General features: G+C 71.7%; 99 protein-coding genes, 5 tRNA genes and 1 pseudogene (1 of these 105 only partly in view). 27 read left to right on the top strand and 78 right to left on the bottom strand.

The genetic code is table 11. The annotated features are described in order from the left end of the window. The 16 genes from dprA to proS form a co-directional block, all read right to left on the bottom strand. Positions 1 to 1254 carry the 5' portion of a DNA-processing protein DprA gene (dprA, locus tag ACIPK4_RS06300; protein ID WP_402309601.1) on the bottom strand. Its footprint begins 60 nt before the window's first position, so only the first 1254 of its 1314 coding nucleotides appear in the window; the start codon lies at positions 1252 to 1254; the stop codon falls past the left edge of the window. After that, on the bottom strand, positions 1251 to 2885 hold the full coding sequence (locus ACIPK4_RS06295) for a YifB family Mg chelatase-like AAA ATPase (protein ID WP_402309600.1): 1635 nt from the start codon (positions 2883 to 2885) through the stop codon (positions 1251 to 1253). The genes dprA and ACIPK4_RS06295 overlap by 4 nt, the downstream gene beginning before the upstream one ends. Beyond that, complete coding sequence (locus tag ACIPK4_RS06290) at positions 2885 to 3256, bottom strand: YraN family protein (RefSeq protein WP_376198749.1); 372 nt, start codon at positions 3254 to 3256, stop codon at positions 2885 to 2887. Before ACIPK4_RS06290 ends, ACIPK4_RS06295 begins: the two co-directional genes overlap by 1 nt. Before the next feature lie 164 nt (positions 3257 to 3420). Continuing rightward, the gene (locus ACIPK4_RS06285; RefSeq protein WP_006139554.1) at positions 3421 to 3729 is read right to left on the bottom strand and encodes a DUF2469 domain-containing protein; all 309 of its coding nucleotides are present in this window, start codon (positions 3727 to 3729) and stop codon (positions 3421 to 3423) included. Positions 3730 to 3784: 55 nt separating this feature from the next. Further along, positions 3785 to 4291: an NUDIX hydrolase gene (locus tag ACIPK4_RS06280; RefSeq protein WP_402309597.1), complete on the bottom strand. Its 507-nt coding sequence runs from the start codon at positions 4289 to 4291 to the stop codon at positions 3785 to 3787. After that, on the bottom strand, positions 4281 to 5069 hold the full coding sequence (lepB, locus tag ACIPK4_RS06275) for a signal peptidase I (protein ID WP_402309596.1): 789 nt from the start codon (positions 5067 to 5069) through the stop codon (positions 4281 to 4283). Before lepB (ACIPK4_RS06275) ends, ACIPK4_RS06280 begins: the two co-directional genes overlap by 11 nt. A 44-nt stretch (positions 5070 to 5113) precedes the next feature. Next, positions 5114 to 6007: a signal peptidase I gene (gene lepB / locus ACIPK4_RS06270; protein WP_402309595.1), complete on the bottom strand. Its 894-nt coding sequence runs from the start codon at positions 6005 to 6007 to the stop codon at positions 5114 to 5116. A gap of 114 nt (positions 6008 to 6121) precedes the next feature. Further along, on the bottom strand, positions 6122 to 7414 hold the full coding sequence (lepB, locus tag ACIPK4_RS06265; protein ID WP_402309594.1) for a signal peptidase I: 1293 nt from the start codon (positions 7412 to 7414) through the stop codon (positions 6122 to 6124). After that, on the bottom strand, positions 7407 to 8135 hold the full coding sequence (gene lepB / locus ACIPK4_RS06260) for a signal peptidase I (protein WP_402309592.1): 729 nt from the start codon (positions 8133 to 8135) through the stop codon (positions 7407 to 7409). The genes lepB (ACIPK4_RS06265) and lepB (ACIPK4_RS06260) overlap by 8 nt, the downstream gene beginning before the upstream one ends. 44 nt (positions 8136 to 8179) lie before the next feature. Then, the gene (gene rplS, locus ACIPK4_RS06255; RefSeq protein WP_054226492.1) at positions 8180 to 8530 is read right to left on the bottom strand and encodes a 50S ribosomal protein L19; all 351 of its coding nucleotides are present in this window, start codon (positions 8528 to 8530) and stop codon (positions 8180 to 8182) included. A gap of 133 nt (positions 8531 to 8663) precedes the next feature. Continuing rightward, positions 8664 to 9485: a tRNA (guanosine(37)-N1)-methyltransferase TrmD gene (trmD, locus tag ACIPK4_RS06250; RefSeq protein ID WP_402309590.1), complete on the bottom strand. Its 822-nt coding sequence runs from the start codon at positions 9483 to 9485 to the stop codon at positions 8664 to 8666. Continuing rightward, positions 9485 to 10048, bottom strand: a complete 564-nt coding sequence (rimM, locus tag ACIPK4_RS06245; RefSeq protein WP_402309589.1) for a ribosome maturation factor RimM — start codon at positions 10046 to 10048, stop codon at positions 9485 to 9487. Before rimM ends, trmD begins: the two co-directional genes overlap by 1 nt. An 81-nt stretch (positions 10049 to 10129) precedes the next feature. Beyond that, positions 10130 to 10369: an RNA-binding protein gene (locus ACIPK4_RS06240; RefSeq protein ID WP_007266827.1), complete on the bottom strand. Its 240-nt coding sequence runs from the start codon at positions 10367 to 10369 to the stop codon at positions 10130 to 10132. 2 nt (positions 10370 to 10371) lie between these two features. Next, positions 10372 to 10812, bottom strand: coding sequence for a 30S ribosomal protein S16 (gene rpsP / locus ACIPK4_RS06235; RefSeq protein WP_030298453.1), 441 nt, complete (start codon positions 10810 to 10812; stop codon positions 10372 to 10374). 270 nt (positions 10813 to 11082) lie between these two features. After that, entirely contained in the window at positions 11083 to 11682 is a 600-nt protein-coding gene (locus tag ACIPK4_RS06230) for a hypothetical protein (protein ID WP_030298455.1), read from the bottom strand. Positions 11683 to 11904: 222 nt separating this feature from the next. Continuing rightward, the gene (proS, locus tag ACIPK4_RS06225; protein WP_402309586.1) at positions 11905 to 13317 is read right to left on the bottom strand and encodes a proline--tRNA ligase; all 1413 of its coding nucleotides are present in this window, start codon (positions 13315 to 13317) and stop codon (positions 11905 to 11907) included. 131 nt (positions 13318 to 13448) lie between these two features. Between proS and ACIPK4_RS06220 the strand changes: the two genes are divergently transcribed. Then, on the top strand, positions 13449 to 14126 hold the full coding sequence (locus ACIPK4_RS06220) for an SAM-dependent methyltransferase (protein WP_402309584.1): 678 nt from the start codon (positions 13449 to 13451) through the stop codon (positions 14124 to 14126). Between the two features lie 39 nt (positions 14127 to 14165). Here ACIPK4_RS06220 and ftsH read toward each other — a convergent pair whose 3' ends face one another. The 6 genes from ftsH to ACIPK4_RS06190 form a co-directional block, all read right to left on the bottom strand. Then, positions 14166 to 16085, bottom strand: coding sequence for an ATP-dependent zinc metalloprotease FtsH (gene ftsH, locus ACIPK4_RS06215; protein WP_402309583.1), 1920 nt, complete (start codon positions 16083 to 16085; stop codon positions 14166 to 14168). 126 nt (positions 16086 to 16211) lie between these two features. Then, positions 16212 to 17780, bottom strand: a complete 1569-nt coding sequence (ffh, locus tag ACIPK4_RS06210) for a signal recognition particle protein (protein WP_054226486.1) — start codon at positions 17778 to 17780, stop codon at positions 16212 to 16214. A 182-nt stretch (positions 17781 to 17962) separates the two neighbouring features. Further along, positions 17963 to 20401, bottom strand: coding sequence for a [protein-PII] uridylyltransferase (locus tag ACIPK4_RS06205; protein WP_402309582.1), 2439 nt, complete (start codon positions 20399 to 20401; stop codon positions 17963 to 17965). Positions 20402 to 20418: 17 nt separating this feature from the next. After that, a complete protein-coding gene (locus ACIPK4_RS06200; protein WP_054226484.1) occupies positions 20419 to 20757 on the bottom strand; it encodes a P-II family nitrogen regulator in 339 nt (112 codons plus the stop codon). After that, positions 20754 to 22100, bottom strand: coding sequence for an ammonium transporter (locus ACIPK4_RS06195; protein ID WP_402309581.1), 1347 nt, complete (start codon positions 22098 to 22100; stop codon positions 20754 to 20756). The genes ACIPK4_RS06200 and ACIPK4_RS06195 overlap by 4 nt, the downstream gene beginning before the upstream one ends. Positions 22101 to 22480: 380 nt before the next feature. Further along, on the bottom strand, positions 22481 to 23986 hold the full coding sequence (locus ACIPK4_RS06190) for an NsdA (RefSeq protein ID WP_054226482.1): 1506 nt from the start codon (positions 23984 to 23986) through the stop codon (positions 22481 to 22483). Between the two features lie 408 nt (positions 23987 to 24394). On the opposite strand from ACIPK4_RS06190, the gene ACIPK4_RS06185 reads away from it, so the two are divergent. Then, on the top strand, positions 24395 to 25066 hold the full coding sequence (locus tag ACIPK4_RS06185) for a bifunctional DNA primase/polymerase (protein ID WP_402309579.1): 672 nt from the start codon (positions 24395 to 24397) through the stop codon (positions 25064 to 25066). Between the two features lie 70 nt (positions 25067 to 25136). On the opposite strand, the gene ftsY is transcribed toward ACIPK4_RS06185, so the two are convergent. Then, positions 25137 to 26354 (bottom strand): signal recognition particle-docking protein FtsY, encoded by a 1218-nt coding sequence (gene ftsY, locus ACIPK4_RS06180; RefSeq protein WP_376201505.1) that lies wholly within the window; start codon positions 26352 to 26354, stop codon positions 25137 to 25139. Positions 26355 to 26498: 144 nt separating this feature from the next. Between ftsY and ACIPK4_RS06175 the strand changes: the two genes are divergently transcribed. Both ACIPK4_RS06175 and ACIPK4_RS06170 read left to right on the top strand, forming a co-directional pair. After that, positions 26499 to 27983: a cytosine permease gene (locus ACIPK4_RS06175; RefSeq protein WP_402309577.1), complete on the top strand. Its 1485-nt coding sequence runs from the start codon at positions 26499 to 26501 to the stop codon at positions 27981 to 27983. A 63-nt stretch (positions 27984 to 28046) separates the two neighbouring features. Then, on the top strand, positions 28047 to 29033 hold the full coding sequence (locus ACIPK4_RS06170; protein WP_402309575.1) for an LLM class flavin-dependent oxidoreductase: 987 nt from the start codon (positions 28047 to 28049) through the stop codon (positions 29031 to 29033). A gap of 49 nt (positions 29034 to 29082) precedes the next feature. Here the strand turns inward: ACIPK4_RS06170 and ACIPK4_RS06165 are convergent, their stop codons facing one another. From ACIPK4_RS06165 to ACIPK4_RS06150, 4 genes are all read right to left on the bottom strand, one after another. Then, positions 29083 to 30513: a sugar porter family MFS transporter gene (locus ACIPK4_RS06165; protein WP_402309574.1), complete on the bottom strand. Its 1431-nt coding sequence runs from the start codon at positions 30511 to 30513 to the stop codon at positions 29083 to 29085. A 232-nt stretch (positions 30514 to 30745) separates the two neighbouring features. After that, positions 30746 to 34786 (bottom strand): AAA family ATPase, encoded by a 4041-nt coding sequence (locus ACIPK4_RS06160; RefSeq protein ID WP_402309573.1) that lies wholly within the window; start codon positions 34784 to 34786, stop codon positions 30746 to 30748. A 180-nt stretch (positions 34787 to 34966) separates the two neighbouring features. Further along, positions 34967 to 35182: a hypothetical protein gene (locus tag ACIPK4_RS06155; RefSeq protein WP_030162422.1), complete on the bottom strand. Its 216-nt coding sequence runs from the start codon at positions 35180 to 35182 to the stop codon at positions 34967 to 34969. A 359-nt stretch (positions 35183 to 35541) separates the two neighbouring features. Beyond that, positions 35542 to 35823 carry an acylphosphatase gene (locus tag ACIPK4_RS06150; protein ID WP_054226477.1) on the bottom strand — a complete coding sequence of 94 codons (282 nt, stop codon included), beginning with the start codon at positions 35821 to 35823 and terminating at the stop codon, positions 35542 to 35544. Between the two features lie 135 nt (positions 35824 to 35958). Here ACIPK4_RS06150 and ACIPK4_RS06145 point away from each other — a divergent pair, with 135 nt between their 5' ends. Beyond that, the gene (locus ACIPK4_RS06145; RefSeq protein WP_402309572.1) at positions 35959 to 36945 is read left to right on the top strand and encodes a CAP domain-containing protein; all 987 of its coding nucleotides are present in this window, start codon (positions 35959 to 35961) and stop codon (positions 36943 to 36945) included. An 84-nt stretch (positions 36946 to 37029) separates the two neighbouring features. Further along, a complete protein-coding gene (locus ACIPK4_RS06140) occupies positions 37030 to 37407 on the top strand; it encodes a winged helix-turn-helix transcriptional regulator (RefSeq protein ID WP_376201489.1) in 378 nt (125 codons plus the stop codon). Here the strand turns inward: ACIPK4_RS06140 and mutM are convergent. From mutM to ACIPK4_RS06095, 9 genes are all read right to left on the bottom strand, one after another. Next, positions 37380 to 38240 (bottom strand): bifunctional DNA-formamidopyrimidine glycosylase/DNA-(apurinic or apyrimidinic site) lyase, encoded by an 861-nt coding sequence (gene mutM / locus ACIPK4_RS06135; RefSeq protein ID WP_402309571.1) that lies wholly within the window; start codon positions 38238 to 38240, stop codon positions 37380 to 37382. The genes ACIPK4_RS06140 and mutM overlap by 28 nt on opposite strands. A gap of 127 nt (positions 38241 to 38367) precedes the next feature. Then, entirely contained in the window at positions 38368 to 39228 is an 861-nt protein-coding gene (gene rnc / locus ACIPK4_RS06130) for a ribonuclease III (RefSeq protein WP_402309570.1), read from the bottom strand. A 19-nt stretch (positions 39229 to 39247) separates the two neighbouring features. Then, positions 39248 to 39421: a 50S ribosomal protein L32 gene (rpmF, locus tag ACIPK4_RS06125; RefSeq protein ID WP_003965982.1), complete on the bottom strand. Its 174-nt coding sequence runs from the start codon at positions 39419 to 39421 to the stop codon at positions 39248 to 39250. A 2-nt stretch (positions 39422 to 39423) separates the two neighbouring features. Continuing rightward, positions 39424 to 40074 carry a DUF177 domain-containing protein gene (locus ACIPK4_RS06120; RefSeq protein ID WP_376201511.1) on the bottom strand — a complete coding sequence of 217 codons (651 nt, stop codon included), beginning with the start codon at positions 40072 to 40074 and terminating at the stop codon, positions 39424 to 39426. A gap of 138 nt (positions 40075 to 40212) precedes the next feature. After that, positions 40213 to 41283: a DivIVA domain-containing protein gene (locus tag ACIPK4_RS06115; RefSeq protein WP_402309569.1), complete on the bottom strand. Its 1071-nt coding sequence runs from the start codon at positions 41281 to 41283 to the stop codon at positions 40213 to 40215. 103 nt (positions 41284 to 41386) lie between these two features. Beyond that, positions 41387 to 41866, bottom strand: a complete 480-nt coding sequence (gene coaD / locus ACIPK4_RS06110; RefSeq protein ID WP_376201508.1) for a pantetheine-phosphate adenylyltransferase — start codon at positions 41864 to 41866, stop codon at positions 41387 to 41389. A gap of 29 nt (positions 41867 to 41895) precedes the next feature. Beyond that, positions 41896 to 42474: a 16S rRNA (guanine(966)-N(2))-methyltransferase RsmD gene (gene rsmD / locus ACIPK4_RS06105; protein WP_054226470.1), complete on the bottom strand. Its 579-nt coding sequence runs from the start codon at positions 42472 to 42474 to the stop codon at positions 41896 to 41898. 122 nt (positions 42475 to 42596) lie between these two features. Further along, a complete protein-coding gene (gene recG, locus ACIPK4_RS06100) occupies positions 42597 to 44798 on the bottom strand; it encodes an ATP-dependent DNA helicase RecG (protein ID WP_402309568.1) in 2202 nt (733 codons plus the stop codon). Between the two features lie 16 nt (positions 44799 to 44814). Beyond that, on the bottom strand, positions 44815 to 46611 hold the full coding sequence (locus ACIPK4_RS06095) for a DAK2 domain-containing protein (RefSeq protein WP_402309567.1): 1797 nt from the start codon (positions 46609 to 46611) through the stop codon (positions 44815 to 44817). A gap of 156 nt (positions 46612 to 46767) precedes the next feature. Between ACIPK4_RS06095 and rpmB the strand changes: the two genes are divergently transcribed. Next, entirely contained in the window at positions 46768 to 46953 is a 186-nt protein-coding gene (gene rpmB / locus ACIPK4_RS06090; protein ID WP_082410959.1) for a 50S ribosomal protein L28, read from the top strand. A gap of 165 nt (positions 46954 to 47118) precedes the next feature. On the opposite strand, the gene thiD is transcribed toward rpmB, so the two are convergent. Both thiD and ACIPK4_RS06080 read right to left on the bottom strand, forming a co-directional pair. Beyond that, positions 47119 to 47922 (bottom strand): bifunctional hydroxymethylpyrimidine kinase/phosphomethylpyrimidine kinase, encoded by an 804-nt coding sequence (gene thiD, locus ACIPK4_RS06085; RefSeq protein ID WP_376205426.1) that lies wholly within the window; start codon positions 47920 to 47922, stop codon positions 47119 to 47121. Next, positions 47919 to 48902: a thiamine-phosphate kinase gene (locus ACIPK4_RS06080; RefSeq protein WP_054226466.1), complete on the bottom strand. Its 984-nt coding sequence runs from the start codon at positions 48900 to 48902 to the stop codon at positions 47919 to 47921. Before ACIPK4_RS06080 ends, thiD begins: the two co-directional genes overlap by 4 nt. 244 nt (positions 48903 to 49146) lie before the next feature. On the opposite strand from ACIPK4_RS06080, the gene ACIPK4_RS06075 reads away from it, so the two are divergent. Together ACIPK4_RS06075 and ACIPK4_RS06070 are read left to right on the top strand one after the other, a co-directional pair. Next, on the top strand, positions 49147 to 49380 hold the full coding sequence (locus ACIPK4_RS06075; RefSeq protein WP_030298511.1) for an Lrp/AsnC ligand binding domain-containing protein: 234 nt from the start codon (positions 49147 to 49149) through the stop codon (positions 49378 to 49380). A 23-nt stretch (positions 49381 to 49403) separates the two neighbouring features. After that, entirely contained in the window at positions 49404 to 49904 is a 501-nt protein-coding gene (locus ACIPK4_RS06070; RefSeq protein WP_054226465.1) for a DUF3515 domain-containing protein, read from the top strand. A gap of 91 nt (positions 49905 to 49995) precedes the next feature. Here ACIPK4_RS06070 and ACIPK4_RS06065 read toward each other — a convergent pair whose 3' ends face one another. Genes ACIPK4_RS06065 through ACIPK4_RS06055 form a run of 3 tightly spaced genes read right to left on the bottom strand, consistent with a single transcriptional unit; the run spans position 49996 to position 52952 of the window. Next, a complete protein-coding gene (locus tag ACIPK4_RS06065; protein WP_402309566.1) occupies positions 49996 to 51153 on the bottom strand; it encodes a D-alanine--D-alanine ligase family protein in 1158 nt (385 codons plus the stop codon). Positions 51154 to 51192: 39 nt separating this feature from the next. Further along, on the bottom strand, positions 51193 to 52203 hold the full coding sequence (locus ACIPK4_RS06060; protein WP_402309565.1) for an NAD(P)H-dependent glycerol-3-phosphate dehydrogenase: 1011 nt from the start codon (positions 52201 to 52203) through the stop codon (positions 51193 to 51195). Next, a complete protein-coding gene (locus ACIPK4_RS06055) occupies positions 52200 to 52952 on the bottom strand; it encodes a lysophospholipid acyltransferase family protein (protein ID WP_402309564.1) in 753 nt (250 codons plus the stop codon). Before ACIPK4_RS06055 ends, ACIPK4_RS06060 begins: the two co-directional genes overlap by 4 nt. A 194-nt stretch (positions 52953 to 53146) precedes the next feature. Here ACIPK4_RS06055 and cofC point away from each other — a divergent pair. Further along, positions 53147 to 53821: pseudogene (cofC, locus tag ACIPK4_RS06050) on the top strand (2-phospho-L-lactate guanylyltransferase); the annotation flags it as partial. Positions 53822 to 54099: 278 nt separating this feature from the next. Here the strand turns inward: cofC and ACIPK4_RS06045 are convergent. From ACIPK4_RS06045 to leuC, 4 genes are all read right to left on the bottom strand, one after another. Next, the gene (locus tag ACIPK4_RS06045) at positions 54100 to 54777 is read right to left on the bottom strand and encodes an HU family DNA-binding protein (protein WP_402309563.1); all 678 of its coding nucleotides are present in this window, start codon (positions 54775 to 54777) and stop codon (positions 54100 to 54102) included. Positions 54778 to 54921: 144 nt separating this feature from the next. Then, a complete protein-coding gene (locus ACIPK4_RS06040) occupies positions 54922 to 55149 on the bottom strand; it encodes a hypothetical protein (RefSeq protein WP_045945905.1) in 228 nt (75 codons plus the stop codon). 137 nt (positions 55150 to 55286) lie between these two features. Continuing rightward, positions 55287 to 55880 (bottom strand): 3-isopropylmalate dehydratase small subunit, encoded by a 594-nt coding sequence (leuD, locus tag ACIPK4_RS06035; protein ID WP_376204994.1) that lies wholly within the window; start codon positions 55878 to 55880, stop codon positions 55287 to 55289. Between the two features lie 5 nt (positions 55881 to 55885). After that, on the bottom strand, positions 55886 to 57310 hold the full coding sequence (gene leuC / locus ACIPK4_RS06030) for a 3-isopropylmalate dehydratase large subunit (protein ID WP_054226459.1): 1425 nt from the start codon (positions 57308 to 57310) through the stop codon (positions 55886 to 55888). 119 nt (positions 57311 to 57429) lie between these two features. Here leuC and ndgR point away from each other — a divergent pair, with 119 nt between their 5' ends. Then, positions 57430 to 58146, top strand: a complete 717-nt coding sequence (gene ndgR, locus ACIPK4_RS06025; RefSeq protein ID WP_030304142.1) for an IclR family transcriptional regulator NdgR — start codon at positions 57430 to 57432, stop codon at positions 58144 to 58146. 194 nt (positions 58147 to 58340) lie between these two features. Here ndgR and ACIPK4_RS06020 read toward each other — a convergent pair. The 10 genes from ACIPK4_RS06020 to ACIPK4_RS05975 all read right to left on the bottom strand — a co-directional run bounded on the left by ACIPK4_RS06020 (position 58341) and on the right by ACIPK4_RS05975 (position 63022). Next, positions 58341 to 58413: transfer RNA gene (locus ACIPK4_RS06020), tRNA-Glu, on the bottom strand. 15 nt (positions 58414 to 58428) lie between these two features. Further along, a tRNA-Gln gene (locus ACIPK4_RS06015) sits at positions 58429 to 58500 on the bottom strand. 21 nt (positions 58501 to 58521) lie between these two features. Further along, positions 58522 to 58594 (bottom strand) — tRNA-Glu (locus ACIPK4_RS06010). Positions 58595 to 58657: 63 nt separating this feature from the next. Next, positions 58658 to 58730, bottom strand: a tRNA-Glu gene (locus ACIPK4_RS06005). 27 nt (positions 58731 to 58757) lie between these two features. Further along, a tRNA-Gln gene (locus tag ACIPK4_RS06000) sits at positions 58758 to 58829 on the bottom strand. Positions 58830 to 58915: 86 nt separating this feature from the next. Next, positions 58916 to 59644, bottom strand: a complete 729-nt coding sequence (locus ACIPK4_RS05995; RefSeq protein ID WP_402309562.1) for an HAD family hydrolase — start codon at positions 59642 to 59644, stop codon at positions 58916 to 58918. 10 nt (positions 59645 to 59654) lie between these two features. Further along, a complete protein-coding gene (locus ACIPK4_RS05990) occupies positions 59655 to 60329 on the bottom strand; it encodes a DUF4241 domain-containing protein (protein ID WP_402309561.1) in 675 nt (224 codons plus the stop codon). Positions 60330 to 60452: 123 nt separating this feature from the next. Next, positions 60453 to 61928, bottom strand: a complete 1476-nt coding sequence (gltX, locus tag ACIPK4_RS05985) for a glutamate--tRNA ligase (protein WP_402309560.1) — start codon at positions 61926 to 61928, stop codon at positions 60453 to 60455. Further along, positions 61921 to 62727 carry a fumarylacetoacetate hydrolase family protein gene (locus tag ACIPK4_RS05980; RefSeq protein WP_376204632.1) on the bottom strand — a complete coding sequence of 269 codons (807 nt, stop codon included), beginning with the start codon at positions 62725 to 62727 and terminating at the stop codon, positions 61921 to 61923. The genes gltX and ACIPK4_RS05980 overlap by 8 nt, the downstream gene beginning before the upstream one ends. Positions 62728 to 62839: 112 nt before the next feature. Next, positions 62840 to 63022, bottom strand: a complete 183-nt coding sequence (locus ACIPK4_RS05975; RefSeq protein WP_402309559.1) for a hypothetical protein — start codon at positions 63020 to 63022, stop codon at positions 62840 to 62842. A 564-nt stretch (positions 63023 to 63586) separates the two neighbouring features. On the opposite strand from ACIPK4_RS05975, the gene ACIPK4_RS05970 reads away from it, so the two are divergent. The 9 genes from ACIPK4_RS05970 (at position 63587) to ACIPK4_RS05930 (ending at position 77078) form a co-directional block, all read left to right on the top strand. Beyond that, a complete protein-coding gene (locus tag ACIPK4_RS05970) occupies positions 63587 to 67255 on the top strand; it encodes a nitrate- and nitrite sensing domain-containing protein (protein ID WP_402309558.1) in 3669 nt (1222 codons plus the stop codon). 9 nt (positions 67256 to 67264) lie between these two features. Then, complete coding sequence (locus ACIPK4_RS05965; RefSeq protein WP_008739864.1) at positions 67265 to 67678, top strand: roadblock/LC7 domain-containing protein; 414 nt, start codon at positions 67265 to 67267, stop codon at positions 67676 to 67678. 152 nt (positions 67679 to 67830) lie between these two features. After that, positions 67831 to 68226, top strand: a complete 396-nt coding sequence (locus tag ACIPK4_RS05960) for a DUF742 domain-containing protein (RefSeq protein ID WP_054223559.1) — start codon at positions 67831 to 67833, stop codon at positions 68224 to 68226. Beyond that, positions 68207 to 68788, top strand: coding sequence for an ATP/GTP-binding protein (locus ACIPK4_RS05955; protein ID WP_048475966.1), 582 nt, complete (start codon positions 68207 to 68209; stop codon positions 68786 to 68788). The genes ACIPK4_RS05960 and ACIPK4_RS05955 overlap by 20 nt, the downstream gene beginning before the upstream one ends. Before the next feature lie 333 nt (positions 68789 to 69121). After that, positions 69122 to 72325, top strand: a complete 3204-nt coding sequence (locus tag ACIPK4_RS05950) for a nitrate- and nitrite sensing domain-containing protein (protein ID WP_402309557.1) — start codon at positions 69122 to 69124, stop codon at positions 72323 to 72325. 10 nt (positions 72326 to 72335) lie between these two features. Beyond that, positions 72336 to 72749: a roadblock/LC7 domain-containing protein gene (locus ACIPK4_RS05945; RefSeq protein WP_008739857.1), complete on the top strand. Its 414-nt coding sequence runs from the start codon at positions 72336 to 72338 to the stop codon at positions 72747 to 72749. Between the two features lie 93 nt (positions 72750 to 72842). Then, entirely contained in the window at positions 72843 to 73400 is a 558-nt protein-coding gene (locus ACIPK4_RS05940; RefSeq protein WP_054223561.1) for a DUF742 domain-containing protein, read from the top strand. Then, a complete protein-coding gene (locus ACIPK4_RS05935; protein WP_037792108.1) occupies positions 73381 to 73962 on the top strand; it encodes an ATP/GTP-binding protein in 582 nt (193 codons plus the stop codon). Before ACIPK4_RS05940 ends, ACIPK4_RS05935 begins: the two co-directional genes overlap by 20 nt. Positions 73963 to 74048: 86 nt before the next feature. Then, positions 74049 to 77078 (top strand): NACHT domain-containing protein, encoded by a 3030-nt coding sequence (locus ACIPK4_RS05930; protein WP_402309555.1) that lies wholly within the window; start codon positions 74049 to 74051, stop codon positions 77076 to 77078. Between the two features lie 23 nt (positions 77079 to 77101). Here ACIPK4_RS05930 and ACIPK4_RS05925 read toward each other — a convergent pair whose 3' ends face one another. Together ACIPK4_RS05925 and ACIPK4_RS05920 are read right to left on the bottom strand one after the other, a co-directional pair. Then, on the bottom strand, positions 77102 to 77302 hold the full coding sequence (locus ACIPK4_RS05925) for an acyl-CoA carboxylase subunit epsilon (protein ID WP_054223563.1): 201 nt from the start codon (positions 77300 to 77302) through the stop codon (positions 77102 to 77104). A 23-nt stretch (positions 77303 to 77325) separates the two neighbouring features. Beyond that, complete coding sequence (locus tag ACIPK4_RS05920) at positions 77326 to 78909, bottom strand: acyl-CoA carboxylase subunit beta (RefSeq protein ID WP_054223564.1); 1584 nt, start codon at positions 78907 to 78909, stop codon at positions 77326 to 77328. A gap of 254 nt (positions 78910 to 79163) precedes the next feature. Between ACIPK4_RS05920 and ACIPK4_RS05915 the strand changes: the two genes are divergently transcribed. Beyond that, positions 79164 to 79775 carry a YceI family protein gene (locus tag ACIPK4_RS05915; protein WP_054223565.1) on the top strand — a complete coding sequence of 204 codons (612 nt, stop codon included), beginning with the start codon at positions 79164 to 79166 and terminating at the stop codon, positions 79773 to 79775. 34 nt (positions 79776 to 79809) lie between these two features. Here ACIPK4_RS05915 and ACIPK4_RS05910 read toward each other — a convergent pair whose 3' ends face one another. The 6 genes from ACIPK4_RS05910 to ureA form a co-directional block, all read right to left on the bottom strand. Next, entirely contained in the window at positions 79810 to 81156 is a 1347-nt protein-coding gene (locus tag ACIPK4_RS05910; RefSeq protein WP_402309553.1) for a hypothetical protein, read from the bottom strand. Positions 81157 to 81229: 73 nt separating this feature from the next. After that, positions 81230 to 82852 (bottom strand): citramalate synthase, encoded by a 1623-nt coding sequence (gene cimA / locus ACIPK4_RS05905; protein ID WP_402309551.1) that lies wholly within the window; start codon positions 82850 to 82852, stop codon positions 81230 to 81232. A gap of 336 nt (positions 82853 to 83188) precedes the next feature. Beyond that, positions 83189 to 83797: a TetR/AcrR family transcriptional regulator gene (locus ACIPK4_RS05900; RefSeq protein ID WP_402309550.1), complete on the bottom strand. Its 609-nt coding sequence runs from the start codon at positions 83795 to 83797 to the stop codon at positions 83189 to 83191. A 29-nt stretch (positions 83798 to 83826) separates the two neighbouring features. Further along, entirely contained in the window at positions 83827 to 84864 is a 1038-nt protein-coding gene (locus ACIPK4_RS05895) for an agmatine/peptidylarginine deiminase (RefSeq protein WP_402309548.1), read from the bottom strand. A gap of 10 nt (positions 84865 to 84874) precedes the next feature. Then, positions 84875 to 86608 carry an urease subunit alpha gene (locus ACIPK4_RS05890; RefSeq protein WP_402309546.1) on the bottom strand — a complete coding sequence of 578 codons (1734 nt, stop codon included), beginning with the start codon at positions 86606 to 86608 and terminating at the stop codon, positions 84875 to 84877. Then, entirely contained in the window at positions 86605 to 87444 is an 840-nt protein-coding gene (gene ureA / locus ACIPK4_RS05885) for an urease subunit gamma (protein WP_402309544.1), read from the bottom strand. Before ureA ends, ACIPK4_RS05890 begins: the two co-directional genes overlap by 4 nt. 156 nt (positions 87445 to 87600) lie before the next feature. On the opposite strand from ureA, the gene ACIPK4_RS05880 reads away from it, so the two are divergent. Beyond that, positions 87601 to 89046 (top strand): cytosine permease, encoded by a 1446-nt coding sequence (locus ACIPK4_RS05880; RefSeq protein WP_402309542.1) that lies wholly within the window; start codon positions 87601 to 87603, stop codon positions 89044 to 89046. Between the two features lie 85 nt (positions 89047 to 89131). Here ACIPK4_RS05880 and ACIPK4_RS05875 read toward each other — a convergent pair whose 3' ends face one another. From ACIPK4_RS05875 to ACIPK4_RS05855, 5 genes are all read right to left on the bottom strand, one after another. Beyond that, positions 89132 to 89566 (bottom strand): hypothetical protein, encoded by a 435-nt coding sequence (locus tag ACIPK4_RS05875; RefSeq protein WP_402309541.1) that lies wholly within the window; start codon positions 89564 to 89566, stop codon positions 89132 to 89134. 360 nt (positions 89567 to 89926) lie between these two features. Beyond that, positions 89927 to 91012, bottom strand: a complete 1086-nt coding sequence (locus tag ACIPK4_RS05870; RefSeq protein ID WP_054223572.1) for a branched-chain amino acid aminotransferase — start codon at positions 91010 to 91012, stop codon at positions 89927 to 89929. A gap of 230 nt (positions 91013 to 91242) precedes the next feature. Further along, entirely contained in the window at positions 91243 to 92283 is a 1041-nt protein-coding gene (locus ACIPK4_RS05865) for a 3-isopropylmalate dehydrogenase (RefSeq protein ID WP_402309539.1), read from the bottom strand. 102 nt (positions 92284 to 92385) lie between these two features. After that, complete coding sequence (locus ACIPK4_RS05860; RefSeq protein WP_402309538.1) at positions 92386 to 92514, bottom strand: hypothetical protein; 129 nt, start codon at positions 92512 to 92514, stop codon at positions 92386 to 92388. A gap of 260 nt (positions 92515 to 92774) precedes the next feature. Continuing rightward, positions 92775 to 93671: a LysR family transcriptional regulator gene (locus ACIPK4_RS05855; protein WP_402309537.1), complete on the bottom strand. Its 897-nt coding sequence runs from the start codon at positions 93669 to 93671 to the stop codon at positions 92775 to 92777. Positions 93672 to 93772: 101 nt separating this feature from the next. Here ACIPK4_RS05855 and ACIPK4_RS05850 point away from each other — a divergent pair, with 101 nt between their 5' ends. Both ACIPK4_RS05850 and ACIPK4_RS05845 read left to right on the top strand, forming a co-directional pair. After that, positions 93773 to 94789, top strand: a complete 1017-nt coding sequence (locus ACIPK4_RS05850) for an NADP-dependent oxidoreductase (RefSeq protein WP_402309535.1) — start codon at positions 93773 to 93775, stop codon at positions 94787 to 94789. A 119-nt stretch (positions 94790 to 94908) separates the two neighbouring features. Next, positions 94909 to 96939 (top strand): phosphocholine-specific phospholipase C, encoded by a 2031-nt coding sequence (locus tag ACIPK4_RS05845; RefSeq protein ID WP_402309533.1) that lies wholly within the window; start codon positions 94909 to 94911, stop codon positions 96937 to 96939. Between the two features lie 18 nt (positions 96940 to 96957). On the opposite strand, the gene ACIPK4_RS05840 is transcribed toward ACIPK4_RS05845, so the two are convergent. Both ACIPK4_RS05840 and ACIPK4_RS05835 read right to left on the bottom strand, forming a co-directional pair. Next, positions 96958 to 97503 (bottom strand): GNAT family N-acetyltransferase, encoded by a 546-nt coding sequence (locus ACIPK4_RS05840; protein WP_402309531.1) that lies wholly within the window; start codon positions 97501 to 97503, stop codon positions 96958 to 96960. A gap of 45 nt (positions 97504 to 97548) precedes the next feature. After that, positions 97549 to 97980, bottom strand: a complete 432-nt coding sequence (locus tag ACIPK4_RS05835) for a MarR family winged helix-turn-helix transcriptional regulator (RefSeq protein ID WP_402309530.1) — start codon at positions 97978 to 97980, stop codon at positions 97549 to 97551. A gap of 87 nt (positions 97981 to 98067) precedes the next feature. Between ACIPK4_RS05835 and ACIPK4_RS05830 the strand changes: the two genes are divergently transcribed. Further along, positions 98068 to 98994 (top strand): zinc-binding alcohol dehydrogenase family protein, encoded by a 927-nt coding sequence (locus ACIPK4_RS05830; protein ID WP_402309528.1) that lies wholly within the window; start codon positions 98068 to 98070, stop codon positions 98992 to 98994. A gap of 96 nt (positions 98995 to 99090) precedes the next feature. Here ACIPK4_RS05830 and pruA read toward each other — a convergent pair whose 3' ends face one another. Both pruA and ACIPK4_RS05820 read right to left on the bottom strand, forming a co-directional pair. After that, positions 99091 to 100722 (bottom strand): L-glutamate gamma-semialdehyde dehydrogenase, encoded by a 1632-nt coding sequence (gene pruA / locus ACIPK4_RS05825; protein ID WP_054223580.1) that lies wholly within the window; start codon positions 100720 to 100722, stop codon positions 99091 to 99093. Positions 100723 to 100752: 30 nt separating this feature from the next. Further along, on the bottom strand, positions 100753 to 101679 hold the full coding sequence (locus ACIPK4_RS05820) for a proline dehydrogenase family protein (protein WP_402309526.1): 927 nt from the start codon (positions 101677 to 101679) through the stop codon (positions 100753 to 100755). A gap of 197 nt (positions 101680 to 101876) precedes the next feature. Between ACIPK4_RS05820 and ACIPK4_RS05815 the strand changes: the two genes are divergently transcribed. Continuing rightward, on the top strand, positions 101877 to 103022 hold the full coding sequence (locus ACIPK4_RS05815) for a PucR family transcriptional regulator (protein ID WP_402309524.1): 1146 nt from the start codon (positions 101877 to 101879) through the stop codon (positions 103020 to 103022). Between the two features lie 13 nt (positions 103023 to 103035). On the opposite strand, the gene ACIPK4_RS05810 is transcribed toward ACIPK4_RS05815, so the two are convergent. After that, positions 103036 to 103629 carry a TetR/AcrR family transcriptional regulator gene (locus ACIPK4_RS05810; RefSeq protein WP_402309522.1) on the bottom strand — a complete coding sequence of 198 codons (594 nt, stop codon included), beginning with the start codon at positions 103627 to 103629 and terminating at the stop codon, positions 103036 to 103038. 102 nt (positions 103630 to 103731) lie between these two features. Here ACIPK4_RS05810 and ACIPK4_RS05805 point away from each other — a divergent pair, with 102 nt between their 5' ends. After that, positions 103732 to 105366, top strand: a complete 1635-nt coding sequence (locus tag ACIPK4_RS05805; RefSeq protein ID WP_402309520.1) for an MFS transporter — start codon at positions 103732 to 103734, stop codon at positions 105364 to 105366. Between the two features lie 92 nt (positions 105367 to 105458). Here the strand turns inward: ACIPK4_RS05805 and serA are convergent, their stop codons facing one another. The 5 genes from serA to ACIPK4_RS05780 all read right to left on the bottom strand — a co-directional run bounded on the left by serA (position 105459) and on the right by ACIPK4_RS05780 (position 113988). Next, positions 105459 to 107048, bottom strand: a complete 1590-nt coding sequence (serA, locus tag ACIPK4_RS05800; protein WP_402309519.1) for a phosphoglycerate dehydrogenase — start codon at positions 107046 to 107048, stop codon at positions 105459 to 105461. A gap of 276 nt (positions 107049 to 107324) precedes the next feature. Continuing rightward, positions 107325 to 108326: a ketol-acid reductoisomerase gene (ilvC, locus tag ACIPK4_RS05795; protein WP_054223585.1), complete on the bottom strand. Its 1002-nt coding sequence runs from the start codon at positions 108324 to 108326 to the stop codon at positions 107325 to 107327. 113 nt (positions 108327 to 108439) lie between these two features. After that, positions 108440 to 108964, bottom strand: a complete 525-nt coding sequence (gene ilvN / locus ACIPK4_RS05790; protein WP_054223586.1) for an acetolactate synthase small subunit — start codon at positions 108962 to 108964, stop codon at positions 108440 to 108442. Positions 108965 to 108996: 32 nt separating this feature from the next. After that, a complete protein-coding gene (locus ACIPK4_RS05785; protein WP_376196712.1) occupies positions 108997 to 110883 on the bottom strand; it encodes an acetolactate synthase large subunit in 1887 nt (628 codons plus the stop codon). A 204-nt stretch (positions 110884 to 111087) separates the two neighbouring features. Continuing rightward, on the bottom strand, positions 111088 to 113988 hold the full coding sequence (locus ACIPK4_RS05780) for a putative bifunctional diguanylate cyclase/phosphodiesterase (RefSeq protein WP_402309516.1): 2901 nt from the start codon (positions 113986 to 113988) through the stop codon (positions 111088 to 111090). Between the last annotated feature and the right edge of the window lie 119 nt (positions 113989 to 114107).

Genomic DNA, 114107 nt, shown 5'->3' with positions numbered 1-114107 from the left:
CAACTGCCAGCCATCGCCCTGCCGTTCGACGAACCCCAGAGAGTGAAGTTCGTACAGTCTGCCGATGACCTCATCGGTGCCGGTGCCCGCGGCGAGGGCGATGTCCTCCGGCTGCGCGGGGCGGCCGGCCGGCAGTGCTTCGAGCACCCGGGCGGTGTCCCGGTCCAGCAGGTCCCGGGCGAGCACCGGTCCGCGCCGCTCGGGGGCCAGCTCGCCCATCGTGCCGACGAGCTCCACCACCTCCGCGGCGTCCGTGACGAGGACGGCTTCGCCGCGCAGCAGTTCGTGCACCCCGGCCGAGAGGCTGCTGGTGGCGGGTCCGGGGACGCCCATGGTGAACCGGCCGAGCTGCTGGGCCCGCCGGGCCGTGACGAGGGAGCCGCTACGGTGGGCGGCCTCCACCACCACGGTGCCCCGGGTGAGTGCGGCGATGACCCGGTTGCGCTGCACGAACCGGCTCGGAGTGGGGTGGCTGCCGGGCGGCAGCTCCCCGAGGACGAGCCCCTGGGCGGCGATCCGGCCGAGCAGCCCGGCGTGGCCGCGGGGGTAGGCGGTGTCCACCCCGCAGGCGAGTACCGCGGCGGTGGCGCCGCCGGAGGCGAGGGCTCCGCGGTGGGCCGCGGCGTCGACCCCGTAGGCCGCCCCGGAAACGACGACCCAGCCCCGCTCGGCGAGCCCGGCGGCCAGGGTCTGGGCCATGTGGGCGCCGTACGGGGTGCAGGCCCGGGCCCCCACCACGGCGACGGAGCGCAGCGCCCAGGTCCGCAGGTCCGGTCCGCCCCGGACCCAGAGCCCGACGGGTCGGGCGTCGCCGAGGTCGTCCAGCTGGGTCGGCCAGTGGGGTGAGCCGGGGCAGATGAAGCGGCCGCCGTCGCGGGCGGCGCTCGCCAGGTCCCGCCGGGGGTCGGCGAGCGCGGCCCGTCTGCGGTAGCCGGCGAGCCGCTGCCCGCCGACACCGGTCAGGGCCGCCGCCTCGGTTTCGGGGCCGGTCAGCAGCCGTATCACCCCGACGGCGCCGTGTTCGCGCAGCCACCGCCCGCCGTGCTCGTCGCCGGGCTCCAGCACCCGGCTCAGCGCGGCCCGTGCCAGCAGCTCGGCCCCGGGCCGGCCGCCGGGCCCCGTCCCGTCCGCCCGCGCGGTCCCGTCGGGCGGCCCGTCCTCCTCGCCCCGCCCGGCGTCGTCGGCCGTGCCGGTGGCGGTGGCGTCGGCGGTGGCGGAGTCCTCGCTCCGCCCGGGACCGTGGACGGCGGTCACGACGCGGCCCCCAGTGCCTGGGCGGCGCCCCGTGCGATGCCGGTCCGCAGTTCGAGGGCGACGGCCACGTCCAGCGCATCGGGGCGGTCCCGGCCTCGCAGGTCGGCGACGGTCCAGGCGACCCGCAGCACCCGGTCGAGCCCGCGGGCGGTGAGCAGTCCGCGCTCCAGGTCCCGTTCGGCCTGGGCGAGCGCGCCGGGGGCGGCCTGCCAGCGGGTCCGCAGCTCGTGTCCGGGGACCTCCGCGTTGAGCCGCCACGGCGTGTCGGCGAGCCGGGCCGCGGTGCGGTCCCTGGCCTCGCGGACCCGGTCGGCGACGGCCACCGTGGCCTCCCCGCGGCTGCCACGGCCGAGCAGGTCGGAGCGGGTGACCGGCTCGGCCTCCACCCGCAGGTCCACCCGGTCCAGCAGGGGCCCGGACAGTCTGGCCTGGTAGCGCCGGATCACCGAGGCCGGGCATTCGCAGCCGGCCCCGAGCAGGGTGTGGCGCCCGCACGGGCAGGGATTCGCCGCGAGCACCATCAGGAACCTGGCCGGCAGCCGCACCACCCCGGCGGCCCGGGCGATGACCACGTGCCCCGATTCGAGGGGCTGGCGCAGCGCGTCCAGCGCCTTGGTGCTGAATTCGGCGGCCTCGTCCAGGAACAGCACGCCGCGGTGGGCCAGCGAGACCGCCCCGGGCCGGGGTACGCCCGCTCCGCCGCCGACCAGGGACTGCATGGTCGCGGAGTGGTGGGGCGCGCAGTACGGCGGCCGGGCGACCAGTGGTTCGCCGGGCGGCAGGATGCCCGCGACCGAGTGCACGGCGGTGACCTCCAGGGAGTCCTGCCGGGACAGCGGCGGCAGGATCCACGGGATCCGCTCGGCCAGCATCGTCTTGCCGGCGCCCGGGGGCCCGCTGAGGAAGAGGTGGTGACCCCCGGCGGCGGCGACCTCCAGGGCCCGGCGGGCGCCGTGCTGCCCGGCGACGTCGGAGAGGTCCGGGATGTCCGGGGCCTCGTCCCCGTCGGGCCGGGCGCGGGAGATCCCGGTGCCGAGCCCCGCGCCCGGGACCACCAGCCCGGCCAGCATGGGGTCCGGCCGTCCCGGCGGATCCGGTGCCTCCTCCTCGGGGACCTGCCCGTCGGTGAGGACGGCGATCAGCTGCCGCAGGCTGCGCACGCCGAGCACGCTGACGTCGGGGACGAGCATGGCCTCGGCGGCGCACTGCTGCGGCACCACGACGTTGCGGTATCCGGCGTCGGCCGCGGCGAGGACCGCGGGCAGGATGCCCCGCACCGGCCGCACCCGGCCGTCCAGCCCCAGCTCCCCGACGAGGACGAGGTCGGCGATGGCGGCGGGGTCGATCACCTCGGCGGCGCCCAGGACGGCGGCCGCGACGGCCAGGTCGAATCCGGCGCCCGATTTCGGGACGGAGGCCGGGCTGAGCCCGACGGTGAGCTTCTTCTGCGGCCACGCGGCGCCCGAGTTCACGACGGCGGCCCGGACCCGGTCCCGGCTCTCGACCAGGGTCTTGTCGGGCAGGCCCACCAGCGTGAAGGCGGCGAGTCCGGGCTCCAGGTCGGCCTGGACCTCGACGACCACGCCGTCGACGCCCACGAGGGCCACCGAGCAGGCTCGTGCGAAGCCCATCACGCCACCCCCCGGACGTGTTCCACGACGGGCGCGCCACGCCGCGGCAGGAGGACTCCCACGAGGTCGATGCGCACCCCGCCCGGGGGCGGTCCTCCGTGGTCGGCGAGCCAGCGTCCCGCGAGCCGGCGCAGCCGCTCGGCCTTGCCGGGCCGGACGGCTGCCATGGGGTGCTCGAAATCCCCCGCCCGGCGCGTTTTGACCTCGCACACGACGAGGGCGTCCCCGTCCCGCGCGACGATGTCGATCTCCCCGCTGCGGCATCGCCAGTTCCGCGCGATCACGGTCATCCCGGCCTCCGCCAGCCGCCGCGCCGCGAGCTCCTCGCCGTACCGCCCCAATGCCTGTCGTGCCACGCCCTGCGCGTTCATCGGGCACCACCTCCGCCACCGACGGTCCCGTGGCCGCGCCCACTCTGTGGATCTTGGTGGACAGCGGGGGCATTGTGGACAACCCCCTCACTCGTCAGGGGGAATCCGGGGTGGCGGGCGGAAGCGGGTGCGGCCGGGCGCGCGGGCGGCGCAGCGGCCGGGCGTCAGCTGCCCGGCAGCTCGAGGTCGCTCTTGTTGAGCTCCTCGATGTTCACGTCCTTGAAGGTCAGCACCCGCACCTGCTTCACGAAGCGGGCCGGCCGGTACATGTCCCACACCCAGGCGTCGGCCATCGTGACCTCGAAGAACACCTCCCCCTGGACCGAGTGCACCTGCATCTCGTAGTCGTTCGTGAGGTAGAAACGGCGTTCGGTCTCGATCACGTACTTGAACAGCCCGACGACGTCGCGGTACTCGCGATAGAGCTTCAGCTCCATCTCGGTCTCGTACTTTTCGAGGTCCTCGGCGCTCATGGCATGTTCCCCTTCAGCCGTGCGTCCCCCTATTGTGCGCCAGGCCCCTGCGCCCCTAAACGATTTCCGGGGCCAGGACCACCGGCGCACCCGGAGGACCGTCGTCGAGCAGCGTACGGAGCAGCTCGGCGAGTCTGGTCGGGTACACCGTCTCACGGGCCGCGAGAAGTTCCTCGGAAGTCCACCACCTGGCACCGGTGACGCTGCGCCGCTCCAGCTCGGTGAGCCCGCCCATCTCGGTCCGTGTCCGGGTGGTGCGGGCCAGGTAGTACCACTCGTCCTGCTCCCAGCGCCGCCCGTCGAACGGGAAGGAGCAGTACCGGTGCCACAGCACCGGCCCCAGTTCGACCTCTGTGATTCCTGTCTCCTCGGCGAGCTCCCGCAGCGCCGCCTGCTCCCGGGTCTCGCCGGCTTCGAGTCCGCCGCCCGGGGTGAACCACCACTGGTCCGCGGGATCGTCCGGTTCGAAGCCGTGCAGCAGCAGGATCCGGTCGTCGGGGTCCAGCAGGATCACCCGGGACACCTTGCGGGGACCGGCCGCGCCGGCCGTGTCAGCGGGCACCGGCGGGCTCCCGTCGCCGCCCGCGCCCCAGGACGCGTGTCAGGGGCCCGTACGCGGCTCCCAGGACCACCAGGGCGGCTCCGGCGACCACCGCGGCCAGCTGGAGGCGCAGCGGCCCCGGCTGCGAGATCCCGCCGGGCAGGGCGGCGTACGTACCGGGGCGGTCGATCATCTTCATGGAGGGCCAGGCGAGGGCGTCGACGCGGGCGCGGACGGTCGAGCGGGGGACGGTGCCCTGGCCGGCCTCCTGGAGGTGGGCGCGCGAGTCCAGCGACGTGAACCGCCGGTCGCCCAGCAGGAACAGGTTGCCCTCGGGCACCGTGACCTCGAACGGCGTGTCCGAGACCGTGCCCTGGCCGGCGCCGGCGGCCCCGGGCTGCCCGTGCTCGATGTAGGGCTCCTGCAGTTCCCTGCCGTTCACGGTGAGCGTGCCGCCCGTGCCGCAGCACTTGACGGTGTCGCCGCCGACGGCGACGACCCGCTTGACCATGGGCGAGTCGCTCCACATGGCGTCGTTGAACACGACCACGTCGCCGCGCCGCACCTCACCGCCGTCGATGCGCTGGGCGAGCACCCGGTCCCCGGGCTGCACCGTCGGGACCATGGAGTCGGTCGGCACCGTGTACGGCTGGTAGACGAGCGCCCCCCATACGAAGGCGCCCAGGAACAGCACGAAGCCGACGGCCACGGCGATTCCCGACAGCACGTTGCCGAGACCACCGCGGCCGTTCCCGCCTCCGCGTATTCCTGCAGTACCGCTTGCCTGCGTTCCGCCCATTGCAGCGCCCCCACACTTCCGGGATCGACGACCTGGGCGGCACCCTACCTGCCGGTAGTCCCGCTGGTCAGCCTCCGCCGGCGCCACATCACGGCCGGGACCGCCCCGGCGAGGCCCAGCGCGGCCGGCCCGAGCCCGACGGGCCCCAGTCCGGCGGCCCCCAGACCCATCGCGGTCGCCTTGGTCTGGTTCCCGATGCCCGGCTGGTCGAAGGTGTCCGGGATGGGCAGGGTCGCCCAGCGGGTGACCGGCCACGCGACGACCACGGCCCGCCCGACGACCTTGTCGACCGGTACGAAGCCCTGGGTGGAGTCCTGCATGTGGTACCGGGAGTCCTGGGAGTTCTGCCGGTGGTCGCCCATCACCCAGATCTTGCCCTTGGGCACGGTGATCGGACCGAACGGCATGTCGTCGCACGGGGTGTTGCCCGGGTAGATGTACGGCTCGTCGAGCTCCTTGCCGTTGACGACGACCGGTCCGCCCTTCTTGCACTCGACCGTGTCACCCCCGATGGCGATGGTCCGCTTGATCAGGTCCTTCTCGTCCGCGGACGGCATCAGACCGATCTTGCTGAGGACCTGCTGCGCGAAGTTGGGCTCGGGGGTGGGCTCCCCGGCCAGCCAGCTCGCGGGGTCGTGGAAGACCACGACCTCACCGCGCTCGGGCTCCGAGCCGAACCACGGGGTCAGCTTGTCCACGAGCACCCGGTCACCGCGCTGCAGGGTGTTCTGCATCGAGTCGGACGGGATCGAGAACGCCTGCACCAGGAAGGTCTTGATCAGCAGGGCGAGCAGCAGGGCGATGCCGATGAGGAGCGGGAGCTCCTTCCAGAACGAGCGGTGCGGGCGCGCCTCGGCACCACCGTCCTCGGCCTCGCGCTCGGCATCGTCCGGCCGCTCCTCGCCTTCGTCGCGTCCGGATCGCGCGCCTACCGCCACATCCCCCACATCCACTCCTCACTCGCAGATCGCCGCCCGGGCCGGAAACAGGCACGGGCCCTCCCCTCCCTTAACGAGCGGGAGTTCCCTAGGGCTCGGGAGACCGAGGACACACTATGCGAACGGCGGGCCCCGACGGCGCCGGCGGCGGCCGCGTCGCCCACTGGGCGTGGGATCGGCCACGGCACGGAAGGTCGCGGGCTGTTCGAGTTTGCGCCAGTGGTCGAACGGCCAGGCGATGACGACGGCCTGCCCCACGACTCCGTCCTCGTCGATGGTGCCGTCGAAGGCCTCGTCGAGGTGGAAGCGGGAGTCGGCGGAGTTCGCCCGGTGGTCGCCCATGACGAAGAGCCGGCCCGGCGGGACCTTGACTTCGAACCGGATTTCGGAGGGTGCGTTGCCGGGGTTCACGTACGGCTCGTCGAGCGGTGTCCCGTTGACGGTGACCCGGCCCTTGGCGTCACAGCACGCCACGGTGTCGCCGCCGACGCCGATGACCCGCTTGATCAGGTCCTGTTCATCGGCGGAGGGCAGCAGGCCGATGAAGGTCAGCGTCTCCTTGATCTGCTTGACGCCGACCGGGTCGGCGGCCGGGCGCGCCGCCTCGCCCTTGAGCCAGCCGCCGGGGTCCTTGAACACGACGACGTCGCCGCGCTCGATCTTGGAGCCGAACCACGGCGTCAGCTTGTCGACCAGCACGCGGTCGCCGATCCGGATCGTCTGCTCCATGGACCCGGACGGGATGAAGAACGCCTGGACGAGGAAGGTCTTCAGGACGAGCGCGATGCACAGCGCCACGATGATCAGCAGCGGTACCTCGCCCACGCGGCGGGTGCGTCTGCGCCGCTTGACCCGGCGGGCCAGCCGGCGCCGCTCGGCCCGGCCGCCGCTCTCCGCCGCGGCGGACTTGGCCCTGCCCCCGCGCCGCGACCCGGGCTCGCGCACCGGCTGCTCGGCGACCGCGGCGGGCTCGGGCTCCTGCCCGGACCCGGGCTCCCGCTCGATCTCGGCCTCCTGCCCGAACCGGGGATCCTGCCCGAACTGCGGCTCCTGCCCGAACCCGGGCTCCTGTCTGAACTGCGGCTGCTGGCCGAACCCCGGATCCCGCTGGAACCGGGGCTCCTGCCCGAACCCGGCCTGCTGCCCGAACCCCGTCTCCCGCTCGAACCCGGGCTGCTGCCCGAACCCGGGCTCCCGCTCGAACCGGGGCTCCCGCTCGAACCGGGGCTCCTGCTCGAACCCGGGCTGCTGCCCGAACCCGACGTCCCCCCGGGGCGCAGGGCCTCCCGGGGTTTCGGGCGCACGCCAGAATTCGGGCGCACGCGCGGGCCGGGGCGCACGCCCCGCCTCCGGGTCCGGCTCCGGCTCGGGGCCCCGGCCGCCTCTGGAACGGCCCCGGCTACCCATGGGAGCCCCAGCGCGACACCGGCCAGCCGATCCAGTCGGCCCGTCCGATCACCTTGTCCACCGGCACCATCCCCCCGCCCGGTTCCCCCAGGTGGTCCCGGGAGTCCCGGGACTGGGAACGATGATCACCCATGACCCACAGCGTCCCCACCGGTACGACGATCCGGAAGGGCACCTTCGAGGGCGTGTCGCCGGGATACACGTACGGCTCCTGCACCGGCACCCCGTTCACCTTGATCCGCCCGCCGGCATCGCAGCACACCACGTCGTCGCCGCCGACACCCACGACCCGTTTCACGAAATCGGTTTCGGACGGCTCACCGATCCCCAGCGCGGAGGCCGCGCCGGCCAGGGCCTCGCCGATCGGATTGCCGTCGGCGTGCTCCGGTACGAAGGATCCCGTGCCGTCGAAGACCACCACGTCCCCGCGCTTCGGCTGGTTGCCGAAACGGTACGCCAGCTTGTTCACCAGCACCCGGTCCCCGACCCGCAGCGTCGGCTCCATCGACCGGCTCGGGATCAGGAAGGGCTGTACGACGAAATTGCTGAGCAGCAGCAGGAAGGTCGTGCAGAGCACGCCGAGTACGGCGGCGCCCCGCCAGGTCAGGACGGCGCCCCACCCCGGAAGCGCACGGCGCCCCCGCAACGCAAAACGCGGCCGCCCCTCCCCGCTTTCGGGGGAGGAGTGGCCGCGCTGTGTGAGCTCTGCTTCGGTGTCCATCGAGGGGGAGCCTATCCGGCCGCCCCCCGGACCCGGAGATGAGATCAGCGGTCGCGCTTCTCCTTGATCTTCGCGGCCTTGCCGCGGAGCTCACGGAGGAAGTACAGCTTGGCGCGACGCACGTCACCGCGGGTGACGAGCTCGATCTTCTCGAAGATCGGGGAGTTCACCGGGAAGGTGCGCTCCACGCCGACGCTGAAGGAGACCTTGCGGACCGTGAAGGTCTCGGAGACGCCAGAGCCCTGGCGACGGATGACAACGCCCTTGAACTGCTGGATACGGGAGCGGCTGCCCTCGATGACGCGGACGTGCACGTTGATCGTGTCACCCGGGCGGAAGGCCGGGACGTCGGAGCGGATCGAGGCGGCGTTGACGCCATCGAGCAGGTGAGACATGTTCTTCGTCTGCTTTCTTCGCACGACGCCACAGGCCGCCGGTGCGGGTTTCCGTAGAGAATTCGGGAGCTGCGTCACTGCGCGGACGACTGTCCCCCTGTGGCAGGGGCGTACGCGAGCACACAGCAGCCGCCTATTCTTCCACGGTCTCCGGCCTGAGCCAAAATCGGCCGTCGGCGGCGGGCCGCCAGCCCAGGATGCTCAGGATCTCGCGGTCCTTCTTGTCGAAGGCGGAGGCCTCGCAGCGCTCGATCAGATCGGGGCGGTGCTGCGCGGTGCGCCGGAAGGCCTCGTCCCGGCGCCAGCGCGCGATCTTCCCGTGGTGCCCGCTGAGCAGCACGTCGGGGATGCCCCGGCCGCGCCACTGCGGGGGCTTCGTGTAGACCGGCCCCTCCAGCAGGTTCGCCATCTCGCCGGGCGCGAAGGAGTCGTCCCGGTGGGATTCCGCGTTGCCGAGCACACCGGGCAGCAGCCGGGCCACGGCCTCGGTGACGACCAGGACGGCGGCCTCGCCGCCCGCCAGCACGTAGTCGCCGATGGAGACCTCGTAGACCGGCATCCGCGTCGCGTACTCGTCGATGACGCGGCGGTCGATGCCCTCGTACCGGGCCGGCGTGAAGATCAGCCAGGGCCGCTCGGAGAGCTCGACGGCGAGTTCCTGGGTGAACGGGCGGCCGCTGGGCGTGGGGACGACCATGACCGGCCCGCGCGCGCCGGCCTCGTACCCGTCGGCCAGCGCCTCGTCGAGCGCCTCGCCCCACGGCTCGGTCTTCATGACCATGCCGGGGCCACCGCCGTACGGGGTGTCGTCGACGGTGTTGTGCCGGTCGTACGTCCAGTCCCGCAGGTCGTGGACGTGTACGTCGAGCTGCCCGCGGGCCCGCGCCTTGCCGACGAGGGAGACGTTCAGCGGCTCCAGGTACTCGGGGAAGATGGTGACGACGTCGAGACGCATCAGGCTTCTTCCCCGGCCTCGGCGTCCTCGTCGCGCGTCGAGACGACCTCCGCGCGGTCGTCGATCAGCCCGGGAGGCGGCGTGATGACGCAGCGCTGCTCCTCCAGGTCGATCTCGGCGACGATCTCCTCCACGAAGGGGATCATCACCTCGGTGCCGTCGGGGCGCTCGACGATGAAGAGGTCCTGCGAGGGGAGGTGGGAGATCTCGGTGATCCGGCCGACCTCGGTGCCGTCCTCCAGTACCACGTCCAGGTCCATCAGCTGGTGGTCGTAGTACTCGTCCTCCTCCTCGGGCAGCTCGGAGGGGTCCACCTCGGCGATGAGCAGGGTGTTGCGCAGCCCCTCGGCGCCGGTGCGGTCCTTGACGCCCTCGAAACGGAGCAGCAGCCGGCCGCTGTGCACCCGGCCCGTCTCGATGGTCAGCGGACCGGCGGACGCCGGTTCGGTGAGGAGCACGGCACCGGGCGAGAGCCGCAGCTCCGGCTCGTCGGTCCGCACCTCGACGGTGACCTCACCCTTGATCCCGTGGGCGCGGCCGATCCGCGCGACTACCAGCTGCACTCTCGTTCTCTCCTGTTCAGACGACGACGGGCCGGGGTGGGCACTGGTGCCCTCCCCGGCCCGTGCCGGTGATTCAACTGCTCAGCGGACCTGGTCCACGTCGACGAGGTCGACGCGGATCCCCCGGCCGCCGATGGCGCCCACGACGGTACGCAGGGCACGTGCGGTGCGGCCGTTGCGGCCGATCACCTTCCCGAGGTCGTCGGGGTGCACCCGGACCTCGAGCACCTGCCCGCGACGCAGGTTGCGCGAGGCGACCTGCACGTCGTCGGGGTTGTCCACAATGCCCTTTACGAGGTGCTCAAGAGCCTCCTCGAGCATGCTCAGGCCTCGGTCGACTCGGCGGCGGCCTCAGCCTCGTCCGCCTTCTTGTCGGCCTTCTTCGCCTTCTGCGTGATGGCCTCGCCCTTGGTCTCGCCGATGCCCTCGAGGGCCTTGGCGAACTCGTCGAAGGAGCGACGCTTGCTCTCCTTCGTCTCCGGCTGGAGCAGCGGCGCGGGGGCCGGGAGGCCCTTGTGCGCCTGCCAGTCACCGGTCAGCTTCAGGATGGCGAGCACAGCCTCGGTGGGCTGGGCGCCGACCGACAGCCAGTACTGCGCACGCTCGGCGTTGACCTCGATGCGCGACGGGTTGTACGTCGGGTGGTACAGACCGATCTCCTCGATCGCACGACCATCGCGGCGGGTGCGCGAGTCGGCGACGACGATGCGGTAGTGCGGCTGGCGAATCTTGCCGAGGCGCTTGAGCTTGATCTTGACTGCCACTGGAGTGGTGTCTCCTGAACTTGACGTGGTTGGGCACATGAGATGCCACGTGGGGTTGCGGTACTCGGGTGCCCGATGGACGCGTCAGCCGGAGGAGAGAGGGGTCCTATGCGACTGTCGAGTACAGCTAGCCATTGTGCCACATGCCCGCGGCGCTTCTCGCGGCGAGCCGAGATCGAAGGCGCACGGCTGTGCGCCCCCGGGCGCCGACGCCCCGCGGGCGGGCGCCCGGCCCGCCCGCCGCCCCCGTACGGCGGCGGGGCCGCGGGCTCAGGAGGCGGCGGCCGAGACGGCCACCTCGGGAATACGGAACGGCTTCATGCAGCCGCCGCACACGATCGGCGCCTGGGCCAGCACGGACGGGACCACCCGCACGTTGCGACCGCAGTCGCAGACCGCCTTGACGCGGACACCGCCACCCGAGGAGCCGTGGCGGGCGGCCGGCCCGCGGAAGCTGCGCTTGGTGTCGGCGGCCGTCGCGGCCGTATGCGCCTTGAGTGCGCGCTGGAGCCGCTCCATGGTGGGGCGGTAGCGCTTCTTCGCCTCGGGATTGAGCGAGACCAGCGAGAAGCCGCTGCTGGCATGCGGCTCGTCGGAGTGGTCCAGCCCCATCTCCTCGGCGATCGCGAGGAATCTGCGGTTGTGATAGCGGCCGGCCCGCGAGGTGTCACGTACTCCGCGGGCGGCGGCGATGCCATGGACTGCCTCGTGCAGCAGTCGCTCGAAGGAGAGTTCGGCGCCGCAGGCGGACGAGGACTCTCCGATCAGGGACTCGGGCGCGGCAAGGTCAGGCAGCTCGGGGTGGTACCGCTGAATGTCGGCCCACGCCTGCGCCAGCTCTGCGGCGAGAACAGGTGGTGTCGTGCTCACGTCGTGACAACGAGCCGGGGTGCCCCGGTGTTCCGATTCCGGGCCATTCCAAATTTTTTGCACGTACCAGTCAGTTCAGTCTGATGCGTCCCGACGAGGACGGGTGCGCCGATCCCAGGAGGAGTCGGTACGTAACGGCGACCAGGCCGACCGAAAAGAACCGGCCCCGGCGCGCGGCTCGTGCCGTGCGCCGGGACCGGTTCCGCGGTCTGACGGCGGCGATCAGTAGGAGCGCGCGACGATCGCGAGCGTACCGGGGGCCTCGTCCGCCTCCGGCACCGACCCGTCCTCGGCGATCAGGCAGCGGACGGAGACGGCCTGCTCGCCCAGCTTGGCCTCGCCCTCGGGGCCGAGGTCGGCCCACGGGATCCGCGCCCAGCCGCCCGCGACGGCGGCCTCGGCGGCCTCCTCGATGGTGGAGACGTCGGAGGTGCGGGCCAGGCGGCGCTCGCGGGACTCGCGCAGCAGCTGCGCCTGGTCCTCGTCCAGCACCTTGGGCAGCAGGTCGGCGAGCGCGTCGATCTGCACGGGCTCCTTGCCGCCCGGGATCCGGCGGGCCAGCATCGCGGTGCCGGCCTCCAGGTCGCGGGGGCCGATCTCGACGCGGACCGGTACGCCCTTGAGCTCCCAGTCCACGGCGCGGCGGCCGAAGGGGGTGTCGACGCGGTCGTCGACGTGGACGCGGAGGCCGGCGGCCTTCAGCTGCGCGCCGAGCTCGCGGACCTTGGTGACGGCCTCGTCGCCCTTGATCGCCATGACGACGACCTGGACGTGCGCCAGGCGCGGCGGGACGCGCAGGCCGTTGTCGTCGCCGTGGGACATGATCAGGCCGCCGACCATGCGGGTCGAGACGCCCCACGAGGTCTGCCAGACGAGCTCCTGCTTGCCTTCCTTCGACAGGTACTGCGTGTTGAAGGCCTTGGCGAAGTTGGTGCCGAGCTCGTGGCTCGTGCCCAGCTGCAGCGCCTTGCCGTCGCCCATCATGCCCTCGAGGGTGAGGGTGTTGATGGCGCCGGCGAAGCGCTCCTTGGCGGTCTTGCGGCCGAGCACGACGTCGATGCCGAGCACGTTCGTCATGAAGTCGCCGTACACGTCCGTGTGGATGCGGGCGGCGTAGTCGCGGGCGTCCTCGTACGTGGCGTGGGCGGTGTGCCCCTCCTGCCAGAGGAACTCACTCGTACGGAGGAACACGCGCGGGCGCATCTCCCAGCGGACCACGTTCGCCCACTGGTTGATCAGCAGGGGCAGGTCGCGGTAGCTCTGGACCCACTTGGAGAAGTAGTCGTTGATGATCGTCTCGGAGGTGGGCCGGACCACGACCGGTTCTTCCAGCTCCTTGCCGCCGCCGTGGGTGACGACCGCGAGCTCGGGGGCGAAGCCCTCGACGTGCTCGGCCTCGCGGGTCAGGTACGACTGCGGGATGAACAGCGGGAAGTACGCGTTCTGGGCGCCCGCGTCCTTGATGCGCGCGTCCATCTCCTGCTGCATCCGCTCCCACAGCCCGTAGCCGTACGGTCGGATGACCATGGTGCCGCGGACCGGACCGTTGTCGGCCAGCTCGGCCTTGTTGATCAGATCCTGGTACCAGCGGGGGAAATCCTCCGCCTGGGGGGTGAGAACGGGTGCCTTTGCCATGGCGCGAATGGTACGGCGCCGGGCGCGTCGAGCGTGAATCGGGTGGCGCACTCCTCTGGACGCGGGGGCGAATGGGGAGTTCTCTGGCAACGGGGGCAAGGGGGCGACAAGGAATCAGGAGCGCTCTTTCGATGACACCGACGCCGACGGCGACGCTCGTCGCCCGGGACTGGGCGGAGATCCAGGAACGGATGCTGGTACCGCTGTACGAGGCGGTCTACGACCGGCTGGAGGTCGGGCCGGGCGACCGGCTGCTCGGCCTGGACTGCGGGTCCGGGCTGGCGCTGCTGCTGGCCGCGGGCCGGGGAGCCGTCGCCACGGGTGTGGAGGCGGACCCGGCGCGGCGGGCGCTGGCGCGCGAGCGGCTGCTGGACGTGGTCCCGGCCCCGCCGGGCGGCGCGCGCCCCTACGACGTGCTGCTGGCCTTCTCGCCGTCCGCGGCGGCGCTGGACGCGGCCCTGCCGGCGGTCCGGCGGGGCGCGGCGGTGGTGCTGGCCGACTGGGGTCCGGCGGAGCGGTGCACGGTGCCCGCGGTGCTGGGCGGCGGGCCCGCGGCGCAGGACCTGGACGCGGTGGTGGCGGACGCGGGGCTCTCGCCGGACGGGTCGGGGCGGGTGTTCTGCCCCTTCGGCTACGCGGACGTGGACAGCGCGGTGCGGGGGCTGCTGTCGACGGGGCTGTACGAGTCCTCGTCCGATCCGGCGCAGGTGGAGAAAGAGCTGACGGAGGCGCTTCACCCGTACGAGCGGCCGGACGGCACGGTGTGGCTCCCGAACATCTTCCGGTACGTGATCGCCCGCGTGCCGTAGCCCTCCCGGGCCCGCCCACGGGGGCGCGGGCCCGCGCGGCTACGCCGACCGGCGCGGGATGCCCGCGGCCCGGTAGGCGGCGGGCTCGTCGAGGGTCTCGTTCGCCAGCAGCGCCTCGGTCAGGGCGTCGAGTTTCGGACGGTGTTCGCGCAGCAGCCGGCAGGCCTCCACGTAGCACTCGTCGACGATGCGCCGCATCTCGTGGTCCACCGCGTCCAGGGTGGCGGGGGCGGCGAGGAGGCCGTACGGGCTCTGCGCGTCCGCCGGGATCGCGGTGAGGCGCCCGACGCGTTCGCTCATGCCCCAGCGGCCGACCATGCCGCGGGCCAGGTTGGTGACCTGTTCCAGGTCGTTCTCCGCGCCCGTGGTGATGACGTCGAAGACGACGTGTTCGGCGGCCATGCCGCCCAGCGCGCCGATGATCCGGCCGCGGAGGTAGTCCTGCGTGTAGGAGTAGCGGTCGGCGTCGGGGGTCGAGAGGGTGACGCCGAGCGCCCGGCCGCGCGGCACGATCGTGACCTTGCGGACCGGGTCGGCTCCCGGCTGGAGCATGCCGAGCAGGGCGTGGCCGCTCTCGTGGTAGGCCGTGCGGCGGCGCTCCTCCTCCGGCATGACCAGGGCCCGCGCCGCGCCCAGCTGGACCTTCTCCAGGGCGTCCATGAAGTCCGCCCCGGTGACCTGGCTCTGCTTGCGCTTCACCGCGAGGAGGGCGGCTTCGTTGGCCAGATTGGCGAGGTCCGCGCCGGTCATGCCGGGTGTGGTGCGGGACACCTGGGCGAGGTCCGCGTCGGCGGCGAGGGGGATCTCGCGGGTGTGGATCCGCAGGATGGCCTCGCGGCCGGCCCGGTCCGGCGGGGAGACCGACACCGTCCGGTCGAAGCGGCCGGGGCGGGTGAGCGCCGGGTCCAGGACGTCGGGCCGGTTGGTGGCGGCGAGGACGACCACGCCCTCCGAGCCGGAGAAGCCGTCCATCTCGGTCAGGATCTGGTTCAGGGTCTGTTCGCGCTCGTCGTGGCCCCCGAGGCCGGCGCCGCCGCCGCGGGCCCGGCCGATGGTGTCGATCTCGTCGATGAAGACGATGGAGGGGGCCACCTTCCGGGCCTCGGAGAAGAGTTCGCGGACGCGGGAGGCGCCGACGCCGACGATCATCTCGATGAACTCGGAGGCGGAGGCGGAGAAGAACGGCACTCCGGCCTCGCCGGCGACCGCCCGCGCCAGCAGCGTCTTGCCGGTGCCGGGCGGCCCGGCGAGCAGCACCCCGCCGGGCATCCGGGCGCCCAGGGCGCGGTACTGCTGGGGGTGCTTGAGGAAGTCCACGACGTCGCTGAGTTCGCCCTTGACCTCGTCGATGCCGGCCACGTCGGCGAAGGTGGTGCGCCTGCCGCCCTCCAGCTCGACGGGCTTGGGCGGCTGTTTGCGGCCCAGTGCGCCGACGCCGCCCATGGCGGAGCCCATGCGGCGGGCGATGAACACCCACAGCAGGACCAGCAGCAGCATGGGGGCCAGCGAGATCAGCAGGTTCGCCAGGAGGCTGCGCTGCACGACGACCGGGGAGGCGGTGACGACGACGTCGTGCTTGCTGAGGTTCGCCCACAGCTGGTCGTCGGCGAACGCCGGGCGCTGGGTGACGAACTTCGTGTAGTCGCCCTTGTCGCCGTCGGGCAGCGGCTGCTTGTTCTTCAGCTCGCCCTGGATCGCGTCGCCCTTGGAGTAGATCTTCGAGACGTTGCCGTCAGCGACCTGCTTGCTGAACTCCGTGTAGGAGATCGTCGGCTCGTCGCCCTCGTTGAAGAACGACAGCACCACGTTGGTGATCAGGAAGACGATCAGGGCGGCGAGGATCAGTCCGCGCCAGCCCCCGGGCATCCGCCTCCGGGGTGGCGGTGAGGGCGGCGCGCCCTCGGAACGCCAGGGCGTGTCGGCGCGGTCACGAGGCGGTACGGGGGTGGGGCTGGGCACGTGGCCTCCTTACTGCCGTCCTCGGGGCCGACCATAAGGGATATAACTCCCCATTGCGCCCGCTGAGGGTAGGCAGAAGGGCCCCGGCCGGATCATCCGGCCGGGGCCCTTCGGCTCCTGCTGCCCTTACTTCATGAACTTCTTGAACTCGTCCGGAAGGTCGAAGTCCTGGCCGCCCTGGCCGCCGGCGGGAAGGCCGAACGGGCTGCCGGTGGCGGGCGGGGCGCTCTGCGGGCCCTGCTCCCGGCGGGCCGCTGCGGCCGCCTCCTCTTCCTTGCGCTTCATCGGGTTGCCGCTCTTGCGCTTGCCCTTGGCCTGCTTGACCTGCTTCTTCTGCCGGCCGGGGCCGCCGCCCATCCCGGGGATGCCGGGCATGCCGGGCATCCCGCCGCCCTGCGCCATGCGGGACATCATCTTGCGGGCCTCGAAGAAGCGCTCGACCAGGTTCTTGACGGCGCTGACCTCGACACCGGAGCCCTTGGCGATACGGGCGCGGCGCGAGCCGTTGATGAGGTGCGGGTCCTGGCGCTCGGCCGGGGTCATCGACTTGATGATCGCGGCGGTGCGGTCCACGTCGCGCTCGTCGATGTTGTTGATCTGGTCCTTGATCTGGCCCATGCCGGGGAGCATGCCGAGCAGCTTGGAGATGGAGCCCATCTTCCGGACCTGCTCCATCTGGGCCAGGAAGTCGTCGAGCGTGAACTCCTTCGGGCCCTTCGCCAGCTTGGCCGCCATCTTCTCGGCCTCGGCCTGGCTGAAGGTCTTCTCGGCCTGCTCGATGAGGGTGAGCATGTCACCCATGTCGAGGATCCGGCCCGCCATGCGGTCGGGGTGGAACGCGTCGAACTCGTCGAGCTTCTCGCCGTTGGAGGCGAACATGATCTGCTTGCCGGTGACGTGCGCGATCGAGAGCGCGGCACCGCCGCGGGCGTCGCCGTCGAGCTTGGAGAGCACGACGCCGTCGAAGCCGACGCCGTCGCGGAAGGCCTCTGCGGTGTTGACCGCGTCCTGACCGATCATGGCGTCGACGACGAAGAGGATCTCGTCGGGGCTGACGGCGTCGCGGATGTCCGCGGCCTGCTGCATCAGCTCCTGGTCGATGCCGAGGCGGCCGGCGGTGTCGACGATGACGATGTCGTACTGCTTGGTGCGGGCGTACTCGATGGAGTCCTTGGCCACCTGCACCGGGTCGCCGATGCCGTTGCCGGGGGCGGGCGCGTAGACCGCGACACCGGCGCGCTCGGCGACGACGCTCAGCTGGTTGACGGCGTTGGGCCGCTGGAGGTCACAGGCGACGAGCAGCGGGGAGTGGCCCTGGCCCTTGAGCCAGAGGCCGAGCTTTCCGGCGAGGGTGGTCTTACCGGCACCCTGGAGACCGGCGAGCATGATCACGGTGGGCGCGGTCTTGGCGAAGCGCAGCCGCCGGGTCTCGCCGCCGAGGATCGAGACGAGCTCGTCGTTGACGATCTTGAGGACCTGCTGGCCCGGGTTCAGGGCCTTGGAGACCTCTTCGCCGCGGGCGCGCTCCTTGACGTTCGCGATGAAGGAGCGGACCACGGGGAGGGCGACGTCGGCCTCGAGGAGGGCGATACGGATTTCCCGCGCCGCAGCGTCGATGTCCTGCTCGGAGAGGCGTCCTTTGCCCCGGAGGGACTTGAAGGTCGCGCTGAGGCGGTCGGAAAGCGTATCGAACACGGTGGTCGCGATTCCTCGGGTCGGGGGCGTGTGGTCGTCCCCCAGGGTATCGGGCCCTCCCCCTGTCCGGGGACCCGCCCGTTCCCGGCCCCGGGCTGGACCCCGGAACCCGCGCCCCACACGCGGCAGGGGCCGTTTCCGGCCGGCCCGCGTTCGGGGACCGGGTTCCGGTGCGCAGCCCGTCAGCGGAGGGCCGCCTCCAGTGCGGCGGCCAGGGCCGCGGCCGCCGGGGGCGGCAGCGGTTTGCCGTCGGGGTCGACCACGTACAGGGAGTCCACCGCGTTGGCTCCGAGGGTGGAGACGTGGGCGCTGCGCACGCGGACTCCGGAGGCTTCCAGCGCGCGCCCGACACGGTGCAGCAGGCCGACCGCGTCGGGGGCCCGCACCTCCAGGACCGTGGCCGTCGAGGACACCTCCGGGACCACCGTGACCCGGGGCGGCGGCGGGACGACCCCGCGCCGTCGCGGGTACGCCGCCTCCCGGTCGGCCAGCTTCGCCTGGATGTCCAGGGAGCCGTCCAGCGCCCGGATCAGGTCCGTGCGCAGCCGGGCCGCCTGCGGCAGGGAGCCGTACTCGGCGGCCACCCTCCACCGCAGGACCAGGACCTCGCCCGGCAGGTCCGGGAGCTCCAGCGAGCGCAGGTCCGCGGCCCGGACGGTGAGCCGGTGCAGGGCGAGGACTCCGGCCACCGCCGGGAGGACCCCCGGCTGGTCCGGGACGGCCACCACCAGCTCGGCCCCGACGGCGTCGTCCTCCTCCTGGCGTGCGAGCAGCGCCAGTACGGGCTCGCGGGTGCGCAGTGCCTCCACCGCGAGCCGCTCCTGTTCGGTCGTCGGGATGGCCGGCTCCGCGGCGGCGGACGGCGCTCCCCGCAGGACCGAGGCGACGCGGGCCACCAGGTCGTCGACGAGCGAGCCCCGCCAGGTGCTCCACGCCGCGGGCCCGGTGGCGAGGGCGTCCGCCTCGGTCAGCGCGTGCAGGATCTCCAGGGTGCCGGGCGATCCGACGGCGTCCGCCACGGACCGGACCGTCGCCGGGTCGTCGAGGTCGCGCCGCGTCGCGGTGTCGATCAGCAGCAGGTGGTGGCGTACGAGGACCCCGAGCACGGCGGCGTCCTGCGCGTCGAAGCCCACCCGTGCCGCCACGTCGCGGGCGATGGTCTCGCCCGCCACCGAGTGGTCCCCCGGCCAGCCCTTGCCGATGTCGTGCAGGAGGGCGGCCATCAGCAGCAGGTCGGGGCGGCCGACCCGGCGGGTCAGGGCCGAGGCGCGGACCGCCGTCTCGATCAGGTGCCGGTCCACGGTCCAGGTGTGCACGGGGTTGCGCTGCGGGCGGCACCGCACCCGTTCCCAGTCCGGCAGCAGCCGGGTGATCAGGCCCTCCGCCTCCAGGGCCTCCCAGACGGCGACCGTGGGCTCCCCCGCCCCGAGCAGGGTCACCAGCTGCTCGCGCGCCTCGGCGGGCCACGGCACCGGCAGCGGCTTGGCCTGCGCCGCGAGCCGTCGTACGGCGTGCAGGGACACCGGCAGACCCGCCTGAGCGGCCGCGGCGCCGAACCTCAGGGCCAGGACCGGGTCGCGGTCGGGCCGGGCGGCCAGGGCCAGGACGGCCTCGCCGTCGGACTCCACGACGCCTTCGGCCAGCGGCGCCCGCTCGGCGGCGGCCCCCCGGGTCCCGAGCAGCCCGCGCAGCCTCGGCCGGGCCGCCCGGGCCCGCAGGACCCGCCCGACCTCCCGCCAGGTGACGTCGCCGGCGTAGGCGACGACCCGCGCGGCCTCGTACACCTCGCGCAGCAGCGCGTCGGCGTCGAGCAGTCCCAGCCGCGCCGCGACCTGGTCCTGCTCCTGGAGCGCGAGCCGGTCGGTGGCCCGGCCCGTCACCAGGTGCAGGGCGTCCCGCGCGTCCAGCAGCCGCCGCCGGGCGTCGGCCAGTCCCTCGCGCGGGGCGTCGGCCAGCCAGGACGCGGCGACCGCCCGCAGCGCGGTGGCGTCGCGGAGCCCACCGCGGGCCTCCTTGAGGTCGGGTTCCAGCAGGAAGCGGAGCTCCCCGGCCTGCTCGGCCCGCTCCCGGCACAGGGAGTGCAGCTGCGGGAGCCGCCTGGCGGCCTGGTTGCGCCAGTCGGCCAGGACCGAGGTGCGCAGTCCCGCGAGGAGGCCCGCGTCGCCCGCGACCGGCCGGGCGTCGAGCAGCCCCAGGTGCACCTTGAGGTCCTCGCCGGCGGTCTTGCGGGCCTCGGCCGGGGTCCGCACCGAGTGGTCGAGGGCGACGCCCAGGTCCCACACGGGGTACCAGAGGCGGTCGGCCAGGGCGCTCAGGGCCCGCGGCTCGGCCTTGCCGTCGTGGAGCAGCAGCAGGTCGAGGTCGCTGCGCGGGGAGAGTTCGGCGCGCCCGTAGCCGCCGACGGCGACGAGGGCGGCGCCGCGCACCCCGGTCTCGCGCTGGGCCGTGGCGAACAGGGCGGCCAGCCAGTCGTCGGTCAGTGCGGCCAGCGCGGAACGCCGCGAAGGCCCGGACCGCGACTCCTCCTGGAGGAGTCGCAGCCGGGCCGCGGCGTACCCGCTGGGTCCCGCGCCGGACGGTTCACCGGAGTCACCGGTCGTGTGCTGTTCGACGCTCGTCACCCGGGTGCTCCCGTCGCCTAGAGCGCTTCTGCGCCGCGCTCGCCGGTGCGGACGCGGATGATCGCGTCCACGGGCACGCTCCACACCTTCCCGTCACCGATCTTCCCGGTGCGGGCCCCCTTGACCAGGACCTCCATCACCGATTCGGCGTCGTCGTCCTCGACGACCACCTCGATGCGGATCTTCGGTACGAGGTCCACGGTGTACTCGGCGCCGCGGTAGACCTCGGTGTGACCGCGCTGGCGGCCGTACCCGCTGGCCTCGGAGACCGTGAGCCCCTGGACTCCGAACCGCTGGAGTGCGTCCTTGATCTCGTCCAGCCGGTGCGGCTTGACGATCGCGGTGATCAGCTTCATGCGTCAACCTTCTTGCTCGCGGCGGCAGCGGGGGCGGGTGCGGCGGTGCTCCGGGAGGAGGCCCCGCCGCCGGCTCCGCTGAAGTCGTAGGCGGTCTCGGCGTGCTCGACCTGGTCGATGCCGGAGACCTCGTCGTCCTCGGTGACCCGCATCCCGATCGTCTTGTCGAGGAGGAAGGCGAGGACCGCGGACACGACGAGAGAGTAGGCGAGGACGGAGAAGACCCCGACGGCCTGCTTGCCGAGCTGTTCGAGGCCGCCGCCGTAGAACAGGCCGGCCGCGTCGGACTGGACGCCGCCGGTGGCGAAGAGGCCGACCAGCAGCGAGCCGATGACACCGCCGACGAGGTGGACGCCGACCACGTCGAGGGAGTCGTCGAAGTTGAACTTGTACTTGAGGCCGACGGCCATGGCGCAGACGACGCCGGCGATGGCGCCGATGGCGATCGCGCCGAGCGGGGAGCAGGAACCGCCGGAGGGGGTGATCGCGACGAGGCCGGCGACCGCGCCGGAGGCGGCGCCCAGGGTGGTGAAGGAGCCGTGGCGCAGCTTCTCGTAGCCCAGCCAGGCAAGCATGGCGGCGGCGGTGGCGACCTGGGTGTTGACGAACATGACCGCGCCCACGCCGTCGTCGTTGCCGAGCCAGGATCCGGCGTTGAAGCCGAACCAGCCGAACCAGAGCAGACCGGCGCCGAGCATCACGAGCGGGAGGCTGTGGGGGCGCATCGGGTCCTTCTTGAAGCCGACGCGCTTGCCGATCACCAGGATGACGCCGAGGGCCGCGGCGCCGGCGTTGATGTGGACGGCGGTGCCGCCCGCGAAGTCGATGACGCCGAGCTTGAAGAGCCAGCCGCCCGCGCCCCAGACCCAGTGGGCGACGGGGAAGTAGACGACGGTGACCCACAGGGCGGTGAACAGGGCCCAGGCGCTGAACTTCACGCGGTCGGCGAGGGCGCCGCTGATCAGGGCGGGGGTGATGACGGCGAACATCAGCTGGAAGACGGCGAAGACGTAGACCGGGATGGTGTAGCCGTCCCACAGCTCGGTGATGCCGATGCCGCTGAGGCCGACGTAGTCGGAGGACCAGCCGATGAAGCCGCCGGAATCGGTGCCGAAGGCGAGGCTGAAGCCGTAGAGGACCCAGAGGATCGTGACGATCCCGAGGCTGATGAAGCTCATCATCAGCATGTTGAGGCTGCTCTTGACGCGGACCATGCCTCCGTAGAAGAAGGCGAGTCCCGGGGTCATCAGCATGACCAGGGCGGAGCAGATGAGCATGAACCCGGTGTTCGCGGCAGACAGCGTCGGGGCGTCTGCCGCGAGGGTCGTGATGGCTGATGCCATCGGCGTCTCCTCGTCGTCGGTACGTTCGCGTGCGGGCGATCGTGAAAACCTGAGCGGCGCAAGGCGTAAGGCCGGGGGGTGGGGGCCTGGGGGCTGGCCGGTTATTGGCCCTGAGATTCGCGCAGGCCGGTTTCCGGCGGCGCCGCTGGGTGTTTCGCCCCGATGACGAAGCCATCCGTGCTGTTACAGCACGATGAACAGCCGCAACCGTGAATCGAGCGGCCACGACGGCGGGCGACCGCCTCAGCGAGAGCGGCGCCGGTCCAGGCGCAAGGGGATGGCCGGCCGCGGCAGCACCCGGGGTGACCTGGCTGGGGGAGCCTGATCGGGCTTCACGGGGTGACTGCCGCGGCCGGGGCCTCGGGGGCGGGTGCGGGCCGTCAGACGGCTGCCGCGGCCTCGGGGAGCCGGGAGGCGAGCTGGTCGGTCAGCCGGACCACGTCGGCGACGTCGCCGTACTCGCGGGCGGCGGTGTCGACCGTCTTGCGGATCCGGGTGTTCACCCGTTCGGAGCGCACCTTTTCCGCCACCTTCAAGGCGCGGTCGACGAGGACGACGGCCTGCTCGGGCTCGCGCTGGAGCAGGTGCACGGTGGCCATGCCGATGAGGTTGAGGCTGTAGGAGCGCTGGTGTTCCTCGTCCTTCTCGAAGAGCTCCACGGCCCGCTGCATGACGGGTTCGGCGAGGGAGGCGTACATGGGGCTGCGCCCGGCCACGTAGGCCAGGTCACGGTACGAGTGGGAGTTCTCGCCGTTGAGCTCGGCCTCGGAGAAGAAGCGGATCCAGTCGGGTTCGGGCTCGCCGCCGAAGTCGACGTCGGCGAAGGTGTCCTCGGCCATCCGCACGGCCCGCTTGCAGCGGCTGGGCTGGCCCATGTTGGCGTAGGCGCGGGCCTCCATCGCATACAGCATGGCCTGGGTGCGCGGGCCGGCGGAGTCACGGCTGCCGTACTGGGCCAGGTGGATGAGTTCCAGGGCGTCCTCGGGCCGGCCCAGGTGGATCATCTGACGGCTCATGTTGGAGAGGATGTACGAGCCGAGGGGCTTGTCGCCGCCCTCCTTGGCGGCGTGCAGGGCGAGGACGAAGTACTTCTGCGCGGTGGGGTGCAGGCCGATGTCGTAGCTCATCCAGCCGGCGAGTTCGGCGAGTTCCGCGGCGACCTTGAAGAGCCGCCGCATCACGGGCGCCGGGTGGTTCTCCTGGAGCAGGTCGGTGACCTCGTGGAGCTGGCCCACGACGGCCTTGCGGCGCAGTCCGCCGCCGCACTGGGCGTCCCACTGGCGGAACATCACGGTGGTGGCTTCGAGGAGGCCGAGTTCCGGTTCGGAGAGCCGCGGGGGGCGGTGGCCGCTGAGGGCTCCGGACGCCCCCGCCTCGCGGGGGCCCGGGTCGGTGGGGGGGACCGGGACGAGCCAGCGCTGCATGGGTTCGATGAGGGCGGGGCCGGCGGAGAGGGCGAGGGAGGTCCCCAGGAAGCCGCGACGGGCCAGCATCAGGTCGCTGCGGGAGAACTCGCCGAGCAGCTCGACGGTCTGCGGGCCGGCCCAGGGCAGGTCGACGCCGGAGACGGAGGGCGTCTGATGGGCGGTGCGCAGGCCGAGCTGCTCGATGGCGACGACGGAGCCGAAGCGCTCGGAGAACAGCTCGGACAGGATCCGCGGGACGGGCTCGCGGGGCTGCTCGCCGTCGAGCCAGCGGCGCACCCGGGAGGTGTCCGTGCTGATGTGGTGGGCGCCCATCTGGCGGGCGCGCCGGTTCACCTGGCGGGCGAGCTCGCCCTTGGACCAGCCGCTGCGGACGAACCAGGAGGTCAGTTGCTCATTGCGGCCCGCGGAGTCTGGGGCCTCCGGGTCGTCGCTCGTTCCGCTTGCGCCGTTGCCGCTCACTGGAACGCCCCCATCCACTCAGCCTCTTCACACGAAACCCTGGCTGGTGCGGCGAGCGCCGCCACGGACCTTCACAGATCCTCCACACGTTGCCTCCGGCATAACCACGGACGGCCCGCCTTCGGGGTTTGGTGCACTGAAAGTAATCCTACGATCACCCCCTCCGCGAGGTCGATTCCGGAAACGCCACCATTCGCCACCCCTTTGAATGAACTAGCCGCCCGCCAGGCGCGATTCACTTGACACCGAGGCGAAAACGATCGGATGTACGGGAGTGCACCGGGGGCGCGCGCGGCGAGGAGTGCGCCGGTCGGCCCCTTCGGGCACCGGGCTCGGGCCCGGCCCCGCATCCCGTCCGGCCGACGTCGTAACCACCTGCGCGTCCGACCCGTTGGAGGGGGCATGGGCATGGGCTTCACGATCGGCGGCAGCCGCAGCACCAAGGAGTTCCGTTCCGGCTCGCGGCGCCGCGGCCGGACCTCGGAGTGCACGGCGGTCGCGGAGTACACCGGACTGTGGGGCTGGGACGTGGTTCCCGGCGCCCGGGCCGCGGCCCCCGCCCGCGGCTGCTCCTGCGGTCATGTCGAATGCGGCGCGCCGGGGGCGCATCCGCTGCCCCTGGCCCCGACCGTCCCGGCGGGCGCCACCCTCGACGAGGTCACCGAGACCTGGGGCGGGTACCCGGGCGCCGCGGTCCTGCTCCCCGTCGGCCGCACCTTCGACGTCATCGAGGTCTCCCGGGAGGCGGGGCGCCGTGCGCTGGTCCGTCTGGAGCGGATGGGCCTGCCGCTCGGGCCGGTCACCGAGACCCCGGACGGCCGGGCCCAGTTCCTCGTGGCCCCGGGTGCGGCCGCCGAGCTGCCGCAGCTGCTGTACCGGATGGGCTGGGACGACGCCGATCTCGATCTGCGCGCACTGGGGCCCGGCGCCTTCCTGACGGCCCCTCCCTCCGACTACGCCGGGCTCGGCCCGGTGGGCTGGCTGCGGCCGCCCGCGCTCGACTCGGCGGGCGGCCCGCCGCAGGCCCGGCTGCTGCTCGGCACCCTCGCGTACATCTGCCACCGGCTGCGGCGCCAGTAGGCGGCCCTACGGCGGCGCCCCCGTGTTCCGGCCGGAACACGGGGGCGCCGCTGTGCGTACTTGTCTGCGCTCAGTCGCCGATGAGGGCGTCCACGAACGCCTCCGGCTCGAAGGGCGCGAGGTCGTCGGCGCCCTCACCGAGGCCGATGAGCTTGACCGGGACGCCGAGCTCGCGCTGGACGGCGACGACGATGCCGCCCTTGGCGGTGCCGTCGAGCTTGGTCAGCACGATGCCGGTGATGTCCACGACCTCGGCGAAGACGCGGGCCTGGGCCAGGCCGTTCTGCCCCGTGGTGGCGTCCAGGACGAGCAGGACCTCGTCGAGCGGGCCGTGCTTCTCCACGACGCGCTTGACCTTGCCGAGCTCGTCCATGAGTCCGGTCTTGGTGTGGAGGCGGCCGGCGGTGTCGATGAGCACCACGTCGGCGCCCTCGGCGATGCCCTCCTTGACCGCGTCGTAGGCGATCGAGGCGGGGTCGCCGCCCTCGGGGCCCCGCACGGTGCGGGCGCCGACCCGTTCGCCCCAGGTCTGGAGCTGGTCGGCGGCGGCGGCGCGGAAGGTGTCGGCCGCGCCGAGCACCACGGAGCGGCCGTCGGCGACGAGCACGCGGGCCAGCTTGCCGGTGGTGGTGGTCTTGCCGGTGCCGTTGACGCCGACGACCATCACGACGCCGGGGGTGTCCGCGCCGCTCTCGGTCCTCACCGCGCGGTCGAAATCGGTGCCGACCAGGGTGAGCAGCTCCTCCTTGAGCAGGGTGCGCAGCTCGGCCGGGGTGCGGGTGCCGAGCACCTTGACCCGCTCGCGGAGCCGGTCGACGAGTTCCTGCGTGGGCACGACACCGACGTCGGCGATCAGGAGGGTCTCCTCGATCTCCTCCCAGGTGTCCTCGTCGAGGTGCTCGCGTGAGAGCAGCGTGAGCAGCCCCTTGCCGAGCGAGTTCTGCGACCGGGCGAGGCGGGCGCGCAGCCGGACCAGACGGCCGGCGGTGGGCTCGGGCACCTCGATCTCGGGTGCGGCCGGCGCCTCGGGCTCGGCGACGACGGGCGCCTCGGGAGCCGCAGCCTCCGCTTCGGGGAGGGCGACCTCCTCGATCGTGCGGCGGGGCTCTTCCGCCGTCTCTACGGCGTCCTCCCCCACCTGCGGTTCGGCGGGCGGGGCAGTGATGGTCGGCGTGCTGGGCGGCGCCGGGGGCGGCAGCTGCTTCTTCTTGCGGCTGCTGACCACGAGCCCGCTGATCGCGCCGACCGCGACCAGGGCGATGACTACGGCAAGGATGAGGATGTCCATAACTCGTCCAGTATCGGCCACGGCGGCCCCGGCCCCCCGGATCCGGCGGTACCGGCCGGTCCGTAAGCCCCTATTTGTGGACTTGGCGGCACATCTACGATGATGGGCGACTTCCCCGTACGCCCCGCCCACCCGGAGTACTGCATGCCTGCCGAGCCCGCCGACGGCGCGATACACGGCGCGACACAGCCGCCGACCGAGACGTCGGTCGAGACCCGCGGACTCGAACCCGTCCCGGACGGCGAGCGCACCGGCAGGGTCCGCGAGCTCGTGCCCACCTGGGTCGCCGCCAACATCAGCGTGCTGCTGCTGACGATGGGCGCCGGCCTGGTGATCTTCAACCAGCTCAACATCTGGCAGGTGCTGGTCGTCGCGATCGCCGCGCCCGTCGTCTCGTACGGGCTCGTCGGGTTGATCTCGATCGCCGGGAAGCGCGGCGGCTCCCCCGGCATGGCGCTCTCGCGAGCCGTGTTCGGCCAGCGCGGAAACCTCTTCCCCGGCGCCCTGATCTGGGTCGCCCGCTGGGGCTGGGAGACCATCAACGCGGTCAGCGGAGCGTTCGCCGTGCTCACCGTTGTGGACCTGCTGTTCGGCGTGCGGAAGAACACCGCGCTGATCGTGGTCACCCTGCTGCTCTTCGTCGGCTGCACCTTCCTGGTGTCCGGCCTCGGCATCAGCGCGCTGCGCGTCTGCTCGACCTGGTCGACGTACCTCTTCGGCGCATTCAGCGTGCTGGTGCTCGGCTATCTGGTCGTGGAGAGCGACTGGTCCGCCGTCTTCGCCAAGCCTGCCGGTTCGACCGCGATGATGATCGCCGGTATCGGCACAATCGCCGCGGGCGGCATCAGCTGGGTCCCGTCCGGCCCGGACTTCACCCGCTACCTGCCGCGCACGGCCTCTTCCCGGGGCGTGGTCGGCGCGACGATCGGCGGCGCGGCCGTCGTCGTGATCCCGATGGTGCTGATGGGCGCGGTCATGGCGGTGGGCACCCCGGACCTGGCCACGGCGCAGGACCCGGTCTCCTTCATCGGCAATCTGCTGCCCGCCTGGATCGCGGTGCCGTACCTGCTGATCGCGCTCGTCGGCATGCTGCTGATCAACTCGATGTCCATGTACTCGGCCGGCTTCACGGCGCAGACCCTGGGCGTCAAGGTCCCGCGCGCGGCGGCCGTCAGCGTCAACGCGGTCATCAGCCTGGTCTTCGGCTTCCTCCTGATGGTGGTCGCGACCAGCTTCTTCGGCTCGTTCATCTCGTTCCTGACGCTGCTCGCCGTGGCCTTCTCCGCGTGGATCGGCGTGTTCGGGGTCGACATGCTGCGCCGGCCCTCGTACGACGGCGCCGCGCTGCTGGACACCACCCCCTCCAGCGCCTACTGGTACCGGGGCGGGTTCGCCTGGCAGGCCATGACCGCGTGGGGCGTGGCTCTGGTCGTCGGGCTGCTGTTCACCAAGGTCGACTGGTTCGGCGGGCCGCTGGCCGGCACCTGGGTCGGGCGCAACGGCCTGGGCTGGGCGGCGGGCGTCGTCACCTCCGGCGTGCTGTACGCGGTGCTGCCGCGCACGGCGGCTCCGGCGGGCCCCGGGGCCGAGGAGCCCGCACCCGTCGCCGCCGGATCCCTGTCCAACTGACGCCACGTCAGCTAGCGTCCCCCTTCGCCCGCCCACCCACATCCGGCGAAGGGGGACTTCTCCATGCCCATCACCGTGGCCCGGTTCAATCTCGTCGATCCGAACGGGACCCCCGAGACGCTCGCCGCCCGCTACAGGGCCGCCCTGGAGATGGCGAGGTACGCGGACGACCGCGGGATCGACACCGTCCAGACCGAGGAGCACCACGGCACGACGAACAACTGGCTGCCCTCGCCGTTCGCCTTCGCGGGTGCGGTCTTCGGCGCCACCCGCCGGATCGCGGTCACGGTCTCGGCGATCATCGGGCCGCTGTACGACCCGCTGAGGGCCGCCGAGGACATCGCGGTCCTGGACCTGCTGAGCGGCGGTCGCCTGGTGACGGTCGCGGGCATCGGCTACCGGCCTGAGGAGTACGAGCAGCACGGCGTCGAGTGGGGCCGGCGCGGCAGGCTCCAGGACGAGCTGCTGGAAACGCTGCTGAAGGCGTGGACCGGTGAGCCGTTCGAGTACCGGGGCCGCACGGTACGGGTCACCCCGCGGCCGTTCACACAGCCGCACCCGATGCTCCTGGTCGGCGGCAGCTCCAAGGCGGCGGCCCGGCGCGCGGCCCGGCTCGGGCTGCCGTTCTTCCCCAGCGCGCACCTGCCGGAGCTGGAGGCGTACTACCAGGAGCAGCTCGCGGAGCACGGGACGCAGGGCTTCTGCATGATGCCCGCGGCCGAGACCCCGCTGCTGCACGTCGCGGAGGACCCGGACCGGGTGTGGGCCGAGTTCGGGGAGCACTTCCTGCACGAGGCGGGCACGTACGCGTCGTGGCAGTCGAAGGACATCCGCAGCGCCGTACGGTCGGCCGCGCGCTCGGTGGCGGAGCTGCGGGCGGAGGGCGTGTACCGGGTGCTGACCCCGGACGAGGCGGTCGCGTACGCCGGGCGTGCGGGCGAGGCGGGGAACCTGGTGCTGCACCCGCTGTGCGGCGGGATGCCGCTGGACGAGGGCTGGCGCAGCCTGCACCTGCTGTGCGAACAGGTGCTGCCCCGGCTCAGGGTCTGAGCGGGGGCAGCACCTGCCGTAAGAGGAGAGGGGGTGTTGGCGGGGGTGGTTACCCCATCTCCTCCAACGCCTTGCCCTTGGTCTCCGGCACCCATTTGAGGATGAACGGGATCGAGAGCACGGCGAAGAACGTGTAGATCACGTAGGCGCCCGACAGGTTCCAGTCGGACAGCGACGGGAACGTGACGGTGATGAGCCAGTTGGCGATCCACTGGGCGGACGCCGCCACGCCGAGGGCCGCGGCGCGGATGCGGCCGGGGAACATCTCGCCGAGCAGCACCCAGACCACCACGCCCCAGGACAGGGCGAAGAAGAGCACGAAGAAGTTGGCGGCGACCAGGGCCACGATGCCCTGCGCGTGCGGCAGGGAGATGTCGTCGCCGGTTCCGGACTTGAACGAGAACGCCCAGGCCGCCGTCCCGAGCGACAGGGCCATGCCGACGGAGCCGATGAGCGCCAGGGGCTTGCGGCCGAGCCGGTCCACGAAGACCATCGCGATCACCGTACCGATGATGTTCACGACGGACGTCTCGAAGGAGTACAGGAACGAGGAGCTCGGGTCGATGCCGACCGACTGCCACAGCGAGGAGCTGTAGTAGAAGATCACGTTGATGCCCACGAGCTGCTGGAAGACGGAGAGGCCGATGCCGACCCACACGATGGGCAGGAAGCCGAAGCGGCCGCCGAGCAGGTCCCGGAAGGTGGACTTGTGCTCGGAGCGCATGGCGCGGTCGATCTCGCGTACGCGGGCGTCGGCGTCGATGCCCTTGCCCTCGACGTCCCGCAGGACCTCCTTGGCCTTCTCCGTGCGGCCGACCGAGACCAGGAAGCGCGGGGATTCGGGGATGGCGAAGGACAGCACGCCGTAGAGGACGGCCGGGACGACCATCACGCCGAGCATCCACTGCCAGGCTTCCAGGCCGCCGATCTCGCCGCGCTGTTCGCCGTTGGCGAGGTTGAGGATGCCCCAGTTGACCAGCTGCGAGACGGCGATGCCGATGACGATGGCCGCCTGCTGGAAGGAGGCCAGCCGGCCGCGGTAGGCGGGCGGGGAGACCTCGGCGATGTAGGCGGGGCCGATGACCGAGGCCATGCCGATCCCGAAGCCGCCGATGACCCGCCAGGTGGCGAGGTCCCAGAGGGCGAAGGGAAGGGCCGAGCCGATGGCGCTCGCGGTGAACAGGACGGAGGCGATCTGCATGCAGCGGATGCGGCCGATCCGGTCGGCGATGCGGCCGGCGGTGGCGGCGCCCAGCGCGCAGCCGATCAGGGCGGCGGCGATCACCTGGGCGAGTGCGGCCGATCCGACGTCGAAGCGGTCGCGGATGGCCTCCACGGCGCCGTTGATGACGGAGCTGTCGTAGCCGAAGAGGAAGCCGCCCATGGCCGCGGCCGCGGTGATGAAGATGACGTGGCCGAGGTGGTCGGGCTGGGACGCGCTTCCACCGCCTGACGCGGGTGCGTTCGCTGTGCTGGTCAAGGTGCGCTCCTGGGCCCGGCGGCGACGGCGGGCTGTCTGGGGGATCTCGTTGTTGCTTGCTCGTGTTCCTCTAGTGGCGCACAGCAAACTGCTTGCCACCACCTGAACGTCAACACGGCACAGCAGAGCCTATGGCTTCACTTTCTGAAGTCAATAGGAGGGATGAACCCGATTATTCACAGAGCAGAACAGAGAGCCCTAGCGAAGTGCGTTCACTAAATGAAGTGAAAGATCAACGAAGACGCTGACTGATGACCTTCGAGACGCCGTCGCCCTGCATGGAGACGCCGTACAGCGCGTCGGCGACCTCCATCGTCCGCTTCTGGTGCGTGATCACGATCAGCTGCGAGCTCTCCTGGAGCTCCTCCATGATCCGGATCAGCCGCTGCAGGTTGGTGTCGTCGAGCGCCGCCTCGACCTCGTCCATCACGTAGAACGGGCTGGGGCGGGCCTTGAAGATGGAGACCAGCAGCGCAACGGCCGTCAACGACCGCTCTCCGCCCGAGAGCAGCGAGAGCCGCTTGACCTTCTTCCCCGGCGGCCGGGCCTCCACGTCGACGCCGGTCGTCAGCATGTTGTCGGGGTCGGTGAGGATCAGCCGGCCCTCGCCACCGGGGAACAGCCGCGAGAACACCCCCTCGAACTCCCGGGCCGTGTCCCGGTACGCCTCCGTGAACACCTGCTCGACGCGCTCGTCGACCTCCTTCACGACCTGAAGGAGATCGGCCCGGGTCTTGCGCAGGTCCTCCAACTGCTCGCTCAGGAACCGGTGGCGCTCCTCCAGTGCCGCGAACTCCTCCAGGGCGAGCGGGTTGACCTTGCCGAGCTGCTGGTACGCGCGCTCGGCCGCCTTCAGCCGCTTCTCCTGCTGCGCGCGTACGAAGGGACCCGGCTCGGCGGCCCCGTCCGGGGTCTCCCCCTCGGCGGGCGGGCTCGGCGGCACCGGCTGGTCCGGGCCGTACTCGGCGACGAGCCCCGCCGCCTCCATCCCGAACTCCTCCAGCGCACGCGCCTCCACCTGCTCGATGCGCAGCCGCTTCTCGGCGCCGAGCACCTCCCCGCGGTGCACCGAGTCGGTGAGCTTGTCGAGCTCGCCCTTGAGGTCGCGGCCCCGCGACCGGGCCTCGCCGAGCTCCCGCTCGCGCAGCCCCTTGGCCTGCTCGGCCGCGGCGCGCTCCTGCTCGGCCCGGCGCAGCGAGACCTCCAGGTGCGCGAGCAGCTGCCGGGCGCCGTCGGCGACCGCCCGGGCCACCTCCTCCTCGTGGCGCAGCCGTGCCCGGCGCCGCTCGGCGCGGGCCCGGGCCTCGCGCTCCGCACGGGCGCCACGGTCGAGCGCGTCGGCCCGGCCGGCCAGGCCCTTGACCCGCTCCTCGTGCGTCCGCAGCTGGAGACGGGCCTCCATCTCGGTCTGCCGGGCGTTGGCCCCGTCGGCCGCGAGCCGGTCCCGCACCGCGCTGTCGGGCTCCTCCTCCACGGGCGTCTCCTCGGCGACGGCCAGCCGTTCGGCGCACTCCTCGACGTCGGCCAGCGCCTGCTCCAGCGCGTCCTGCGCCTTGGCGGCGGCCGCGGCACTGCGCTCGGCCTCCCCGGCCGCGCCCTTCGCCTGGCCGGCGAGCCGCCCCAGCTGCTGGGCCACCCCGGCCCGGGCCTGCTCCCCGGCCCGGCGGCGCTCGCCGGTCTCCTCGACCCGTGCGACGAGTTCCCGGCGCAGCTCCCGGGCGGCGTCCTGGGCCGCGCCCAGGTCCCGGCACCGGCCGTCCAGCCGCTCCAGTTCGGCGGCCGCCTCGTCGACGGCGGCCTGCACCTCGATCAGGCTGGGGGCCCCGGCGGAGCCGCCGTGCGCGAGGTGCGCGCCGAGGACGTCCCCGTCGAGGGTCACGGCGACGAGCTCGGGCCGCGCAGCGACGACGCGCTCGGCCTCGTCGAGGCTCCCGACGACGACGTAGTCGCGCAGCACCCACCCCGCCGCCCGCACGACCCCGGCATCCCCCTGCACCAGCCCCGCGGCCGACAACGCCGCAGAGCCGGGGTCCGGGGAAGGGGCGGGGTGAGGGAAGGCGGCCTCCGGCCCGGCGCCGTCGGCCGCGCACTCCCCCGGGACGGGGGGCTCGGCCGAACGGCCCACCGCATCCACGGCATCCGCACCGACGGCGCCGCCCTGCCCCGGGAAGGGCACCCCGGAGGGCGAACCCGCCCGGGCCGGAGCATCCGTGGCACCGCCCGGAAGCGGCCTCGTGACCGAACGGGCCGCCGGGGGCGTGGCGGCCGTGGCACCGCCCGGGCCCCCGGCCCGGCCCGGAAGCGGGCCCATGGCCGAACGGCCCACCGCATCCACGGCATCCGCACCGACGGCGCCCTCCCCCGGGAAGAGCGTCCCGGAGGGCGAACCCACCCGAGCCGCGGCGTCCGTGGCACCACCCGGAAGCGGGCTCGTGACCGAACGGCCCACCGCATCCGCGGCATCAGCGCCGACGGGGCTCTGCCCCGGGACGGGCACCCCGGAGGGCGAACCCGCCTCGGGCCGGGACTCGCCCTGGCCCGGGGCCGGGATCCCCGCCGGCGGCGGAGCGATCAGGAGGGTGGCCCGGCCGGAGTCGGTGGTCCGCAGGTGCCGGATGGCCTCGGCCGCGGCCTGCGGCGAGGACACCGCCAGCGCATCCGCTGCCGCGCCCAGCGCCGCCGCCACGGCGACCTCGTACCCCGGGGACACCGCCAGCCGCTCCGCCGCGGGCCCCAGCAGCCCCGCCAGCCGCTCCCGCGCCGCCAGCAGTGCTCCCGTGCCGTCCTTCCTGCGCAGTCCGAGCGCCAGTGCGTCCCGCCGCGCCGCCACCGCCGCCCGCGACCTCTCCGCGGCCGTCGCCGCGTCCCGCGCCTCGGCCAGCGCGGCCTCCGCAGCGGCGAGTTCCGCCCGCGCCGCCGCATACTCCGCGTCCACCGCCGGGTCTTCGAGCCCGCCGACCTCCTCGGCCAGCGCCTCGTACTCCGCCTGCGCGGCCGCGGCCCTGGTCTCGGCCCCGTCCCGCGCCGTCACCAGCCGCTCGATCTCCGCCTGCGCGGCGCCGGCCCGGGAGCGGGCGGCGCCCAGCCGTCCCGTGAGCCGGGCCAGGCCCTCGCGCCGGTCGGCGATGGCCCGCGCGGCGTCCCGCAGCCGCCGCTCCTCCTCGGCCAGCGACCGCTCCAGCCGGGCCCGGTGCTCCACGGTGTCCTCCAGGGCCCGCGAAGCCGCCTCCAGCGCGGCCGTCAGCTCCGCCTCCTGCTCGCGGATGCGCTCGGCCTCCCGTTCCATGTCCTCGGGGTCGCGGCCGCGCCGCTCCTCCTCCGCCGGCGCCGAGGCCGACTTGACCCGCGCGTCGGCCAGGGACACGGTCCCCCGTACGCGCTCGGCCAGCTGGGACAGCTCGTACCAGGTCTGCTGCGCCCGCTGGAGCCGCGGTGACAGCTGCCGCACCGTTTCCTCCAGCTCCGCCTCGCGCCGCAGCGCCTGCGCCAGCTGTGCCTCGGCCGCCTCCTTGCGCTCCTTCAGCGCCGCCTCGTCCGCGATCTCCGCGTCGAGCGCACCCCGCAGCGCGACCAGGTCGTCGGCGAGCAGCCGCAGACGTGCGTCGCGCAGGTCGGCCTGGATGACGGCGGCCCGCCGGGCCACCGCGGCCTGCCGTCCCAGCGGCTTGAGCTGGCGGCGCAGTTCGTCGTTCAGGTCCTGCACGCGTGCGAGGTTGGCCTGCATCGCGTCGAGCTTGCGCAGCGCCTTCTCTTTGCGCTTGCGGTGCTTGAGTACGCCTGCGGCCTCCTCGATGAAGGCGCGCCGGCCCATCGGGTCGGCGTGCAGGACGGAGTCCAGCTGGCCCTGGCCGACGATGACGTGCATCTCACGGCCGATGCCGGAGTCGGAGAGCAGCTCCTGGATGTCGAGCAGCCGGCAGGTGTCGCCGTTGATCTGGTATTCGCTGCTGCCGCCGCGGAACATGATCCGCGTGATGGTGACCTCGGCGTACTCGATCGGCAGCGCGCCGTCGGAGTTGTCGATGGTCAGTGACACCTCGGCCCGGCCGAGCGGCGGGCGCCCCGTGGTGCCGGCGAAGATGACGTCCTCCATCTTGCCGCCGCGCAGGGATTTGGCGCCCTGCTCCCCCATGACCCAGGACAGCGCGTCCACCACGTTGGACTTGCCGGAGCCGTTCGGGCCCACGACGCAGGTGATGCCGGGCTCGAAGCGCAGGGTGGTTGCGGAGGCAAATGACTTGAAGCCGCGGAGGGTCAGGGACTTGAGGTGCACGCCGCCGGACTCTACCTTCCGCGTCCGGTTTCACCCATGAAGGTGTACGGCACAACTGACCTCGCGGGAGGCGGCCCCCCACCTGGCCCAACGCTCAGGAAAGGCCCCAAGAAAGAAGGGACGCCGAAGCGTCCCTTGCAGATCATGCGGGGCTGGAGTCGAGCGACGAGTTGAGAGCGATCAGGTGAGCGCAGGCTCCGCCTGGGGTACGTCGATGTCGATGCGGTCCAGCAGCGAGTCTCCGTGCTGAGCGGCGGCCGCGTTCAGCGCGTCGTTTTCGGACTGAATCCGTACGAGCTCGGACTCGAGGTCCTGGACGCGCTGCTGAAGCCGTCGCATCTCGGCGAGGAGCCGCGGGTCAGAACCGCCGACGTAACCGAGAAGCGCCTTTGCCATGATGGATGGTCCTCCACACTGAGTGACCGACCGAAGCGGTGTGGGTCGTGAGGGAATCGCACCCGCGGATGTCCGACAGCGACTGTCAGTCACTGCACGCGTTTCTTGCTAACACTGCCAGCACTGCCAAACAGCTCAGGTGCGCGGGGCTTCCAGCGTCTCACCAAAAAGTTTGACGGTCAACACGATCACGCCCCGTATCGGCGGGCAGCCCGGGTCTCCCAAGGGATCTGGAGATCGTCCGTCACTCGAAGCCTTCCACGGTTCACGGCGCGCGGCAAGGCGTCGACGGCGAACGTGCAGATCCGGCCGGGTGCGGACCCCTGGGAGGTGTGATCAGTACATGATCAGTCGATCGGTCATCGGATCGCGAAGTCGTCGTAGCCACCGCGCGGTGTGCCCCAGATCTCTGTCACCCCGTCGACCCTCCCGGGCGTGTCGGCGGAGCGCAGCCACTCGAGGAGCCGGTGGCAATTCTCACGTTGCCCTTCGGCCACGACCTGTACCCGCCCGTCGTCCAGGTTGAGCGCGAAGCCGACGACCCCTCCGATCTCCAGGGCATTGGCCCTGGTGAACCAGCGGAAGCCCACTCTCTGTACGCGGCCGCGCACCCACGCGGTGAGGCGGACGTCTTCGTTCATGCGTGAACGCTAACCGGGCGGGGTCGTCCGGCTCACATCGCCCCCGCGCCACATCGCGTACAGTCGCGCACCAATGAACTCACCCATTTGGGTGAGTAAGGGATGATCTTGACTTTACGGAAGGGCACGTCGCCGATGGGACGCCACCGACTCCACGCCGCGCCGGGCCGCGACGGCACTCGCCGCACCCTCGTGCGCACCGGCCTGTTGGGCGTCTCCGTGGCAGTGGCCCTCGGCACGGCGGCCGTGACCACCGGCGTGGTGCCGGTCAGCACGTCCTTCCCCTACGTCGGCGTCAGCGCGGACAGCCCCGCTCCGAAGCCGCAGGCCGAGGCCTCGCCGAGCGCCAAGCCCGTCGCCGAGCAGCGGGGCGGCCTGCCCAGCCTGTCCGGCCGCGCCTCCGCGGGCTCCGACGCGGGCGGTCCGTCCCCGTCGGCCTCCCGCACCCCGTCGGCCTCGCTCTCCCCGTCGGCCTCAGCCTCCCCGTCGGCCTCGCCGAGCCCCTCCGCCACGCCCGCCAAGCCCACCCCCGCCGCCGCCTCCACACCGGCCCCGGCCGCTCCCACGCCCCCGGCCGCCAAGGAGCCGGCGAAGCCCGCGCAGAGCCCGGCCCCCGTGGTCCGGGTACCGGTTGCGCCGGCTGCGCCGGCTGCGCCGAAGACGGCCGCCCCCAAGCCGCCGGCCCCCTCCACCCCCAAGCCGCCGGCCCCCACCACCCCGCCCGCCACGAAGCCCGACGACGGCCGCTCCGCGCAGGAGGCCGCCGTGCTCACCCTGGTCAACCAGGAGCGCGCGCAGGCCGGCTGCGGTCCCGTCCGGGCCAACCCGCCGCTGGCGGCGCTGGCCGCCGCCTTCAGCAAGGACATGGCCACCCGCGGCTTCTTCGACCACACCGACCCCGACGGCAGGACACCCTGGGACCGCGCCGCCAACGCGGGCCTGGGCGGGCTCGGCGGCGAGAACATCGCGCGCGGCCAGGGCGACGCCCAGGCGGTCATGAACGCGTGGATGAACAGCCCCGGCCACAAGGCGAACATCCTCAACTGCGAGTTCCGCACCCTCGGCGTCGGCGCCTACTTCGCGGACGGCGGCCCCTGGTGGACCCAGGACTTCGGCTTCTAGCCGCCCCGGCGCCCCGCCACCGAGCACTTACTGACCGACAGCGCAAGCTTCTGGTAAGCGCTGCGCGGAGTTAAGCTGGTCGGCATGGAGACAGAACCGCCGTTCGACGCCTTCGCGCGCGCGTGCCCGTCCCGGGAGACCCTGGAGCACGTCACGGGCCGCTGGGGCAGTCTCACGGTGGGCGCCCTGCGCGACGGCTCGTGCCGCTTCAACGAGCTGCGCCGCAAGGTCGACGGCGTGAGCGAGAAGATGCTCTCCCAGACCCTGCACGCGCTGGAGCGCGACGGCATCGTCCACCGCGAGGCGCAGCCGACGAACCCGCCGCGCGTCGACTACGAGCTGACCCCGCTCGGCGTCGAGATCGCCGACCGGCTGCTCGCGCTCATCCACTTCCTCGAAGGCAGCATGCCCCGGGTGCTGACCGCCCGGCAGTCCTACGACGCCACGCGCGGCGGGCGCTGACAGCGCGGGCAGAAGTAGCTGGACCGGTTCATCCACGGGCGGCGCCGCATCGGGGTGCCGCAGCGCCGGCAGGGCTCGTCCTCGCGTCCGTAGGCGTCGAGCGAACGGTCGAAGTAGCCCGACTCACCGTTCACGTTGACGTAGAGGCTGTCGAAGCTGGTGCCGCCGACTTCGAGGGCCGCGTTCATCACGTCCCGGACGTGGCCGAGGAGTTCCGCGCTCCGGGGGCGCGTCAGCGTGGCGGTGGGCCGCTCGTAGTGCAGCCTGGCCCGCCACAGCGCCTCGTCGGCGTAGATGTTGCCGACGCCGCTGATCAGGGACTGGTCGAGCAGGGCCCGCTTGACGGTGGTCCGCTTGACGCGCAGCGCCGCGTGGTAGGCGGCCTCGTCGAACAGCGGGTCCAGCGGGTCCCGGGCGATGTGCGCGATGACGTCGGGCAGCCCGTCGGGGGTGTTCTCGTGGAGCGAGAGCCCCCCGAAGGTGCGCTGGTCGACGAAGCGGAGCTCGGTCCCGGCGCCGTCCCGGAAGCGCACGCGGATGCGCAGGTGCTTCTCGTCCGCGGCCTCCTCGGGCTGGACCAGGAGCTGGCCGCTCATCCCGAGGTGCCCCAGCACGGACAGGTCCCGCCGCTCCAGGGGCAGCCACAGGTACTTCCCGCGCCGCTGCGGGACGCCGAACGTCTCCCCCGTCAGCCGCGCCGCGAAATCGGCGGCTCCCGCCGGGTGGCGGCGTACCGCCCGCGGGTGCAGCACCTCGACGGCCTCGACGGTCCGGCCGGCCACCCAGCGTTCCAAGCCGCGCCGTACGACTTCGACTTCGGGCAGCTCGGGCACGCGGTTCCTCCGGAGGGGTGTGGTTCTGGTCGTTCCCGGGGAGCGTACCGGCCTCCCCCGCCGGGCCGGGAACGGGTCCGCCCGCCCCTGCGCTGCAGGGGCGGGCGGGATGTCCCGAAGGGAGGGTTCAGCCGTTCGGCGTCGGGTCGGCGGGCGTCGGCGACCCGCCGTCCTCGGCCTCGGCCGCGGTGGCGGCCGGAGCCGTCACCACGACCTGGGCGGCGGCGGTGGCCGCGGCTTCCGCCGCGATCCGCTCGTCCGCCTTGGCACGGATCCCGCGCCAGGCGGACTCCGCTGCCTGCTGTTCCGCTTCCTTCTTGCTGCGGCCGGTGCCGGTGCCGTACGAGACACCACCGACGCGGGCGGCAGCGGTGAAGGTCTTCTCGTGGTCCGGACCGGTCTCGGTGACCAGATATTCCGGTACGCCGAGGCCTTCCGCCGCCGTGAGCTCCTGGAGACTGGTCTTCCAGTCCAGGCCGGCCCCGAGGTTCGAGGACTTCTCGATGAGCGGGTCGAAGAGCCGGTGGACCAGCTCCGAGGCCGCGTCGAGGCCCTGGTCGAGGTAGACCGCGCCGATCACCGCTTCAAGGGTGTCGGCGAGGATGGAGGCCTTGTCCCGGCCACCCGTGCCCTCTTCGCCCCGGCCGAGCCGGATGAAGGAGCCGAGGTCGAGGCCGCGCCCGACCTCCGCCAGTGCGCGCGAGTTGACCACCGCGGCCCGCAGTTTGGCCAGCTGGCCTTCGGGCAGGTCGGGGTGGGTGGTGTACAGCGTGTCCGTGACCACCAGGCCGAGCACGGAGTCCCCGAGGAACTCCAGACGCTCGTTGGTGGGCAGACCGCCGTTCTCGTACGCGTACGAGCGGTGGGTCAGTGCACGCACCAGAAGGGCGGACTCGAGTCGATACCCGAGCCGCCCTTCCAGAAGCGTGTGGGACGAGGCCGCGTTGTTACTGTCTGCCTGCTTCTCAGCGTTGGACAGCTCAGACATTGCGCCTCTCACCAGCCGCTCAGACCTCGAGGACCTGGCGCTTGTTGTAGGTGCCGCAGCTCGGGCACGCGATGTGCTGGAGCTTCGGCTCCTGGCAACGCTCACACGAAACCAGGGTGGGGACCGCAGCCTTCCACTGCGACCGGCGGTGGCGCGTGTTGCTGCGCGACATCTTCCGCTTCGGAACAGCCACGGCTACTTCTCCTGCTTCTCGGCGGCGCTCTGAACGTCGTCAGATGCAGTGCCGCTCATGTTGTCCTTCTCGCCGTCCTGATCGGTCACGACGAGTTCCTGCAATGCCGCCCAACGGATGTCGACGGCGTCATGGTGGTGGTCCGGGTCGTCGTTCAGGCTGAGCCCGCAATCGGGGCACAGTCCCAGACAGTCCTCCCGGCACACCGGCTGCATGGGCAGTGCGAGCACCACCACGTCCCGCAGCACGGGTTCGAGGTCGAACAATCCGTCCTCGAGGAAGAGCGTGTCCTCGTCGTCCTCGGCGTCGTCGGCCGGCTCCGCCTTTGAGCGGCCCCGGTCGTCGGCGTCAGGGTACGAGAACATCTCCTGGAAGTCCGCCTTGAGCTCGCGCTCGACGGACTCCAGACACCTTACGCACTCCCCCACGGCCGATGCACGGGCGGTGCCTGTGACAAGCACCCCTTCCATGACCGACTCCATGCGGAGGCTGAGCTTCACCGGGGCGCCCTCCGGCACTCCGATGACGCCGGCGAGACCGAGGTCCGCCGGTGCCGCGATCTCACGGGACAGCCGCTGCATGGCACCAGGACGCCGGCCCAGCTCGTGCGTGTCGAACACGAGGGGGTTGCGGTGGTCGAGGCGGGTATTCAGGGCCGTTCCTGCTTTCACAGATCGCTGAAGATCAAGGTTGCCCCCCAGGTGGGCACCTGTGGGCAGCATGGATCGCGGTGCATACGCGCGACCGAAGAGCCAGGATACCCGGCGCTTCGCTCTGAGCCCAATCCGGCCTCAGCGGCCCTGTTCGTACTGGCGCAGCTGGTCCAGGTTGATCATGCTCGTGTCGAAGAAGCTGGTCTCGTCCAGCGCGGGCTGCTGCGACTGCTGCTGCGACTGCTGCTGCGGCACCTGCGGAGCCTGCGGCTGCTGCTGGTAGGCCGCGTACGGATCCGGCTGCTGCTCGTAGCCCAGCGCCGCGTACGGGTCCGGCTGCTGGACCTGCTGCTGGTAGGCGTAGGGGTCCTGGTAGCCGTAGCCGTCCTGCTGCTGGAGCTGCTGCGGCTGGTAGCCGTACGCGTCGTACGCGGGCTCCTGCTGGGCCTGCGCCGGGATCGCGGGGGCCATGGGTGCCGCCGGCTCCGCCAGGCCCGCCAGGAAGTCCGCGTCGCTCGCCGACCGGGACTGCTGCACCCCGGCGGCGTCCTGGGCCGCGATGTGCTCGCCGAGGTCGTCCGTGGGCACCCGGCCCAGGAGCTTCTGACGGCCCCGCCCGACGGCCTCCAGGGTCTTGGAGAGCACCGCCTCGAAGGTCGCCAGCTTGGTGTCCACGTAAGCGTCGGCCTGCTGCCGCTGCGTGTCCGGGTCCTGGCTGCGCTCCGGGGCGTCCGCATCGGGATACCCCTGGTCGTCCAGGCCCGGGCCGCGGCCCAGCAGCTTCTCGCGGCCGCGGTCGACGGAGCCGATGGTCTTGGTGAGCACGACCTCGAAGTTCGCGAGCTTGCTGTCGACGTAGTCGTCGGCCTCGGCCCGGATCTCCTCGGCCTCCCTGCGGGCGTCCGCCAGGATCCGGTCGGCCTCGGCCTGGGAACGGCGCGCGACCTCGGTGTCGGAGATCAGCGAACCGCGCTGGGCGTGCGCCGACTCGATGATCCGCTCCGCCTCGCGGCGGGCGTCCTCGACCATCTGCTCGCGGCCGCCGATGAGCTCCTGAGCCTGCGCGAGCGAGCCGGGGAGCGCCTGGCGGACCTCCTCCAGCTGCGCGAGCAGTTCGGCGCGGTTGATCACGCAGGAGGCCGACATGGGCATGGACCGGGCGCCGCCGACGGCCGCGACGATCTCGTCGAGCTTCTTCTGCACGTCCATGGGGGCTCGCACTCTCTCGGCCTCGGGCGGTTCCTGAGACGGACGGGACGACTGTAAGGCCCCCGGGTGAACACCCGGCACCGACTGACGGCCCGTCAGCCGGTCAGCGGGCGGCGAGCCGCTCGGTCAGCGCCGCGTGCACGTGCGGCGGCAGCAGGTGGGCGACGTCGCCGCCCCAGGCCGCGACCTCCTTGACCAGCGAGGAGGACAGGAAGCTGTAGGTGGGGTTGGTCGGCACGAACAACGTTTCGACGCCGGAGAGCCCCATGTTCATCTGGGCCATCTGGAGCTCGTAGTCGAAGTCGCTGACGGCACGCAGGCCCTTGACGATGGCCGGGATGTCGCGCTGCTTGCAGAAGTCGACGAGCAGTCCGTGGAAGGACTCCACCTCGACGTTCCCGTAGCCGGCGGTCGCCTCGCGGATCAGCTCGATCCGCTCTTCGACCGTGAACAGCCCCTTCTTGGACTGGTTGATCATCACGGCGACGTGCACGACGTCGTAGAGCCGGGAGGCCCGGCCGATGATGTCGAGGTGTCCGTTGGTGATGGGGTCGAATGACCCGGGACAGACGGCTCGGCGCAACTTGGGTCCCTCGCTCTCCGATGCGGGCATCATGAGTCTTCGCTGGTGAAGGCGGCGCGACCGTACCAAAGGGTGCCCTCGCCGTACTTCCGGGAGCGCAGCGCCTCGAAGCCCTCGGGCCACGGGAACGCGCCGCTCCTCGTACCGCGCTCCACGGTGACGAGCGCATCGTCCGTGAGCCAGCCATTGGCACGGAGTGTGAGGAGGATCTCGCCAAGATCGTCGTGGCCGACGGCGTACGGCGGGTCCAGGAACACCACGTCGTACGGGTCCCCGGCCGCCGGGACCGCCACGACCTGCTCCGCCTTGCCCGCGCGGAACTCGGCGCCGGGCAGGCCCAGTGCCCTGATGTTGTCCCGGATCGCCTTGCCGGCCTTCGCCTCGGGCTCGACCAGCAGCGCGTGCGAGGCGCCGCGGGAGAGGGCTTCCAGGCCGACGGCTCCGGAGCCTGCGTACAGGTCGAGCACGCGGGCCCCCTCGACGCCGTGCAGCGACTCCCAGGTCGAGAAGAGGCCTTCGCGCATCCGGTCCGAGGTCGGCCGGGTGCCGGTGCCCGGGGGCACGGTCAGCCGTCGCCCGCCGGCGCTGCCGGCGATCACGCGGGTCATCTGGGGTCCTTCGGTACGACGGTGGTGGGGTGGTGGGTGCCGGCGGGTCCTGCGGGTACGGCCCGGCCCCGCGGAGTCCAACGATAGGTCGTACCGCCGCGGAAGGCCCCGGGCGGTACCGCTCAGCCCTTCTCCAGGTACTGCTCCCGCTCGGTGTCCAGCAGGGCGTCCAGGGCCACCCGCAGGCCCGGCAGCCGCTCCAGCCCGGGGTCGGCGGCGACCACGCGGGTGGCCTCCTCCCGGGCCTGGGCGATGACCTCCTCATCCTCGATGACCGCGAGCATGCGCAGCGAGGAGCGCACGCCCGACTGGGCCTGGCCCAGCACGTCGCCCTCCCGGCGCTGTTCCAGGTCGATCCGGGAGAGCTCGAAGCCGTCCAGGGTGGCGGCGACCGCGGCGAGCCGGGCCCGGGCGGGGCTCGCCTCGTGCATCTCGCTGACCAGCAGGCACAGGCCGGGGGCGGAGCCGCGGCCGACGCGGCCGCGCAGCTGGTGGAGCTGGGAGACGCCGAACCGGTCCGCGTCCATGATCACCATGACGGTGGAGTTCGGGACGTTGACCCCGACCTCGATGACGGTGGTGGCGACGAGCACCTTGACCTCGCCGGCGGCGAAGCGGCGCATCACGTCGTCCTTGTCGGCCGGGTCCATCCGGCCGTGCAGGACCTCCACCGGCAGTCCGGCGAGCGGTCCGCGGGTGAGCTGCGCGGCGATGTCGAGGACGGCGAGCGGCGGCCGCTTCTCGGCGTCGTCCTCCGCGGAGCCCTTCTTCTTCGGCTCCTCCTCGTCTCCGATGCGGGGGCAGACCACGTACGCCTGGTGCCCGTTCTCGACCTCCTCCCGCACCCGTTCCCAGGTCCGGGTCAGGAAGTGCGGCTTGTCCTTGGCCGGTACGACGTGGGTGGCGATCGGGGAGCGGCCCGCGGGCAGCTGGTCGAGGACGGAGGTCTCCAGGTCGCCGAAGACGGTCATGGCGACGGTGCGCGGGATGGGGGTCGCGGTCATCACGAGCAGGTGCGGGGGCTGCTTGCCCTTGGAGCGCAGCGCGTCGCGCTGCTCCACGCCGAAGCGGTGCTGCTCGTCGACGACGACCAGGCCGAGGTCGTGGAACTGCACCTTGTCCTCGATGAGCGCGTGCGTGCCGATCACGATGCCGGCCTCGCCGGTGACCAGGTCGAGCAGGGCCTGGCGGCGCGCGGCCGTCCCCATGGAGCCGGTGAGCAGCACGACCTTGGTGCCCTGGTCGGAGCCGCCGAGCATGCCGCCTTCGGCCAGTTCGCCCATCATCTCAGTGATGGAGCGGTGGTGCTGCTGGGCGAGCACCTCGGTGGGGGCGAGCATGGCGGCCTGCCCGCCGCAGTCGACGACGGCGAGCATGGCCCGCAGCGCCACCATCGTCTTGCCGCTGCCGACCTCTCCCTGGAGGAGGCGGTGCATGGGGTGTTCCGTGGCCAGGTCGTCGAAGATCTCCCGGGACACGGTCTGCTGGCCCTCGGTGAGGGTGAAGGGGAGCTTGGCGTCGAAGGCGTCGAGCAGGCCGCCCGGTGCCGGGCGGCGGGGGACGGCGGGGAGCTGGGAGTCGGCGTGCCGGCGGCGGGCCAGGGCGATCTGGAGGACGAAGGCCTCGTCCCACTTCAGCCGTTGCCGCGCGTCCTCGATGTCGGCCTTGGTGGCCGGCCGGTGGATCTTCAGCAGAGCCTCGGTGAGCGGGACCAGTCCGCGGCCCTCGCGCAGGGCGTCCGGCAGCGGGTCCACGGCGTCCCGGGCGCTCGGCAGCACGGCGTCCACGCACTTGGCGATCTTCCAGGACTCCAGCTTGGCGCAGGCCGGGTAGATCGGGATGAGCTGGTTCGCGAAGGCGGTCGCGGCGTCCCGGTCGGAGGCGTCCGCGCCGAGCGGCTCGTACGCGGGGTGGGAGAGCTGGAGCTTGCGGTTGAACATGCCGACCTTGCCCGCGAACATGGCGCGGGTGCCCGGCAGCAGGTCCTTGTGCGGCTTGTGGACGCCCGCCCCGAAGAAGACCAGCTGGAGGCGGCCGCTGCCGTCGGTGATGGTCACCTCCAGGCGCTTGCCGCGGCCCCCGTTGAAGGTCAGGATCCGGGCGTCGGCGACCTGGGCGACGACCGTCACGTGCTCGTCGATCTGGTCGGCGAGCTCGGCCAGCGACGTCAGCTCGCCGCGCTCGGCGTACCGCCGCGGGTAGTGGTGGAGCAGGTCCAGGGCCGTGTGCAGGCCGAGCTGCTCGGCCAGCACCTTGGCGGTGGCGGGGCCGAGCGTCTTCTTGAGGTCTTCGTCGAGCGCGGGCACGTGTTCATTGCACACCATCGCGCTGACAAGCCGGCTATTCGACCCCGATGAGGAGGGGCGCGCAGTGCCGTCCGCCGCGGTAGGTGACCGTGTCCACCGCCAGGTGTCCCTGCTGTACGTACGCCTCGAGGCGCGCGGCGAGGGAGTCGGGCACCTCCGGTCCCAGGACCAGGGTGACGAGTTCGCCGCCGGAGCCCAGCATCCGCTCCAGGACGGCTCGGGCGGTGTCGTCGAGGCCGGAGCCGATGACCGCGACGTCGCCGTCGATGAGTCCGAGCACGTCCCCGGCCTGGCAGATGCCGGCGGAGGTGAAGGACTGCCGTTCGGCGACGGCGAGTTCCCCGTAGCGGGTGGCGCCGGCCGCCGCGGTCATGGCGACGACGTCCTCGTCGAAGGTGCCCTCCGGGTCGTGGACGGCGAGGGCGGCCAGCCCCTGGACCGCGGACCGGGTGGGGATCACGGCGACCCGTACGCCGTCGGCGCGGGCCTGCTCGGCCGCGGCGGCCGCGGCGGCGCGCTGGTCGGCGCCGCCGGGCAGCAGCACCACCTCGCGGGCGTGCGCGCGGCGGATGGCGTCGACGAGTTCGGCGGTGTCCGGGACCTCGCCGGGCCGGGCGAGCACCGTGGTGGCGCCCGCCTCCCCGCACAGTCCGGCCAGCCCCTCGCCCGGGACCACGGCGACGACGGCCCGCTGGACGCGCTCCCCGCGCGCCCGGCGGCGCTCGTCGCCGAAGTGGGTGATGCGGATCCGGTACGGCCGCCCGGCGACGACGCCGGCCTCCACGGCGGCGCCGGGGTCGTCGACGTGGACGTGCACGTTCCACAGTCCGTCGCCGCCGACCACCACCAGGGAGTCCCCGAGCCCGTCGAGGCGTTCGCGCAGCCGGGCCACGTCCGGCTCGGCGGCCTCCAGCAGGTAGATCACCTCGTACGCGGGGCCGCCCTGCTCCTCGGCGTCGCAGGGCTGCGGCGGCTGCGGTACGGGCACGGCCCGGCCGCGGACGGCCTCGGCGGCGGGCTCCCGGCCGGACAGCGCCTGCGACAGCGCCCCGAGTACGGCGACCAGCCCGCAGCCCCCCGCGTCGACGACCCCGGCCCGGCCCAGCTCGGCCAGCTGCCCCGGGGTGTCGGCGAGGGCCGCGCGGGCCCCGTCGTAGGCGGCCAGGGCCACGTCGGCCGCGGTCCCGGCGGCGGCGCCGGCCGTCTCACCGGCGCGGGCCGCGGCGGCGGCAATGGTGAGCATGGTGCCCTCCACCGGGTGCGCGACGGCCGCGTAGGCCTCCTCGGCGGCCCGGGTCAGCGCCCGGGCCAGCAGCGGGCCGGGCGCGCCGTCGCCGGGCTCCTCGCCGAGCACGTCGGCCACACCGCGCAGCAGCTGCGCCAGGATCGTCCCGGAGTTCCCGCGGGCGCCTATGAGGGCGCCGTGCGCGTAGGCCCGCACGGCGTGGGAGAGGGTGGGGAGGGAGGAGACCCGGGCCGCGGTGTCCGGCCGGCCGTCCGCTGTGGTCCCGCTCACGCCGGCGGGGGCGTTCCCGAGGGCCTCGGCCAGTGCGCGGTCGGCCGATTCGGCGGTCAGGTAGAGGTTGGTGCCGGTGTCCGCGTCCGCGACCGGGTAGACGTTGATCGCGTCGATGTCCTCGCGGGCCCGGCCCAGTGCGGCCACGGCCAGTGAGCTCCAGGTGCGCACCGCTTCGGCGTCGAGCTCGTCGGGGGACTGCGGCTGCGGCTCGTGCGGCACCGGGCGTTCCTCCTCGTGCGGGCCAGGGTTCACCGCAGGGTAACGAAGGTCTGCCGGGCGTCCGGGCTCGCGGGCGGGGCCGGCGGCAGTCATGGTAGTTTTCTTGGACCGAGGCAGTCGTTGTATGCTGCTCCGGTTGCCCGATGAAAGTCGGGCCATTCCCCCGGCAAACCACTCAGACTTCTTCAGACTTCTGATCCGGTGCGCCGGATTTCACTGTAAGTGCATCTGAAGTCTTTGGAGTGACCTGTGGCTGCCAACTGCGACGTTTGCGCCAAGGGGCCGAGCTTCGGCAACAACATCTCCCACTCGCACCGCCGCACCTCTCGTCGCTGGAACCCGAACATCCAGCGCGTTCGTGCCGTGGTCGGTGGGACGCCGAAGCGCCTCAACGTCTGCACCTCGTGCATCAAGGCCGGCAAGGTCTCGCGCTGACGCCAACCGTCGTAGCGCAGCCCTTTCCGGTTGCCAAGAAGGCCGGTCCACCTCGTGGGCCGGCCTTTTGCCTTGCCCGGCCACGCCCGGGCAGGGCGTGAGGGCCGCAACGGCGGAGGGCCACCGCGTCACGTGACGCGGTGGCCCTCCGCCGTTGCGATGCCGTCAGCGGTGCCACTGCCAGGCGTGGTCCACCGGGCCGATGCCGCCGCCGAGCGCGAAGCCGGCGGCGAGGGCGCCGGTCACGTACTCCTTGGCCTCCATGACGGCCTGCGGGACGTCCTGCCCCTTGGCGAGCCCCGCGGCGATCGCGCTGGCGAGGGTGCAGCCGGTGCCATGGGTGTGCCGGTTGTCGTGTCGCGGGGCCCGCAGCCACAGCTGAGTGTCGCCGTCGGTGAGCAGGTCGGCGGCCTCGTTCCCGTGGGCGGCCAGGTGCCCGCCCTTGACGAGCGCCCACTCGGGTCCGTACGCGAGCACGGCGTCGGCGGCCCGCCGCATGTCGTCCTCGCTCTCGACGACGACGCCCGTGAGCTGCGTCACCTCGTCCAGGTTGGGGGTGGCCACGGTGGCCCGGGGCAGCAGCTCCTTGCGGACGGCGTCCAGCGCCGAGGCGGCGAGCAGCGCGTCCCCGTGCTTGGAGACGCCGACGGGGTCCACGACGGCGGGGGCGGAGGTGGCGGCCAGCAGTTCGGCCACCGTCTCCACCAGCGCGGTGGAGGCCAGCATGCCGGTCTTGACCGCCTGGACGCCGATGTCGTCGACGACGGCCCGGTACTGGGCCTTCACGGCCTCGCCGGGCAGCTCCCAGACGCCCTGGACCCCGAGGGAGTTCTGCGCGGTCACGGCCGTCACCACGCTCATCCCGTGCACGCCGAGCGCCAGCATGGTCTTGAGGTCGGCCTGGATCCCGGCGCCACCGCCGGAATCCGATCCGGCGACGGTCAGGCACAGCGGTGGCGCGTCGGTCATCGCGAGGTCTCCTCGGTGGACGGGTCGGAGCCGAAGTGGTCCCAGCCGCCGGTGCTCGTCCAGGGGGCGCCGTCCACGGTCACCTGGGGCAGCGCGGACCGGTTCAGCACCTCCCCGATGACCTTCCACCGGGCCGGCAGCTTCACGTCGGGCGGGAAGGTCGCCACGATGGCGTGATCTTCTCCTCCGGTGAGCACCCACTGCAAGGGGTCGACGCCGACGGCCTGCCCGATGTCGTGCATCTGCGTCGGGATGTCGACGGCCGCCGAGCGCAGGTCGATCCGCACCTTGCTGGCCTCGGCGATGTGGCCGAGGTCGGCGATCAGGCCGTCGCTGACGTCCGTCATGGCGGTGGCGCCGAGCCCGGCGGCCGCGGGGCCCGCGTGGTACGGCGGCTCGGGGCGGCGGTGCGCCTCGACGAAAGCCCGCGGGGAGCGGAAGCCGCGCGAGAGCACGGCGAAACCGGCGGCGGACCAGCCCAGCCAGCCCGTGACGGCCACGACGTCGCCGGGCTGGGCGCCGGAGCGCAGCACGGGCTCGTGGTTGCGCAGGTCGCCGAGGGCGGTGATCGCCACGGTGATGGCGTCCCCGCGGACGACGTCACCGCCGACCACGGCCGCGCCGGCGACCTGGCACTCGTCGCGGATGCCGTCCATCAGCTCGGTGGGCCAGGTGACCGGCAGCTCGGCCGGGACGACCAGGCCGAGCAGCAGGGCCGTCGGCACCGCGCCCATGGCGGCGATGTCGGCGAGGTTCTGCGCGGCGGCCTTGCGGCCGACGTCGTACGCCGTGGACCAGTCGCGCCGGAAGTGCCTGCCCTCGAGCAGGATGTCCGTGCTCGCCACGACCCGCCGGTCGGGGGCCGACACGACCGCGGCGTCGTCGCCCGGTCCGAGCCGGACCGCCGGGGTGGTGGTGAGCCGTGAGGTGAGCTCCCGAATGAGCCCGAACTCCCCCAGCTCGCCCACAGTGCCCTTCATCGCTGTGCCCCTTCTTGCCCAGTCCGCTTGCGGTCGCGAGCCGTCACAGCTCTGGGTACCGTCAACAGATACGTCAACTTCTGCTCTCCGTACGCCCCGCCGTGCGTGGCGCCGTGCCCCCGGGTCTCCCCGTGGCGCTCGGCAACGCGGTACCGTGGCGTCCCTTCTTCCCCGGGCCCACTCGCATCCCTGGGCCCACCCGAAGGTTAGGGGAATCGATCCTCGTGGCCGCCCTGGAGGTTCCGTGGTACAGGCGTACATCCTTATCCAGACCGAGGTGGGCAAGGCGTCGTTCGTCGCCGAGTCCATCAGCCAGATCGCGGGGGTGATCCAGGCCGAGGACGTGACGGGTCCGTACGACGTGATCGTCCGCGCCCAGGCCGACACCGTGGACGAGCTCGGCCGCATGGTCGTCGCCAAGGTGCAGCAGGTGGAGGGCATCACCCGCACCCTGACCTGCCCGGTGGTCCATCTGTAGCCCCCGTCTACTCTTGGCCGGTGATGTCCGTACACCGCCGGCCCCTCCGTGTGCCCGCCCTGCCCGCACTGGCCGCCGTGCTGGCCCTCGCGGGCTGTGCCCCGGGTGGTTCCGAAGCCCGGGTGGAGCCGCCGCCCACGCCGCCCGCCGACGTCGCGGGGTTCTGTGCAGCACTGCACAGGGAACTCCCGGAGACGGTGGCCGGCCTGGCGCGGGCCGAGGCCTCGCCGGAATCGGATCTGACGGCCGCGTGGGGCGGCTCGGCGATCGTACTGCGGTGCGGTATCCCCAAGCCCCCCGAGATGGCCGATCCGAAGCAGGACGGCGTCGAGGTCAACGGCGTCCGGTGGCTCCTGCAGAAACTCCCCGACAGCGCGGGCGGGGGGTTCCGGTTCATCACCGGGCTGCGCCTCGCGTACACGGAGGTCCGGGTCGACGAGGAGCATTCCACGGACGCGGGGATGCTGGTCGGGCTGTCCGCCGCCGTGGCCAGGACCGTCCCCGAGGGGATCTCGTCGTACTGAGAGCCCCCCGCGGCCCCGCAGCCGCGCTCCGTACACCGACCGCCCGCCGGGAATCCCGGCGGGCGGTCGGCGTTTCGCGCTGGTCGACGGGCTAGCGCAGCCCGGTGGAACGCGTCAGGGCCGCCTGGATCAGGCGGTCCACCAGCTCCGGGTACTCGACGCCCGACTCCTGCCACATCCGCGGGTACATGGAGATCGGGGTGAAGCCCGGCATGGTGTTGATCTCGTTGATGACGAAGCTGCCGTCCTCGGTGAGGAAGAAGTCGGCGCGCACCAGGCCCTCGCAGGACGCGGCGTCGAACGCCTCGACCGCGAGCCGCTGCACCTCGGCGGTCTGCTCCGGGGTCAGCGGCGCGGGCACGATCCCGGAGGCGGAGTCGATGTACTTCGCCTCGAAGTCGTAGAAGTCGTGGCTGGAGACCGGCGGGATCTCCGCGGGCACGCTCGCGCGCGGGCCGTCCTCGAACTCCAGCACCCCGCACTCGATCTCGCGGCCGCGCAGCAGCGCCTCCACGATGATCTTCGGGTCGTGGCGCTGTGCCTCGCGGATCGCCTCGTCCAGGCCGGAGGCGTCCTCGACCTTGGTGATGCCGATGGAGGAGCCGGCCCGGGCGGGCTTGATGAAGAGGGGCCAGCCGTGCTCGCCGGCGAAGTCCAGGATCCGCCCGCGGGCGGCGTCCCGGTCGGCGTCCCACTCGCGGGGGCGGATGGTGACGTACGGGCCGACGGGGAGGCCGAAGGAGGTGAAGACCCGCTTCATGTACTCCTTGTCCTGGCCGACGGCGGAGGCGAGGACGCCCGAGCCGACGTACGGGACGCCGGAGAGCTCCAGGAGGCCCTGCAGGGTGCCGTCCTCGCCGTAGGGGCCGTGCAGCATCGGGAAGACGACGTCGACCTCGCCCAGCGCCTTCGGGACGGCTCCCGGCTCGGTGTAGACGACCTCGCGGTTGGCCGGATCGACGGAGAGCACGACGGCGCCGTCCTCGGAGTCCGCCAGCTCCTCGACGCTCGGGAGCCTGCGGTCGGCGATGGCCATCCGCGCGGGCTCGTCGGCGGTCAGCGCCCACCGGCCGTCCGTGGTGATGCCGATGGGCAGCACCTCGTACTTGGACCGGTCGATGGAGCGCAGCACGGCGCCCGCCGTGACGACCGAGATGGCGTGTTCCGAGCTGCGGCCGCCGAACACGACGGCCACGCGGGGCTTGCGGCCCTGCTGCTCAGGGGTCTGGGGGAGGTTCTCGCTGCTCATATCGCCACGACGATACCCGCTCCGGCGTCCGGAAAGGAGTCAGCGGCGTTCCGGTTTGGCGCTGCGCCCCATCAGCTCCTTCAGGGCGACCAGCGGAGGCTTGCCGTGGTGGACGATCTCGACGACCGTGTCGGTGATCGGCATGTCCACTCCGTGGCGTCGCGCGAGATCGGCCACCGACTCGCAGGACTTGACGCCCTCGGCGGTCTGCCTGGTGACCGCGATGGTCTGCTCCAGGGTCATTCCGCGGCCGAGGTTGGTGCCGAAGGTGTGGTTGCGGGAGAGCGGCGAGGAGCAGGTGGCGACGAGGTCGCCGAGTCCCGCGAGACCGGAGAAGGTCAGCGGGTCGGCGCCCATCGCCAGGCCCAGCCGGGTCGCTTCGGCGAGCCCGCGGGTGATGAGCGAGCCCTTGGTGTTGTCGCCCAGCCCCATGCCGTCCGCGATGCCGACGGCGAGGCCGATGACGTTCTTGACGGCGCCGCCGAGCTCGCAGCCGATGACGTCGGTGCTCGTGTACGGGCGGAAGTACGGGGTGTGGCAAGCCGCCTGGAGGCGCTGCGCGACGGCCTCGTCGGCGCAGGCGACGACGGCGGCGGCGGGCTGCCGGGCGGCGATCTCGCGGGCCAGGTTGGGGCCGGTGACGACGGCGACGCGCTCGGCGGGGACCTTGGCCACCTCCTCGATGACCTCGCTCATGCGCTTGGCGGTGCCGAGTTCGATGCCCTTCATCAGGGAGACGAGGACGGCGTCGGCGGGCAGCAGGGGGGCCCATTCGGCGAGGTTGCCGCGCAGGGTCTGCGAGGGGATGGCGAGGACCGCGAAATCGGCGCCGCGCGCGGCCTCGGCCGGGTCGGTGGTGGCGCGCATGTTCGCGGGGAGTTCGACGTCCGGGAAGTAGTCCGGGTTGGTCCGGCCGGTGTTGATGGCGTCGACGACCTCGCGGCGGCGGCCCCACAGGGTCACCTCGCAGCCTGCGTCGGCGAGCACCATGCCGAAGGCCGTGCCCCAGGAGCCGGTTCCGAAGACGGCCGCCTTCACGGGACGTGTCACTTCTGGTCCTCCCCCGCGGCCCTGCGCCGCTGTTCCGCCCTGGCCTTGCGATGGTCGTACGGCTGCTCGGGCGCCTTCTCGCCGCGCAGCTCCTCCAGCAGCCCGGTGACGGCCGCCATGATGATCTCGGTGACCTCCTTGAGCACGTCCGGGGTGGGTTCCCGGTCGTAGAACTCGGAGAGGTCGACGGGGGGTCCGGCCAGCACCTGGAGGGTCTTGCGCGGGAACAGCCGGACCTTGTCCTGCTTGGCGTAGGGCGGCATCGCGAGGTTCGCGCCCCACTGGGCCACGGGAATGACGGGCGCCCTGGTCATCAGCGCCACCCGCGCCGCGCCGGTCTTGCCGGCCATCGGCCACATGTCCGGATCGCGGGTGAGCGTGCCCTCCGGATAAAAGGCCACGCATTCGCCGCGCTCGATCGCGTCCACGGCGGCCCGGAATGCGTCCAGGGCGTTGGTGGTCTCGCGGTAGACCGGGATCTGACCGGAGCCGCGCAGGATCGCGCCGACAATGGGGACCTTGAAGAGGGCCGCCTTCGCGAGCAATCGGGGCACCCGGCCGGTGTTGTACTGGAAGTGCGCGTAGGAGAGCGGGTCCAGATACGAGTTGTGATTGACCGCCGTGATAAACCCGCCCTCGGCCGGAATGTGATCCATTCCCCGCCAGTCCCGCTTGAAGAGCACGATCAGCGGCGGTTTTGCGATGACCGCCGCCAGGCGGTACCAGAAGCCGATTCTGCGGCGGGACACTCGTACACCTTCCTCTGGGACCGGTGCGTGGGGGTACCTCCCGGCGGTAGCTGGGGAAGCCTGGGCACCTCGTCGGCCGGACAAGTGTGGCCTCCGGTCCGGTCTCTGTCGAGAACACCGTACGCCCCGCCCGGCGCACCGGGCCGCCGGGTCGACCGGGCGGGGGCGACAATGGGCCGACGCATGACCCGGTCATGACCCGGCCGTGGTCCGCGCATGTACGGACGCGCACCGGAGGGAAGGGGTCCGCCACGAACGCGGTCTGGAGTCTGGTGGTCCCGCTGAAGCCCCTGGCGGTGGCCAAGAGCCGGCTGGCGGCGGCCGTCGGCACGTCGCGGCCCGGGCTGGCGCTGGCGTTCGCTCAGGACACCGTGGCGGGGGCGCTGGCCTGCGGGGCGGTCGCGGATGTGGTGGTCGTCACGGACGACGCCCGGGCCGGGGAGGAACTGGCGCGGCTGGGGGCGCGGATCGTCGCGGACGCGCCGGGGGCGGGGCTCAACGCGGCACTGGCCCACGGGGCGCGGAGGGTCCGCACGCTCCGGCCCGGGGCGGCGGTGGCCGCGATGAACGCGGATCTCCCCGCACTGCGGCCGACGGAATTGCAACGCGTGCTCGAAGCCGCGTCCGCATTTCCCCGGGCATTTCTGGCGGATGCCGCGGGAATCGGCACGACCCTGCTTTCCGCTGCTCCGGACGTGGAATTGGCACCCTCGTTCGGAGGCCCGTCACGGGCCCGGCATTCGGCGTCGGGGGCTGCGGAAATAGCCCTGGGGGACGTGGAGAGCGTGCGCCGGGACGTGGACACGGCGGCGGATCTGCGGACCGCCCTCGCCCTCGGTGTGGGCCGTCACACGGCCCGATACAGTGCCCGTATGCAGGCGACCGCGTACACGTACGACTCCCAGACCCGCAGCGGCAGTGTGCTGCTGGACGACGGCACTCCGGTGCCCTTCGAGGCCCCGGCGTTCGACGCGGGCGGCCTGCGGCTGCTGCGCCCCGGGCAGCGGGTCCGGATCGAGACGGACGGCGAGGGACCGGGGCTGCGGATCACGCTGGTCACCCTGCAAACCTTCTGACCTGCACGAACAGCACCGCGGGCCGGCTTCCCCAGGAGGGGAAGCCGGCCCGGCGTGTGTGACTCGTGGCCTTACTTCTTGCGGGCCGTGGTCTTCTTCGCGGTGGTCTTGCGCGCCGTCGTCTTCTTGGCGGGCGCCGTGGTCTTCGCGGTGGCCTTCTTGGCCGCCGGAGCCGTCTTCTTGGCGGTGGCGGTGGTCTTCTTCGCCGCCGGAGCCGTCTTCTTGGCCGTGGGGGCGGTCTTCTTCGCGGTCGCCGTGGTCTTCTTCGCCGCGGCGGTCTTGGTGACCGCCTTCTTGGCGGTGGCGGTCTTCTTGGCGGTGGTGGTCTTCTTGGCGACCGTGCTCTTCGCCGCCGCCTTCTTGGCGGTGGTGGCCTTCTTGGCCACGGCCTTCTTGACCGTCGCGGAAGCGCCGCCGGAAAGGCTGCCCTTGGGCGCCTTCTTCACGGACACCTCGCCGCCCTTGGGCAGCTTCTTGGTGCCCGCGACCAGGTCCTTGAAGCCCTGACCCGCACGGAAGCGGGGAACGGAGGTCTTCTTGACCCGGACGCGCTCACCCGTCTGCGGGTTGCGGGCGTAGCGGGCCGGGCGGTCGACCTTCTCGAACGAGCCGAAGCCCGTGACCGAGACCCGGTCGCCCGCGACCACAGCGCGGACCATCGCGTCCAGTACCGCGTCGACAGCGTCGGCGGCCTGCTGGCGGCCGCCCAGCTTGTCGGCAATCGCTTCTACGAGCTGCGCCTTGTTCACGTCTTCCCCTTCGGAGACTTCGCCAGAACGAATGTGTTCAAGCTTATTTCGCACGTTAGGCGGATATATACCGCAAATCAAACACGAAACGGGCTAATCACCCTAGTGCCGCAACGGTGTAGGTCGTTACGGAGTTCCTTCGCATCAGTCGCCTTCAGGGAATCGACCCTCGTCGAGGTCCTTCATCAACCTGTCCAGGCGCCTTGCCGCATCGGCGAGATCGTGCTTCGCCGCGGCCGTGACGACCAACAGCTTCCGGGACAGCGCCATCCTTACGCCCTCCGGGACTTGCAGTGTGCGCACCCTTGCGTGTGCTTCTTTCAGCCGGTCCGCGACGAGTTCGTAGAGCTCAAGTTGACTGTCGCGTTCCATGCACAGATTGTGCCATCTGGGGCGAGTTGTCGCCTCACGGGGCCTCAACACACGGCTGTGCCCCCCACCTGAAGGCGGGGGGCACAGTGTTGTCGATGTGATCACCCAAAGGTGAATAAGCGCTGATCAGGCAGGAATCAGGCTCGAATCGTACGCGGCTTGTGGCTCGGGCGGCCGCTTTCGTACGCGGCGATGTCCGCTTCGTTCTGAAGGGTGAGCGAGATGTCGTCCAGACCCTCCAGCAGACGCCAGCGGGCGTTGTCGTCGAGTTCGAACTCCGCCTCGATTCCCGCCGCGCGGACCTGGCGGGCGACCAGGTCGACCGTCACCTCGGCGGTCGGGTCGGCCTCGGTCAGCTCCCACAGCCGGTCGACGGTCTCCTGCGGCAGGACCACCGTCAGCAGACCGTTCTTCAGCGAGTTGCCGCGGAAGATGTCCGCGAACCGGGAGGAGATGACCGTCTTGAACCCGAAGTTCTGCAGCGCCCAGACGGCGTGCTCGCGCGAGGAGCCGGTGCCGAAGTCGGGGCCGGCGACCAGTACGGTCGCGCCCTGGCGCTCCGGGCGGTTCGTGACGAACTCGGGGTCCTTGCGCCAGGCCTCGAAGAGCCCGTCCTCGAACCCGTCGCGGGTGATCTTCTTCAGCCAGTGGGCCGGGATGATCTGGTCGGTGTCGACGTTGCTGCGGCGCAGCGGGACGGCCCGGCCGGTGTGGGTGGTGAAGGCTTCCATGGTTCTCAGACTCCGGCGGTCTCGTTGGCGTCGGACAGGTCGGCGGGCGAGGCCAGGTGGCCCAGTACCGCGGTGGCGGCGGCCACCTGCGGGGACACCAGGTGGGTCCGTCCGCCCTTGCCCTGCCGGCCCTCGAAGTTGCGGTTGGAGGTGGACGCGGAGCGCTCACCGGGGGCCAGTTGGTCGGGGTTCATGCCCAGGCACATCGAGCAGCCCGCGTGCCGCCATTCGGCGCCGGCGTCCTTGAAGACCTTGTCCAGGCCCTCCTCCACGGCCTGCAGGGCGACGCGGACGGAGCCCGGGACGACCAGCATCCGTACGCCGTCGGCGACTTTGCGGCCGCCGATGATGCCGGCGACGGCGCGCAGGTCCTCGATCCGGCCGTTGGTGCAGGAACCTACGAAGACGGTGTCGACCTTGATGTCGCGCAGCGGCTGTCCGGCGGTCAACCCCATGTATTCCAGGGCCTTTTCGGCGGCCAGGCGCTCCGAAGCGTCCTCGTACGAAGCGGGGTCGGGGACGTCGGCCGACAGCGGCGCGCCCTGGCCCGGGTTGGTGCCCCAGGTGACGAACGGCGACAGCGCGGCGCCGTCGATGACGACCTCGGCGTCGAAGACCGCGTCCTCGTCGGTGCGCAGGGTCTGCCAGTACGCGACCGCCGCGTCCCAGTCCTCGCCCACCGGGGCGTGGTCGCGGCCCTGGAGGTAGTCGAAGGTGGTCCGGTCGGGGGCGATCATGCCTGCGCGGGCGCCGGCCTCGATCGACATGTTGCAGATGGTCATCCGGGCTTCCATCGAGAGCTTCTCGATGGCCTCGCCGCGGTATTCCAGGATGTAGCCCTGGCCGCCGCCGGTGCCGATCTTCGCGATGATCGCCAGGATCAGGTCCTTGGCGGTGACGCCCTCGGCCAGCTCGCCGGTGACGGTGATGGCCATCGTCTTCGGGCGGGCCAGCGGCAGCGTCTGGGTGGCCAGCACGTGCTCGACCTGACTGGTGCCGATGCCGAAGGCCAGCGCGCCGAACGCGCCGTGCGTGGAGGTGTGGGAGTCACCGCAGACCACCGTGGTGCCCGGCTGGGTCAGCCCCAGCTGCGGTCCCACCACGTGGACGACGCCCTGCTCCACATCGCCCAGGGAGTGCAGGCGCACGCCGAACTCGGCGCAGTTCTTGCGCAGCGTCTCCAGCTGGGCCCGGGAGACGGGGTCCGCGATGGGCTTGTCGATGTCGAGGGTGGGGGTGTTGTGGTCCTCGGTGGCGATGGTGAGGTCGAGCCGTCGGACCTTGCGGCCGGCCTGCCGCAGGCCCTCGAAGGCCTGGGGGCTGGTCACCTCGTGCAGCAGGTGCAGATCAATGAAGAGGAGGTCGGGCTCGCCCTCGGCGCGCCGGACGACATGGTCGTCCCAGACCTTCTCCGCGAGTGTCCTACCCATCGCTTTCCCTCCGGCTCACCGTCCCGGATCCAGTGGTTCGTGGACCCGTACATACAGACTCGCTGGTTCTTGGAAAAATTGAACTTGCGTTTCACAGTGTGAGACGCGAATATCGTTTCATGGACAACTCTAGCGGCGTCGGCGTTCTCGACAAGGCAGCTCTGGTATTGAGCGCACTGGAGTCCGGTCCGGCCACCCTCGCCGGGCTGGTCGCGGCGACAGGGCTCGCACGACCCACGGCACATCGCCTGGCCGTGGCACTGGAACACCACCGGATGGTGGCGAGGGACATGCAGGGCCGGTTCATCCTCGGACCGCGGCTGGCGGAGCTCGCCGCCGCGGCCGGCGAGGACCGCCTGCTGGCCACGGCGGGACCGGTACTCACCCACCTCCGCGACGTGACGGGAGAGAGCGCGCAGCTCTACCGGCGTCAGGGCGACATGCGCATCTGCGTGGCGGCCGCGGAGCGGCTGTCGGGCCTGCGGGACACCGTCCCGGTGGGCTCGACGCTCCCGATGAAGGCCGGCTCGGCCGCGCAGATCCTGATGGCCTGGGAGGAGCCCGAGCGGCTCCACCGCGGACTGCAGGGCGCGCGCTTCACGGCGACGGCCCTGTCGGGCGTACGGCGCCGCGGCTGGGCGCAGTCGATCGGCGAGCGGGAGCCCGGTGTGGCCTCCGTCTCGGCGCCGGTGCGCGGGCCGTCGAACCGCGTGGTGGCCGCCGTGTCGGTCTCCGGGCCGATCGAGCGCCTGACCCGCCACCCGGGCCGGATGCACGCCCAGGCCGTCATCGACGCGGCCGCCCGCCTGACGGAGGCCCTGCGCCGTTCCGGCTGACCCTTCCAGGTCGCCGACTTCCCCCGTCGCCGACTTCCCCCACTCCCCCGGGTCCGGGGGCGCGTACGACGCCGCACACGTCCGAACACGCGCCTCCGGGCCCGCACTTGTGCGGTGCCGGTGCGCGTGCGGTTATGCGTACGGGAACAGCGAAGAGGCCCTCCGCGATGATCGCGGAGGGCCTCTTCCGTGCGTACCCCCGACCGGATTCGAACCGGCGCTACCGCCTTGAGAGGGCGGCGTGCTAGGCCGCTACACAACGGGGGCTTGCTTTGTACTGCGCTGGGCTACCAGGACTCGAACCTAGAACAAAGGAACCAGAAACCTTCGTGTTGCCAATTACACCATAGCCCAATGTGGTCTATACCAGACCAGTACCCCCGACCGGATTCGAACCGGCGCTACCGCCTTGAGAGGGCGGCGTGCTAGGCCGCTACACAACGGGGGCCCTAGCGATCCTGCATCAAGACGTCCGGGAGCTACCCAATGGAGACCTTGCGGGAAGGATCTGTACCCCCGACCGGATTCGAACCGGCGCTACCGCCTTGAGAGGGCGGCGTGCTAGGCCGCTACACAACGGGGGCAAAGCACTGCGTTACTGCTGCACTGCGCTGGGGTACCAGGACTCGAACCTAGAATAAGGGAACCAGAAACCCTCGTGTTGCCAATTACACTATACCCCACCGAAAGTCAACCCCCTGCGGGGTCTTTCTTTCGAGTGGCGCCTCCGTCCGGCCTTTCGGCCCGCTCCGGCGGCGCAGAAAGAACATTACCGGATGCCTGACCGTGCTCCAAAACGGGTATCCGAGGCCAGGAGCTCGGGGAGCCGGGCGAGCCCGTCGATCCGGTGCACGCCCGAGGGGCCCGGCCCGCGCGCGCCGTCCCGGTCGAGCCAGACCGCGGTGAGCCCTGCGTCGCGGGCGCCGCGCGCGTCGATCTCCGGCTGGTCCCCCACGTACGCCACGTCGCCCGGCGGCAGCCCGAGCGCCTCGCAGGCCGCGAGGAAGGCCTGCGCCTCGGGCTTGCTCACGCCCAGTTCCGCGGCGCACACCAGCACCTCGAACCGCTCGCGCAGTCCGAGCCGGCGCAGCTTGGGGTCCTGGTTGACGGTGGAGGAGTTGGAGAGCACCCCGTGCCGGTAGCCGCCGGCGAGGGCGTCCAGGACGGGCACGACGTCGGGGAACAGCGTCCAGGCGGCCTTGTAGTGCTCCACGTAGCGGTCGAACCAGGCGTCGGCCTCGGCGGCGCCCATACCGGGCTCGTCGAGGAAGTCCCGCACCCGGTCCCGGCGCTGCTCGGGGAAGCTCACCTCCCCGGCGGCGAAGCGGTCCCAGTGGCGGGTGGTGATCTCCCGCCACAGGGCGAGCGCCTCCTCGGGGGCCCCGTACCGCTGCGCGAGGCCCTCTTCGGCGAGCCGGCGCGCGAGGCCTGCGCTGTCCGCCCCGGTGTAGTCGAACAGGGTGTCGTCGATGTCCCACAGCACGGCGCGGATCGGCATACCCCCGACGCTACGACATCGCCGGCGCCCCGCCCTCGGGAACGACGAAGAAATCGGTGACGAAACAGGTGACGGCGCCCGCCGCGTCCCGGCCGACCCAGGTCGGGTAGTGGCCGTCGCCGAAACCGGAGGAGAAGGCGGCGAGGTTGTGGCCGTCCTCCCCGTCGACGAGGTGGACTCCCGCCGCGTGCCCGGCGGCCTCGAAGGCGTCCCAGAGCGGCCCCTCGTCCCCCTCGCACTCCTCGAAGGAGTCGTTGGCGCCGGCGTCGTAGAAGCAGCCCGCGCCCGCGTCGACGCCGTACCCGAAGTACCCGTCCTCGCCGAGCTCCGCGGGGTCCTGGCCGTCCTTCAGGGCGAGCTCCCAGCTCACCACCGGGGCGTCGGTGACGAGCAGGCGGGCGGCGGCGACCCTGCGGTGCGGCTCGTCCGACGGCTCCTCGCCCGGCTCGGTCAGGGTGGCCATGGCCACCTGCACCCGGTGGCGGCCCGCGGGCACCTGCACGGTGAACGGCGTGATCCAGTCGCCGCCCAGTCCGGTGAAGGGGTCGCAGGCCACCACGCGGCCGGTGGGCAGCCACAGCTCGCCCCCGTCGACGACGGAGAGCGTCCCGGTGGGGCCCTCCTCGTACGAGAAGGTGCTGCCCGGCGTGAAGAACCAGGAGAAGTCGGGGGCGGTGATCGGCACGTCAGGCCTTTCCTGTGTGTGGTCGCGTACGGGTGGACCCTAGCGACCGGCGCTGACAACGCGTCAGGGGGCGGCCGCCGGAGGATTCCGGCGGCCGCCCCCTGACGGGAGTGCGGGAAGCGGCTACGCGGCGAGCTTGGCCAGGGCCGCGTCGATGCGGGACAGCGAGCGCTCCTTGCCCAGGATCTGGAGGGACTCGAAGAGCGGCAGGCCGACCGTGCGGCCGGTGACGGCCACGCGGACCGGGGCCTGGGCCTTGCCCAGCTTGAGGCCGTGGGCCTCGCCGGCGGTCAGGACGGCCTGCTTGAGCGACTCGGGGTCGCTCCAGTCGGCCGTTTCCAGGTTCGCGCGGGCGGTGGTCAGCAGGGCCGCGGGCTCGCCCTTCATCGCCTTGTCCCAGGACGCCTGGTCCTCGACCGGCTCCTTGCGGAACAGGAAGTCGACGTTGGCGGTGATGTCCGACAGGACGGTGACCCGGGTCTGGGCGTACGGCGCGATGGCCGCCCAGGCCTCGGGGTCGAAGTCCGCCGGCTCCCAGTTGGCGTGCGGGGCCTGCAGCCAGGGGGTGCAGGCGTCCGCGAAGGCCTTCGGGTCCAGGAGGCGGATGTGGTCGGCGTTGATCGACTCGGCCTTCTTGAGGTCGAAGCGCGCCGGGTTCGCGTTCACGTCCGGGATGTCGAACTTCGCGACCATCTCCTCGATCGAGAAGATGTCCTGGTCCTTGGAGAAGGACCAGCCGAGGAGCGAGAGGTAGTTGAGCAGGCCCTCGGGGAGGAAGCCGCGCTCGCGGTACAGGTTGAGCGAGCTCTCCGGGTCGCGCTTGGAGAGCTTCTTGTTGCCCTCGCCCATGACGTACGGCAGGTGCCCGAACTCCGGGACGCCCGTGGCGATGCCGAGCTCCATCAGCGCCTTGTAGAGCGCGATCTGCCGCGGGGTGGAGGACAGCAGGTCCTCGCCGCGCAGCACGTGGGTGATCTGCATCAGCGCGTCGTCGACCGGGTTGACGAGCGTGTACAGCGGAGCGCCGTTGGCCCGCAGGATGCCGAAGTCCGGCACGTTCTCCGGGGTGAAGGTCAGCTCGCCGCGGACCAGGTCGGTGAAGGTGATCGGCTCGTCGGGCATCCGGAAGCGGACGATCGCGGGGCGGTGCTCACCCTGGTACGCCTCCAGCTGCACGGCGGTCAGGTTGCGGCAGTGGCCGTCGTAACCGGAGGGCTTGCCGGCCGCGCGGGCGGCGGCGCGGCGGGCGTCCAGCTCCTCGGTGGTGCAGTAGCAGTCGTACGCGTAGCCGCCGTCACGCAGGCGCTGTGCCACGTCCGCGTAGATGTCCATGCGCTGCGACTGGCGGTACGGGGCGTGCGGGCCGCCGACCTCGGGGCCCTCGTCCCAGGTGAAGCCGAGCCAGCGCAGCGAGTCGAGCAGCTGCTCGTACGACTCCTCGGAGTCGCGCGCCGCGTCGGTGTCCTCGATGCGGAAGACGAACGTACCGCCGTGGTGGCGGGCGAACGCCCAGTTGAAGAGGGCGGTCCGGACCAGACCCACGTGGGGGTTGCCGGTCGGGGAGGGACAGAAACGTACGCGGACGTTCGCGTTAGCCACGCTTGATCACCTTGTTGGTGAGAGTGCCGATGCCTTCGATGGTGACGGCGACCTCGTCGCCGACGTTGAGGGGGCCGACTCCGGCCGGGGTCCCCGTGAGGATGACGTCGCCGGGCAGCAGCGTCATGGCCTCGGTGATGTGGACGATCAGGTCCTCGATGGAGCGGACCATGTCGCTGGTGCGGCCGAGCTGGCGCTGTTCGCCGTTGACGGTGCACTGGATGGTCAGGTCGCCCGGGTCGAGGTCGGTCTCGATCCAGGGGCCGAGGGGGCAGGAGCTGTCGAAGCCCTTGGCCCGGGCCCACTGCTTCTCGCGCTGCTGGACGTCGCGCGCGGTGACGTCGTTGGCGCAGGTGTAGCCGAGGATCACGTCCTTGACGCGTTCCCTCGGGACCTCGCGGCACATGCGGCCGATGACCACGGCGAGCTCCGCCTCGTGGTGGAGGTCCTGGGAGAAGGAGGGGTACGTGATCGGGTCACCCGGGCCGACCACGGAGGTGGAGGGCTTGAAGAAGGTGATCGGCGCGTCCGGACGGCCTTGGTCGTCGAAGATGGCGTTGCCGAGCTCCGCCGCGTGCTCCGCGTAGTTGCGGCCGATGGCCACGACCTTGTTCGGGAGCACGGGCGGCAGGAGCCGGACCTTGCTCAGCGGCACCTTCGTGCCGGACAGCTCGAAGTCCGCGAACGGGATGCCCTTGATGATGTCGAGGACGAGCTCACCCTCGGCGCCGGGGGCAGTGCTGCCCTCGACCGCGCCGAACGCGACATTGCCGTCAATCGAGAACCTGGCGATGCGCACGTGTTGCGTCTGCCCCTCTGTATTTCCGCCGGCTGGAGTCTGCGTCCCCAGGCTAACGCGGCGGGCAGCGGCGCTTCGCGCTCCTTTTCCCGAGTGGCTTACTGCGCCGCGGCTACTGCGCCGCGGTGACCGGCGCGTCCATCAGGATCGTGCGGCGCGGGTTCGCGGTCTGGGTGGGCAGCTCGACGGCGTGCTCCGGAGCCTCGATCGCCTGCAGCTCCTCGGCGTCCTTGAGGTGCGCGAGGGTGGTGCGGCGCGGGTTGGCTATGTTGCGGAACATCATCGTCGTCTTCACGGTGTCTCGGGCCCTCGGCTCGGTCGTAAGTGGGGGGTTGTCGGATCCGTCAACCCTGTAAAGGGCAAGGCTAAACATCCGATTCCCCGGCTCAACCGGGAAGTAATGGCCACGGCCATGTGAGTTTGCTCACCCGTGACCCGGCAATACGGGCATAACGGGCGGTCGATTTTAGGCGGCAAACCGGACATGTCGCCACTGAATCTGCCATTCCGCTGCTGATCATCTCGACTGGGACACCTTGCCAGCCGCCGCGTTTGGATGGCGTAAGTCCGATTCACCCCGAAAGATCTCCCACATCGCGTGACATCCCCATTACGCGAAGTCACCTGCGCTGCGGCCCGACACGCGCACCTTGTTGGAGATCCGCCACTGTGCTGGAATTCGCGGGACCGCCGCGGGAACAGCCGGCGCGCAGGTGGCGCGAGACAGCGCCGCGCGCGGCGGCAAGGAGAGGGAGACGCGCCGGTCACCGACGACCACCATGGGGCCGGAACGCCCCACGACTCGACACCGTCCCACCGGTCGCCCGGCGGGACGCCTGGTCCAGAGGTTGCGACGCTAGTGCAGGGACGATTCAAGAGGGATGGCAGCGCTGCGGCGGAGCAGGAGCCGCGCGGCGGGACCGACCGTGGCTCCTCGCCCCAGCACGCCCAGAACCGCGGGCCGGCTGCCGAAGGCGCAGGCTCCGACTCCTCCACCACGGTGAAGGCGAAGGCACGTCTGAAGCCCCGGGGCAAGGCGAAGAGCGAAGAGCCGGCCGACGGCACGGAAACGGCGATACCGAAGGCCCCCAGCGGGCCCGGTTCACGTCTCGCCATGCAGAACTGGCGCATCAGCACGCGACTCGTGTCGCTGCTGACCCTGCCGGTCGTCGCCGCCACCACGCTCGGTGGCTTCCGCATCAACGACTCGATGAACGACATCGCGCAGCTGGAGCACATGCAGCTGCTGACGACGATGACCCGGCAGGCCACCAACCTGGCCGCCATGCTCCAGGAGGAGCGGGACAAGTCGGCGGGTCCGCTCTCGGTCACCAAGGACGGCAAGGCCAACAGCCTCGTCCAGGGCGTGCGCGACCAGACCGACGCCGCCGCCAAGGCCTTCGAAGCCGCGACCGACAAGGTCGACAGCACGGAGGACAAGGACGACACCCTCAAGTCGATCCGCAACAACATCCTGCAGATCGGCCGCCAGCTCACCGGCATCGAGGAAATCCGCAAGAAGGCGTACGTCAACGGCGCCCAGCAGACCGTCACCGAGTACAACGCGCTGATCGTCTCGCTGCTCTCGCTCTCCCAGGACATGGCGCAGGCCACCTCCAGCCCGGAGATGATCAAGCGTACGCGCGCCCTGGCGGCCTTCTCCTCCGCCAAGGAATACGCCTCGATCCAGCGCGCCGTCATCGCCGCCTCGCTCCCCGAGAGCAACGAGAAGCCGGGCAACCTCTCCGAGAACGACCGCCTGTACGCCCTCTCCGCGCTCCGCGGCGAGAGCCAGGCGAAGAAGACCTTCGAACTCGTCTACCAGGGCAAGCCCGAGGAACTCCTCGCGGCGCTCGGCGACGGCAACACGGAGATCGGCACCGCCGACCACTACGCCCGCCGCGTCCTGAGCACCCAGGGGCAGTTCGGCAAGGAGAAGAACCGGTCCTGGATGGACTGGTACGACGCCGACGACACCAAGCTCCAGGCCATGAAGGTCATCGAGCTCACCCTGCTCGAGGACATGGAGCAGAAGGCCCGCGAACTCAAGAACAGCTCGCAGCAGGACGCCATCATCAACGGTGCCCTGATCCTGCTCGTCCTCGGCGTCTCCCTCGTCGGTGCCTTCGTCATGGCGCGGTCCATGATCCGCTCGCTGCGCCGCCTGCAGGACACCGCGACCCGGGTCGCCCAGGACCGACTGCCCGAGATCGTCAAGCAGCTGTCCGAGTCCGACCCGCAGGACGTGGACACGTCCGTGGAGTCGGTCGGCCTGCACACCCGCGACGAGATCGGCCAGGTGGCCGCGGCCTTCGACGACGTGCACCGCGAGGCCGTCCGCCTCGCCGCCGAGCAGGCCCTCCTCCGGGGCAACGTCAACGCGATGTTCACCAACCTCTCGCGCCGTTCGCAGGGCCTCATCCAGCGCCAGCTCTCGCTCATCTCCGAGCTGGAGTCGCGCGAGGCCGACCCGGACCAGCTGTCCTCCCTCTTCAAGCTCGACCACCTCGCGACCCGCATGCGCCGTAACGGCGAAAACCTCCTCGTCCTCGCGGGCGAGGAGCCGGGCCGCCGGTGGACCCGCCCCGTCCCGCTCGTCGACGTGCTCCGTGCCGCCGCGTCCGAGGTGGAGCAGTACGAGCGCATCGAACTCGCGTCGGTGCCCGGCACCGACGTCGCCGGCCGCGTCGTCAACGACCTCGTGCACCTGCTCGCCGAGCTGCTGGAGAACGCCACCTCGTTCTCCTCCCCGCAGACCAAGGTCAAGGTCACCGGTCACGCGCTGCCCGACGGCCGCGTGCTCGTCGAGATCCACGACACCGGTATCGGCCTCTCCCCCGAGGACCTCGCCGCGATCAACGAGCGGCTCGCGTCGCCGCCGACCGTGGACGTCTCCGTCTCCCGCCGCATGGGTCTGTTCGTGGTCGGCCGCCTGTCCCTGCGACACGGCATCCGCATCCAGCTGCGCCCGTCCGACTCGGGCGGCACGACGGCCCTCGTCATGCTCCCGGTGGACGTCGCCCAGGGCGGCAAGAAGCCGGGTCCGATGCCGGGCCAGGGCGGTCCGGGCTCCGGCGCTCCGCAGGGCATGCCGGGTGCTTCGGCACAGGGTTCGGCGCCGGGCGGCGGCGCACGCCAGCCCGTCGGCGCCGGCCCGCAGCGCGGCCAGGTCTCCGGCGGCGGCAAGCGTGCCGCACTGCCGGGACGCGACGGCGGCCCCGGTCTGCAGGGCGGTCCCAGTGCCCGTCAGCAGGGCGGTCCCGGCGGGCGTCCGCAGGGCGGTCCGGGCACGGCCGGCATGCCGGGTGCCCCGACCGGCCTGGGCCAGGGCGGGTTCGGCGGCGGTTCCCCGCTGCCGGGCCGCGGCCCGGCCGGCGGTCCCCCGTCGCGCCCGATGCCCACGGCCACCGGCCAGGGCGGGTTCCCGCAGGGCAACGGCTTCGAGCGGCCGCAGCAGCCCGCCGCGCCCACGGGCCCGGTCCCCTCGGCCCAGGCTCCCGCCGCTCCGGCTCCGCGCGGCAACCGGCCGCAGCTGCCGCCGCGCGGTGGCCCCTCCTCCCGTCCGGAGCTTCCGGGTGCGGGCGGCGGTCCCGCCGGGATCCCGCAGACCACCAGCTGGGGCGCCGACCCGTCGCGCCACGGCGGCCAGGAGGTCCCGCGCGGCCACGACGAGCTCTCGGGCCCCGGTTCGACGTCCGAGTTCCCCCGTCCGGACTTCAACGCCCCGCGCCCGCCGGCCGGCAACAGCACCACCGGTCAGTTCGAGCGTCCCGACCTGCGGGCCCCGATGCCCCCGGCCGGCCAGAACATGTCCACCACCGGGCAGTTCGAGCGCCCGGAGCCGGGCGGTGCGGCGGACCCGTCCGCCACGGGCCAGTTCGCCCGCCCGGACTTCCAGGCCCCGCGGCCCGGCGGTCCCGGCGTCGGCAGCTTCCCCCAGCAGCAGCCGCAGGCTCCGCAGCTGCCGCAGGCCCACCAGCCGGAGGCGCTGCCGCCGGCCCCGAGCCTCGGCAACGAGCGCAGCCCGATCTTCGACACGCTGGAGTCGAACTGGTTCCACCAGGAGGAGCAGCAGACCTCCGGTCAGGCCCCGGTTCCCCAGCAGCCGCAGCAGTCCGCACACGCTCCGGCTTCCCAGCAGCGCCCGCAGCAGCCGCTGCCGCAGCGCGGCCAGGAGCCCGCGGCCGAGCCCGCCCAGGCGACGACCGGCAGTTCGCCGACCGTCAGCTGGCGGTCCTCGCCGAACGACGAGCTGATGCGGCAGGCGGAGCGCGTGCGCCAGCCCGCCGCAGGCGGCATCACCACCTCGGGGCTGCCCCGCCGGGTACCGCGGGCGAACCTCGTGGCCGGCACGGCGCAGCAGCAGGCCGACGCACAGTCGGGCCCGCAGGTCTCGCGAGCGCCGGACGACGTCCGCGGCCGTCTGACCAACCTCCGACGGGGTATCCAGCAGGGCCGTCAGGCCGGCAACAACGGTCCGGCGACCGGCAGTTACCACATCGACCCCACTTACCAGCAGGAGCGTTAGTTGAGTTCGATGAGCCAGGCGGCACAGAACCTGAACTGGTTGATCACCAACTTCGTGGACAACACCCCCGGGGTGTCCCACACGGTGGTGGTCTCCGCCGACGGCCTCCTTCTGGCGATGTCCGAAGGCTTCCCCCGTGACCGCGCCGATCAGCTGGCGGCCGTGGCCTCCGGTCTGACGTCGCTGACCGCCGGAGCCTCCCGCATCTTCGAGGGTGGCGCCGTCAACCAGACCGTGGTCGAGATGGACCGGGGATTCCTCTTCCTCATGTCCGTCTCGGACGGATCCTCACTGGCCGTGCTCGCGCACCCCGAGTGCGACATCGGCCTCGTCGGCTACGAGATGGCCCTCCTCGTGGACCGCGCCGGCAGCGTCCTCACCCCGGACCTGCGCGCGGAGCTGCAGGGAAGCCTGCTCATCTGACGCCACATCTCCCGGCCGGACGGTACTTCCGGCCGGGGGAACCGGGGCTCCGGCCCCGGGACCCAGTACCACCGCCAGGCCGTCATACCGTCCCCCCACCGGCCGCCCCGTCAGACGGCACGCTGACCACTGCTGTCCAGCCCGGAGGATCAATGACCCCGCCCCCCGCCTACTCCGATGGTTACGGCGACTCGTCGTACTCGGAAGGCGATCAGCCGCTCGTTCGTCCGTACGCGATGACCGGCGGCCGGACCCGGCCCCGCTACCAGCTCGCCATAGAGGCGCTGGTGAGCACCACGGCCGATCCGATGCACCTGTCCGGCCTGCTTCCCGAGCACCAGCGCATCTGCACGCTGTGCCGCGAGGTCAAGTCGGTCGCGGAGGTCTCCGCACTGCTGTCGATGCCGCTCGGTGTCGCCCGGATCCTCGTCGCCGACCTGGCGGAGGCCGGAATGGTGGCCATCCACCAGCCGGGCAATGGAGAGGCCGGCGGCACGCCGGATGTAACGCTGCTCGAAAGGGTGCTCAGTGGACTTCGCAAGCTCTAACGGCGGAACCGCCCGCTCCACCACCTCCGCGAAGATCGTGGTGGCGGGCGGGTTCGGCGTGGGCAAGACCACGTTCGTCGGGGCCGTCTCGGAGATCAATCCGCTGCGCACCGAAGCCGTCATGACGTCCGCGTCCGCCGGCATCGACGATCTGACCCACACCGGGGACAAGACGACCACGACGGTCGCCATGGACTTCGGCCGCATCACCCTGGACCAGGACCTGATCCTGTACCTCTTCGGTACCCCCGGTCAGGACCGGTTCTGGTTCATGTGGGACGACCTCGTCCGCGGTGCCATCGGTGCGATCGTGCTCGTCGACACCCGCAGGCTCGCCGACTGCTTCCCCGCGGTCGACTACTTCGAGAACAGCGGGCTGCCGTTCGTCGTGGCCCTCAATGGCTTCGAGGGACACCAGCCGTACACCCCGGAGGAAGTCCGCGAGGCGCTGCAGATCGGCCCGGACGCCCCGATCATCACCACCGACGCCCGCCACCGCGCGGACGCCAAGAGCGCGCTCATCACACTCGTCGAGCACGCCCTCATGGCCCGACTCAAGTAACACGACCGGGGCGACGCGGCTCAAGGGCCACCACTCAAGTACCACCGGTTCTTCACAACATGGGAGGGCGGGCTGTGTCATAGGACACGGCCCGCCTTCTCGGTTCATAACGTTTCGACAGAGAATTGCAGCCAGTCGGACACACGGCGCGGTCGGGCGGTGCCGCTGCGCTCACAACCAGCTCCTTTTTTGCCGCAGCTCGCTCTTTATGTCCGATTTATGTGGCACATAAGGTTCTGGGAATGGCTGGTTCCAGGTGTTTGGAACACGGCCGTTGACCGTGCTGCAATTCAACTAACTAGCTAGTAGTACCGCCGAGAGGTTGTTGGTCGAGTGAGGCGAAGCAACGCGAGCCCCGCGGATGAACCCGCGCGTGGCAACTTCACCCCGCCGCAGCGCGCGGGCACGTCGTCCGTCGACGTACCCGTGGACCCGCCGGCGAAGAGCGGCAGCACCAGCAAGTTCGCACCGCGCAACTGGCGCGTGCCGACCAAGCTGAACGCCATCCTGCTCGTACCCGTCCTCGTCGGACTGGTCATGGGCGGTTTCCAGGTGAAGGGCTCCGTCGACAGCTGGAACGAAGCCAAGGACGCCGAGAAGACCGCGCGTATCGTCCAGGCGGCGGCCGAATACGGCCAGGCCCTCCTCAACGAGCGCGACCTCACGGCCGAACCGCTCCTGCGGGGCGACAAGAACAACGAGTCCGTCGCGAAGGCCTACGCGGCCACCGACACGGCCAAGGCCAAGTTCGCCCAGGCGTCCAAGGACCTCCCCTCGAACGCGAACCAGGGGCTGGCGCGCCGCATCGAGCTCTTCCATCAGGAGGAGCCCAAGCTCGCGGCCGTCCGCGCCTCGGCCTACGTCGCGCAGGAGACGGAGAAGAAGAACCCGCCCAGCGCGAACGGTCCGATCCCGACCGAAGAGGGGTACGTGCTGGTCCAGCACTACCTCATGACGTTCTCCAACGAACTCGGCCTGGGCACCGGCAACGTCACCAGCTACGGCCGCATGGTCTACGCGGTCGAACTGGCCAAGGCCGCAAACTCGCTCCAGCGCTCCGTCGGCACCCACCTCCTCGTGCGCCCCAACGAGAACGAGCAGGTCCGCAAGGCCCAGCTCGTGGCCTTCTCCTCGTACGCCTACCTCGAGGACATCGCCATCGGCGAGTACGTCGCGGCGGGTACCGAGGGCGACGTGAACCGCCTCAAGGAGGTCATGGGCAAGAAGTCGGACGAGGGCGCCGCCAAGCTCGCCGCCGCCAAGCAGCAGGCCGAGCAGGCCGGCACCGTTTTCAAGGCTCCGCCCATGGTGAACGGCTCCGCCCTCACCGGCATGACCGACGCGATCGCGAGCGGCGACAGCAAGGCGAAGATCATCGCCGGCGGCACCACGCCGCAGGCATGGCAGGCAGCGGCCACCGCCAAGTTCGAGGGCTACGCCGAGATCGAGAAGGAACTCCTCGCGAAGGCGGTCACCGACTCCGTCGCGCTGTCCGACTCGGCCCGCAACGACGCCATCTGGACCGGCGCCATCGTGGTCGTGGCCCTGCTCGCCGCCTTCATCCTGGCCGGCATGATGGCCCGTTCCATGAGCCGCTCGATGCGCCGCCTGCGCACCGCCGCCTTCGACGTCGCCGAGCAGCGCCTGCCGATGCTCGTCGACCAGCTCTCGCGCACCGACCCGGGCAAGGTCGACACCCGTGTCGCACCGATCCCGATCAACTCCCAGGACGAGATCGGCGAGGTCGCCCGCGCCTTCGACCAGGTCCACCGGGAAGCGGTCCGGCTCGCCGCCGAGCAGGCGCTCCTGCGAGGGAACGTCAACGCGATCTTCACCAACCTCTCCATACGCAACCAGTCGCTGATCGAGGGCCAGCTGACCCTCATCACCGACCTGGAGAACAACGAGGCCGACCCGGACCAGCTGGAGAACCTCTTCCGCCTGGACCACCTGGCCACCCGCATGCGCCGCAACGGCGAGAACCTCCTCATCCTCGCGGGTGAGGAACCGGGCCGCCGCTGGGACCAGCCGGTCCCCCTCGTCGACGTCCTGCGCGCCGCCTCCTCCGAGGTGGAGCAGTACGAGCGCATCGAGCTCTCGGGCGTCTCCGAGGCCGAGATCCACGGCCAGGCCGTGACCGACCTCGTGCACCTGCTCGCCGAGCTCCTGGAGAACGCCACCACGTTCTCCTCCCCGCAGACCAAGGTGCGGGTCAACGCGACCCGTCTGCCCGACGGCCGCGTCATGGTCGAGATCCACGACAAGGGCATCGGCCTCACCGCCGAGGACTTCGCGGACATCAACCACAAGCTGGCCAACCCGCCGACCGTGGACGCCGCGATCTCCCAGCGCATGGGTCTCTTCGTGGTCGGCCGGCTGGCGGACCGCCACAACATCCGCGTCCAGCTGCGCCCGTCGGGCGAGGCCGCCGGCACCACGTCGCTGGTCATGCTCCCCGACGCGATCACCCATGGTGGTGGTGGCGAGGGGATCCCGGACGACGACTTCACCGTGTCGTCGATGATCCCCCAGCAGCAGGCCCAGCAGGCCGTACCGCTGCGTACGGCCGCCGAGCTCGGCTTCGACGACTCCCGGTACGAGGGCCGCGGCGCCGACCAGCAGGGCGGCGAGGGCCCAGGCCTGGACCCGGTCGGCCGCTCCCTGGCCCAGCAGGACCGCCGGGCCGCCCTCGAAGCCCAGGTGGGCTACGGGCAGGAGCAGCAGGGCGAGTACGCCGAGCAGGAGTATGCGGAACCCCAGCCTGAGCACGGCTACCAGCAGTACCAGGAGTTCGAGCAGCAGCCCGAGCCCGGTTACGACACCTCGTACGACTCCCGGCAGGCCCACGGGGCCCAGCAGGGGTACGAGGGGTACCCGCAGCAGGACTACGGCTATCCGGAAGCCGGCTACCAGGATCGCTCGCAGGACGCCCCCGCGTACGACGATGGCTACGCATCCCAGTCGCAGCAGGCCGAGTGGCCCGAGCAGAACACCTATTCGGGTGGCTACCAGCAGGGATACGGGACCGAATCGGAACCCCAGTCCGGTCCCGAACCCGCCGCGGACCGCGTAGGCTTCGACCGTCCGGGCGCCGCTGCCGACACCGGCCACGAAGTGACCGGAGCGGGCCTGCCGCGACGCGGCAGCCAGCAGCAGTGGCAGCCGGCGCAGAAGGAAGCGGAGTCCACCGGATCCCTCTTCGAGCAGCGGCCGCAGCGACAGCAGCAGCCCGCCGCCCCGGAGCGGGACGAGGAAGGCAGCAACGCCTGGCGCTCGAACAACGACGAGCGCTGGCAGCAGGCCGCCAAACTCCGTGAGCCGAAGGCGGGCGGGGTCACCCCGTCCGGTCTCCCTCGGCGCGTGCCCAAGGCCAACCTGGTCGAGGGCGCAGCGGAGACGACCCCGCAGGGCGGCCCCCAGGTCTCCCGCGCACCGGAGGACGTCCGCGGCAGGTTGAGCAACCTGCGGCGCGGTGTCCAGCAGGGACGCAGCGCGGGTTCTGAGCAGTCAAGTAACAGCTATGACCAGGAGCGTTAGTGTGAGCCCGATGAGCCAGGCGGCACAGAACCTGAACTGGTTGATCACCAACTTCGTGGACAACACCCCAGGGGTGTCCCACACGGTGGTGGTCTCCGCCGACGGCCTTCTTCTGGCGATGTCCGACGGATTCCCGCGCGACCGCGCCGATCAGCTGGCGGCCGTGGCCTCCGGTCTGACGTCGCTGACCGCCGGAGCCTCCCGCATCTTCGAGGGTGGCGCCGTCAACCAGACCGTGGTCGAGATGGACCGGGGATTCCTCTTCCTCATGTCCGTCTCGGACGGATCCTCGCTCGCGGTGCTCGCGCACCCCGAGTGCGACATCGGCCTCGTGGGCTACGAGATGGCCCTCCTTGTGGACCGGGCAGGCAGTGTCCTCACCCCGGAACTGCGTTCGGAGCTGCAGGGAAGTCTTCTCAACTAGCAAACAGGCAGTGCGTTTCGCGTCATCGCACCATAGGGTGCGGTGGCGCGGTTCCACAGGGAGTACTGCGTTCTTGGAGTCGGAGGAGGAAACGTGACAACACCCGGAGGTCATCCTTATGGCGGCGCTCAGCAGCCGCAGGGTGGGCAGCACGACCAGAACCGCTTCAACTTCCCCTCCTCTCCCAGCCGGCCCATGCCGGAGCACAATCCCTACCAGCAGCAGCCGTACGGCCAGCCCCAGCAGGTCCAGCCGCCTCACCGGGCTCCTCAGCAGCCCCGGCGGGGCGTCCCCCAGACGCCCAAGGCCCACAACCCGCTGGTGCGCCCGTACGCCATGACCGGCGGCCGTACCCGGCCGCGCTACCAGCTCGCCATCGAGGCGCTGGTCAGTACCACGGCCGATCCCGCGCGGCTGCAAGGGCAGTTGCCCGAGCACCAGCGCATCTGCCGTCTGTGCCAGGAGATCAAATCCGTCGCGGAGATCTCGGCACTTCTCTCCATTCCTCTTGGTGTCGCCCGCATCCTCGTCGCCGACCTGGCGGAGGCGGGCCTTGTCGCCATTCACCAGCCCGGCGGCGACGAGTCTGCCGGCGGCCAGCCAGATGTGACACTGCTCGAAAGGGTGCTCAGTGGACTTCGCAAGCTCTAACGGCGGAGCGGCTCGCTCCACCACCTCCGCGAAGATCGTGGTGGCGGGCGGCTTCGGCGTGGGCAAGACCACGTTCGTCGGCGCGGTCTCCGAGATCAACCCGCTGCGCACCGAAGCCGTCATGACGTCCGCGTCCGCCGGCATCGACGATCTGACCCACACCGGGGACAAGACGACCACGACGGTCGCCATGGACTTCGGCCGCATCACCCTGGACCAGGACCTGATCCTGTACCTCTTCGGTACCCCCGGTCAGGACCGGTTCTGGTTCATGTGGGACGACCTCGTCCGCGGTGCCATCGGTGCCGTTGTCCTCGTCGACACGCGGCGCCTGGCGGACTGCTTCCCCGCGGTCGACTACTTCGAGAACAGCGGCCTGCCGTTCGTCATCGCCCTCAACGGGTTCGACGGGCACCAGCCGTACACCCCGGAGGAAGTCCGTGAGGCGCTGCAGATCGGCCCGGACGCCCCGATCATCACCACCGACGCCCGCCACCGCGCGGACGCCAAGAGCGCGCTCATCACCCTCGTCGAGCACGCCCTCATGGCCCGCCTGCGGTAGGCACCGGAGGCAACCTCCCTGTCCGGAACGCCGGGAACCCGTCACGGGTCCCGGCGTTCTGGTTTTTAATGGCCCGGGGGGTGCCGATGAGTGCCGAGGCGGCGGCGGTCAATCTCGGGCGGATCCTGGCGACCCGTGCGGTGGGCCTGTGGCTGGGGCCGCGCCGTCGGGAGCAGGAGAGCGGCTCGCCGATGTCGGAGCTGATCCGGGTCCGCGTGCCGGGGCTGCGCGCGCAACGCGGCCTGGAACGGCAGTTCGAGCAGATCGCGGACGCGGTGGCGGCGCGGCTGGAGCCGCTGATGACCCACGAGTTCCGGGACCTGTCCCCCGCCGGCCGGCAGTCCGCGCTGGACGCGGTCGGCGACACCTTCGCCCGCGCCGACCTCTCGGACGAGGCGATCATCGGCGCGGACGCCGACCCCGCGGAACTGGCCCGCCGGATCCGCCGCGCGGTCCCGGCCCCGGCCGGCCTGGACGAGCCGGCGGCGGCCCTGTACGAGGTGCTGCTGTCCGAATGCTGCACCTGCTACGTACGCGTCCTGCGCCACCTGCCGGTCTTCACGGAGCGCGCGGTGGGCGATCTGCTCTCCCGCACGACGTCCCTGGCCGCCGAGGTGTCCCGGATGCTGGAGCGACTCCCGGTGCGCTCTCTCTACGCCCCGGACGGTGAGGACCGGGACGGGACGTTCCGCCACGAGTACCTGGAGCTGATCAGCCGCTCGCTGGACGAGATCGAGCTGTTCAGCTTCACGTCGGAGCGGGCGGCCCGGACGAGACTGTCCGTGGCCTATGTCAGCCTGCGCACGGCGGGCGAGCCAGAGCAGGGCCCCCGGCTGCGGGCGGGTGGGGAGGACGCGCATGGCAGGCGGGTGGAGGCGGCGCTCTCGGACTCCTCCCGCGTACTGCTGCGCGGCGAGGCGGGTTCGGGGAAGACGACCCTGCTCCAGTGGCTCGCGGTGACGGCGGCCCGCCGCGCCTTCGAGGGACCCCTCGCCGACTGGAACGGCCTGGTTCCGCTGCTGGTGACGCTCCGCCGGTACGCGGGCCGCGAGCTGCCCCGGCCCGAAGCCCTGCTGGACCAGACGGCCGGTCCGCTCACCGGCCACATGCCCACCGCCTGGGTGGACCGCGAACTGGCGGCGGGTCGGGCCCTGCTCCTCGTGGACGGTGTGGACGAGCTGCCCGCCGAGGAGCGCGGCACGGTACGGGAGTGGCTGCGTGGGCTCCTGCACGCCTACCCGGACAACCGGGTGGTCGTCACCTCCCGCCCGACGGCGGCCCGGAGCGACTGGCTGCGCGCCGAGGGCTTCCTGCCGGTGCAGCTCGACCGGATGCGCCCGGCGGACCTGGCCGCGTTCATCCGGCAGTGGCACGAGGCGGTCCTCGACCGGAGCGACCACCTCCCCCACTACGAGCGGTCGTTGCTGGCCGCACTGCGGGACCGGCCGCACCTGGAGTCGCTCGCGTCGACCCCGCTGCTGGCGGCCCTGCTGTGCGCCCTGCACGTCAACCGGCGGGGCCAGCTGCCCCGCAACCGGATGGAGCTGTACCGGATCGCGTTGGAGATCCTGCTCCAGCGCCGGGACGCCGAGCGCTGCGTCCCGAGCGCGGCCCGGGTGCGCCTGTCGCTGTCCGACCGGCTGCGCCTGCTCCAGGACCTGGCGTGGCGGCTGTCCGACAACGGCCGCAACGAGATCTCCTCCGAGCGGGCGGCCGTGCACGTGCACTACGCCCTCCACGCCATGCGCCATCTGGAGGGCGTGGACGCCTTGGCGGTGCTGGAGCACCTGGTGGCCCGGTCCGGTGTGCTGCGCTGCCCGGCCGAAGGGCGGGTGGACTTCCTCCACCGCACCTTCCAGGAGTACTTGGCGGCGGCCGACGCGGCCGCCCAGGACAACATCGGCAACCTGGTGGGCCGTGCGCACCTGGACGCCTGGCGCGAGACGATCGTGATGGCGGCGGGTCACGCCAATCATCCCCAGCGGGTCGAGCTGATCGAGGGGGTCCTGCGGCGGGCCGCCTCGGAGCCGCGTCACGCCCGGCGGCTGCGGCTGCTCGTGGCGGCGTGTTCGGAGACCATGGACGCCGTACCGGACGAGGTGCGCGATGCGCTGGACGACACGCTCGCGTCCGTGGTTCCACCACGCCGCGTCACCGAGGCGGCGTCCGTGGCCGGGGTGGGCGGGCCGGTTCTGCGCCGGTTGCCGCGATCCTTGCGGGACCTGTCCGAGGCGGAGGCCAAGGCGGTCGTCCGGACCGGCGCACTCATCGGCGGCACGGACGCGCTCGGTCTGATGGAGGGGTGGGCCGATGACGGCCGGGCGGCGGTCGGGGCACAACTGGCCCTCGAATGGGAGTACTTCGATCCCGCCTCCTATGCCCGGCGGGTACTGCGGCGCCTTCCGCTCCGGGACACCTGGCTGTCCCTGACGCACCCCACCCAGTGGGATCCGCTGCTCTCGCTGCCCGAGGCGCGCAAGGTGGCCGTCCAGTACCCGTTCACCCGCGGCCTCGGCGCCACGGCGGAGCTGGGCGAACTGGACCTGCTGTGGGTTCCGGCGCTGCGGGACGACAACGACCTGTCACCGCTGGGCGTGCGAACGGGGCTCACGAACCTCTCGGTGTGGGGCGATGTTCCGCTGCACGACCTGGGGCCGCTGCACGAGCTGCCCCTGCTGACCAACCTGCAGCTCCAGGAGTGGCCGTCCTTCCCGGACCTGACCCGGGTGCCCGATCCGCCCGCACTGGAGGGTCTGGGGGTGGGGGTGCTGGCCGAGGACACCGATCTGTCGGTGCTGACCGCCCGCCGCGGCCTGCGCTGGCTGATCGTGCAGGGGCACGGGACACCCCGCGGGTTCGCCGAGCTGGGCCGGCTGGAGGAACTGCGCTCGCTCCACCTGTCGCGCTACGACCTGAGCAGGTGGCTGCCCTTCGTGAGCACCGCCCCGGTCCGGCTGCGGACCCTGTCGCTCAGCAACTGCGTGCTCCCGCACGACCTGGGGTGCCTGGCCGTGTTCGGCCGGCCGCGCGTGTACCTCTACGGCTGCCGGACGGCCGACGGCCGCCTCCCGGACCGGGAGTCGGTCCCCGAGGGGATCAAGGTCCGGTTCCGGTGAGGCGGCCGTCGGTGGGAGCGGGGTCAGCCCTGCCAGCTGTGCGCGGTGCGGAAGCCGGGCGTGCGCTCGAGGCGGCGCCAGCGGGCCTGGGAGCCGATGCGGTGTACCGGGCGGCCCTCGGGGGTGGCCGCGGCGCGGGCGAGCAGGATCGCGGTGATCGCGGCCAGCTCCTCGGGGGCGGCGTTGCCCTTCTCGACGCGCAGCAGGGTGTCGGTGTTCGCCATGGGTGGCAGGTCTCCTTCGCTTCTTACTGCGGCGGGTTGCCGTGCTTGCGGGACGGCAGGTCGGCGTGCTTGCTGCGGAGCATCGCCAGGGCGCTGATTAGGGTCTCGCGGGTCTCGGCCGGGTCGATGACGTCGTCGACGAGGCCGCGCTCGGCCGCGTAGTACGGGTGCATCAGCTCGGCCTTGTACTCCTTGACCATGCGCGCGCGCATCGCCTCGGGGTCCTCGGCCTCGGCGATCTGCTTGCGGAAGATCACGTTGGCGGCGCCCTCGGCGCCCATGACCGCGATCTCGTTGGTGGGCCAGGCGTAGGTGATGTCGGCGCCGATGGACTGGGAGTCCATGACGATGTACGCGCCGCCGTAGGCCTTGCGCAGGATCAGGCTGATCCGCGGGACCGTGGCGTTGCAGTACGCGTACAGCAGCTTGGCGCCGTGGCGGATGATGCCGCCGTGCTCCTGGTCGACACCCGGCAGGAAGCCGGGGACGTCCAGCAGCGTGATGATCGGGATGTTGAAGGCGTCGCACATCTGGACGAAGCGCGCGGCCTTCTCGGAGGCCTCGATGTCGAGGACCCCGGCGAGGTGGGCGGGCTGGTTGGCGACGATGCCGACGACCTGGCCGTCGAGCCGGGCCAGGGCGCAGACGATGTTGCGGGCCCAGCGCTCGTGGATCTCCAGGACGTCGCCTTCGTCGACGAGCTCCTCGATCACCTTGTGCATGTCGTACGGCCGGTTGCCGTCCGCCGGGACCAGGTCCAGCAGGACGTCCGAGCGCCGGTCGGCGGGGTCGGAGGTCTCGTGGACCGGGGGGTTCTCCCGGTTGTTGGAGGGGAGCATCGAGATGAGGTAGCGCACCTCGGAGATGCAGGTCTCCTCGTCGTCGTACGCGAAGTGCGCGACGCCGGAGGTCTCGGCGTGCACGTCGGCGCCGCCGAGGCCGTTCTGGGAGATCTCCTCACCGGTGACGGCGCGGACGACGTCGGGGCCGGTGATGAACATCTGCGAGGTCTCGCGGACCATGAACACGAAGTCCGTCAGGGCCGGCGAGTACGCGGCGCCGCCGGCGCACGGGCCCAGCATGACCGAGATCTGCGGGATGACACCCGAGGCCTTGGTGTTGCGCTGGAAGATGCCGCCGTACCCGGCGAGCGCGGAGACGCCCTCCTGGATACGGGCGCCGGCGCCGTCGTTGAGGGAGACCAGCGGGGCACCGGCCGCGATGGCCATGTCCATGATCTTGTGGATCTTCGTGGCGTGGGCCTCGCCCAGCGCACCGCCGAAGATCCGGAAGTCGTGCGCGTAGACGAAGACCGTACGGCCCTCGACGGTGCCCCAGCCGGTGATGACACCGTCGGTGTAGGGCTTCTTGCCCTCCAGGCCGAATCCGGTCGCCCGGTGGCGGCGCAGCTGTTCGACCTCCTTGAAGGAACCCTCGTCGAGCAGCAGCGCGATGCGCTCGCGCGCGGTCAGCTTGCCCTTGGCGTGCTGCGCCTCGGTCGCCCGGTCACTGGGTCCACGCCGCGCCTGCTCGCGCAGGGAGTGCAGCTCGGCCACGCGCCCGCGGGCGTCCGTCGGCTCGCTCGGAGTCTGGTCCACAACGGTCATGTATCGACCTTACGAAGCGGTCGATGAAAAACCTCCGTTGATTCCGCACAGTCTCGGGTGTGTTCCGCTGTGCGGCCCGGACAGAACCGCCACGTGATGTGCGGACACCACCAGGCAGGGCCGTCGCTCTTTGTCGCATGTCCACAAAACCGCCCGACACGCCGCCGAGATGTTGAAATTTGAACGGAATGGGTCTAGCGTCTTTCTCGTTGAACATTAAACCAACAAGCGCCAACCCTCCCGAGGAGCAGATCATGGGCATCTTCAGCCGCCGCAACCAGGACAGCACCGCCACCACCGTCGCCACCCTCGACGTGGACCCGGCGCTGGCCGCCCTCACCGGCGACTACGTCATCGACGCCTCCCACAGCAGCATCGGCTTCACCGTCCGCCACGCGATGGTGACCAACGTCCGCGGCAGCTTCACCGACTACACCGGCAGCCTGCAGCTGGACGGCGGCGACCCGTCCCGCTCCGCCGCCACCATCGAGGTGAAGGTGGGCTCCGTGGACACCGGCATCGCCGACCGCGACGGCCACCTGCGCAGCGGTGACTTCTTCGACACCGAGACCTTCCCGCTGATGACCTTCCGCTCCACCGAGGCGGCCCAGCTCGGCGGCGACAAGTACCGCATCACCGGCGAACTGACGATCAAGGACGTGACCCGCCCGCTCTCCATCGACCTGGAGTTCAACGGCTCGGCCACCGACGTCTACGGCAACGAGCGCGTCGGCTTCGAGGGCTCCGCCGAGATCCTGCGCTCCGACTGGGGTCTGACCTGGAACGCCGCGCTGGAGGCCGGCGGCGTCATGGTCAGCGACAAGGTGAAGCTGACCTTCGACATCTCGGCCATCAAGCAGGCCTGACCCGCCCGACGCCGCCGGGGCCCGGGGGCGGCCGCTAGAAGCCGCCCCCGCCGTCGAACCCTCCGCCGCCGTCGAAGCCACCACCGCCGCCGAAGTCCCCTCCCCCGAAGTCGGAGGGGTTGAAGTCGGCGCCGGAGTAGTCCCCTCCGTCGTAGCCGCCCATGTCGGAGGCGTAGGCCGGACCGGACATCATCGAACCGAGCATCGTGCCCACCAGGAGACCGGGCAGGATGCCGCCGCCGAAGTAGCCGCCCGCCCAGGGGCCGTACGCCGGGCCCGCGTCGTAGTAGGGACGCGGGCCGTAGTCCGTGTCGACGGTACGCACCATCGGGTCCCTGCCGTCCCGCAGGCGCACCGCGTCCGCCGCGCACACGGGCACGGTACGCGCCGCACCGCCGGCCGGCGCCCAGTCGCGGTCCTCGGTGCTCGGCCCGTGCCGCGGGTCGAAGAAACAGGGCGCCCGGCGCTCGGGCAGCGGCCTGCCCTGACGGCGCGCATCGAGGGCGGCCAGCGCGAACCGGCCGTCCTCCAGGGCCTGGGTCACTCCCCTGACCTCTTCCGGGTGCTGTACGGAGGCCATGATGTCCTTGGCCTTCTCGTACGAGTCGAGGGCCTGCTCGTAGTCCCTGCGCATGGCGTCGTCCGCGCCGGGCTCTGCGGGGTGGAAGTCCAGCCGGTCGAGCTCCTCGCCGAAGGCCGTGATGTCCTCGTCGACGACCACGCGCAGCTTCTCGACGGCCTCGCGCTCCGCCTCTTCCTTCTTCTTGCGGTTGCGGCGCACCAGGGCGTAGGCACCGCCGCCACCGATGAGGGCCACCGCGCCGAGCGTGATCAGCCCGCCGGCCGGGACCCCATCGGAACCGCCCGTGGGGCCCCAGGAGGCCGGGGCCCTGCCCTTGACCTGCGTCAGGGCCTGGTCGACGAAGTTGTCCAGCTCCGTGCCCGCGTCGACGGGCCCGCCGGCCTTGACGGCGTCGGTCAGGTTGCGGACGGCGTTGACGGGCATGACCGCCCGGTCCGCGCCCGCGTTGAAGCCGTCGCCGAGCCGGATCGCGTAGAGCCCGGTGATGCCGGTCTCGGCCCGGACCGTGCGCAGCACGCTCTCCGCGGGGAACTCGGACGTGGCCGGCAGCACGGCGACGAACACCGGCTTCCCGGCGTCCTTGATCTTCTTCGCGAGCGCGTCCGCCTTCGCCTTGGGCAGCTGCGCCGCGGCGCGCGGATCGACGTAGACCGGTCCCTCCTTCAGGGCCTCCGCCACGGCGGCGGGCCCGGTGGCCGCCGCCGCCTGCGGGGCGGCCACGAGGGCGGTCGCGGACAGGCCCAGCAGCAGGGCGGCCAGCAGCCGACCGGGACGTACGGATATCAGCCTGGTCCTCATGTCCCCGACGCTACCGGAACCGCCCTTTTCCCGTGTGAGGTGGACATAAGCCCCGCGGCTGTGCCGGACCGGGCTACTCGGCGGGTTCGACGCCCGCGTGGAGGAGGCCGTACGTGAAGGCGTCCTCCAGGGCCTGCCAGGAAGCGGCGATCACGTTCTGGGCGACGCCCACCGTGGACCACTCGCGGGTGCCGTCCGTCGTGGCGATCAGGACGCGGGTCGTGGACTCCGTGCCGTGCTTGCCCTCCAGGATGCGGACCTTGTAGTCGATCAGCTCGAACTTCGCGAGCTGGGGGTAGAAGCGTTCGAGGGCGACCCGCAGCGCGCGGTCCAGGGCGTTGACCGGGCCGTTGCCCTCCGCCGTGGCGACGATCCGCTCGCCCTTGGCCCACAGCTTGACCGTGGCCTCGTTGGCGTGGGTGCCGTCCGGGCGGTCCTCGACGATCGCCCGCCAGGACTCCGTACGGAAGTACTTGCGGGCGCGCCCCTCGACCTCGGCGCGCAGCAGCAGTTCGAAGGAGGCGTCGGCGGCCTCGTACGTGTAGCCCGAGAGCTCCCGCTCCTTGACCCGCTCCACGACCCGGGAGACCAGCGCGCGGTCCTCGCCGAGCTCGACGCCGAGCTCCTTGCCCTTGAGCTCGATGGAGGCGCGGCCGGCCATGTCGGAGACCAGCATCCGCATGGTGTTGCCGACCCGTTCGGGGTCGATGTGCTGGTACAGGTCCGGGTCGACCTTGATCGCCGAGGCGTGCAGGCCGGCCTTGTGCGCGAAGGCCGAGACGCCGACGTACGGCTGGTGCGTGGAGGGGGTCAGGTTCACGACCTCGGCGATCGCGTGCGAGATGCGGGTCATCTCGGCGAGCGCGCCGACGGGCAGCACCTGGCGCCCGTACTTGATCTCCAGCGCGGCGACGACCGGGAAGAGGTTGGCGTTGCCGACGCGTTCGCCGTAGCCGTTCGCGGTGCACTGGACGTGCGTGGCGCCCGCGTCGACGGCGGCGAGGGTGTTGGCGACGGCGCAGCCGGTGTCGTCCTGGGCGTGGATGCCCAGGCGTGCTCCGGTGTCGGCGAGCACGGTCGCGACGACCGCGGTCACCTGGGCCGGCAGCATCCCGCCGTTGGTGTCGCAGAGGATGACGACGTCGGCGCCGGCCTCGTGGGCGGTGCGCACGACGGACTTCGCGTACTCGGCGTTGGCCCGGTACCCGTCGAAGAAGTGCTCGCAGTCGACGAAGACGCGGCGGCCCTGGGCGACCAGGTGGGAGACGGTGTCGCGGACCATCTCCAGGTTCTCGTCGAGCGTGGTGCGCAGGGCGAGCTCGACGTGCCGGTCGTGGGACTTGGCGACCAGGGTGATCACCGGCGCGCCCGACTCCAGGAGGGCCCGCACCTGCGGGTCCTCGGCGGCCGAGCCGCCCGCGCGCCGGGTCGCGCCGAAGGCGACCAGCTTCGCGTGCTTGAAGTCGATCTCGGCGCGGGCGCGGGCGAAGAACTCGGTGTCGCGGGGGTTGGCACCGGGCCAGCCGCCCTCGATGAAACCCACTCCGAAGTCGTCCAGGTGCCGGGCGATCGTCAGCTTGTCGGCGACGGTGAGGTTGATGCCCTCACGCTGGGCGCCGTCGCGCAGGGTGGTGTCGAAGACGTGGAAGCTGTCGTCGGGGCCCTGAGCGGCCGCTGTCGCCTCTGTCGTCGTCATGCTGATCTGACTCCTGTCGGATGAGTGGTTCCGGATGCCCGCCCTGAGGCAGGCCGCCGCCACTGCCCCCATCATCGCGCGCGCTCCGGCCCCGGCAGGAATGGAGCCGGGAAACGAAAAGACCCCTCGCGGGTGCGAGAGGTCTGCGCGCGGGTCTGGGGCACGATGGCCGCTGCCGCGAAGTTCTTCCACGGTTCAGCGATCACTGCGGACCGGCGCGCTGCTGTCCATAATCACGAGCTGAGCAAGCACGCTCGCAGTGTGCCACACCGCTCGCCGTCCGTGGACGGCGATCTCAGCATGCGGGCAGCCCTGGTGGGCTAGGGCGTCAGGGCGTCAGGACGTCAGGGCGTCCGAGAGGAACTCGCGGACGTGCTCCAGGATGCCCTCCCGGGAGAGGCCCGGCAGGCCGACGGCGACCTGGATGCTGAACCCGTCGAGCAGCGCCCGCAGCCGGGCGCCGAAGCGGTCCGGGTCCACGGGCCGGAACTCCCCGCGCGAGATCCCCTCGGCGAGCAGGGCCACCAGGTCGCGGTGCCAGGCGCCCTCGATGGCGGCCTGGCGCTCCCGTTCCTGCGGGCCGGCGTTCTGCGAGCGGTTCCAGACCTCCAGCCACAGGGTCCAGTGCGGGTCCCGGGCCTCTTCGGGCACGTAGAGGTCGACGTACGCCCGGAGCCGCTCGCCGGCCGTGCCGCGGCGGGACAGCAGGGCCCGCCGCTTCGCGCCGAGGGCCGCCTCGCTCCACTCCAGGGTCTGCAGCAGCAGCTCGTCCTTGCTGCCGAAGTAGTAGAGGAGATGGCCGCTGCTCATACCGACCTGGCGGCCCAGGCCGGCCATGGTCAGGCCCTCCAGGCCGCGCTCGGCGATCGTGGCCATGGCGGCGACGAGTACGTCCTCGCGCGGCGGCGCGTTCTTCCGCACCGCGCGCACTCCACCCGCCGCCATGGGCCACTCCTTCGTCGATCCGCCTCGGGTCAGACCTTCGGCTGCTGCTGGGTGATGCAGTGGATACCGCCACCCCCGGCGAAAATCGTACGTGCGTCAACGAGGGTCACGGTCCGCTCGGGGAACAGGCCGCGGAAGATCTCGGCGGCCTCCTCGTCGCGCGGGTCGTCGAACGCGCACAGCACCACGCCGCCGTTGCACAGGTAGTGGTTGATGTAGGAGTAGTCCACCCACTCCCCGTCCTCCTCCAGCACGGTCGGCGCCGGGATCTCCACGACCTCCAGCTGCCGGCCCCGTGCGTCGGTGGACGCGCGCAGGATGGCGGCGATGGTCTTGCAGCGCTCGTGGTCCGGGTGGGCCGGGTCGGGCTGGGTGTGCACCATCACCACGCCGGGGCGGGCGAAGGCGGCCACGATGTCCACGTGGCCCTGCGTGCCGTAGGTGCCGTAGTCGCCGGCCAGGCCGTAGGGAAGCCAGATCGCCTTGGTGGTGCCGAGGTGGGCGTGGATCTCCTCCTCGACCTGCTGGCGGGTCCAGTCGGGGTTGCGCCCGGCGCCCAGCTGCACGGTGTCGGTGAGGAGCACGGTGCCCTCGCCGTCGACGTGGATGGCGCCGCCCTCGTTGACGAGGGGGGTGCTGTACGTACGGGTGCCGACGAGGTCCGAGACGTGCCGGGCGACCTTGGAGTCGTGCTCCCAGCGGGCCCACTCCTGGGCGCCCCAGCCGTTGAAGGTCCAGTCCACGGCGGCGAGCCCGCCGGCCCCGTCGGTGACGAAGGTCGGGCCGATGTCGCGCATCCAGGCGTCGTCGAGCTCCCGCTCCACCAGCTGTACGTCGTCCCCGACGATCGCGCGGGCGCTGTCGGCGTCACCGGGCGAGACGACGAGGGTCACCGGCTCGTACGCGCGCACCGCGCGGGCGACGGCGCCCCAGGCCTCGCGGGCCTCGGCGAGCTGCCGCTCGTCGGTGAAGGTCGGGTTGGGGCTGGGCCAGGCCATCCAGGTGCGCTCGTGCGGCGTCCACTCGGCGGGCATCCGGAATCCGTCGGCGGCGGGCTTGTTCGTCATGGCGGGGTCCTTAGAGGAAGTACAGGCGGTTGAGGGAGACCGAGTCGGCCGCTTCGGAGCGCAGGGGGTCCCCGTCGAGGGTGACGAGGCCGCTGCGCGCGTCCACGTCGACCGCGCCCGTCCGGGAGTTGAGGAGGAGGTTGCCCGGGCCGATGCCGCGCGTGCCGCGGACGGCGACCCGGCGGCGGCGGGTCGGCATCTCGTCGCCGCCGAGGGCCGCCGCGGCGGCCGAGACGAACGCGACGGAGATGTCGGCGGCGGTGGCCCCGTACGAGCCGAACTGCGGCCCGAGGACCAGCGGTTCGCAGGTGTCGGTGGCCGCGTTGGGGTCACCGGTGACCCCGTACGCGGGGAAGCCGGACTTCAGGACCAGCTGCGGCTTCGCGCCGAAGAACTGGGGACGCCACAGCACGATGTCGGCGAGCTTGCCGACCTCGATGGAGCCGATCTCGTGGGCCAGGCCGTGGGCGATGGCGGGGTTGATGGTCAGCTTGGCCATGTAGCGCAGGACGCGGGCGTTGTCGTCGCCTTCGCCGTCGCCCTCCAGCGGGCCGAGTTCGCCCTTCATCTTGGCGGCCATGGCGAAGGTCCGCCGGATGGTCTCGCCGGCGCGGCCCATGCCCTGGGCGTCGGAGGAGGTGATGCCGATCGCGCCCAGGTCGTGCAGGACGTCCTCGGCGCCCATGGTGCCCGCGCGGATCCGGTCGCGGGCCATGGCGGCGTCGCCCGGGAGGTCCGGCTTGAGGTCGTGGACGGAGACGATCATGCCGTAGTGCTCGGCGACCGCGTCCCGGCCGAAGGGCAGGGTGGGGTTGGTGGAGGAGCCGATGACGTTGGGCACGCCGGCCATCTTGAGCACGTTGGGGACGTGTCCGCCGCCGCAGCCCTCGATGTGGAAGGCGTGGATGGTGCGGCCGTCCAGGACGCGCAGGGTGTCCTCGACGGACAGGCACTCGTTGAGGCCGTCGCTGTGCAGGGCGACCTGGACGTCGTGTTCCTCGGCGACGCGCAGGGCGGTGTCCAGGGCGCGGGTGTGCGCGCCCATGTCCTCGTGCACCTTGAAGCCGCAGGCCCCGCCCTCGGCGAGCGCCTCGACCAGCGGGGCGGGATCGGAGGAGGAGCCTCGGGCCAGGAAGCCGATGTTGACGGGCCAGGCGTCGAAGGCGTTGAAGGCGTGCTTGAGGGCCCACGGGGAGTTGACGCCGACGCCCCAGACCGGGCCGAACTCCTGGCCGATGATCGTGGTGACGCCCGCGGCGAGCGAGGCCTCCATGACGCGCGGGGACAGCAGGTGGACGTGGGTGTCGACGGCGCCCGCGGTGGCGATGAGCCCCTCGCCGGAGACGATGCTCGTGCCCGTGCCGACGACGACGTCCACCCCGTCGAGGGTGTCCGGGTTGCCGGCCCGGCCGATCGCGTGGATCCGGCCCCCGCGGATGCCGACCGAGACCTTGCGGATGCCGAGGACGGCGTCGATGACGAGGACGTTGCTGATGACGACGTCACAGGTCTCGCGGACGGCGGCGGCCTTCAGGTGCAGTCCGTCGCGGGCGGTCTTGCCGAAGCCCGCGAGGAACTCGTCGCCCGGCTTCTGGGCGTCGTGCTCGACCCGGACGGTGAGCCCGGAGTCGCCGAGCCGGACCCGGTCCCCGGCGCGGGGCCCGAAGACGGAGGCGTACTCGCGGGGGTCGATGTGCCGGCTGCCCGGCGCACAGTGGTCGCTGTGCCTGGTCTGCTTGCTCATGCGGAGGTCCCTCCCGCGTGCGGGCTGTCGGTGTCGGGGGTGGCGGCCGCCCCGGGGGCCGCGGCGGCATCGCCCCGGGCCGCATCGCCCCGGGCCGCGTCGCCCTGGGCCGCGTCGGCCCCGGCCGCGTGGCCGTCATCGGTGTCCTGGTGGACCTCGGCGCCCAGGTACCCGCATGCCGCCGCCCTCTCCAGCGCGAGCGATTTGGCGCCCGGCGCGTCCAGCGGACCGTCGACCAGCCCGGCGAAGCCGATCGCGATGCGGTCGCCGCCGATGGGGACGAGGGCGATCTCGGCCTCGCCGTGCGGGTCGAACCGTACGGACGAACCGGCGGGCACGCACAGCCGCATGCCGTAGGCCGCGGCGCGGTCGAAGTCGAGGCGCGGGTTGGCCTCGAAGAAGTGGAAGTGGGAGGTGACGCTGACCGGCACGGGGGCCGTGTTGCGCACGTGCAGGTGCAGCGCCGGCTCCGGCTGGGGGGCACCGGGACCCGGAACGACCGCCCCCGGGGCGTCGTCGCCGAGCAGCGCCGCACCGCGGATCGGGGCCGGGACCACCGCGAGCCGGGAGCCGTCGTCGAATACCGCCTCCACGTGCACCTCGGTGACCACGTCGGCCACGCCGGGCAGCACATCGTCCGGGCCCAGCACGCTGCGGGCCTCCTCGATGGCCTCCGCGAGCCGCTTGCCGTCGCGCGCGGCCTCGCAGACCGTGTCCGCGATGAGCGCGGTGGCCTCCGGGACGTTGAGCCTGAGACCGCGGGCCCTGCGGGCCCTGGCCAGTTCCGCGGCGCTGCGCAGCAGCAGCCGGTCGCGCTCCGTAGGGGTCAGCCGCACGCCGATCCACCACCTTTTGAGTCAATGGGTTAGAGCATCACTCTAACTCTTCATTTCCCTGCAATGAAGCATTGACCTGAGACCTGGGCTTAGGTCACATTGAGTGTCGTTCAAACATCTGCGAACCACCCCCCGCCCTGCCAAGGGAGTCCCCCCATGCCCATCGAACAGCGCGGAGTCGACACCATCCCGGAGGAGGAGCGGACGAGCGGGCCCCGTGACCTGATCTCGATCCTGCTCGGCTCGAACCTCTGCCTCGGGGTGATCGTGTTCGGCTGGCTGCCCCCGTCCTTCGGACTGGGCCTGTGGCCCTCGGTCACCGCCATCGTGACCGGCACGCTGGCCGGCATCGTCTTCACCGCGCCGCTGGCGCTGGTGTCCCTGCGCACGGCGACCAACCTCTCCACCTCCAGCGGCGCCCAGTTCGGCGTACGCGGCCGCCTCGTCGGCTCCGTCGTCGGCCTGCTGCTCGCCCTCGGCTACACCGCGCTCACCCTCTGGATCGGCGGTGACGTGATGGTCGGCGCCCTGTCCCGGCTCACCGGCCTGCCGGACACCGGAGCCACCCGCGCCGTGATGTACGGGGTGCTGGCCGCCTTCACCGTCGTCGGGGCCGTCTTCGGCTACCGGCTGCTGCTGCGCATGAGCAAGGTCCTGTCCATCGGCATGGTGGTCCTGCTCGCCGTCGGCGTGTACGCGTACGCCCCCGGCTTCACCACCGCCGCGCCGCCGCAGACCTCGTACCTGCTCGGCTCCTTCTGGCCGACCTGGCTGCTCGCCGCCGTCGCCGCCGGGCTCAGCGGTCCCGTCGCGTTCATCACCCTGCTCGGCGACTACACCCGCTACATCTCCCCGCGCCGGCACAGCCCCCGCAAGGTGTTCTGGTCCACCGGGCTCGGCCTGCTGATCGGCCTGCTGGTCCCGCAGCTGTTCGGCACGTACACCGCGCTCGCCGCCAAGGCCGGCACCGACTACGCCGGCCCGCTCGTGGACGCCGCACCGTTCTGGTACCTGCTCCCGCTGCTCGCCGCCGCCGCGGCCGGCTCGGTGGGCAACGCCGGGCTGATGCTCTACTCCATGGGCCTCGACCTCGACGCCATCGTCCCCAGGGCCACCCGGGCCAAGGCCACGCTCGTCGCCGCGGGGGTCGCCACCGCGTTCGTCTTCGTCGGCTCCTTCGAGTGGGACGTACAGTCCGCGATGACCTCGTTCGTCCTGCTGCTGACCGCGATCGGCACGCCGTGGGCCGTCATCACCCTGATCGGCTACGTCCGCTGCCGCGGGCAGTACGACGCCGACGCCCTCCAGGTCTTCAACCGCCGCTCGGTGGGCGGGATCTACTGGTACCGCGCCGGCTGGAACGTGGCCGCGACCGTCTCCTGGGCCGTCGGCGCGGGAGTCGGCCTGCTCGCCGTGACGACCCCCTTCTACGAGGGCCCCCTGCTCGCCCTGACCGGCGGGGTGGACTGCTCCTTCGTCCTCTCCGGCTTGGCCGGCGGCTTGGCCTACACGGCCCTGACCTTCCGGAGCGCGGCCACGACGGCGGCCGCGCCCGCCGACGCGGGCGACACCGCGGGCCGGGTGGCCCTCGCCGTCGACTGACGGCGACGGCCTCGGCCGGTGCACGCCGCGGGCCCCGGGGGGACGTCCCCCCGGGGCCCGCGCTGGCCGGAGCCGCCGCCGTGCGTCAACGGCAGTTGTGCGCGGTCGTCGCCTGGGCGGCCGCCGTGTCCAGCGCCTGGATCTGCGGCTGGAGCTGGGTGATCGCGTCCTTGCCCGTGGTGTCGCCCGGCAGGTCCTCGTAGGCCTTCTTGAGGTTCTCCGCGGCCGACGTGACGGCCTCCTTCTCGGCGGACTTCAGCGCCGAGCTGCTCTCCTTGACGTTCTTCCAGTCGTTCTGGACGGCGTCGTACGCCGACTTCAGCTGGTCCTTGGTGGCCGTGGCCGGGTTCAGCGCCTTGAGTGCGGCGTTGTCCGACTTCAGCTGGACCAGGTTGGCGCACAGCGCCGCGCTGGCCGACGAGGCTGCCTCCGCCGGCGTCGCGTTGTCGTCGCTGGAGCATGCCGAGGCGCCGAGTACCACGGCCGCACAGAGCAGGCCGGAGGCAACGAACCGCTTCATGGGGATCCGCCTTCCCGCCGGCCGCAACGGCCGACGCACGAGAGATTCACGCCGCTCGGGCGTACCGTGCCGCCCGGAGCCGGTGTCCGGCGCCGCAAGGGCAGGCGCGATCAACGTCGCACGCCCGTACGTCCGCCGCATCTCCGGACCGACCGGTCCCGGGCACCCGCAGCCGGCGGCGGGCGGGGCCGCAGGGCCCGTGGGCACTGGCCCGGGCGGCCACCGCGACCGGGGCGGGCGACGGGTGCGGGGCGGCGCCGGGGTACCCCCGTCCGGGTGGCCCGGACACACCGAGAAGGGGTCCCGGCCGCCCGGCCGGGACCCCTTCTCGGTGTTCTTCGTGACGCCTGCGCGGCAGAGCTAGCCGAGCGGGTGCATCCAGCCGTGGGTGTCGGCGGTGTGGCCGGTCTGCAGGTCCAGCAGCGCCTTGCGGAGCTTCATGGTGACCTCGCCGGGCTCGCCGCTGCCCTGGGTCCAGTTGGCGCGCTCGGACTTGACCGAGCCGACCGGGGTGATGACGGCGGCGGTGCCGCAGGCGAACACCTCGGTCAGGGTGCCGTTCTCGTTGTCGCGCTTCCAGTCCTCGGTGGAGATGCGTCCCTCCTCGGCGGTGTAGCCGAGGTCGCGGGCGATGGTGAGGAGGGAGTCGCGGGTGATGCCCGGCAGGAGCGAGCCGGTCAGCTCCGGCGTGACGATGCGGTCGCCGTACACGAAGTACAGGTTCATGCCGCCCATCTCCTCGATCCAGCGGTGCTCGACGGCGTCGAGCCAGACCACCTGGTCGCAGCCGTGCGAGGCGGCCTCGGCCTGGGCCACGAGGGAGGCCGCGTAGTTGCCGCCGGTCTTGGCCGCACCCGTACCGCCCTTGACGGCGCGCACGTACTCCTCGGAGAGCCAGACGGAGACGGGCTTGACGCCGCCGGGGAAGTACGCACCGGCGGGCGAGGCGATGACCATGAACAGGAACTCGTTGGCCGGGCGGACGCCCAGACCGACCTCGGACGCGAACATGAACGGCCGCAGGTACAGGGAGGCCTCGCCGGAGGAGGGCACCCAGGCACTGTCCTGCTTGATGAGCGCGTCGCAGGCCTCGATGAAGAGGTCGGCCGGCAGCTCGGGCATCGCCATGCGGCGGGCGGAGGCCTGGAAGCGCTCGGCGTTGGCCTGCGGCCGGAACGTCGCGACGGTGCCGTCGGGCTGGCGGTAGGCCTTCAGGCCCTCGAAGATCGTCTGCGCGTAGTGCAGGGTCATGTTCGCCGGGTCGATCGACAGCGGCGCGTACGGGACCAGCTCGGCGTCGTGCCAGCCGCGGCCCTCGGTCCACTTGATCGTCACCATGTGGTCGGTGAAGTGGCGGCCGAAGCCGGGGCTGGCCAGGATCGCCTCGCGCTCCGCATCGGACAGCGGGTTCGAGGAGGGCTTGAGCTCGATCGTGGGCGTCGTCATGAGTGCTTGTCCTTCACCGGTTTTGTAGGGCGGACCGCGCTCACGGCGTACAGGACGTTGAGCTTCCCCGCATTCCGCGGTCTCGCGTTCGATTATCGCTCGCAAGATGCGTTCGGTGAAGCGGGGTGAATGCGGCCCAGGGGAGATGGTGGCACCCGGGGCCGCACAGGAAAAGCCGCCGGGTGCGTTGGTCACGCGACCCGGCGGCTTCCTGAGGTGGAGCTGCCGGGTCAGCCGGCTACTCGCTCGGCGAGGGCGTCGCCGATCTGGTCGGTGGTGCGGAACGTGCCGTCGCGCTCCGCGAGGTCGGCGGAGACCGCGTCCTCGATGCGGGCGGCCCGGTCCTCGTGGCCGAGGTGGCGCAGCAGGAGGGCCACGGACAGGATCGTCGCGGTCGGGTCCGCCTTGCCGGTGCCGGCGATGTCCGGGGCCGAGCCGTGGACGGGCTCGAACATGGACGGGAAGGCGCCGGTCGGGTTGATGTTCCCGGAGGCGGCGAGGCCGATTCCGCCGGTCACGGCGGCGGCCAGGTCGGTGAGGATGTCACCGAAGAGGTTGTCCGTGACGATGACGTCGAAGCGCTCGGGCTGGGTGACGAAGAAGATCGTCGCGGCGTCGACGTGCAGGTAGTCGGTGGTGACCTCGGGGTACTCCTGGCCGACCTTGTCGAAGATGTTCTTCCACATGTGGCCGGCGTACACGAGGACGTTGTTCTTGTGGACCAGCGTCAGCTTCTTGCGGGGGCGGGAGTTGGCCCGCTCGTACGCGTCGCGCACCACGCGCTCCACGCCGTACGCGGTGTTGACGCTGACCTCGGTGGCCACCTCGGCGGGGGTGCCGGTGCGCAGGCTGCCGCCGTTGCCGGTGTACGGGCCCTCGGTGCCCTCGCGGACCACGACGAAGTCGATCTCCGGGCGGCCGGCGAGCGGGCTGGCCGTGTTCGGGAAGAGCTTCGACGGGCGCAGGTTGATGAAGTGGTCGAAGGCGAAGCGGAGCTTGAGCAGCAGGCCGCGTTCCAGTACGCCGGACGGGACCGACGGGTCGCCGATGGCGCCGAGCAGGATCGCGTCGTGCTGCTTGAGGGCTTCGAGTTCCTCGTCCGGGAGGGTCTCCCCGGTGCGGTGCCAGCGCCGGGCGCCGAGGTCGTACTCCTTGGTCTCCAGCTTCACATCCTGGGGCAGGACCGCGGTAAGGACCTTGAGGCCCTGAGCCACGACTTCCTGGCCGATGCCATCACCGGGGATCACTGCGAGATTGATGCTGGTCGACATGTCGGAACCGTACTCTCCATCCCAGCCCTCAGACATATTGCGTCCACCATGTGGACGCAATATGTCCCCGGACGGGGCCTCGTCCTGTGTCTCGCCCCGTGCTCAGTGGCCGGTGGAGCCGCCGTTGTCACGGCGGTCCAGGGCGCGCTGGAGGGCGGCGGCGGCGTTCTTGCGGTCGGCGTCGGCGGAGGAGGCGTGGCGGACGCGACGGGGAGCGGTGGATGCGGTCATGGTGATCGACTCCTTGAGATCACGGCGTGGCGGGGCCACGGATGAGGGGTTCCTTCAAGGCGCCGGAAGAGGCGGGGAGCTGCGCACCGCAGGGGTTGCCTGCTCAGGGCGCGCGCTCTCGACCGCCATTCGCCTGATCGGCGAGACGTTCGGCTTCTACAAAGCTAGGGCAGCTCCGGTTGTATGTCTCCGCAATTAGTCGGGCTTCCTACTATCTGAGACGGCCACCCTCTCGCAGGGCCCTGTCACAGGTCTCCGATTCAGGCCCTCTCGGAACGGAGTTCCCTGATCAGAGCCCTTACGGCGAGAGTGGACGCGGATTCCGGTGTGGTGACGTATCCCACGCGTCTCACGGGCCCCGAAGGGCCCAGTCCGGTGATGTCCACGGCGTCCGTGGCCTCGCGGAGCGACAGTCCGGGCAGGATCGCCATGCCGAGCCCGCGCCCGACCATGGTGAGCACCATCGCATCGTCCTCCGCCTTGACGGTGGCGCCCGGGATCCAGTCCTGCGCCCGCCACCAGTCGCGGGTGTACGAGCCGCAGTTCTCGTCCCAGTCCAGCAGGGGCAGCGACCGCGGATCCGGGTGCCCGGCCGGGTGGACCAGGGCGTACGCCTCCTCCACGAGCTCCCCGGTCAGCAGTCCGGGGAACGCCGGCTGTCCGGGGCCGAGCGTGGCGAGGGCCAGGTCCGCGCGGCCGGCCGCCACCTCGCCCGCACCGCCCGCCCCGAGCTCGCGCACCACCCGCACCTCGGGCCGGATTCCGGGGTGGCGGGCCGTGAGCCGCTCCAGGGCCGGGGGCAGCAGGTGCAGGGCCGCGCTGCGGAACGCCGCGATGCGCAGCACGCCCGTCGCGCCATCCCCGTCGCCGGCTCCGCCGCCCGCGGCGCGCACCTCCGCGCCGAGGTGTTCGTACAGCCGCAGGATGCGCCGGGCGAGGGCGACGGCCCGCTCCCCCGCCGGGGTGGGCGTGGCGCCGGCGCGGCCGCGCACGAAGAGCACCGCGCCGGTCTTGCCCTCGCTGCCGCGCACGGAGTGCGAGACCGCCGACTGGGTCAGACCCAGCCGGGCGGCCGCGGCGGAGAAGCCCCCGGTCTCGGCGACGGCGACCAGGACCCGGAGTTCGTGCGGGGCGAGCTCGGCAGTGCTTCCCGCCATGGGCGCTTCCACCTCGTTCTATGAGCAGTTCTCATGCATGTGCGGCTTCCATGAACCCAACCCCCTGCCCACGCCGGTCATTCCTTCCTAACGTCCTCGCCATGACCACGAACCACACCGCTCACGCCGTCCACCAGATCGCCCGCCCCACCGGCTTCCCCGCCGCGACCGACTTCGCGTACGTCGAGACCCCGGTGCCCTCCCCCGCCCCGGGCACCGCCCTGGTCGAGAACCTCCTGCTCTCGGTGGACCCGTACCACCGCGGGCTGATGGACGGCGGCGAGGGCGGTTTCGAGCTGAACACCCCGCTGGAGGGCCGGGCGGTGGGCCGGGTGATCGCCTCCCGCGACCCGGGGCTGCGCGAGGGCGACCTGGTCTTCCACCGCGAGGGCTGGCGCACCCACGCCCTCGTCACCCTCGGCGCGAACGGCACCCGGAGGCTGCGCGGCCACGCCGGCGTCCCGCTGGAGGCGTACCTGGGCATCCTGGGCGGCACCGGCCTCACCGCCTACGCCGCACTGACCCGGACGGCCGCGCTGCGCGAGGGCGAGGACGTCTTCGTCTCCGCCGCCGCGGGCGGAGTCGGCACCGCGACCGGCCACATGGCGCGGCTGCTGGGCGCCCGCCGGATCATCGGCAGCGCGGGCTCGGCGGCGAAGGTCCGCCACCTCACCGACGTGCTCGGCTTCGACGCCGCGTTCGACTACCACGACGGCCCGGTCGGCGAGCAGCTCGCACAGGCCGCGCCCGACGGCATCGACGTGTACGTGGACAACGTGGGCGGGGACCATCTGGCGGGCGCCATCGACGTGCTGCGCGAGTACGGGCGGATCGCCTGGGTCGGCGGCATTTCGATGTACAACGGGGACCGTTCGCCGGCCGCGCCCCGCAACCTCTTCGAGATCGTGCACAAGTCACTGCGGCTGGAAGGGGTATTGGTTCGCAATCACACCAATCTGCAGGATGAACTGGAAGACTTCCTGGTCCCTCATCTGCGCAGCGGCCGCGTGGGCACGGACACCACCGTTGTACAGGGGATCGACCGCACGGTGGACGCCTTCCTCGGGATGCTCCGGGGGAACAACGTGGGCAAGATGCTGGTCCGTCTCGGGGACTGATTGCAGCCACCTGGAAGTTCACCGTTTTCTTACCGCACGGACGTAGACCTTTGAACCGGCGCCCGCCACCCTTGCGCTCGATGTGCCAGCGGGGCACACGGGTTGGAGGCGAGTAGCCAGTGACACCGATCAGCCGCAGGGGTTTCGTGGGAATCGGCGCCGGGCTGGTGGCCGGTGCCGCCCTGCCCGCCGTCGCGGCGACGTCGGCGGCCGCGGCCGCTGCGAGCGGCACGATCACCGATGTGAAGCACGTCGTGATCCTGATGCAGGAGAACCGCAGCTTCGACCACTACTTCGGCAAGCTGAAGGGGGTGCGCGGCTTCGGTGACCGCGCCGCGGGCAACATCCCGGGCGGCTGGGGTACGTTCAACCAGCCCAACTGGGGCGGCCGCCAGTACCCGTGGAAGCTGTCCGCCACGCCGCCGGCCGGCGGCGTGGACGGCGCGACCCTCGCCCAGTGCAGCGGCGACCTCCCGCACAGCTGGACCTCACAGCACGCCGCCTGGAACAAGGGCCGGATGGACAACTGGGTCCTGGGCGTCGGCAACACCCGCACCCTCGGCCACCTGGACCGCGGCGACATACCGTTCCACTACGGGCTCGCCGACAACTACACGATCTGCGACGCGTACTTCTGCTCCACGCTGAGCGCGACCGGCCCGAACCGCACCTTCCTGTGGAGCGGCAAGGTCGACGCGGGCAGCAAGGACGGCGGCGACGAGTCCGGGCTGACGTGGGAGACGTACGCGGAGGCCCTGCAGCGCGCCGGCATGAGCTGGAAGGTCTACCAGAACGCCCAGGACAACTACGGCGACAACGGTCTGGCCTACTTCAAGAAGTTCACGGACGCGGCGCCCGGCAACCCCCTGTGGGACCGCGGCATGGCCTCCGTCCCGAGGGTGACCGGCTCCACCCCCGACGACATCGCGGCCGCCATCCGTGCCGACGTCGTCGCCGGAACCCTGCCGCAGGTCTCCTGGGTCGTCGCGAACGAGGCCTTCTCTGAGCACCCGTACGCCCCGCCGGGCGACGGCGCGCACTTCGTGGACCTGGTCTACCGGGCGCTGGCGGCGAACCCCGAGGTCTTCGACTCCACTGTCCTCTTCCTGAACTACGACGAGAACGACGGCTTCTTCGACCACGTCCCGCCGCCCGTCGCCCCGCCCGGCACGCCTGACGAGTACATCGACGGCGTCCCGATCGGCCTCGGCTTCCGCGTCCCGATGCTCGTCATGTCCCCCTGGACGCGCGGCGGCTGGGTGAGCTCCGAGGTCTTCGACCACACCTCGGTGCTGCGCTTCATGGAGACCTGGACGGCCGCCCTGGGCACCCCCGCGACCTGTCCGAACATCAGCGCGTGGCGCCGCAAGGTGGTCGGCGACCTGACCGGCGTCTTCGACTTCGCGCACCCGGTGTACGGGGTCCCGGCCGGGCTGCCCCCGACCGCGAAGGTCATCGGCCAGTCGACCTGCGGCCCGCTGCCCAACCCGGCGCCGCAGGACAACGCGCTTCCGGCGCAGGAGGCCGGCACCCGGCCGGCGCGGGCCCTTCCCTACCAGGTGAACGGCAACCTGGACCGCTTCGAGTTCGGCGCGGCCGGAAAGATCCTGGCCTGGTTCTCGATGTCCAACCAGGGGGCGCAGGCGAAGCGGGCGGCGCACTTCTCGATCCACCCGCACCAGTACCGGGACACCGCCGCCTGGGAGTACACGGTCGACCCGGGCGCGACGACGGCCGACTGGTTCAGCATCGGGCTCGGCAGCGGCTCCGGGAAGTACGACATCTCGATGTACGGGCCGAACCGCTTCCTGCGCCGGTTCATCGGTGACGCGTCGAAGGCGGGCAAGGCGATCGAGGTGGCCTCGCGCTTCGCGGTGGAGCCGGGCACGGGCAAGATGGCCGTCTGGTTCAAGATGACGAACACGTCGGCCGCGCCGGTCACCTTCACGATCCGCGCGAACGCCTACCGCTCGGACGGCCCGTGGACGTACACCGTCCCGGCGAACTCCTCGCGCGAGGACTTCTTCAACTCGGTCGCCTACAACAACGGCTGGTACGACTTCACGATCCTCGCCGACGGCGACGGCACCTGGTCACGCCGCTACACCGGCCACATCGAGACGGGCGCACCGAGCATCAGCGGCTCGTAGCACCCGCCGCCGAGCCCGTCAGAGCACGTCGCCGTTGCGCCAGTCGAACCACAGGCCCCCGGCGGGGTCCGGCAGGGCCCCGCCGTCGGGCACCCACAGGTACGTCGAGCCCTCCTCTTCGGGCAGGGCCCGGGGGCCGGGCGGCGCGAGGGTGCCGAGCCGCCCGCCCCACACGGTCCAGCCGCGGGCGTCGTACAGCGCGGCGCCCGCGTCGGAGGCGGAGAGGGCGCCGAGGTCGTAGGCGCGGGCGATGACGTCCTCCAGCGCGGCCATGACCCGGGCGCCGAGACCCTGCCGGCGCCGGTCCGCCCGGACGGCCACGGCCTCGACGTACCCGGTCCGCAGGGCCCGCCCCCGGTGCACCACCCGGCGCTGCACCACGCTCCCGTGCGCGACGAGCTCCCCGTCCCGGTGGACCAGGGCGTGCATCCCGCCGAGGGCGTGTTCGAAGTCCGCGTCGCAGAAGTCCCCCTCGAAGGCGCGGCCGAGCAGGGCGCGGATCCCGTCGAGGGCTTCCGGGCCGAGCTGTGAGGTGTGCAGGAGGCGGATGGGCGCGTCGCTCATGCCCCCAGTCTGGCGCGCAACCGCACCGGTCCGTCCGCGCCGGGGCTACGGGGCTTCGTGGATGCGGGTCAGCAGGGTCGTCAGCTGTTCGCGTTCGGCGGGGGTCAGCGGGGAGAGGAACTGCGCGTTCGCCGTTTCGGCCAGGGCCGCGCAGCGGGTCAGGGCGGCCGTTCCGGCCGGGGTGAGGGTGACCGCGTTCTTGCGGCGGTCCGCCGGGTTCGGGGCGCGCAGGACGAGGCCGGTGCCCTCCAGGTGGTTGAGGAGCCCGACCAGGTCCTTGGGGTCGATGCCGAGCAGCCGGCCGAGGTCGGCCTGGGCCACCGGGCCGTGTTCGGCGGTCGCCGCCAGGACCGCGTGGTGGGCGAGCTTCAGCCCCTCCGCGGCGAGCGCGTCGGCGACCAGGGCGCGTCCGCGGGCCGCGACGCGGCCGACGAGCCAGCTCGGCAGGGACTGGATGTGCGCGAGGGCCGATGTCATGGGCCAAGCCTAGCCATTCGTTGGCAGTCCCCACGACTTCAGATATCGTTGGGATATCCAATGACTCTGACCCGGTCGGGAGGCCCTGTGCTGCGCATCCGTTATGACGTCCCCGGCGGACCCGAGGTGCTGTTCGCCGAGGAGGTCCCCGTACCCGTACCGGGTGCCGGGGAGCTGCTCGTACGGGCCGAGGCCATCGGGGTCACCCTGCCCGTCGTCCGCAAGCTGCGGGAGGCGGCCGAGCCGGTCGCGCTGGGCGGGGAGGTCGCCGGCACGGTGGCCGCGCTCGGCGAGGGGGTGACGGGCTTCGCCGTCGGGGAGCGCGTCACCGGGCTGTGCTTCGGCCACGGCTACGCCGAGTACGCCGTCCTGCACACCGCCATGGCCTCCCGGGTGCCCGCCGGAGCCACCCCGGTGGACGCGGTCGCGCTCGTGCGCAGCGGGCTCGTCGCCCGCGGCGCCTGGGAGGCCGGGCGGATCCGGCCCGGGGAGTCGGTCCTGGTGACGGCCGCCGCCGGCGGGGTCGGCAGCCTGGCGCTCCAGCTGGCCCGGGCGGGGACGGCCGGCCGGGTGGTGGCCGCCGTCTCCCGCCCGGACAAGGCGGAGTTCGTGCGCGGCCTCGGCGCCGACGAGGTGGTGCTGTACGAGGACCCCGCCTCCTGGGGCGCCCCGTACGACGTGGTCCTCGACGGGGTCGGCGGCGCGTTGCTCGGCCCGGCCGTCCGGGCCCTGGCCACGGAGGGGCGGCTGGTGGCGTACGGCTCCGGCGGCGGCACGGTGGAGGCGTACGAACTGCTGGTCCGCGGCGCCTCGGTGACCGGCTTCCAGATCCGGGCGGTCGCGCAGGGCCGGCCCGCGACGTACGAAGGCTGGCGGCGCGCGCTGTGGGAGGCGTACGCGGACGGATCGCTGCGCCCGGCGGTGCACGAGGAGATCCCGCTCGCGGAGGCGGCCCGCGCCCACCGCGTCGTCGAGGAGCGGCGCAACCTCGGCAAGGTGGTCCTGGTCCCCTGAGTCCCTGAGGGACACGGGGCGGACTGGAACCGCCCCCGTTCCGGACTTGGGGGTACCGGAACGGGGGCGGGGTTCAGCGGGGCGGGATCCTCAGGATCAGCCCATGTGCGGGTAGCCGTACTCGGTCGGCGCGACCAGCGTCTCCTTGATGGAGCGGGTCGACACCCAGCGGTGCAGGTTGCTCGCGGCGCCGGCCTTGTCGTTCGTGCCCGAGGCGCGGCCGCCGCCGAAGGGCTGCTGGCCGACGACGGCGCCGGTCGACTTGTCGTTGATGTAGAAGTTGCCCGCCGCGAAGCGGAGCTTCTCCATCGCGTCCGCGGCCGCGTAGCGGTCGGAGGCGATGATCGAGCCGGTCAGCGCGTAGGCGGAGACGGACTCCATCTGTGCGAGCATCGCGTCGAACTCGGCGTCCTCGTAGACGTGGACGGCGAGGATCGGGCCGAAGTACTCGGTCGTGAAGACCTCGTTCTCCGGGTCGGTGCACGCGATGACGGTCGGGCGGACGAAGTAGCCCTCCGAGTCGTCGTAGCTGCCGCCGGCGATGATCTCGCAGGTCGGGTCGGCCTTGGCGCGGTCGATCGCGGCCTTGTTCTTCGCGAACGAGCGCTCGTCGATGACGGCGCCGATGAAGTTGGTCAGGTCGCGGACGTCACCCATGGTGATGCCGTCGACCTCGGCCGCGAAGGCCTCCTTGAAGCCGTCGTTCCAGATCGAGGCCGGGATGTAGGCGCGCGAGGAGGCCGAGCACTTCTGGCCCTGGAACTCGAAGGAGCCGCGGGTCAGGGCGGTCTTCAGGACGGCGCGGTCCGCGGACGGGTGGGCGACGACGAAGTCCTTGCCGCCGGTCTCGCCGACCAGGCGCGGGTAGGACTTGTACTTCTCGATGTTGTTGCCGACGGTCTTCCACAGGTACTGGAAGGTCTTGGTCGAACCCGTGAAGTGGATGCCGGCCAGCTCGGGGTGGTTCAGGGCCACCTCGGAGACGGCGATGCCGTCGCCCGTCACCAGGTTGATGACGCCCTTCGGCAGGCCGGCCTCCTCCAGGAGCTCCATCAGGAGGACCGCGGAGTGGGTCTGCGTCGGGGACGGCTTCCAGACGACCACGTTGCCCATCAGGGCGGGGGCGGTCGGCAGGTTGCCGGCGATGGCCGTGAAGTTGAACGGCGTGATCGCGTAGACGAAGCCTTCGAGCGGGCGGTGGTCGCTGCGGTTCCACACGCCGGCGGAGTTCGCGACCGGCTGCTCGGCCAGGATCTGGCGGGCGAAGTGGACGTTGAAGCGCCAGAAGTCGACGAGCTCGCACGGGGTGTCGATCTCGGCCTGCTGCGCGGTCTTCGACTGGCCCAGCATGGTGGACGCGGCCAGCTTCTCGCGCCACGGGCCGGACAGCAGCTCGGCGGCGCGCAGGATGATGGCGGCGCGGTCGTCGAACGACATCGCGCGCCAGGCCGGGGCGGCGGCCAGGGCCGCGTCGACGGCCTCCCGGGCGTCGGCCTCGGTGGCGTTGGCGTAGGTGCCGAGCACGGACTTGTGGTCGTGCGGCTGGACCACGTCGAAGCGCTCGCCCCCGCCCATGCGCTTGACGCCGTTGATCGTCATCGGCAGGTCGATGGGGTTCTCGGACAGCTGCTTGAGCTGCGTTTCGAGGCGCGCGCGCTCCGGGGTGCCGGGGGCGTACGAGTGGACCGGCTCGTTGACCGGCGCGGGGACCTGGGTCACAGCATCCATGGGACTGGTAACTCCTTGACCTGGTTCTGGCTAGTTCTTGGTGATCATCGAGCGGAGGAAGAACAGGAGGTTGGCCGGCTTCTCGGCGAGGCGCCGCATGAAGTAGCCGTACCAGTCCGTTCCGTACGCGGTGTAGACGCGCATGCGGTGTCCCTCGGCGGCGAGCCGCAGGTGCTCCTCGCTGCGGATGCCGTACAGCATCTGGAACTCGTACTCGTCCAGCTTGCGCCCCGCCGTGCGGGCGAGCTCCTGGGCGATGGCGATCAGGCGCGGGTCGTGCGACCCGATCATCGGGTAGCCCTCGCCCTCCATCAGCGTCTTCAGGATGCGGACGTACGCCTTGTCGATCTCGGTCTTGTCCTGGTACGCGACCTCGGCGGGCTCCTTGTAGGCGCCCTTCACGATCCGGACGCGGCTGCCGGCGGCGGCCAGGCGGCGGGCGTCGGCCTCGGTGCGGAAGAGGTACGCCTGGATCACGCAGCCGGTCTGCGGGAAGTCCCGGCGCAGCTCCTCGTGGATGGCGAACATCGAGTCGAGGGTGGTGTGGTCCTCGGCGTCCAGCGTGACGGTGGTGCCGATGGCGGCGGCGGCCTCGACGACCGGGCGGACGTTGGCGAGGGCGAGCTCGTGGCCGCCCTCCAGCGCCTGGCCGAACATCGACAGCTTGACGGACATCTCGACGGTCTCGCCCAGCTCCAGGCCCGCCAGGTGCTCGATGAGCTCGAGGTAGGCGTCACGCGCGGCGTAGGACTGCTCCACGGTGGTGATGTCCTCACCCACCACGTCGAGCGTGATCTCCAGGCCCTTCTGCGTGAGGTCCTTGACGATCGGGATGACCTGGTCGACCGTCTCGCCGGGGATGAACCGGGTCACCACGGGCTTGGTCACCGGGGCGGCAGAGACGATTCGGCGCATTTTGTCGCTGCGCGAAGCGGCGAGGATCGCGGGACCCAGCACGGGGCACCTCCTACAGGTGGCAGAAGCAGGCTCGCGGTCCGCGCGGGGTGGGCGGGACCGTAAGGAAAACGCATGTAAAACCACCGTGAAACCTAAGGATCGCTTTGATCCTCTGCCATCGACAGCTGTCACGCATCCGTGTCCCCGATCTCATACATCTGTCTGAAGACCAGGTTCCGGGGTGGGAGAATGTCCGGGTGAAGGGCGATTACCAGGACCTGGTGGATGAGATCTCGGCGCTGCTCGGCGCCCCGGCGACGCTGGAGAACCGGGACTTCCGCCTCATCGCCTTCGGCGCGCACGACAGCGAAGACGACCTCGCGATGGACCCGGTACGGACCCGCTCGATCCTGACCCGGCAGTCGACGGCGGCCGTGCGGGCCTGGTTCGAGGCCTTCGGCATCGCGCGGGCGACGGGGCCGGTCCGCATTCCGGCGGCCCCGGACGCGGGGGTCTTCCGGGGGCGGATCTGCCTGCCGGTGCGCTACCGCGGGATCGTGCAGGGGTACGTGTGGCTCCTCGACCAGGAGCCGGGCCCTGGGCCGGAGGTACTGGCGGCAGCCATGGACGTCGCCGAGCGGATCGGGATCCTGCTCGCGGAGGAGGCGAAGGCGGGGGCGGACCTGTCCCGAGAGTTCCGCGCGGCGCTCACGGCCGGCCGGGGCCGGCAGCAGGACATGGCGGTGGCCGCGCTCCGGATGGCCCTGGGCGCGGGGGCGGACGGGCTGCACGCGGTGGTGTGCGTGACGCCGTGGGCCGGCGAGGCCCCCGCCTCGGTACCGGGCACGGCGGCGGTGTGCACCGTCCCCTGGCCGGGGTCCGGTGACGACGGCGGCCTCGCCCTCGCCGTACTGGTCAGGCTCCGTTCCGCCGAGGTGCTCGTCCCCGCCGAGGGCGTCGCCACCCGGCTGCTGGCCCAGGGCGGCGCGACCGCCGGGATCGCGGAGCCCTGCCGGGGGCCGGCGGCCCTGGCCGACGCCTGGTCGCAGGCCTCGGCGGCGGCGCGGGCGGCAGCGGCCCAGCCCCGGTTCGGCACGGTGGCCCGGTGGTCGGCCATCGGCCCGTACCGGATGCTGGCGTCCCTCGCGGCCGCCGGCCCGGTGGGCGACCCGGCGACCCGGGTCCTGCGGGAGCCCGCGCACCGGGAACTGGCCCGTACCGCGGAGCTGTTCCTGGACTGCGCGGGCCAGGCGGGCCGCGCGGCGGCGGCCCTGGGCATCCACCGCCAGACCCTCTACTACCGGCTGGGACGGGTGGAGCAGCTGACCGGGCTGGACCTGGACGACGGCGAGGACCGCCTGTTGCTCCACATGGCCCTCAAAACGGCCCGCCTGCACGGCTGACCGGGCACACGGTTCAGGCGAGCTCCGCGGCGGCCTCTTCCTTCACCATCATCCGCGCGGCGCGGCGCATGCCCTCGGTCAACTCCTCCGCGGTGACGGCCCCTTCGGGGTCGAACATCCACAGCGCCATCACGCCGGTGACCAGCGCCTGGTACAGGCCGCCGATCGTGCGGACGTCCCGTTCGTCGAGCTCGTCCTCGGGAATTCCGGTGAACGCGGCGATCAGCCCCTTGCGCCCGTCCCCCGCCGACGCCGCGAGCAGTTCGCGCAGCTCCGGCATCCGGCCGCGGCTGAGCGCCACCTCCATGCTGGCCGCCCACATCGGCGCCGACTCCTCCTGACGGCCGATCACGCCCTCCCACACGGAGCGGAATCGTTCGAGCGAGCCGCCCTCACCCGTGACGTCCGGCACGAACGAGTCGCCCCATTCCTCCGCGAGGGCGATGTACGCCTTCGACATCAGGGCGTCTTTCGAGCCGTAGTGGTAGCCGATCGACGCCAGGTTCGTGCCGGAGGCGTTGACGATGTCGCGCGCCGTCGTGCGCACGAAACCCTTCTCGACCAGGCACTTCTTCGCGCCCTCGAGCAGATCTTCGCGGTGTCCCATGCCCTCACCGTATCAAGACAGCCGTCATATACGGGAGTCTCAAACATGCGTCTCATACGGTCGTACTAGACAAGCGTTTATGACGCTTGTACATTGCTGCTCATGACGAACCCCGCCGCACGTCTCGCGGGCCGCCGGGAATGGACCGCCTTCACCGTCCTCCTGCTGCCCCTGCTCCTGGTCTCCATGGACGTCTCCGTCCTCTACTTCGCCATCCCCGCCATCACCCGGGAGCTGGACCCGAGCGCCACCCAGCAGCTCTGGATCTTCGACAGCTACGCCTTCGCCCTCGCCGGCCTGCTGATCACCATGGGTTCGCTCGGTGACCGCATCGGCCGCCGCAGGCTGCTGCTGATGGGCGCGACCGCCTTCGGAGTCGCCTCCGTCTGCGCCGCGTACGCCACCAGCGCCGAGATGCTGATCGCCGCCCGGGTACTGCTCGGCGTCGGCGGGGCCACCCTGATGCCCTCCACGCTGGCTCTCGTACGCAACCTCTTCCAGGACGCGAAGCAGCGCGGCCAGGCCATCGCCATCTGGTCCGGGGCCATGACCGGCGGCATCGCCCTCGGCTCGGTGATGAGCGGCGTGCTGCTGAACCACTTCTGGTGGGGCTCGGTCTTCCTGATCAACGTGCCCGCGATGCTGCTCCTGCTGGTGCTCGTCCCCGTACTGGTCCCGGAGTTCAAGGACCCGGCGCCCGGCCGCTTCGACCTGCTGAGCGTCCCGCTGTCGACGGCCGCCGTGCTCCCGGTCGTGTACGGCCTGAAGGAGATCGCCGCCGAGGGCGCCCGGCCGCTCCACCTGGTCGCCGTGGCAGTGGGCCTGGCCTTCGGGTTCGTCTTCGTCCGCCGCCAGCGCACCCGTGACGACGCCATGGTCAGCCGGGCCCTCTTCCGGGGCCGCGGATTCGGTGCCGGGATCGCCCTCAACACCATCGCCGCCTTCGCCATGATGGGCTCCGCCTACTTCACCACCCAGTACCTGCAGTCGGTGCTCGGCATGGGCACGCTCGAGGCCGCCCTGTGGAGCCTCGCACCCTCGCTCGTCATCGGCGCCGCCGCCCCGATCGGCGCGGCCCTGGCCCAGAGGACCGACCGGGCGTACGTCGTCGCCGGCGGCTTCGCCCTGGCGGCCGGCGGGTTCGCCCTGATCAGCCTGGTCGGCAGCGACTCCCTGTGGCTGCTGCTGACCGGCGCCGGAGTGCTCGCCTCCGGCATCGTCACCGTGATGTCCCTGGTCTCCGACATGGCGCTGGGCTCGGCCCCCGCGGAGAAGGCGGGCTCGGCCGCGTCCCTGCTGGAGACCGGCCAGGAGTTCGGCGGGGCGCTGGGCATGGCGGTCCTGGGCAGTCTCGGCACCGCCGTCTACCGCTCCGACCTGTCGGACGCGGCGCCCGCCGCCCGGGAGACCCTCGGCGGCGCCGTCGCCACCGCCCACCAGCTCGGCGGTGCGGCGGGCGAGCAGCTGCTGGCCGTGGCCCGCGAGGCCTTCGTCCACGGCATGCAGTACGCCGCCTGGGGCGGTACGGCCCTCCTGCTGGCGGCGGCCCTGCTCGCCGCGGCCCTGCTGCGGGGGCTCGGCGCCCCGGCCACGGAACCGGCGGAGGCCGCGGAGACCGCGGAGCCCGCGGAGCCGACCGAGGAGATCGAGGACATCGAGGAGCTGGCCGGGCAGGTCGCATCCCTGGCCGGGGAGATCTCGGAGCTGGCCGACAAGGCCGCGGCCTCCAGGAGCTGAACCCTGTACGCCAGAGCAGAGCAGCTGCGGAACACGATGAAGGGCCCGGGGAGTCCCCCGGGCCCTTCACTCATGCGTGTGGGTCGTGCCGGTCAGCCGAGGCTGACCGTACGCGCCGAGACCGCACCGATCTCGGCGGAGATCTCCGCGAGGACGTTCACCGGCACCTGCGCGTCGACCGTGAGGACGCCGAGCGCCTCGCCGCCCTCCTCGGCACGGGCGACCTGCATGCCCGCGATGTTCAGACCGGCCTCGCCGAGGATGCGGCCGACGGTGCCGACCACGCCCGGGCGGTCGGTGTACCGCAGCACGAGCATCTGGTCGGCGAGCGCCAGGTCCACGTCGTACTCACCGATGCCGACGATCTTCTGAAGGTGCTTCGGGCCCGCCAGCGTGCCGGAGACCGAGACTTCCTGGCCGTCCGACAGGGTGCCGCGCACGGTGACCACGTTGCGGTGGTCCGGGGACTCCGAGCTGGTGGTCAGGCGGACCTCGACACCCCGCTCCTGCGCGAACAGCGGGGCGTTGACGTAGGAGACCGTCTCGTCGACGACGTCCTCGAAAACACCCTTGAGGGCGGAGAGTTCCAGCACCTTGACGTCGTGCTGGGTGATCTCGCCGCAGACCTCGACGTCGAGGCGGACCGCGACCTCGCCCGCGAGGGCGGTGAAGATGCGGCCGAGCTTCTCGGCGAGCGGCAGACCGGGGCGCACGTCCTCGGCGATGACACCGCCCTGGACGTTGACCGCGTCCGGTACGAGCTCGCCGGCGAGCGCGAGGCGCACCGACTTGGCGACGGCGATGCCGGCCTTCTCCTGGGCCTCGTCCGTGGACGCGCCGAGGTGCGGGGTGCACACGACCTGGTCGAGCTCGAAGAGCGGGGAGTCCGTGCAGGGCTCCTTCGCGTACACGTCGAGGCCGGCGCCGGCGACGCGGCCCTCCTTGATGGCCGAGTACAGCGCGGCCTCGTCCACGATCCCGCCGCGCGCGGCGTTGACGATGCGGACGGACGGCTTGACCCTGTGCAGGGCCTCGTCCCCGATGAGACCGAGGGTCTCGGGGGTCTTGGGCAGGTGCACGGTGATGAAGTCGGCCACCTCGAGGAGCTCGTCCAGCGTCAGCATCTTGACGCCCATCTGGGCGGCGCGCGCGGGCTGCACGTAGGGGTCGTACGCGACGATCTTCATTCCGAAGGCCGACATGCGCTGCGCGACCAGGACTCCGATGCGGCCGAGGCCGACGACACCGAGGGTCTTCTCGCTGAGCTCGACGCCCGTGTACTTGTTCCGCTTCCACTCGCCGTTCTTCAGGGCGGTGTTGGCCTGCGGGATGTTGCGGGCCGTGGCGACGAGCAGGCCGCAGGCGAGCTCGGCGGCGGTCACGATGTTGGAGGTCGGGGCGTTCACGACCATGACGCCGGCCTTCGTGGCCGAGGAGACGTCGACGTTGTCGAGGCCGACACCGGCGCGGGCGACGACCTTCAGCTTCCGGGCGGCGGCGATGGCCTCGGCGTCGACCTTGGTCGCGGAGCGCACCAGGATGGCGTCCACGTCCACGATCGCGGGGAGCAGCTCCGCGCGGTCGGCTCCGTTGACGTGCCGGATCTCGAAGTCCGGGCCGAGCGCGTCCACCGTGGCGGGCGACAGCTCTTCGGCGATGAGTACGACAGGTTTCGAGCTCACGTGGGTCCTCACAGGTCCAGTGCGGACGGCCGTCCCGACGGCCGCAGGCGGTGGAGGGGGTAGCCGCGTGGAAGACGCACGACACTGTGGGCCTGACGCGTTGTGTTGAGCAGTGTAGTGGCGGATCGCGGCCGGAATTCCGCCTGTCCGGAAGGATCACCCGTCCGGGGTTGGCCGGGGTGGACAAGCAAGGCTGCGGAAGGGCCGTGTCGCGGCGTGCGGCGGGTGGGCCGGGGGCCGGAACGGCGCGCCGTCCCGGCCCCCGCGCCCGCAAGATCAGCTCTCGTCGTTGTCGACCCAGCTCATCAGCTTGCGCAGCTTCTTGCCGGTGGTCTCCAGCAGGTGCGCCTCGTCGGCCTTCTTGTACTCGTTGTACTTCGGCAGACCGGCCTTGTACTCGGCCATCCAGGTGTTGGCGAACTCGCCGCTCTGGATCTCGGCGAGGACCTTCTTCATCTCGGCCTTGGTGGCGTCGGTGATGATGCGGGGGCCGGTGATGTAGTCGCCCCACTCAGCGGTCTCGGAGACCGACCAGCGCATCTTCTCCAGGCCGCCCTCGTACATGAGGTCGACGATGAGCTTCAGCTCGTGCAGGCACTCGAAGTACGCGATCTCCGGCTGGTAGCCGGCCTCGGTCAGGGTCTCGAAACCGGCCTTGACCAGGGCGGAGGCGCCACCGCACAGGACGGCCTGCTCACCGAACAGGTCGGTCTCGGTCTCCTCGGTGAAGGTGGTCTTGATGACGCCGGCGCGGGTGCCGCCGATGCCGGCCGCGTACGAGAGGGCGAGCGCGAACGCGTTGCCCGAGAAGTCCTGCTCGACGGCGGCGATGCAGGGCACGCCGCGGCCTTCCTCGTACTGGCGGCGCACCAGGTGACCCGGGCCCTTCGGGGCGACCAGGGCGACGTCCACGTTGGCCGGGGGCTTGATGAAGCCGTAGCGGACGTTGAAGCCGTGGCCGAAGAAGAGCGCGTCGCCCTCCTCCAGGTGCTCCTTGATCGACTCTTCGTAGATCTCGGCCTGCAGCGGGTCCGGCGTCAGGATCATGATGACGTTGGCCCATGCGGCGGCCTCAGACACCGAGACGACCTTCAGGCCCTGCTCCTCGGCCTTGGCCTTGGACTTCGAGCCCTCCTTCAGGCCGACGACGACGTCGACGCCGGAGTCACGCAGCGACAGCGCGTGGGCGTGGCCCTGGCTGCCGTAGCCGATGACCGCGACCTTGCGGCCCTGGATGATGGACAGGTCGGCGTCGTTCTCGTAGAACAGCTCGGCCACTGGGATATCTCCTTGGTGCGCTGGTGTTGCTCCCACCGTACGGCGGGGAACGTAGAGGAAGTTTCTTGGTCTCGCTATGCGAGAGGCAACGCGGTGCGGGGGTGTCGCGGCGCTCAGGCGCTGCGGTCGAGCGCGCGCAGGCTGCGGTCCGTGATGGACCGTCCGCCGCGCCCTATGGCGATCGTGCCGGACTGCACGAGCTCCTTGATGCCGAAGGGCTCCAGCATCTTGAGCATCGCGCCGAGCTTGTCGGCGCCGCCGGTGGCCTCGATGGTGACGGCCTCCGGGGAGACGTCGACCGTCTTGGCGCGGAACAGCTGGACGATCTCGATGATCTGGGAGCGGGTCTCGTTGTCGGCGCGGACCTTCACCAGAACGAGTTCGCGTTCGATGGCGTTGTGCGGCTCCAGCTCGACGATCTTGAGCACGTTGACCAGCTTGTTCAGCTGCTTGGTCACCTGCTCCAGCGGGAGGTCCTCGACGTTCACGACGATGGTGATGCGCGAGATGTCGGGGTGCTCGGTGACGCCGACCGCGAGGGAGTCGATGTTGAACCCGCGGCGGGAGAACAGCGCGGCGATCCGGGCGAGGATGCCGGGCGTGTTCTCGACCAGGACGGAGAGCGTGTGCTTGGACATGTGAGTCGTTCTCTCTCTCAGGCTCTCTCGGCTCAGTCGTCTTCGTTGTCGCCGAAGTCGGGGCGGACGCCCCGGGCTGCCATGACCTCGTCGTTGGAGGTGCCGGCGGCGACCATCGGCCACACCATGGCGTCCTCGTGGACGATGAAGTCGATGACGACGGTGCGGTCGTTGATCGCGTTGGCCTCGGCGATGACCTTGTCCAGGTCGGCCGGGTCCTCACAGCGCAGCGCCACGCAGCCCATGGCCTCGGACAGCTTGACGAAGTCCGGGACGCGGGTGCCCTTGCGGGGCGCGGTGGACTCGCCGAGCTGGGAGCCGACCGTGTCGTGGCCCGTCTCGTCCGCGTGCAGGACGGTGTTGGAGTACCGCTGGTTGTAGAACAGGGTCTGCCACTGGCGGACCATGCCCAGCGCACCGTTGTTGATGATCGCGACCTTGATCGGGATGTTGTTCAGCGCACAGGTGACCAGCTCCTGATTGGTCATCTGGAAGCAGCCGTCACCGTCGATGGCCCAGACCGTGCGCTCCGGCATGCCGACCTTGGCGCCCATCGCGGCGGGGACCGCGTAGCCCATGGTCCCGGCGCCGCCGGAGTTCAGCCAGGTGCGGGGCTCCTCGTAGTTGACGAAGTGCGAGGCCCACATCTGGTGCTGGCCGACACCGGCCGCGTAGATGGTGTGCTCGGGCGCGAGTTCGCCGATGCGCTGGATGACCTGCTGCGGCGAGAGCATGCCGTCCGCGGGGGTCTCGTAGCCCAGCGGGTACGTCTCGCGCCAGCGGCTGAGGTCCTTCCACCAGGCGGAGTAGTCCCCGGCGTTGCCCTCGGTGTGCTCGGCCTGGACCGCCTGGATCAGGTCGGCGATGACCTCGCGGGCGTCACCGACGATCGGGACGTCGACCTCGCGGTTCTTGCCGATCTCCGCCGGGTCGATGTCGGCGTGGATGACCTTGGCGAACGGGGCGAAGCTGTCCAGCTTGCCGGTGACCCGGTCGTCGAAACGGGTGCCGAGCGCGATCAGCAGGTCCGACTTCTGCAGCGCGGTGACGGCGGTGACCGCACCGTGCATGCCCGGCATGCCGACGTGCAGCGGGTGGCTGTCGGGGAACGAGCCCAGCGCCATCAGGGTGGTGGTGACCGGGACGCCGGTCAGCTCGGCCAGGACCTTCAGCTCGGCGGTCGCGCCGGACTTCATGACGCCGCCGCCGACGTACAGGACCGGGCGCTTGGCCTGGCAGATGAGCTTGGCGGCCTCGCGGATCTGCTTGGCGTGCGGCTTGGTGACCGGCCGGTAGCCGGGGAGGTCCTGCGACGGCGGCCACGAGAACGTGGTCTTCGACTGGAGGGCGTCCTTGGCGATGTCGACGAGGACCGGCCCGGGACGGCCCGTGGAGGCGATGTGGAAGGCCTCCGCGATCGTCTTCGGGATGTCCTCGGCCTTGGTGACCAGGAAGTTGTGCTTGGTGATCGGCATGGTGATGCCGACGATGTCCGCCTCCTGGAAGGCGTCCGTCCCGATCGCCTTCGACGAGACCTGGCCCGTGATCGCGACGAGCGGCACCGAGTCCATGTGCGCGTCGGCGATCGGGGTGACCAGGTTGGTGGCGCCGGGTCCGGAGGTGGCCATGCAGACGCCCACCTTGCCGGTGGCCTGCGCGTAGCCGGTCGCAGCGTGGCCGGCGCCCTGCTCGTGCCGGACCAGGATGTGGCGGACCTTGGTGCTGTCCATCATCGGGTCGTACGCCGGGAGGATGGCCCCGCCCGGAATCCCGAAGACGGTGTCGCACCCCACCTCTTCGAGAGAGCGGATGAGGGACTGCGCACCCGTGACGTGCTCAACTGCGGCGGTCTGGTGTCCGCCGGAACGGGGCCGCGGCTGCGGATGGTGGGCCCCGGTGGCCTGCTCGGTCATCGGCATTCTCTTCTCGAAGCTGAGGGTTTTACGAGGATTCGAAGGTGTGCCAGTGCAACAAAAAACCCCTCGTGCCAGGAGGCAAGCGAGGGGAGCGCGTCGGGTGTACGGAGCGGGGACATGCAGGCCCCAGCTTCAGCCGACGCGCTTTCCAAGTACGAGAATTCGGGTGCGCATGACACTGACCCTCCCTCCGGCGGGAGGGGGATGTCAAGTGGGTGGGACGGGCGTCTCATTATGTGAGCCCCTATGGATGGCCATCGAGCCCCCGGACGAACCACCGGCCAGGGCAGGCTGGACAGCCCCGCCCGGTACTGGGAACGTACCGCGGACGAGCGCGCGGCGCAGCCTGTACTCGTCGAGTGGGCCGGAAAAGGCCACTCCCTGGCCGTGTGTGCACCCCATCGCGCGCAGCGCCGCGACCTGCTCGGGGAGGTCCACCGCGTCGGCGACGGACTGCATGCCCAGATCATTTGCAATGCGCAACAAACCGGCTGTGATCTTGTGGAGGCGGGCGGATTCGACCACCCCCTCGACCAGGCCCCGGTCCAGCTTCAGGATGTCCACCGGGAGCCTGCGCAGGGCGCTGATGGCCGCGTAGCCGCTGCCGAAGCCGTCCAGGGAGATCAGGACCCCGAGCCGGCGCAGGGCCGCCAGGCGCCGCTCCAGCTCGTCGAAGGGGACTCTGGGGTCGGAGACGGTCAGTTCGATCACCAGGGCCCCGGACCCCAGCCCGTGGCGGGTGAGCAGGGCCTCCACGGAGCCGAGCGGCACGGTGCGGTCCAGCAGCCGCTGGGTGCCCATCCGGACCGCCACCGGTACGTCGTGCCCGATCCGGTGCCGCTCGGCGGCCTGCGCCACGGCCTCCTCCAGCAGCCAGTGCCCCAGCTCGGCGGCCCGGGCGGGCGCGGCGCCCGGGATGCCGGAGCGGCCGTCGGGCCCGCCCCCCGCGCCCTCGCTGTACTCGGCCACCCGGAGGAATTCCGCCGGGGTGAACAGGATCCCCTGCGCCGAACGCCAGCGCGCCTGTGCCGCCACGGCCGTGACCTCGCCGGTGGCCAGCGAGACCACGGGCTGGTGCAGCAGGGCGAACTCCCCGTCGTGGAGCGCGGTGCGCAGTCGCCCGGCCAGCTCCGCCTTCCGTACGACCTCGGCCTGCATCTGGGGCGCGTACAGCTCGACCCGGTCCTTGCCGCCCGCCTTGGCGCGGTACATCGCAAGATCCGCGTTGCGCATCAGGTCCGAAGGGGTGATGCCTGGGTCGGCGAAGGCCACGCCGATGCTGGCGGCGACCCGGACCTCGCTGCCGGCGATCCGGTACGGCTGGGACAGGGTGGTGCGCAGCCGGTCCGCGATCTCGCGCACCTGGTACTCGCGAGCGCTGTGGTCGCGGTTGCCGTCGCCCAGGATCAGCGCCGCGAACTCGTCCCCGCCGAGGCGGGCCGCGGTGTCCCCGGCGCGAACGGAGTCCTGGAGCCGGCGCGCGGCCTCGATCAGCAGCTCGTCGCCGGCCTGGTGCCCGATGGTGTCGTTGACCGCCTTGAACCCGTCGAGGTCGATGAAGAGCACGGCGGTGCTGTGGTCCCCGGCGCGCCGGCCGGTCAGGGCCCGGCGGACCCGCCGGGTGAACAGCGCCCGGTTGGGCAGGTCCGTCAGCGGGTCGTGCTCGGCGCTGTGCTGGAGCTGCGCCTGGAGCCGCACCCGCTCGGTGACGTCGCGGCTGTTGAGGATGAGGCCGCCCTGGTGGCGGTTGACGGTGGACTCCACGTTGAGCCATTCGCCGCTGCCGGACTTGAAGCGGCACTCGATGCGGGTGGTCGGCTCCTCGGCGGGCGGTGCGGCGAGGAAGCGGCGGACCTCGTGGACCACCCGGCCCAGGTCGTGCGGGTGGATCAGGGCGGCGAGTTCGGTGCCGACGAGTTCCTCCGCCTCGCGCCCGTAGACCCCGGCGGCCGCGGGGCTGACGTACCGCAGCGTCCCGGTGGGGGCGGCGATCATGATGACGTCGCTGGAGCCCTGGACCAGGGAGCGGAAGTGGTTCTCCTTCTGGGCGAGTTCCTGCGTCAGTGCGATGTTGTCGATGAGCATGATGCCCTGCCGGATGACGAGGGCGAGGACGACCGTGCATCCGGTGAAGACGACCACGCGGTCGACCTTCCTGCCGTCCACCACGTTGTACAGGATGCCCAGGGTGCAGACGGCGGCCGCGAGGTACGGCGTGAGGGCGGGCAGTGAGCCGCTGATGGGGCGGCTGACCGGGCGGTCCGCGCGCGGGATCCCCGGGGCTGCGGGGCCCGGGTGGATGCGCCGGGCTCCCCAGGGCGCGTACGCGAGCAGCAGCGAGCCGGCGAACCAGCCGGCGTCGAGCAGTTGCCCGGACTGGTACTCGGCGCTCAGCAGCGGCGAGGTGAACAGGGCGTCGCTGAGCACGGTCAGGGCCAGGGCCGCGATGGCGGTGTTGACGGCCGAGCGGTTGGCCTCCGAGCGCCGGAAGTGCAGGACCAGCACCATGGAGACGAGCGCGATGTCCAGCAGCGGGTAGGCGAGGGAGAGCGCGGCGCGCGGGACGCTGCCGGGGGCCCCGGACTGGGCGGTCCGCGCTGCGTGGGCGAGGGCCAGGCTCCAGGACAGGGTGAGCAGGGAGCCGCCGATGAGCCAGGAGTCGAGTCCGAGGCAGACCCAGCCGGCTCGGGTGACCGGGCGTTTGGCAAGGACGAGCAGGCCCACGATGGCGGGCGGCGCGAAGCAGAGGAACGCGAAGTCGGCGAGCGAGGGCTTCGGCACGGCCTCGCCGAGGACCACCTCGTACCACCCCCAGATGGCGTTGCCGCAGGCCCCCATGAGGGAGGAGAAGGCGAAGAGCAGCCAGGCGGGGCGCTCTCGGCTGTCGATCACCCGTGCGTAGGTGTAGCAGGAGACCGCGGCGAGTAACGCGGCCCCGCTGAGCCCGAAGTCGCCCATGATCTCGGCAAACTCCTCGGAGCCCCAGCCGAGGGCGGCGCCGACGGCGTACCCGCCGCTGATCACGCCGAGGAGCAGTTGCATCGCCAGGTTCCTGCCGCCGCGCGGGACGGGCGGCCTGGTCAGCAGCGCCGCCCCCGGGGCATTCACCGGTCCCCCTCGCCGGCTGGTTCCGGCGCGGCCCAGTCCCCGCAGCGTCGCCTCCGGCGGCTGTGCCGCACCGGATCCTTCGTCCATTGGCCGTGCATCGCCCGTCGCCCCCCAAAGTG

The organism is Streptomyces sp. NPDC086989 (genome assembly GCF_044745505.1).
GTDB lineage: Bacteria > Actinomycetota > Actinomycetes > Streptomycetales > Streptomycetaceae > Streptomyces.
Note: the sequence above shows the minus strand (reverse complement) of the source record. Positions and strands in the feature narration are given on the sequence as shown.

Excerpts from the sequence above, each read along its gene's own strand:
- ACIPK4_RS05850 (WP_402309535.1), top strand. The coding sequence starts at position 93,773 with ATGACCACGAACCACACCGCTCACGCCGTCCACCAGATCGCCCGCCCC.
- ACIPK4_RS06200 (WP_054226484.1), bottom strand. The coding sequence starts at position 20,757 with ATGAAGCTGATCACCGCGATCGTCAAGCCGCACCGGCTGGACGAGATC.
- ACIPK4_RS05960 (WP_054223559.1), top strand. The coding sequence starts at position 67,831 with ATGACCCCGCCCCCCGCCTACTCCGATGGTTACGGCGACTCGTCGTAC.
- ACIPK4_RS06295 (WP_402309600.1), bottom strand. The coding sequence starts at position 2,885 with ATGGGCTTCGCACGAGCCTGCTCGGTGGCCCTCGTGGGCGTCGACGGC.
- trmD (WP_402309590.1), bottom strand. The coding sequence starts at position 9,485 with ATGCGTCTCGACGTCGTCACCATCTTCCCCGAGTACCTGGAGCCGCTG.
- ACIPK4_RS05875 (WP_402309541.1), bottom strand. The coding sequence starts at position 89,566 with ATGAAGCGGTTCGTTGCCTCCGGCCTGCTCTGTGCGGCCGTGGTACTC.
- ACIPK4_RS06220 (WP_402309584.1), top strand. The coding sequence starts at position 13,449 with ATGACACCGACGCCGACGGCGACGCTCGTCGCCCGGGACTGGGCGGAG.
- ACIPK4_RS06155 (WP_030162422.1), bottom strand. The coding sequence starts at position 35,182 with ATGGCAAAGGCGCTTCTCGGTTACGTCGGCGGTTCTGACCCGCGGCTC.
- ACIPK4_RS05930 (WP_402309555.1), top strand. The coding sequence starts at position 74,049 with ATGAGTGCCGAGGCGGCGGCGGTCAATCTCGGGCGGATCCTGGCGACC.
- ACIPK4_RS06240 (WP_007266827.1), bottom strand. The coding sequence starts at position 10,369 with ATGCTCGAGGAGGCTCTTGAGCACCTCGTAAAGGGCATTGTGGACAAC.
- ACIPK4_RS06115 (WP_402309569.1), bottom strand. The coding sequence starts at position 41,283 with ATGGACGTGCAGAAGAAGCTCGACGAGATCGTCGCGGCCGTCGGCGGC.
- pruA (WP_054223580.1), bottom strand. The coding sequence starts at position 100,722 with ATGGATGCTGTGACCCAGGTCCCCGCGCCGGTCAACGAGCCGGTCCAC.
- ACIPK4_RS05860 (WP_402309538.1), bottom strand. The coding sequence starts at position 92,514 with ATGACCGCATCCACCGCTCCCCGTCGCGTCCGCCACGCCTCCTCCGCC.
- ACIPK4_RS06070 (WP_054226465.1), top strand. The coding sequence starts at position 49,404 with ATGTCCGTACACCGCCGGCCCCTCCGTGTGCCCGCCCTGCCCGCACTG.
- cimA (WP_402309551.1), bottom strand. The coding sequence starts at position 82,852 with ATGACGACGACAGAGGCGACAGCGGCCGCTCAGGGCCCCGACGACAGC.
- ilvN (WP_054223586.1), bottom strand. The coding sequence starts at position 108,964 with ATGTCCAAGCACACGCTCTCCGTCCTGGTCGAGAACACGCCCGGCATC.
- ACIPK4_RS06170 (WP_402309575.1), top strand. The coding sequence starts at position 28,047 with ATGCCCATCACCGTGGCCCGGTTCAATCTCGTCGATCCGAACGGGACC.
- ACIPK4_RS05965 (WP_008739864.1), top strand. The coding sequence starts at position 67,265 with ATGAGCCAGGCGGCACAGAACCTGAACTGGTTGATCACCAACTTCGTG.
- ACIPK4_RS06140 (WP_376201489.1), top strand. The coding sequence starts at position 37,030 with ATGGAGACAGAACCGCCGTTCGACGCCTTCGCGCGCGCGTGCCCGTCC.
- ACIPK4_RS06185 (WP_402309579.1), top strand. The coding sequence starts at position 24,395 with ATGGGCTTCACGATCGGCGGCAGCCGCAGCACCAAGGAGTTCCGTTCC.
- ACIPK4_RS05900 (WP_402309550.1), bottom strand. The coding sequence starts at position 83,797 with ATGGCGGCGGGTGGAGTGCGCGCGGTGCGGAAGAACGCGCCGCCGCGC.
- ACIPK4_RS05910 (WP_402309553.1), bottom strand. The coding sequence starts at position 81,156 with ATGAGGACCAGGCTGATATCCGTACGTCCCGGTCGGCTGCTGGCCGCC.
- ACIPK4_RS05870 (WP_054223572.1), bottom strand. The coding sequence starts at position 91,012 with ATGACGACGCCCACGATCGAGCTCAAGCCCTCCTCGAACCCGCTGTCC.
- rnc (WP_402309570.1), bottom strand. The coding sequence starts at position 39,228 with ATGTCTGAGCTGTCCAACGCTGAGAAGCAGGCAGACAGTAACAACGCG.
- ACIPK4_RS05835 (WP_402309530.1), bottom strand. The coding sequence starts at position 97,980 with ATGACATCGGCCCTCGCGCACATCCAGTCCCTGCCGAGCTGGCTCGTC.
- ACIPK4_RS05915 (WP_054223565.1), top strand. The coding sequence starts at position 79,164 with ATGGGCATCTTCAGCCGCCGCAACCAGGACAGCACCGCCACCACCGTC.
- ACIPK4_RS05865 (WP_402309539.1), bottom strand. The coding sequence starts at position 92,283 with ATGTCGACCAGCATCAATCTCGCAGTGATCCCCGGTGATGGCATCGGC.
- ACIPK4_RS05855 (WP_402309537.1), bottom strand. The coding sequence starts at position 93,671 with ATGGCGGGAAGCACTGCCGAGCTCGCCCCGCACGAACTCCGGGTCCTG.
- lepB (WP_402309594.1), bottom strand. The coding sequence starts at position 7,414 with ATGGGTAGCCGGGGCCGTTCCAGAGGCGGCCGGGGCCCCGAGCCGGAG.
- ACIPK4_RS06065 (WP_402309566.1), bottom strand. The coding sequence starts at position 51,153 with ATGAGCAGCGAGAACCTCCCCCAGACCCCTGAGCAGCAGGGCCGCAAG.
- ACIPK4_RS05840 (WP_402309531.1), bottom strand. The coding sequence starts at position 97,503 with ATGAGCGACGCGCCCATCCGCCTCCTGCACACCTCACAGCTCGGCCCG.
- lepB (WP_402309592.1), bottom strand. The coding sequence starts at position 8,135 with ATGGACACCGAAGCAGAGCTCACACAGCGCGGCCACTCCTCCCCCGAA.
- ACIPK4_RS05810 (WP_402309522.1), bottom strand. The coding sequence starts at position 103,629 with ATGGGACACCGCGAAGATCTGCTCGAGGGCGCGAAGAAGTGCCTGGTC.
- ACIPK4_RS05925 (WP_054223563.1), bottom strand. The coding sequence starts at position 77,302 with ATGGCGAACACCGACACCCTGCTGCGCGTCGAGAAGGGCAACGCCGCC.
- recG (WP_402309568.1), bottom strand. The coding sequence starts at position 44,798 with ATGGTGTGCAATGAACACGTGCCCGCGCTCGACGAAGACCTCAAGAAG.
- ACIPK4_RS06040 (WP_045945905.1), bottom strand. The coding sequence starts at position 55,149 with ATGGAACGCGACAGTCAACTTGAGCTCTACGAACTCGTCGCGGACCGG.
- ACIPK4_RS06080 (WP_054226466.1), bottom strand. The coding sequence starts at position 48,902 with ATGAAGGGCACTGTGGGCGAGCTGGGGGAGTTCGGGCTCATTCGGGAG.
- ACIPK4_RS05920 (WP_054223564.1), bottom strand. The coding sequence starts at position 78,909 with ATGACCGTTGTGGACCAGACTCCGAGCGAGCCGACGGACGCCCGCGGG.
- ACIPK4_RS06175 (WP_402309577.1), top strand. The coding sequence starts at position 26,499 with ATGCCTGCCGAGCCCGCCGACGGCGCGATACACGGCGCGACACAGCCG.
- rsmD (WP_054226470.1), bottom strand. The coding sequence starts at position 42,474 with ATGACCCGCGTGATCGCCGGCAGCGCCGGCGGGCGACGGCTGACCGTG.
- ACIPK4_RS06150 (WP_054226477.1), bottom strand. The coding sequence starts at position 35,823 with ATGAACGAAGACGTCCGCCTCACCGCGTGGGTGCGCGGCCGCGTACAG.
- ACIPK4_RS06095 (WP_402309567.1), bottom strand. The coding sequence starts at position 46,611 with ATGACTGCCGCCGGCCCCGCCCGCGAGCCCGGACGCCCGGCAGACCTT.
- proS (WP_402309586.1), bottom strand. The coding sequence starts at position 13,317 with ATGGCAAAGGCACCCGTTCTCACCCCCCAGGCGGAGGATTTCCCCCGC.
- ACIPK4_RS05945 (WP_008739857.1), top strand. The coding sequence starts at position 72,336 with ATGAGCCAGGCGGCACAGAACCTGAACTGGTTGATCACCAACTTCGTG.
- rplS (WP_054226492.1), bottom strand. The coding sequence starts at position 8,530 with ATGTCTCACCTGCTCGATGGCGTCAACGCCGCCTCGATCCGCTCCGAC.
- ACIPK4_RS05890 (WP_402309546.1), bottom strand. The coding sequence starts at position 86,608 with ATGAGCAAGCAGACCAGGCACAGCGACCACTGTGCGCCGGGCAGCCGG.
- ACIPK4_RS05995 (WP_402309562.1), bottom strand. The coding sequence starts at position 59,644 with ATGCCGATCCGCGCCGTGCTGTGGGACATCGACGACACCCTGTTCGAC.
- ACIPK4_RS06285 (WP_006139554.1), bottom strand. The coding sequence starts at position 3,729 with ATGAGCGCCGAGGACCTCGAAAAGTACGAGACCGAGATGGAGCTGAAG.
- ACIPK4_RS06290 (WP_376198749.1), bottom strand. The coding sequence starts at position 3,256 with ATGAACGCGCAGGGCGTGGCACGACAGGCATTGGGGCGGTACGGCGAG.
- leuC (WP_054226459.1), bottom strand. The coding sequence starts at position 57,310 with ATGGGTAGGACACTCGCGGAGAAGGTCTGGGACGACCATGTCGTCCGG.
- lepB (WP_402309596.1), bottom strand. The coding sequence starts at position 5,069 with ATGGGCGGAACGCAGGCAAGCGGTACTGCAGGAATACGCGGAGGCGGG.
- ACIPK4_RS05895 (WP_402309548.1), bottom strand. The coding sequence starts at position 84,864 with ATGACGAACAAGCCCGCCGCCGACGGATTCCGGATGCCCGCCGAGTGG.
- ACIPK4_RS06145 (WP_402309572.1), top strand. The coding sequence starts at position 35,959 with ATGGGACGCCACCGACTCCACGCCGCGCCGGGCCGCGACGGCACTCGC.
- ftsY (WP_376201505.1), bottom strand. The coding sequence starts at position 26,354 with ATGGACATCCTCATCCTTGCCGTAGTCATCGCCCTGGTCGCGGTCGGC.
- thiD (WP_376205426.1), bottom strand. The coding sequence starts at position 47,922 with ATGACCGACGCGCCACCGCTGTGCCTGACCGTCGCCGGATCGGATTCC.
- ACIPK4_RS05880 (WP_402309542.1), top strand. The coding sequence starts at position 87,601 with ATGCCCATCGAACAGCGCGGAGTCGACACCATCCCGGAGGAGGAGCGG.
- ACIPK4_RS06195 (WP_402309581.1), bottom strand. The coding sequence starts at position 22,100 with ATGGCATCAGCCATCACGACCCTCGCGGCAGACGCCCCGACGCTGTCT.
- ACIPK4_RS05805 (WP_402309520.1), top strand. The coding sequence starts at position 103,732 with ATGACGAACCCCGCCGCACGTCTCGCGGGCCGCCGGGAATGGACCGCC.
- ACIPK4_RS05785 (WP_376196712.1), bottom strand. The coding sequence starts at position 110,883 with ATGCCGATGACCGAGCAGGCCACCGGGGCCCACCATCCGCAGCCGCGG.
- leuD (WP_376204994.1), bottom strand. The coding sequence starts at position 55,880 with ATGGAAGCCTTCACCACCCACACCGGCCGGGCCGTCCCGCTGCGCCGC.
- ndgR (WP_030304142.1), top strand. The coding sequence starts at position 57,430 with ATGGACAACTCTAGCGGCGTCGGCGTTCTCGACAAGGCAGCTCTGGTA.